Source organism: Curtobacterium guangdongense (genome assembly GCF_049341845.1).
GTDB lineage: Bacteria > Actinomycetota > Actinomycetes > Actinomycetales > Microbacteriaceae > Curtobacterium > Curtobacterium guangdongense.
The window spans coordinates 55,041-162,680 of the sequence record NZ_JBMPIT010000009.1; the positions used below are offsets into that span (position 1 = coordinate 55,041).

A 107,640-nucleotide genomic window follows, 5' to 3' on the forward strand; every position below is an offset into this window, starting at 1 on the left:
CCACTCATCAGCCGAACCGGTCAAACAGGTCAACGTCAACCGCGTCGACGTTGGGCAAGAGATCAAGGCCAGCATCGTCAAGAACAAGCTCTTCTCCGGCAGCGAGTACGTCGTCGACGAACTCCGCGCCGAGGAACTGCTCCGCGCCGACGATTGTCCCGAGGTCGCCCCGCTGGATAGCAGTCAGCTGAGAGACGAGAATCTCTTCCGCGTTCCTCTTGCCGTGCAGGTTCGCCAGCAGGATCTTGTCCTCTGCCTGCCATTGCGTGATCATGTCAATTCGCAGCGCCTGCGCCTGCTTTTTGGAGTACGTGCCCCCTTCAAGCCGTGCGTTCGCCCAATCAAGATCAAAATCTCCGAAAGCGACGGTGTCCTCAGTGCGGTGCACCCACGGGACCACGTAGGCATTGCCCTCCGGGTCGAAGCAGTACACCTGTCGCAGGTCCGCCGGGTTCCAAAAGATGCGGACCTTGCCGCTCGGAGCCGCCCCGTCGACCTCGATGAGGAACCGGATGATGGGTGCGTTGTACACGAGTTTGCGGCGGGTAACGCCGTACTGGGTGAGGCGAAGGACCATGTTCGGCAGGAACCGAATCCACTCGTTGCGCCAGGCCGGCATCTCGGTGATGCCGTGCTCCTCAGCAAGTTCGATCCATCGCTCCGTTGGGCTGAGCTGGCGGTGCGTGTCGGCGTACAGACCCTCGTGCTCCTCCACGTTGTGTAGGTCGGTCCACTGCTGGTCGCGGTCAACGAGCTCACGCCAAGTGAGGACCAGCTCCTTCGTCGAGTCGCGGCCGCGCTCGCTGACTGCCGAGCCGATGTAGTTGCGCTGCTGCTGCTCGTAACCGGTCTTCTGGGAGCCGAAGTGGCGTTCCAAGCGCCCCTTCCCGCGTCCGTCCTTCACGCGTGCTGGTTCAACGTCGATGCCGAGCCGGTGCAAAGTGAACATGCCGTACTTGTTGAGGAACTCACGGCCGTTGTCCGTGAGGAGACGACGCGGCGGGATCGGCCACCGCGAGATCACACGGGGCAAGCCGACGAACGGGCGCGGAAAGGTCCGGCCTTCAAACACGACAGCGTCGTGTTCGTCAGTCATCCGGTGGAACGCGTCAGCGATCGCGAGGCCGGCGGCGTATCCGTTGACCTCCTCGGCGATAGACCTACCGACGATGTACCGTGAGCAGGCCTCCATTATCTTCGTGTGATCCACGCGGACTTCTCGTCGCTTACTGACGTCGGCGTAGGGGTCACGAATCATGACGTTCGCGGGCGTCGCGTCAATAAGCCACAACTCGCCGATCCGCTCGGGTTGACGACGCTGCAGGGACACCTTCGGCCCCTCGGCCGCCGACGCTCTACTCTTCGCGTTCCGACGCAGGTGAGGGTAGCGGGCGTAGACCATCGTGAGGGCTCGCTCGAAGGTCCGTTGCGTCGGAACGATCTCGTCGATCTCACGTCGGGCCCATCCGCAGTAGGCCTCGAACATCGCCTGATCGGTGACGGTGGACTGAAAGGCCGCATCCGTCAGAAACCGCCGGACTGACGGTTCGATGCGTTGCGGCAGCGTGCCGAGGTCATCGGTGAGCATTCGCGGGTCGTAGAGACCTGCGTCCCCGTTCGTGGCCTTCTCGAGGATCGTGCGGACAAGTTTCTTCGTGCTCTCAACATGCGTTCCACGCCGCTTGGCGAGCACCTCCGCGATTGCGTTGATGCGCGCGACGCGGCCCGTGACACGGGTGGGATCATGCCACGGGTCTGGTCGGTCGCCATTGGCCTGCTCGGGCCGGAGGCCGGTTTCGAACCAACGGACGATCGCTTTCCGTTCTGCCACCTTCGCCGCCTGCTTAGGCGATGCTCGCTGTTCGAGGGATTTGAGCTTGTCGCTCAGTGGCGGTGGTGCATCGTCCCGAGCGATCAGACGCGCCAGGCGACGGATCGGCATCGAGGTCACGCATCCGACCGTGTCGCGCAGAGTGACCCATGCCTCGCTCACTGTGTCAATGACGTACGACACTCCATCGAGGATGACGGGTACGTTCGGCGCGATCTCCTGGCGCCACGCGTTCTTAGGCATCGTTCCGCCAGACGGTCGAGCTCCGGCTGTACGGCGAGAACATGTCTGTGAGGAGAACCCGCCGCCAGAGCATTCTCCGAATGAGCGTCAGCGACCAGAGCCGCTGGTAACCACTGGCGTCGAGGCGGTCTGCGAGCTCCGTCGCAGGCATGGGTTCGTCGCAGAGATCGAGCGCCACCCGTGACCAACGGTCGTAGCTGATGGCGGGCACGGACGCCTCAGTTAGGTTCTCAAGGTTCCGCCGGAATGGGCGAGACATGCCGGTCCAGATGGCATACCCCAGCCCGAGGAGGCGCAGGGCGTCGGCGATGGCGGGGACCTTCCGCACCCACGTCTGGTCCGCCGCCTCCTCAGGCGTGCGAACGTCGACGATCATCGGCGCGTTCGACGGCCCCATCACCATGACGTCGGGAGTGTGCGTCTTCAACGGTGCGCCGACCGGCCAGAGCATCGTGAACGGCTGGCCCGCGATGAAATGCACCGCTGGATGGAAGTCCGCGATCATCATGAGCGACCGCTCGTGATGCGACTCAGCGCCCACGTGGTGACCGATCGTATGCAGCCAGGTCGCAACGGGCTTGTTGTCTTGCTTAAGGCGCCGGGCGAACTCCCGCATCGAGAGCAGCTGAGGCAGGAGTGCAAGGTCGAAGTGCTCAAGCTTGCTCAACGACGTCGTCTCGCCGTCAACGGTGTAGGCGATTCGGATGTGATCGGCGAATCTGCGCCTGTCGATCGCTAATCGCCGCGCACCCGACGAGGGTCGGAAAACTCGCACGCGTCTCGGATGAAAGCCTGCGGAGGACGGCACATGGACGGGCTTCGAGCGCCGGTCGCCAGGTCCGAACCAGTCGGTGAAGAGACCGAGCGGGTCCACGTTGCGCGTGGCGGGGTCGTCGATCCCCACGCGATCCTGCTGCGCGGTCAACTCGACCAACTCCGAGCCGCGGTCGCCGGCCCAAAAGGGTGGTGACAGGATCGGGAGGACAGGGGGCGGCGCGGACGCCTCGACGGCATCGAATGAAGTAGTAGAACCGTGCACAGCGGCACGATACTCTTAACTTCGAGTTATATACAATGGTTTCATCGATCGGAGGTCTCGTGGTCCCTCGCAGCGCGCACCCACCGCGAGACCGCCATGGCGCTCGCACCCACGGCATCACCGATCTTCGTTGTGGTGAGTCCGATGTCCGAGGCCTCGACCATCAGCTGCAGCCGCCGCTCGGTGGTCTCACGGATCAACAGTTCCGCATCGCGCAGCTCCTGAAGCAGCTCCGCAGCTCGGGCTTCGTCCGACACAACCTTCCGCGGCGAGGTCTTGCGACGGGAGGGGAGGGGCGTGGTCATCGTGCAGTTCCGGTTCTCTCGACGAGCATCGGACCGGCGCTTGCGCACCCCGCGGGCACGTGGAAGGATCCGACGCGAATCTCGCTCGGATCAGACAGGCAGTCTCGAGTTGTGGCGGGCACTACACGCGGTTTGCCGATCGCGTGCCAAGGGGTCAAAGACGACCCCTGCGAGTCGTGCCTGCAGGCCATCGTAGCTCCCCGGTCTATCCAACATGTCCCCGACTCTGAGCCGGACCAACTTCACCATTCTCCCTCGTTTACGAGGCGAAACACCGAATTGAAGACTCTGAGTGAGGGTAAGCGGCTCGATCCGTCGCACACCGCACCAGCAACGTGCCGGGACGCCTATCAACCCGTCAGAGCTCGTCGATCGGAGACACTGTGACCGACTCGGGACCGGACTCCGGTGAGTTCGCTGCAGCGGCGCGGATAGAGATGACCCGCGCAGCTGCCCTGCGGTTGACGGACCCGGTCCTACGTCGGTTGCTCGAGCAGGTTGCGGACGGCGCGGGGTCTGCGTCCGACGCCGTCGAGAGCGCCTTGAACCACGTTGATCACAATCGTCAGAGTGACGCTCTTGGCGGTGACGCCGGCCGGGCGTTGTCACTTGCTGATGCGGCGCTCGGCGCGGAGGGCTTGCAGGTCACCGACACTGCCGTACGAGAGCTGGGCCGCCGAGTTGCCGAGGGGCGGATGACCGGCGACGAAGCAGTCGCGTTCATCGACGCGCTCCTCCCGTCCGGCGTTGTGGGGACACAAGCTGAGTCTCAGGTCGGCGCACTCGACGAACGAACTGGTCCCTTCTTCGATGCAGCCTCACTGCTCGGCCTACTTCAAGTGAGCGCCGCCGCCCTGACTGTATTGGTCCAAAACGGCGATGTGTTAGCTGTCGTGTCGGCCGAGGGTCTCCCTCTCTATCCGGCATTCCAGTTCGACGAGACCGGGCAGCCCTTGCCCCGACTACGGGAGGTGCTCGCTCAACTCGACCCCTCACGAACTGATCCCTGGGGAGACGCCGTCTGGTTGAACGCCCCAGGTGATGAGCTTGACGGGATGAGCCCAGCCGCCGCCCTTCGGGACGGGCGAGCGGGCGACGTTATTCGTCTCGCAGGCCAAGCGGGATCCTTCCACTTCGGATAAGGGCTGACCAGCAAGTCTCCTCACGTGCCTGACCGTCTCGCTTAGGGGGCCTCCTCCGGAACCCATTACGGACTACCTATCCGGACGGGTGTGAGCAGCTTCGCTCTGTGTCGCGGTTTTCGCTGCGTTCCGTGTCGGGTTAGGTGGTGCCGATGACGAGGGTGCTGCGGGCGGCTTCGACGACGTCGTTGGTGATGACGTCGAGCTCGTTGATCTTCAGGACACGTTGAATCTGTGGGAGGAGACGTTCGAGGAGACGGAAGTTGCCGCGGGTGATGCGTTCGACGGCGGCGATGGCTTGCGCGTCAGTGAAGTCGTCGGGGTCGAGGGTCTTGCCGAGCTTGCGCCATTGACGTTCGAGGACGAACAGCAGCTCGTCGTGGCCGAGGGGGCGGTGCTGGTGGGCGAACCCGAGTCGGCTGTAGAGCTGTGGGTAGTGAGTGAACTGCTTCTCGATGCCGGGCATGCCGATCAGGATCATCGCGATGCCTGTTCGGTCGTACTGGTCGCGGAGCCACTCGATGGCGTTGCCGGTGAGGCGTTCGGACTCATCGATGATGATCAGCTCGAGCAGTGACGGGTTGGGGCCGTGCGCGTGGTCGACGTGGCCGCCGTGGAGGACGAGGTGTTCCTCGATGCAGCGTTCGGTGCGGATCATGTCGTGCCGGAGGTCCTCTTGCAGGGCGCGCATCGTCGCGGAGACCTCGGGCGTGTAGAAGACGGTCCGGGCGCGGTGGGCCGCGGCATAGATCTTGGTGTCGTCTTCACTGCGTGCGGCCCACCTGGCGATGAACGGGCCGATGCTGTCCCAGTGCGCGTAGCGGCGCGCTGAGAGGGTCTTGCCGACGCCGGCGGGCCCGAAGCAGACGCCGATGGTGTTCTGCTTCCGGACCGCGTCGGCAAACTCTGCGAACCGGCGGTGCTCCTTGGTGACGATGAACTGGCTCGTCATGACCGGTCCTCCTCGTAGGTCTTCAGTCGCGGCCGATCCGTCTCGACGGCTGCCGGTGTGGTGGTGTCGTCGAGTTTGGGATTGACGATCGCGATGCGTTCGTGGATCTGCCCGCGTAAAGCCCGGCGGTGAGCGTTCCTGGCGGCTTGGATCTGCTTGAGGCTGATCGTCTCGGTCTGGTGCTCGGTGCTGATCGCGGTGCAGAGGAACACGTCGCGGTGGAAGACGCGGATCTCGGTGACGTCGCGTGGGTCGTACCGGACACTCACGGTGCTACCGACGAACGGCGCGAGAGTGGCCGCGGTGTAGCGGAGGCCCTCGAAGTGGATGCCATCGCGCTGCACGACCCGCGTCGTGGGGACGGTGAGCAGGAACCCGTCGAGCTGTTCAAGGGACTCCGGGAGCCGTGGCAGCCACCCGTCTGCAATCCACGCGTGCAGTGGGCTCGTCCGGAGCTCGCGGTGGGTGCGGGCGTTGTAGCTGCGGATGAACGTGCTGATGGCACTGTCGACGCCGCCGAGATCCAGCGCCGGCGTCGGCGCCGAGGATCCGGCTGCGAAATGGCCGGGGAGCGTTGGGAGCAGTTCGGTGTTGATCGTGCCGAAGAACCGCTCGATCTTCCCGCGCCCCTGGGGCCGGGCGACCTGCGAGTGGATGATGCGGAGGTGCAGCACAGCGGCGGTGTCGCCGAGACGATGGCTGGTGAAGTCGGACCCGTGGTCCGTGTAGAGCACGTCCGGGATCCCGCAGACGGGCCAGTCCGGTTCCGGCTTGTGCCAGATCGCTTGGCGCAGCGCGAGCGCGGTGTTCGCCGCTGACGGGGCACCGAGGAACACCATGTACCCGCAGATCGCGCGGGAGTAGTCGTCGAGGATCACCGTCAACCACGGCCGTGCGGGCTTGCCGTTGGGCCCGACGATGAGCAGGTCAAGCATCGTGTGGTCCGCCTGCCAGATCGCGTTCGGGCGGTCCGCGCGACGTCGGAGCAGCAGCTCGTGTTTGTCACGGTATGACGCTGGCCCCTCGAGTGCGAGCGTCACCATTCCGGGATCGAGCCCGTTCACGATCGACCGCACGGCGGAGTACGACGGCGACGGCAGTCCCCGTTCAGCGCAGTGGACGCCAACCTGACGGTGAATGGTGGCGATCGACGGCCGCGGCTTGGTGAGCGCAAGCCCTTCGACCAGGCGGACGAGTTCCGGTGCTGTGCGTCGGACGCCATGGTCGGCGCGAGCGTCGTCGGCGAGGGCGGCGTATCCGCCTGTCCGGTAGCGGGCGAGCCAGCGTTGCAGGGTGCGCTCGGTGACGCCCGTGCTGCGGGCCAGAGTGGCAAGCGGGATTGCGTCCTCGACGTGCAGTCGAAGGATTCGCCACCGCTCGCTCGCGTCCATGACCGGCTACATCGTCGGTGAGGGCTTTGCGCGTCGGCGGGCGACGGGTTCGGCGTGCTTCGCGAGCGTCCGGTAGATGGTGGTGCGGCTGACGCCGAGGACATCGCCGATCTGCGCGACGGTCATGTCCTGCTGTTCGTAGAGCCGGCGTGCGGTGCGCACCTGGTCCGCGGAGAGCCGAGATGGTCGGCCGCCGGTTCTGCCGCGGGCTCGGGCGGCGGCGAGGCCGGCGTTGGTGCGTTCCTTGATGAGGTCCCGTTCGAACTCCGCCAGCGCAGCGAAGACGTGGAACACAAGCCGGCCACCGGGTGAGGTGGTGTCAATGGTCTCCTGCAGCGACCGGAACCCGATGCCGCGTTCGGCGAGTGCGTGCAGCTGGTCGATGAGGTGCCGGATGGATCGACCGAGCCGGTCGAGTCGCCAGACGACGAGAGTGTCGCCGGGGCGGAGCTGGTCGAGGAGCTTGTCGAGCTCGGGCCGGTGTTGCAGCGACCCGGACATGGTGTCGACGAACACGCGGTAGCAGCCGGCGGCGCCCAGCGCGTCGATCTGTAGCGACGCGTCCTGGTCGGTGGTGGACACGCGCGCGTACCCGAGGAGGTGACCCATGGAGAGAACGTAGCGAAACTCGACCAGGAGGGGTAGTGGCGGCACGTAGATTCCGGGATTGGGTTCCGTTACAAGACACGCCGCCTCACACGCTGCCGAACCGTCGGCACGGGCAGTTGTAGCGGAGTCGTTCGTATTTGCTACAGCCGGTGAGTCAGCGCCGCGAGCCGGAGCGCTCGGACGGAACGTCGTTGTTGTTCCGCGCGATGGCGGCCGTTGGCCGGAGAGGGGTGTGGTGCCGCGATGACGGGTACGAGTCGGGGGTGCTCGTCCAGGGTGAGGTGCCGCATGACTCCGTCGAGGGCGGCGGTACCGTACGTGACGATGGCATCGAGCACGGGGAGCACCTTGAGCAGAGTTTCGAGGGCGTGTCGCCCCTCGTCGATGTCCACAGGTCGGACGCGGCCGAGAATCTCCCACGGGATGAGGTTCCAGCGGAGGTAGTCGTTGCGTGCGAGTCCGGACTCGATGCGGGCTGCGCGGAACGCGGCCGCGGTCGGGCCCGGGTTGTCCTCGCTGCAGATCGCCGTGTGCGCTGCGGCGATCGTCTGGGGGCCGGGCGACTGCATGAGGACCAGGACGCGGCTGGATGTGCCGCCGGATCTCGGGTCGAAGTTCGGGACGAACCGCCGTGAACCGTCGGGTGCGGTGCGCCATGCCTCGGCGAGGGCGTTCAGGGATCGAACGTCCGCGACCTCGTCCGCGAGTTCGTCGGGGGTGCTCATGCCGGCTGTGGTGGTGCGAGGAGTGTGCCGCGGATGACGGAGCCGTGGAAGGTGCGGACGGCAACGGTGATCCACGCGGCGACGAGGCCCACGTAGTAGACGACTGCGAGGACGGCGACGACGGTGAGTCCGGAGTGCAGGGCCAGGCCGTTCAGGCCGGTGACGCAGGTGCCGACGGGGAACGTGAATGACCACCAGGTCAGGCTGAACGGCAGGTGTTCGCGGGCGGTGCGGATGGTGATGGCGAGGGCGATGACGGTCCACAGCAGCGCGAAGCCGAGCATCGCGAACCCGTACACCAGCGCCACGACCAGCAGTGCGTGGGCGGTCGACGCGTCGACGACGGCGGGGGCGTTCGATGCGAGGAGGTTTACCGCGGTGATGGACTGTCCGACCGGTCCGAGGACGATCCACAGGGTCGGCACCATACCGGCGGCACCGACCTTGTGTTGCGCGAGACGGTTCCAGATCAGCGTAATGACGACCAGGGACGTGATGAGGCTGAGGCCGAAGAAGCCGTAGCAGGACCACAGCAGGGTCTCCCGTGCCTGCCCGGCGGGGGCATACGGCAGGAGGAGCGCACCGGTCGAGGCGGACACCATCGGCGGGACGATCGGCATCAGCCAGCCGCCGAACGCGGATTCGGGCGTGTTCTCGTGGCGGGTGAACGCCAGGTACGGCACCAGGACCGCGGTGAGCAGGCCGCCGATGGTGCCGATGGTCCAGAGGACCCAGTCGACGGTGACGGCGGCGGGGAGGCCGATCCAGTCCTTGCCGAGGAGGATCGTGCCGGCGCCGACGGTGAGGAACGCCATGGGCGGTGCGCCGTAGAAGTGGGAAATCACCGGGTTGAGGTGGTGCTTCGCTGCGGTGCTCCGGTAGCGGACCCAGTGCAGGACCGTCGCGATGGTGAGGGCGACGAGCAGGACCGCCGCGATCGCCCAGACGACCGTCGCCGCCGTGCGCAGACCGGGGAACTGCAGCGGTAACGACGCGGCCGCGACGGCGACGATCCCGGTCCCCATGATCGACGCGAACCAGTTCGGGGTCAGGTTCGACACGATCAGGCCGGGCCGCTCCAGCTCCCGGAACAGCCGCCGGTCGCGCACACCGTGCTCAGAGGCTGCGGGTGCGTGGGCGAGGTGAGCGGACATGCACCCATCGTGCGCGTGTGCCCCGTGGTTCGGGAACGGCGGACTCGTTGGCAGGGCACAATGGTTGCTTGTGGCACTGCGGCGGTTGACGGACCGGATCCTGGACCTCGACACCCTCGAGGTCCTCGTCCGCGTCGCGGAGACCGGGTCGTTGACCCGCGCGGCCGAGGTGTTGGGGGTGACACAGCAGGCGGTGTCTGCGCGCTTGCGTGCCGCGGAGCAGGCGACCGGTCAGCCGCTGGCGCACCGGACGGCATCCGGGACCGCGCTGACCGACGCCGGCCGGGTGGTGCTCGGTCTCGCCGTCCCGGTGTTGGAGGCCTCCCGGCGGCTTGAAGCAGGCGTCGCCGCGCTGCGGGAACCGGCGGGATCCCTCGTGATCGCAGCGTCGCAGACGATCGCCGAACTCCTGCTGCCCGGATGGCTGCTCACCCACCGTGCTGCCACGCCGGATGCGTCGGTGCGTTTGATCGCGGGGAACTCCGCCGACGTGACCGACCTCGTCCGTTCCGGCGCTGCCGACGTCGGGTTCACGGAGACTCCTGCTGCGCCGATTGGCCTCTCATCGTTGGTGGTCGATGAGGACGAACTCGTGGTCGTCGTCGCCCCGCACCATCCTTGGGCAAGCGCTTCGGCCATCACCTCGGATGACCTCGCGGAGACGCCCCTGCTGCTCCGTGAGGAAGGGTCCGGCACCCGCTCCACGGTCGAAGCGTGGCTCGACGACGCGGGTCTGACCCTGGTCCCGCCGGCTGCAGTGCTGGAAACGACTGGCATCATCCGCGCCAACGCTCGAGCGGGCATCGCGCCCGCGGTGATGAGTCTCCGCACCGTCGACACTGACCTCGAAGACGGTGCCCTCGTCCGGGCGCTACTGCTCGGCCCGCCACTGATCCGGCCGCTGCGAGCGATCTGGTCAGGCCGCCCGGGGCCCGCTGTGACGGCGTTCCTGGACACTGCTCGCAGCTCGAGTACCGGTGGTCAGATCAGTCCGTAGGGCAGCTCCGGGTGCTGCTCGGCGATCTCGGTGAGCCGGTTGTACTTCGCGACGCGTTCCCCGCGGCCGGGTGCGCCGGACTTGATCTGCCCGGTGCCGGTCCCGACAACGAGGTCCGCGATGAACGTGTCCGTGGTCTCCCCAGAACGGTGGGAGACCATGCTGGCCATCCCGATGCTCTTGGCGGTGGCGATCGCGCCGAGGGTCTGGGAGACGGTCCCGATCTGGTTCGGCTTGATCAGTGCCGCGTTCGTCAGCTGCTGCTCGCCGCCGTCGCGGATCCGCTGTGGGTCGGTGACGTAGAGGTCGTCGCCGACGATCTGGATCCGGTCGCCGAGCGCCGCTTGCATGCGGCGGAACCCCTCATGGTCGTCTTCCGCGAACCCGTCTTCGATGCTCCGGATCGGATACGTGTCGATGAGGTGCCGGTAGTAGTCGACCAGCCCGTCCCGGTCGAGGCTGTCGTTGAGCACCCGGTAGGAGCCGTCGCCCTGGGAGAACTCGTTCGCGGCCGGATCGAGCGCGATCGCCACCTGATCGACGCCCGGCTCGTAGCCGGCGGTACGGATCGCGTCGACGAGCAGGTCGAGCGCTTCCTCGGGCGCAGCGATCGACGGTGCGAAACCGCCCTCGTCGCCGAGGCCGAGGCTGCCGAACCGGTCCCGAACCAGCGCCGCGAGAGCGTGGTACACGTCTGCGCCGATTCGGACGGCGTCTGCCATCGAGCCTGCGTTGACGGGAGCGATCATGAACTCCTGGAAGTCCAGCTCGTTCGCTGCGTGCGCGCCGCCGTTGAGGACGTTGAAGTGCGGGACCGGCATCCGCGGCGTCGAGCCGGTGATCTCAGCGATCCACTGCCAGAGCGGGAGGTCCGCGGCATGGGCGAGGGCCCTGGATGCGGCGATCGAGGTGGCGACAACGCTGTTCGCGCCGAGCCGGCGGTACCCGGTGGTGCCGTCAAGTTCGGCAAGGGCGGCGTCGATCTGCCCGATCGCCGACCACGACCGGCCGGTGAGGAGCCCTGAGATGTCGGTGTCGATCAGGTGGAGCGCCTGGGTGACGTCGCGGCCGCCGAACGCGGAACCGCCGTCGCGGAGCTCGACGGCTTCGTGGGCGCCGGTGGATGCGCCCGCGGGGGCGTCCCCGGTGACGGTGCGGCCGTCGTCGAGCTCGAGGGACACGCGGACGGTCGGGTAGCCGCGGGAGTCGAGGATGCGGGCGCCGTGGACGGCGTCGATGGTGACGGGGTGGTCGTGGTGGGTGACGTACTCACCCTGATGGGCTCCGTGGTGGTGGATGCCGCTGATGTAGTCGTTCATGGTGACGCTCCTTCGGTTCGGTTCGGGTCATGCGTCGAGCTGGTCTGTGGTTGGAAGGGGAAGCCGCGGGGAGGCGGAGGGACGACCTGCTGGCGATCACTCAGCGCCAGTGCCTCCCCGCGGCAGTCTGTGGACCCGTGGGTCACGGGTGTCGGGTGTGGGCGTTCTGTGCGGTGCGGATGACGGCTTCGGCAGCAGCACGGTCGGCCCACCCGTTGGTGGTGACGTGCTTGCCGTGCTCGATCTCCTTGTAGTGGGCGAAGAAGTGCTCGATCTCCGCCAGCGTGTGTTCCGGCACATCGGTGATGTCCCGCAGCTGCGCGAAGCGGTCGTCGCCAGCGGGAACGGTGAGGATCTTGTCGTCGCCGCCGTTGTCGTCGACCATGCGCAGCATCCCGACCGGCCGGACCGTGATGACGACGCCGGGGAACGTGGGACGGGGCAGGAGCACCAGGGCGTCGAGGGGGTCGCCGTCATCGCCGAGGGTGTTGTCGATGGAGCCGTAGTCCTGGGGGAACACCATGCTGGTGAACACCGCCCGGTCGAGCCGGATCCGGCCGGTGGTGTGGTCGACCTCGTACTTGTTGCCGCTGCCGCGGGGAATCTCGATCGTGACGTCGAACAGCATGGGTACCTCCGGTGCTGGAGCGGGTGTGTGGTCAGTGAGTGGGGTGGTCACAGGGTGCCGCCGAGGAGGATGCCGGCGGTCGCGGCGGCGACGGAGACGACGAGCATTCCGAGACCGTTGATCGCGGCGGCGGTGATCCGTCCGCTGCGGGCGAGGCGGACGGTTTCGAAGCTGGCGGTGCTGAACGTGGTGTAGCCGCCCATCACCCCGGTGCCGAGGACCGCGACCGGCACCGCGCCGAGGTGCGTGGCGGCGCCGACGATGATCCCCAGCAGCAGCGACCCGGTGATGTTGATCGTCAGCGTGCCGACGGGGAGCCGGAACTCCCGGCCGGTGTTGATCAGCCCGTCGAGGAGGAACCGACCGGCAGCGCCGGCACCGCCACCGAGGGCGACGACGACGATGAGGGCGGCGTTCATGCTTCCTCCGTTCGGGGACGGAACCAGCCGGCGACGACGAGACCGCAGGCGGTCGCGATCGCGCCGGATAGGACAGTGAGGAGCGCGTAGCCGGTGCCAGCGAGGCCGTGGCCGTCGAGGAACAGGGCGGCGGTGGACTCGGCGAGGGTGCTGTAGGTGGTGAACCCGCCGAGGACCCCTGTCCCGAGGAGCAGCCGCAGCACCCTCCGGCGACCGGCATCGGGCCCACGGTGCGCGAGCGCTTCCAACAGCACACCGAGGGCCAGCGCCCCGGTGATGTTGATCCAGAAGATCGACCAACTCACCCCGCCATCGGCAGGGAGCACGCTACTGATGACGTCGCGGAGGGCAGTACCGCCGGCCCCACCGACGGCGACGAGGCCGACGTACCGCCACCGCAGATGCACCGGCCGCATGGTCGTTGCCGGGTCGGAGACGTCGACGTCCGGGTCGGGAGGGAGCTGGTCGTCGGGCATCGGGGTGTCCGTTCGGGTGGTCATGTTCCGCCTTCTGCCGCGACCAGCGCCGCGGCGTGCTGTGCTGCTACCGGATCCAGGAACGCCCCACCCCGCGGGACGAGAGCACCCGTCGGGGCGAGGTGGTACTGCACGGGTTGCCCGGTCGGCAGGTTGAGCTGCTCGAGCTCCGGGTCGGTGAGGTCGTCGATGCATGCGCAGAGTGCGCGGAGCGAGTTCCCGTGCGCGACGACGAGGACGCTCCGCCCTGACCGCACCATCGGCAGGAGCCGGTCGTGCAAGACGGGGCGGACCCGCTTGATGACGTCCGAGAGTGCCTCGGTGCGTCGGAGGGCGCCGTCGGGCAGGCCGCGCAGCGCGGAGCTCGACCGCAGTTCCTCCCACAGGTGCAGCGACATCGGTGGCGGTGTGCCGGTACGGGACCTGCGGAGCCGCACGTACTCGTCGTCACCGAGCATCCGACGGGCGTCGGTCTTCGTCATCCCGGTCAGGGCACCGTAGTTGCGTTCGTTGAGCTGCCACACCGCTTCCGTGGGCAGCTGTGTCCCGAGGGCGTCGCAGACCAGTTCGGCGGTGCGGACGGCACGGCGCAATGTGGAGGTGACCACGACGTCCGGCGTGATGTGGTTCGACCGGAGGAGCTGTCCGGCTGCGGATGCTTGCCGTTCGCCGCGGTGCGTGAGCGGGACGTCGAGGAGCCCGGTGAAGGTGCCGGCTTCGTTCGCGGTGCTCTCCCCATGCCGCAGGAGCGTCAGCATGCCCGTCACGGGGCTTCCGACGGGAGGAGGACGGTGGCGCCGACCGGGTCGTGCGGGACGACCAGTATCGGCCGGTGCTGCTGATGCGTCAGGTGCGCGGCGACGGACCCGGTGAGCAGTTCCGCTATCCGGCGTCGGCCAGCCTGGGATCCGACGACGATCATCACCGCGTCACGTTCCTCAGCCACCGCAGCGAGTGCGTGACTCGGGTCCCCGACGCGGGAGACGAAGTCCACGTCGACCGATCGCGCCGCAGCAAGATCTCTGATGACCCGCATGTCTTCGTCGGGGAGCTGCTGCGGGTCGCTGTCCGCCGTGTCCGGGTCGATCGGTTCGATGATCTCCGACCCGTCCGCACGCACCCCCGCTGACAGCAGCGCCGGATCGACGACCACACACACCAGGCGGGCGCTGAAGCGTTCAGCGACGGCAGCCGCGACACCGACGACGTCGTGCCCCTGCCCGGACTGCACACCGACCACGACAACACCGGCAGTGCTCGACTCGACCATGACATCTCCCTACCTCAGGCGCACAGAAGCGCAACCAGCTGAGATAGGGACTGTTGTCGACGAGTGTCGAGGTTGGGTCCGGCAAGCCCCACTGCCGGGTCCGAAGACACCACCAGTATGCACCCACCACCCCATGCCCGCACCGACGATCTTCCGCACCTCGAGAACCGGTCCGCTTCGTGACGCGGGACGACAGGGAGAGAAGCTTGAAGGGCGACACTGAGCGGAGCTGCTCACACCGGACGGGTTACCAGCGTGGCCGTTCGCGCGCGAGGTTGGGAACGCCGAGCGTCCGGTTGACGACCGGCTATCGAGACGAGTCGTTGCGCTGCGTGCCTCGTGCCTGCAAGACCCCTTCCACGACCCAGCAGCCAACGCCGACCGCGATCAAGACGATGACGATCCACGCCAGTATCGGTTGGTCAGTCGCCGCGGTGCCAGCGAACAGGCCGGTGCCGAGCAGCACGAGGAACAGACCCACTCCGCGCACGAGTGCAGCTCGCACCTCCAAGCGGCCTGCGCCTTCTGGTCGGGGGAGGCCGAGGGAGTTGAATTCACGGCGCATGCCGCGCAGCATACGGCTCGCCCGTTACCGAAACACCCGTGGCCGCCGGGACCGATCCCCGGCCGAGACCGGTCCTGCCCCTGCTGTCCGGTTCGGCGGCCCACGCGTCATCGTTATGGGTTCGACGCTAGCGGCCGCACCGGCCCGCATCATCCGTCGAGGTGGCGGCGTGCTGACCGTTCGACGAGGACGGGCACGAAGTTGCGGATCTTCGCGTCAGCGAGCTCGGCGATGCCCTGGTCGACTGCGGCGTCAACGTTGCTGGCTGCCCGGTCCGGGTACTCGCGCCGCAACCGTGCTCGCAGTTCCTCGAGCTGCCGTGTCTCGTCGGGGGAGGGATCAACCACGCCGCAAGCGTACGCAGCGCCGCCGGCCGGTCAGAGCACAGCGTCGTCAAGCGTGGTCAACTCCCGCCACTCTGCGCGTCCGCCCGCGTTGATCGTTCGGGGCGCCGGCGCCCGGTCCGCGGCCATCAACGGACCCAGTGCCAGGCCGGTCAGGGCGGCGATGTGTTCCACCGGGATCTGAAAGGTGCGGAACGGTCCAAGCGGGGGGACGTCGGTCGCGGTCAGGGTTCCCAGGTCGATCCGGTCGAGGGAGGGAGTCTGGTCGAGGACGAACCCGGCGGATGCGAGTTGGTGGTCGTCACCGGTGACCCACGCGGCGATCTTCCAGAACAGCCGCGGGATCCGCACGCCCCGATACAGCGGATCGTCGTCGGCGAACACCGGTCCGGTGAACACCGAGAGCCGGAGCGCGTTGACGCGGGCGTAGTCGAGGACGTGGTCCTCGACGCCGGCCCAGAGGTTCTCGCCCTGGTTGAACGCAGCTGCCTGCGGGGCGGCGTTGGTGTAGACGAACGTGTCCTCGTTCGCCCGGGCGGCGTCGGGACCCCACACCGGGTCGCGGCGGCGGACGAGGTGGCCGCGGTCGAGGTCGTTGCGGGCGTACAGGTCGGGTCCGGCCTGGTCGGCTGCCGGCACCCGGGCGTCAAGATGCCATTCGTCGGAGCGGCCCAGGTCGACCAGTGCGGCGCCGTCGATGTTCACGGCGGTGGCGGCGGCGAGTTTCCGGGCGGGTTCAAACAGCACGGTGAAGTGCGTGTACGGCAGCACCATCGTCGGCCGTGTGGTGGGCAGGGTCGGGAGCGGGAGGGTGGTGCTCAGGAAGTCGACGCTGTAGCCGTTCATCCGCTCGTTCTACCAACCCCAATTGACGTGCCGATGATCTCCCGGGCCGCAGGTGCCTGTTCACGGGTGGTCGCTACGGTGAGGCGTGGTCGATCGCACCTACCAGCCGCTGTTCTGGACACTCGCGCAGCTCGGATCCCGCATCAAGGCCAAAGCACCGGCCGGCCTGACCCCCGGAAGCGAGCGTCTTCCGGCACCCACGACGGAACACGTTCCCACCCGGCACGGATCCGTGCGGGTCCTCGTGCAGCGCCCGGCGTCAGGGCCGACGGGCGCTCCGGTCGTGATGCACATGCACGGGGGCGGGTTCGTGAACCGGCACCCGGCGCAGGATCTGCACATCGCCCGACACCTCGCCGTCGAGTCCGGTGTGACCGTAGTCCTGCCCGACTACGACACGGCACCCCGGGTGCAGTACCCGGTCGCCGAGGAGCAGATGCTCGACGTCGCCCGATGGGTACAGACCGTCGGTGATCATGGCTGGGACGGTGCTGCCCTCGCCTTGTCCGGGGTCAGCGCGGGAGCGAAGCTCGCCATCAACGTCTGCCAGCAACTCCACGCCGCCGGCCTGCCCGGACCGCGGGCGATTGCGCTCGTCGTGCCGGTCGTCGACGTCACCCGCACAGACCGCACCTCGAGCATCCGACGCCCGGCGATCAGCCCGCTCGTGCAGCGGTTCGTCGGGTGGGCGTACTTCCCCAACGTCGCAAGGCGTCGCGAATCGCTCGCATCGCCGGTGTTCGACGACAACCTGGCGGGGGTGCTGCCGCCGACGCTGATCCTCACCGGCTCGAACGACACCCTCGCACCAGAAGGCGCAGCACTCGCTGCCACGCTTCGTACCGCGGGCACCCATGTTGAACGCCACGAGTATCCCGGCGCTGATCACGACTTCATCGCCGGACGCGACCGAGCCGTCATCAGTGACGCGCTCGACCGGATGGCGACGTTCCTGGCGTTGCGGGGGTTGCCTCGGTAAACGATCGGCTATCGAGACACCGAATGGCCGTCGCATTGCGCGACGCGAACGCCTGTGGTCCTGCTAAGCGGTCTCGCCGGGTCCGGACGGGTCGTCAGTATCGACCGGGATCTCAACCTGCACGAAGGCCGCGTGGAGCTGTTCGATTTCGCCTGCCTCGACGACGACGAAGTCAGCGCCTTCGATTGGGACGGCTTTGTCGCTGCCGTCGGGTCGGTACCGTGGCTGGGTGAGAACGATGGCCCGATGCGGGTGGGGGTCGGGGTCGTTGTCGAACTCGTAGAGCGTGCCGCTCACCCATCCACCTGACTTCAGCACCAGGGCTACGTCTACCACTGCGTCTTCCGGCGCATCGTTAAAGAGTCGGGCCCAGGCTGAGGTATTTCGGGGGATCGCGGAGTTCCAGATGAAGCTGAGTCCGTGTTGGTCCGCCCACTGTGAACCGAGGAAGTAGCCGAGCAGCGTCGCGATCGCCGCTGCACCGACCGCGATGAAGATCGAGGGCGCCACGTTGCTCTGCGCCCAGCTGAGGTCCCCGGTGACGACCTCGTGAAGTCGGTCGCGAAGCTGCACCCACCAGATGGACACAGCCGCGATGGCGATCGCGACGATCGCGTCACAGATGGCGCTGATGAAGACCAACGTCGCAGTCTCACGAAGCGCGGACCGCTTCACCGCGGGCTGGTGCCCTTCGCGGGCGAAGATGAACGCGACCCCCGGGAAGAGGGCGAAGACGTAGAAGACAACCCCCAGCGCACTTGTAGGCATCGGACCCCTCTCGCGGTCATAATGCTACGAGGAGGCGCAGCATGGCGAAGAGCAGCAAGAGCAGCGGCGGTTCGTCGCGCAGTGCAGTCACGGGCAAGTTCGTGACGGCGAAGTACGCGAAGTCGCACGTCGCCACGTCTCGAGTGACCGAGCGCGGCATGCAGGCCGCGCACGTGCAGTTCCGTCCCTCGGTTCGCCCGTCCAGCTCGCGGATCCAGCCGCCGACGAACTCGCAGCCTGACTCGTGACCGACAACAAGTCGCGGGAGCCCGGCGGCCAGTTTGGCATCCAGCCCGCGAACGTGCAGCGACCGCCGGCCGTGCGGCCTCCGAACTCGCAGATTCAGCCACCGAAGCCGAAGCCGTCGCAGCAGTAGACACAGGCCTCAGAGTCGCCCGTACAGAGCACTGGCGGGAACCCGGTTCCCCGGAATCCCGCCAGTGAGTCACCGCATTGCGGCGCTTGCTACTTGCTCTTCTTGTGCGAGGTCTGCGTGGTGCTGGGATGCGACTTCGCGTACTTCGAGGTCACGAACTTGCCAGTGATCGAGCTACGCGACGAACCGCTGCTGCTCTTGCCGGACTTGGCCATGACTCCGCGCTCCTTCCTGCCGCGAGCGAGCGGACGGTCCACCCTCTTCGACAGCTCCATCATCCTGCCAAAGACCTGCATGTAGTGGTTCTACACGCCGCCCGGCACTACATGTAGTAGTTGAATCTATAGTTGAGGGCTCCGTCGTTCGACGAGGACGTTGTCGCGCCACTGTCCGGCCCATGGCCCGAAGGTCATGAGGCCGATGCGTTCTCGTGTGCCAAGTTCTCGGAACCCGTGGTGGGTGTGGAGGGCTCGGGAGGCGGTGTTCTCGGGGAAGATCCCGGACTGGATCGTCCAGATGCCGGCTGCCTCCGTCGACGCGATCATGGCGTCAAGGAGCAGATGTCCGATGCCACGGCCACGGGCTGCGGCGGCGACATACACGGAGTGCTCGACGACGCCCCGGTACACCGGCCGGGCGGACGTCGGGGAGACCGCCACCCAGCCGAGGACCACGTCGCCGCCTAGGGCGACGAACCGGTGATCGGGCAGCTTCCCGCCGTTGAACGCCTCCCAGGTCGGCGGTTCCGCCTCGAACGTCGCGTTCCCGGTTGCGATGCCTTCCCGGTAGATCGCCTCGACGGCTGGCCAGTCGCCGGCGGTCATCGGCCGGACCGCGACCGAGGGGTCCGTCATGGGTGCAGCAGCTCCTCTTGGATGCGGGTGGCGACGGCGTTGCGCATGGGGCGGACGTCGTCGGGGGACCAGGAGTCCGGGTCCGGGAACGACCACTGCAACACCTTCCCGCGAGGCATCGCGGGAAGGTCCAGCCCGGGCTTCATCAGCACGACGACGTCGGCTGCATCGAGCAGCCCTGGCGTGACCTTCCGCGGGATGCGGCTGCTGATGTCGAGGCCGAGTTCGGCGACGGTCGCGGCGATCGACGGGTTCACCTCGCCGGCGGGCGCGATGCCGGCGGAGGTGGCGGTGTAGCGGTCGTCGGCGGCGAGTTCGAGGAGGGCGGCGCCGAGTTGAGAGCGGCCCGCGTTGTGCTTGCAGATGAACAGCACGGTGGGCTTGTCGGTCATGCGGGGTCCGGTTCAGTTCGTGCAGCAGGAGCTGCTGGCGGGCGGAGCGGCCGGTGCGGGCGCGGCGCAGCAGGACGAGTCACTGGTGGCCTGGTCCGTGGCTGCCGGGACGTCGCAGGAGGATGAGCCGCCGACGCCGGTGGTGCACACGCCGGTCTCGGGCAGGACGAGCTGCACGTCGCGGGCGGCCTGGTGGTCCCCGGCGAGTTCCGCGGCGATGGATCGGACCTGCTCGTAGCCGGTGAGGAGCAGGAATGTGGGGGCGCGGCCGTATGACTTCATGCCGGCGATGAAGAAGTTCGGCTCCGGGTGCGCCAGCTCCGCGACACCGTGCGGGGGCACGGAGCCGCAGGAGTGCAGGTTCGGGTCGATCAGCGGTGCGAGCGCCCGGGGTGCTTCGACGATGTCGTCCAGGGCCAGGCGGATCTCGCGGAGCATGTCGAGGTCGGGGCGGAACCCGGTCGCGTTCACGACGACGTCGACCGTCACCGCGAACATTTCACCGGCACGGCGGCCGACGACGGTGACCTGGTCCCCGTCGGAGCGGACGTCGTCGATTTCGAACGATGCGAGCTGCTCGACCTGGCCGGACTCGACGAGGCCGTGGACGTTCGAGCCGAGTTGCCCGCGGGCGGCGAGCCCGTCCGCGGCGTCCGCGCTGAGGCGGGCGGTGCCGACGTTCCGGATTGCCCAGAGCAGGGCTGTGCCGGGTTCGTCTTTCGCGAGGGCGGCGAGCTTGATGAGCGTGTTCGCGGCCGAGTGGCCGGCACCGACGACGAGGACCCGCTTCCCGGCGAACCTCGCCCGGTTCGCGCCGAGCACGTCCGGGAGGGCGTGCACGACGCGGTCGCCGAGGTCTACGGCGGGTGCGAGGCCGGCAGCGGTGAGGGGGTTCGGGGACGTGTACGTGCCGGAGGTGTCGATGACGGCGCGGGCGGTGACGTCCTCGACGCCGTCCGTGGTGTGGAGGCGAAGGAGGAACGGGGTGTCGGCGCGGCCGGTGGAGCGGGTGCGGTCCATGCCCTGCCGGGACACGGCGTCGACGCGGACGCCGTACCGGATCACGGGTGCCAGCTCGGGTGTCTGCGCGAGCGGGTCGAGGTACTGGGCGACGAGGTCGTGGCCGGTCGGCAGCGACGACCGGCGGGGTTCGTTCCAGCCGGTGGGTTCGAGGAGCCGGCGGGCGGCGTCGTCGATGACGTACCGCCACGGGGAGAACAGCCGCGTGTGCCCCCACGCTCGGACAGATGTACCGACGTGGTCGCCGGCTTCGTAGACGACGACGGGGAGGCCCTGCTCGAGGAGGTGCGCGGCCGCGGCGAGTCCGACGGGGCCGGCGCCAATGACGGCGACGGGTAGCCCGGCCAGGCGGTCCGCGTCGGCCCGGGGCAGGACGGTGAGGGTGAGGGTCATGGTCGTGGTCCTTCCGGTGGTTAGGCGGATGCTTCGGTGGGCAGCAGCTCGGCCAGGAGCGCCTGCACGCGGGTCTTGATCTCGTCGCGGATCGGGCGGACGTCCTCGATGCCCTTCCCGGCGGGGTCGGTGAGGTCCCAGTCCTCGTACCGCTTGCCGGGGAAGATCGGGCACGCATCGCCGCAGCCCATCGTGATCACCGCGTCGGATTCGCGGACGGCGTCGGTGGTGAGGACCTTCGGCTGGTTCCCGGCGATGTCGATGCCGTCTTCCGCCATCGCTTCGATTGCGACTGGGTTGATCTGGTCCTTCGGGGCGCTGCCGGCGGAGAGAACCTGCACGCGGTCGCCGCCGAGGGCCTGGGCGTAGCCGGCGGCCATCTGCGAGCGGCCAGCGTTGTGGACGCAGACGAACAGGATCGTGGGGGTCGTGGTCATGGCGGTGCTTTCGGTTCGGGTGGTCATCGGATGAGGGTGAGCCAGCCGGCGAGGGCTGTCAGGGTGACGGCGAGGACGGGGACGGTCAGGACGATGCCTGTGCGGAAGTACTGCCCCCACCCGATGTGGATGCCCTTCCGGTCGAGCACGTGCAACCACAGCAGCGTCGCCAGCGACCCGATCGGGGTGATCTTCGGGCCGAGGTCGGAGCCGATGACGTTGGCGTAGACCATCACCTCGTGCGTCAACCCGGTCGCGCCGGCACCGCCGATCGCGAGGGCGGCAATCAGCACCGTCGGCATGTTGTTCATCAGCGACGCCAGGATCGCGATGACGAACCCGACCCCGAGCGCGGTGACGAGGACCCCGTGGTCCCCGAATACGTCGAACAGCTTCGCGAGGTAGTCGGTGAGGCCCTGGTTCTGCAGCCCGTAGACGACGAGGTACATGCCGATCGAGAACAGCACGATCTGCCACGGCGCATCCCGGATCGTCTTCCACACCGGAATCACCCGCCCCGACCCGCCAACGGTGCCATCACTGCCGCCGGTGACGGTGGTGGTGCCGCCGGTCGTGACGAGGACCGGGGACGCAGCCTGACGGGCGAAGAGGAACGCGGGTTGGCGGGCGGCGACGAGGACGATCACGACCGCACCGACACCAGCGACCGCGGCGAGGGGGACGCCGAGCGGGTCGGCGGCGAAGTAGCCGACCAGCAGCACCCCGAGGACCACCCATCCGGCGCGGAACGTCGCCCGGTCCTTCACCGCGGCAGCGGGACGGGTGAGGGCGAGAACGTCGTACCGCTTCGGTATCGACCGGCCGAAGTACGCCAGCAGCATCCCGAGGGACGCCAGCACGGACACGATGCCGACGGGCACCATGACGGCGGCGTACTCGGCGAACCCGAGGCCGAAGTAGTCGGCGGAGACGATGTTGACCAGGTTCGACACCACCAGCGGCAGGCTGCCGGTGTCGGCGATGAACCCGGTGGCGAGGATGAACCCCAGCGCCGCCTTCGCCGGCATGTTCAACGCGCGGAGCATCCCGACCACGATCGGGGTGAGGATCAGCGCGGCCCCGTCGTTGGCGAACACGGCCGCGATGACCGCGCCGAGGCCGACGATCAGCACGAACAGCAGCCGACCGTTCCCGCGACCCCACCGGGCCACGTGGAGGGCTGCCCACTCGAAGAACCCGGCCTCGTCGAGGATCAACGAGATCAGCACCACGGCGACGAACGTCAGCGTCGCGTTCCACACGATCCCGATCACCGTCGGCACGTCCCCGAGCCCAACCACCGTGGTCGCGAGGGCGATGACCGCGCCGATGAGTGCGGTGTAGCCGATCGGGAAGCCCTTGGGCTGCCAGATCACCACCACGAGCGTCGCGACGAAGATCGCCGCAGCGACCACAGCCAGCACCATCAGGCGCTCACCTCGGCCTGGTTCGCCGCCGCGGCGGCGCGCTCCCAGCCCTGCGCAGCGACCTGCACGGCATCCCACGGGGACCCGAGCGGCGGCGTGTAGCTGAGGTCCAAGTCGATGACGTCGTCGACCGAGAGGCCGACGTGGAGGGCGGTGGCGTACGTGTCGATGCGCTTACTGATCTCCGCCGTGCGCTGCCCCACAATCTGCGCGCCGAGGAGCTTGCCGGACGGCTGGTCGGCGGTGACACTGATCGTCAGCGGCACCGCGCCCGGGTAGTACCGCTTGTGGTCATCCGCCACCGTCACCCGGGTCAGCGGCGACACGTCGAGCGCAGCGGTCTCGTGGTGGCGGAGGCCCGTGCGGGCGGCGACGAGGTCGAACACCTTCACCACCTGCGTCCCCACCGAACCGGCGAAGGTCCGGGACCCGCCGAGCATGTTCTCCCCGGCGACGCGGCCCTGCTTGTGCGCGGTCGTGCCGAGCGGCAGCCACGTCGTCCCGAGGAGCCGGTGATGCGTCACGACGCAGTCGCCCGCAGCCCAGACATGCGGCACCCCGGTGCGCATCTGCTCGTCGACGACGATCGCGCCCGCTTGCCCGAGCTGCGCCCCGGCCGCGACGGCGAGATCCGTCACCGGCCGCACGCCGACGCAGACCACCACGAGCGCGAACGTCCCCTCCGCATCCCCGGCAGCCGTCGTCGTCGCCACCCGCCACTGGCCAGCTCCGGCCGCGATGATGCCGGTGACGGTCGCCCCGGTCAGCACGGTTGCGCCGTGTCGGCGGACTTCCGCGGTGACGAGGGACCCGAGTTCCGGGTCGAGGGTGGAGAGCACTTCCGGGCCGCGCTGGATCAGCGTCGTGTCGAACCCGCGAGCGACAAGCCCCTCGGTCATCTCGAGACCGATGTAGCCGGCGCCAACGACCGCGACGCGGCTCCCGGCAGGCAGGAGCTCCAGGGCAGCGACGACCTGCTCGGCGTCGGTCATCGAGTGCAGCAGGTGGATGCCGGGCGCACCAAACGGGATCCCGGCCGGGCGGACCGGCGCAGCGCCGGTCCCGATCAGCAGCTCGTCGTACCCGATCTGCTCCTCACCTGCCGGGCCGGTGACAGTCAGCAGTCGGCGGTCGACGTCGACGGCGGAAGCCCATGTGGAGGAGCGGACGGTCATGCCGGCGGCTTCGAGGTCCGCGCGGGTGCGGTGCGCGAGGGAGGATTCGGTGGCGACGTCGCCGGAGACCCAGTAGGGGATGCCGCAGATGGAGAAGTTCGGGAACTCGTCGGCGAGGACCACCGTCACATCGGTCGACGGGTCCAGCTCACGGGCGCGCAGCGCCGCGGCGATACCGGCGTCACTACCGCCAACGGCAACAAGGTGAGTCATCGGGTCGGTCCTTCACAGATCGATCGGAGGTCAAGCAGGAACATCGAAACACGTCGATATCGATGAGCGCAAATATAGACCTGCGTCGAAGGGCGTGGGATGATGGTGCGATGACGACGATCGAGCTGCTCCCCATCCAGGACGTCACCGCATGCTGCTCGCCCGTCACGACCGAAGCGATGACGCAGGAGTCCGCCGAGGTCCTGGCGAAGTCACTGAAGGCAATCGCGGACCCGGCGCGCTTGCGGCTGATCTCGATGGTCGCTGCGCACGAGGGCGCGGAAGCGTGCGTCTGCGACCTGCAGGAACCGCTCGGGCTCTCCCAGCCGACCGTGTCGCACCACCTCAAGGTGCTCGTCGACGCCGGCATCCTGCACCGCGAGAAGCGCGGCACCTGGGCATACTTCTCCCTCGTCCCCGGCGCGCTCGATTCGGTCGCGGCGCTGCTCACCTCACCCACCCGCTGATCACCGAACTCGCCTCGCGACGAAGCCTCCGCACGGTGAGGATGAGGACATGACCGACGAGCAAGAATCAAACCCAATGGCGGAGGCCCGTGCACAGATACGTTGGATGATGGAGGAGCAACGCAAGCAGCCGAAGGTGTTCACCGAGGTGAAGGACAGGGACCTCGTCACCTTGATGGACCGATTCGCTGGATCGCTCGAGTTCAATTCGATGCTCGTTGCTTCGCAGCTGATCGCGGAAGTCAGCCGACGACAACTCTGGGATGCCGTCATCGAGCGGCGCACCGCCATGCTTGCTCTGGGACATCCTGACGAGGACCGAGCGACGCTTCGAGATAGTGCGCAGCTGGAGTTGGACCACTTCCGGAACGAGCACTTCCCAGTTGACCCTGACATCTTCGGTGATGACAAAGCAAAAGCCGAGGCAGCTTGGAATGGCTACATCCAGTTCTGATCGAACGATCGAGCCCTGCGTCTATGGGAGCGGTTCGGCAGGCTGAGTCAGCAACCAGTGCGACGTCGTAGGAGGTTCGCGTGGCGATGGTAGTGCTCGAGGTTCGGTACCAATGGCCATCGCATCAGGTTGACCACTCTGCGGTCCGCCGTCACTTCAACGCTCCCCGCCTTACCGCCGCCGGCGAGGAGAACGGGCCAGTCACGTTGCGGTTCCAACCCGATGCGACCCGACCAGCCACTCTGGCGTGGGTCCTCGGGGACCGAACCACGTGGACGATCGAGCCACCCGGCGAGACGCTGCCGGGGCCCGAGGAAGCATGGAACGACTGGCAGAAGCAGGCGGACATGGCACTGTGGATGTTCCGCAGCGACCTCGCGAGCGGAGCTAAATGTCACTCGGTTGTCGACGCCCTACTCATCGGTGAGGTCCAGTTCTACGCAGCGGACGGAAACACCGTCATGCGGTACCCCCATGAACCAATGCCGAAGGAGACCCCGCAACCTGACGGCTACGTCGCAAGTGAGATGGGAAAGGCGTGGGCTGACAACTGGGAGTTCGCTTTCGAGCTCTTAGACGGCGATGATGATGATTGCGTTGGACTGATTTGGCAAGCAGATGAGCGCCGATGGCTGAAGGCTGGCACCTACGAACCGGTCGACAAAGACGAATACCCTGAGCTGATCCGCTTTGCCGAGCAGGATCTCCTGCGCATCCGCCGCGCTGAACAGATCGCGGATGAGTGGTACGCGGCGTACCTACTGGTCCTCATCAACCTGTTCCCTGACGGAGTCAGCATCGAGCATCGACGACGGGCAGTTCGGCACGACGACCTGAGCGCCGGCTGGCATAGCACCGAGTAGGGATCCACCACTCCGCGCGGACACCGACGGCGCGGAGTGGTTACGACGATGCCCTGTTGTCACTGGGAACTGAGGTGGACCGACGGGACTGCCAATCAACGTGTCCAAGTCCGTATTTCAGACACGTTGCGTGGCAGTTGGACAATTTAGCTGGCGGACGACCCCATCCGCGTGGGGAGAAACCTCCCCCGTTCACGAGAACATAACCCAAGATGCCACCGCGATGGTCTCTACCAGTTCGGTGAAGACCGCCTATCGCGAATTAGTTGCACTACCGAGAACGCCCTCGCGGCGGCCTGAAGTCGGAATCGCGGCCGTTAAAACCGAAATGGTCCGGAAGGCCCGCGACGACCTGTTGCCCTAGGACCTGGGGCTGACCGATGGACACGAAAGTCTGGAATCGGACACTTTCGCTTGGAACCCACAACGGCTCACGGCTCACGGCTCACGGCTCACGGCTCACGGCTCACGGCTCACGGCTCACGGCTCACGAGAACATCCCGCAAATTGTCACCGTGATGGTGGTGTGGTCTGGTGTGCCATCGGACTGGTCCCAGAAGGTCACAAAGACGAGACGATGTCAGCCATCAGGAGCTCATCGCGAAGACCGTCCAACTCACCCCGGCTCTGACCGGCCCGGTGCCGCACCTCGTCGAGGATCGACGCAACATCCTGAACCGTGAGAGCTTCCACGTGTCTCGTCCCTAATCGACGGAACAAGGGGGACTTCTCTAGCCCGGCCGGCGACGAGATGGCGGCAACTAAGCAAACATGACCGTACTGCCCAGCATTGACCATCAGCTCTTCCCGCGGCATGATGTGGGCGCACCACCTGACGAAGGCACATGCGGGGCACAATTGGGCCTGCCGGATCACAGGAATCCAAATGATGTCAGCGGAAGAAGTCGACACCCGAAGGCCGTCCCCAGGGTCTGCAAGCACATCACCGACACGCAGGGCCGTCAGGCTCGCGTATGTCAATCCTCCGACCGCTCCGATGAGAAGCAACGCTCGGGCGCGGTCCCTATCTGCTTCCTCGAGAGAGACTTCGATAGCTTCCAGCAAACTCTCAAGCGCGTTCACCGCCGGGAAGGACTGGCACTTCGCGCGATCTTGATATTTGATGAAGTTCGTTAGAACGGTGGGCACCGGTGAAGCGGATCTAATCCGAGGAAGGTGTGCTTCCACGTGAATTGCGTCGATGAGATCAATCCAACTCTTGAGCCGGCCAGCCGAATGAGCAAGTGCGCCTGAGTCATCGATCTCGCGGGACCGATCGAGTAAATAACTTGCCACTACCAGGCCCGAAGCAGGCAAAGAGCTGATCGCGCGCCGTGCACACCACGCCTCAAAATCCGCCCAGGGGTCTGGCGTACGTCGACGTCGAGGCTCGGGGTCGAGAGCGAAGCTCCTGGGTGCTCCATTGAACGGCACAGACGCCGGCGCGGGTAGGTAGGGCGGAACCCTCATGATGACGATCCGATCCTTGGCTCATCGTCCGCCATGTAGGCGGTCCGCTTCACTCGAACGGACCATCTCCTGGGCGGGGGGACCATCTAGTTGGGACATCGACAGCGACAGCGGACTACTGCGGCATGTCCACGAACCGCGAGAACATCCCGTGGAACGCCACCGTGATCGTGTCCGTCGGCCCGTTACGGTGCTTCGCCACGATGAGGTCCGCTTCCCCTTGCCGCGGGTTGTCCTTCTCGTACGCGGACTCACGGTGGAGCAGGATCACCATGTCGGCGTCCTGCTCGATGGAGCCCGACTCACGCAGGTCGGAGATCATCGGCTTCTTGTCCGCTCGCTGCTCGGGTCCACGGTTCAGCTGCGACAGCGCGATGACGGGGACCTGGAGCTCCTTCGCCATGAGCTTCAGCGCACGCGAGAACTCGGAGACCTCTTGCTGGCGCGATTCGACCTTCTTGCCGGAGGTCATCAGCTGCAGGTAGTCGATGACCACGAGCTTGAGGTTGTGCTGCTGCTTGAGCCGGCGGCACTTCGCGCGGATCTCGACGAGGGTCATGTTGGGGGAGTCGTCGATGTAGAACGGCGCGTCGTTGATGCGCCCACGGGTCTGCGCGATGGTGGTCCAGTCGCGGGAGTCGACGGTGCCCTTGCGCATGTGCTGCAGCGGCACGCTGGTCTCGGCGGACAGCAGACGCATCGCGATCTCGGCGCGGCCCATCTCGAGCGAGAAGAACGCAGCCGTCTGGTCGTGCTTGACGGCTGCGGCGCGGCAGAGGTCGAGCGCGAGCGTGGACTTCCCGAGCGCGGGGCGGGCGGCGATGATGATGAGCTGCCCCGGGTGGAAGCCGTTCGTCAGGCCGTCGAGTTGGGCGAACCCGGTCGGGACGCCCGTCATCTGCCCGTCGCGACCCTTGGCGGCTTCGATCTCGTCGATGGCGGCACCGATGGCGTCGGTGAGGGGCACGTAGTCCTCGGTCTGGACGCCGCCGGCGACGTTGTAGACCTCCGCCTGGGCACTGTTGACGAGGTCGGTGACCTCACCTTCGGACGCGTAGCCCATCTGGACGATCCGGGTGCCGGCGTCGACGAGGCGACGGAGCACCGCCTTCTCGGCGACGATGCCGGCGTAGTACCCGGCGTTCGCGGCGGTGGGCACCATGCTCGTCACACTGTGCAGGTACTCGGCGCCACCGGCACGGGACAGCAGACCGGTCTTGGTCAGCTCGTCGGTGACGGCGATGACGTCGGTCGGCTCACCGTGGGAGTACAGCGACAGGATCGCGTCGAAGATGACCTCGTGCTTGGGGATGTAGAAGTCCACGCCACGTGCGGTCTCGATGACGTCGGCGACGGCGTCCTTCGAGAGGAGCATGCCGCCGATGGTCGACTGCTCGGCGAGGAGGTCGTGCGGCGGCGTGCGCTCCATGCCACCGCGCTCCGCGTAGTCCTGCGGTGCGGGCTCAAGATGCGCGATCGACACACGGTCTCCTCTTGTTCTGCGACCTGCCCCGGACGAAACCGGTCCAGGCAGTTCTACCCCGAGCGACCGACATCCCCGAGTCGCTGGGCCAAGCTACGGGTACGGAGTTATCCCCACAAAACATGCCTGTGGATAACTCTGTGGACGAATCGCGGAACACGCCGGAAGTTCGTGTGGACAACTGTGGACAGTGCTGTGCACAACCACCCCTCCGAACACACTTTCGACCACTTGATCTGGGCTTTTCAATTCCACACTGTGTGTGGAAAAGTGGGGTTCAACGTGCAGTTGAAGGTTCTCGATTTGACGTTTCCACTGTGTAAAACGACTTGACAAACGCGAGCCTGTGGGCAGCTTTCCCGGCTGGCTCCCAGGCACTCCCGACACCGCGCCGGACGTAACCGGTCAGGCCAGCGCACCCGAGCCTCCAGGCCGCCGCGCAGCGGATCGGTAACCGCCCAGCGCAACGCGGCAGACAACCAGGACCAGTGAGGCGCCGAGCACCCACCCGACCCGTCTCAGCGCTCGGCCAACTCCCCGGCCTCGCTGCCCGTCCGCGTCGCCGCCGTCACCAGCGGCACCTGCAACGTCGACGCCAGCCCCGTCCCCAGGTGCACGAACGCCGTCCCCGGCTCGATCCGCGTGGAGATCGACGAGCGGGAGATCCGGACGCCGATCAGGTCCCCGGCGAGCGTGTCCTGCGGCGAGAGCAGCGCACCACGACGGTTCTTCTTGGCGTCGACCTGCCACCCTCCGAACCCGGCGGCGAGCCCGGTCGTGTTGCCACCGAGCAGCAGCCCCTGCCCGTTGTCCGCCGCGGCACGACCCCAGTCGCGGAGCCACTTGGCTGCCGAGCAGTCGATGAGGAGCTCGCCGTCGTCGACCACCAGCACCGTGGAACCACCAGTCAGGACGGGGGACAGCTCCTCCACAGTGACGTCGTCCCCGGTGAACACCGCGCGGACGCCGGGCAGCCCTGCCAGGTCTCGGACGGCACCCTGTCGCGGCGCGAGCACGACGAGTTGCGTCCCACTCGCGAGCAGCGACCGCGCCATCGACGCCAGCATCGTCGAGCGCCCGGACCGCGACGGCCCGGCGACGATGAACGTGCCGCCTCCGGTGGACAGGTCGACGGTCTGCAGCTCCATGTCGTCGCCGCCGATCCCGGTCACGGCGACCATCGGCGTCAGGACGGGCGCCGAGGACAGCGCGAGCGCCCCGTCGAGGTCCAGGTCCTTCGGCAGCGCGTCGACGCGGAACGGCCGCGGGCCCGGCGCGGCGCCGACCCCAGCACCGAGCGACGCCGCCAACGCCCGGATCGCAGCCGCCTGCCCCTGTCCGGACACGTCCGGCCCGAGCGAGGCGAACTGCAGCTCGATGCCCGACTCGGCGCGGAAACCCCGTCCGGCCGGGATCGACGCCGGGAGCTTCCGGTGGTTGATGCCGCCGAGCGAGTAGTCGAGCCGGTCGGTCAGGCGCAGGACGATCTTGTCGTCGGTGAGCGTCGACATCCGCGACGACAGCAGGGTGCGGTCGCCGGAGATCACGATGTGGATGCCCGCGGCCGCTCCGTCGCGGAGGAGGGACTGCACCGAGTCGGTCAGGGCACCGCCGTCGACCTCGCCCAGCGACGTGGTGAAGTTCTCCCACCGGTCGATGAGCACGAGCACGTGCGGCAGCTGCTCTCCCGGCGCGGCGAGGAGCCGCTGTTCGGTGATGTCGGATGCGCTCGCGGCGGCGATGACGTCGTGCCGACGGGCGGTCTCGCGGCTGAGCCGGTCGATGAGCCGCGTCGCACGCTCGACCTGCGTGCGCTGCACGACCGCGCCGCAGTGCGGCAGCGCCTGCAGCGACGCGAGCGCGCCGTTGCCGCAGTCGATCGCGTAGAGGTGCAGGTCGGTGGAGGGGATGGCGGACGCCGCGGACGCGGCGATCGTCCGGAGCGCCAGGGACCGCCCGGAACCGGGGGCTCCGACGATGAACAGGTGGTTGAAGCGGTCGAGGTCGATCTCCGCTGCGCGCTGCTCCTGGGTGTCCGGCAGGTCCTCGGTGCCGAAGGGGAAGCGGAGCGCGTCCTCGTCGGCGGTCAGGGCCCGCCCGGCTCCGACGGCCGCCGTGCCGACGGCGTCGAGCGGCAGCAGCTCGGGCAGCGGCGGCAACCACGGACTGTGCAGGGGGCCGATCCCGAGTCGCTCACGCGCCTCGCCCATCGCACCGACGAGCACCGACAGGTCGGTCGCGGCCGACGCGCGGTCGCTCCGCACGGGACGGGCGGGCGGTGCGGTCGCGAAGTCGCGCCAGTCGAGCACACGGACGAACGGGAGGCTCGTGGCCGGGTCCTCGTCACCGGCCCACTTCCCGCCGACGCGAGCCGATTGGAACGGGACGACCGACGAGTGTCCGAGGCGCGCGAACGCGCGCCCCGGCACGCTCTTCGGGATGCGTGCCGCGTCCGCGACGTCGATGACGTCGGTGCTCTCGCCCGAGTCCGTCATGCGGAGCGCGACGCGGAGGTTCGTGTTCGCGCGGATGTCCGGGCCGACGACGCCGCCCGGGCGCTGCGTGGCGAGGATGAGGTGCACGCCGAGGGACCGACCGCGCTGGGCGATCCCGATCAGGCCGGACACGAAGTCGGGGAGTTCGGTGACCATCGCGGCGAACTCGTCGATGACGAGCACGAGCCGGGGCATCGCCTCGCCCGTGCCACCGCGTTCCAGGTGCGCCTCGTGGTCCTCGATGTCCTTGGCACCGGACGCGGCGAGGATGTGCTCGCGTCGGGTGAGCTCGGCACGGAGGGACCGGAGCGCACGCTCGACGAGGTGCTGGTCGAGGTCGGTGACGAGCCCGACGGTGTGGGGCAGGTCGGACGCCACGCTGAAGGCAGCGCCACCCTTGTAGTCGACGAGCACGAAGGTCATCTGGTCCGGACGGTTGGCGAGTGCGAGCGACGCGACGAGGGTCTGCAGGAACTCGGACTTGCCCGAACCGGTCGTGCCCGCGACGAGACCGTGCGGGCCGTCCTTCACGAGGTCCAGCGCGAACGCCCCGTCGATCCCCACACCCACGACCGCCGACGTCGTCGCTGCGCCGCGCTGCCACCGCTCCGCGACGACCGCACCGGACGGCTGCGGCAGATCGACCACGTCGAGCAGCCGCGCGGCATCGGGCACCAGGCCGTCGCCGTCCGAGCCACTCGTGTCCCGCAGCGGGGACACGGCACGGGCCACGTCGTCGTACCAGTCGTCCTCGACGCGGTCGGCGAGCACGAGCTCCACGGGCGCGGAGAGCTGCCGCCGCAGGACCAGCTCGGTCTCAGTCCGGTGGGTCACCGTGGCGACGCACTCCTCGGGGAGCTGCCACTCCTCCTCGTCGAGGCACACCAGTCGGATGCCGCATGCGGGACCGTCGCGGAGGAGTCCCACGACGCCGGGCATCGCACGCAGCCGACGGGCGCCGTCGAGCACGACGACGATCTCCGGCGAGAACCGCGCGCGCATCGAGCCGTTCTTGGTCCGCTCGGCCCGGCGCTCGGCGAGCACCTGGGTGAGCTCGGCCAGCCGGCGACCGATCGTCTCGCCGTCGGCACCGATCAGGGCGAGCGCGTCCTGGCCACCGGTCGGTCGCAGGTGGGGGAGCCACATCGTCCATGCCCACTCCGGCATGTGCTGCTGCGCGGTGAGCACGACGAACTGCACCTCGCGCGGGCTCTGCGTGACGGCGAGCTGTCCGAGCACCCACCGGCCGAGCTCGCGCGGCGTCGATCCGGCCCCGGCGATGCCGAGCACGCCGACCTCGGCCAGCGGCACGGTCACCGGGACGCCCCGGGTGACCCGGTCCTCGTGCGTGAGGCCGTCGAGGTCGCGGTCGTCCTGCACGGTGACCGTCGAGGGCAGGTCGCCGATGCCGATCCGGACGTGCAGGTGGTCGGCGTCCGAGGGGCGTCGCTCCCAGAGACGGCGCCCGGGCGTCGTTGCAACGACCCGCAGCGACCCGGCGTCGGACGACGACGACCTGCGCTCGTCCCGCTCGGCGAGCACCGCGGCGTCGATCGCCCGCTCGAGCGCCGCGACCCGCTCGCGGTGCTCGGCGGTCTGCTTGCGGTGGCTCTTCTTGCCCGTCCGCCGGGCGGTGACGGTCTGCCCGACGACCATGATCGGCGTCATCGCGGCGAACAGCAGGTAGAACGGCGAGTGGAACACCGTCGCCATGACGATGCCGAACATCGCCGGGACGAACACCATGATCCACGGGATCGCGGACCGCTGCGGCGGCACGGGCGGCTTCGGGATCCGGAACTGCGTCGTCAGGAACGGGGGCAGTAACCGGGGAGGCCGGTTGAAGTCCAGCTGTCCGGAGTCCGGCGGGCGGAGCAGCATGCGGTCCACGACCTCGACCGGGCGCACCGTGAGCACGGTCGATCCGAGGCGCACGAGCGCGTCGGGGACCCAGTCCACCCACTCGTCGCCGATCTCGTCCTGCTCGATCGTCACCGAACCTGCTGGACCGGTTACCGGCTCCTCCATCGGTGCCTGCCGGACCGTCACGGTCCCGTCGAAGGCGATCCGAGCCTCCAGTCCGGGGTGGTCCGCAGCGTCCGCGCCGACCGTCGGCGACCCGTCCTCGGCGACCGCGATGCGGAACGTCCCCGGCGAGAGGCGGCGTGTCCGGCCGGCATCGACACCACCGACGACCAGCAGGTGGACGATGCCACGCTCGGCTTCGGGGCGGTCCGCGCCGCCGACGTGCAGGACCGCGCCGTCGACCAACCCGCTCCTGGCGAAGGGGACGTCGCCGTCCGGTGCGTCCTGCGGCATCGCCGCCCCGCCGGTGCGGCGAGCGAGCGCGTCGACCACACTGCGCATCGGCGTCTGGCCCGGTGCGTCGACGAGCACGTCGGAGGACTCACCGGTGACGTCGTCGACGACGGTGACGACGACGCGCATCAGGCGTCCGCCTCCACCGCGTCGGCGACCTCTGCCGGTTCCGGTTGCGTGGATGCCGCCAGCGGCATGGACAGCCCGACGTCCATCCATCGGACCGTCCCGAGGACGTCGGAGACGTGTGTGCCGTCGCGGCGAGCCTCGATCGTCCAGCGGGCGAGCGGGTGCGGCGCGGCCGCGACACAGGCCCACCGGCCGCCGGGCCGCTCGAGGAGCCGGGCGAGTTCGCGACCGTCCTCCCCGGACGGCACCTTCGCCACGACCAGGAGGCCCGGGGTCGCGTCCGCCGCGACGGCTGCGATCGCGTCGCGCACCGACACGGCCACACCGAGGGTCGACCCGGTGCCCACGCTGAGCACCGCCGTTCCCGTGGCCCACGGATCGGTGCGGACCTGATCGACCACGCGGCGGAGCACCGCGTCGCGTGCGGCCTGCTCACCACGGAGCGCGACGATCCCGCGCACCCGACGTAGGTCGACGAGCACGTTCTCGTCACCATCGGTGCCGAGGGAGACCACCGTGGCGAACTCGCTCGGTGCCGGTGCGGTGAGCGGGACGGTTTGCAGCGCCCACATCGGGGCCGTCCACGAGCGGCCGTCCGCGGTCGCGGTCCACGGCTGCGGTGGTGCGATCGTGGGGGAGGCGAGGTCGAGCCGCACGGTCGCGCCGACCAGGATGCGGACCGCGCCGGGGAAGACGACCCCGGCAGCTGCGCACGAGGCGTCCACCGCACGGAGCACCCGGTCGATGCCCCACGGCGCCGCCGGATCACGTCGGACCTGGTCGGCCCACGCGAGCGCGTCGGTCGCGGTGCGGCGACGGACGGCGACGATCGTCGGGATGACGAAGGCCAGGGTCCCGAGGAACAGCACGACCGACATCGTCAGGAGCAGGTGCGACTCGGGGTGGGCGAAGGACCAGGTCACGCGGCTCCTCCGAGCTCGGCCAGGCGGCGTTCGAGGGTGGTCGGTTCGGCTCCGAGGACGTCGGTCCAGCGGAACGTGGTCATGATCGCGTCGAAGAGCGAGACGAGCGCGTCGGTGAGCTGACCGTCGGCGTCGGGCAGGCTGATCGCGGAGAAGGACATCACGACCCACCGGCCGGGTCGGTGCGGGACCGGGATCGTGTACACGACCTGGCGGTCGTCCACGACGGGCAGGTCCTGGCCGAGCCCGGGGAGTTCCGCAGCGGGGTCCGCGCGCCGGACGGTGGTGTCGGTCCGGGCGGCGATGCCGCCGTCCACCTCACGGATGCCGGGGTCGTCCTGGTCCCGACGATCGGGCAGGGCATCGGCGAGGATCTGCGCGATCACCTGCTCCGGGGCCTCGTCGGACTCGTCGTCCACCTCGGTCTCGATGACGGACACCGGGGGAGTGAAGCCGTCGACGGGCTGCACGGGCAGGTACACCGCCGTCGCGCCGTTGTCGCCGGCCTCGACCACGGTCGCGGTCAGGCGCTTCCGCATCTCCTGTCGCAGCGGTTCGGCACGGTCGCGGGGCAGGTCGTCCGGGAGCGCGGTGGCGATCACCTGCCGGACGATCGCTCCGAGTTCCTCCCGGTGGGCCACGTCCGCTGGGAGTCGCGCCCAGCCCGGCGGGACGACCATGAAGAAGGAGGCGGTCGGTTCGGTCATGCGGCCACCTCGTTCCGGATCGCTGCGAGCAGGTCGACGACCTCCGGCCCGAACACCGGGACGACGTCCAGGTCCCTGGTGCGCCAGAGGACGCGGGTGTCGACGGCGGGGCCGTCCTCGGTCGTCTCACGCCGGACCGCGCACACCGTCGCCCAGATCGCGCCGTCGTCGTCGAGGTCGAATCGGGTGACGACCGGCCCCTCACCCCCGACGTGCTCGGGGAGCTCGTCGACCGCGGGCTGTTCCACGGGCAGGCCGCCCTCGGCACCGGCGAGCTCGAGGAGCGCGCGGGTGCCGCTCGGATCGTGTGCGCCGTCTCCGTCGGCGACCCCGACCGACACCACCACGGGGAGCGGCCACCGGTTCGGGACACCGAGACCCGCGACGAGCCGGTCCCCGCCGTCGAGCGCGGCGCGGAACTCGAGCAGGGTGTCGAGCGACGTCTGCGGGTCGACCTCCCGCCCGTCGTCGAAGATCCGCTGCTCGCCCTCGGCCTCGCGGTCCACGTGCACGATCGCCTCGAACAGTCGGAGCACCGCGGCGCGCCACTCGGGGGTCACATCGGCGACGTCCGGGATGACGAGCCATTGCGGGGACTCGACGTCGATGGAGGACGTGAAGGTCGGTGCTGCTGTCGTCACTGCGCTGCTCTCAGACGGCGATCGGGTGCTTGATCGCGTTCCAGTCGTCGGTCCACGGTCGCTTCTTGTCCGCGCCGTCGCCGATCGGGTTGATGACGAGTCCGGCTATGGAGTAGTTCTTGCCCCACACGGCCATCCCGCCGTTGACGTAGGTGTGCCACTTCGGGGCGTTCCCGACCAGCGTGCCGAGCCCGTTGGCGCCCCCGAACTTGCCGAGGTCGTTCCGCAGCAGCTGGAAGTCGACGCCGCCGATCCGTTCCGCCCAGCTAGTGAAGCCCTGCTTGGTGAACAGATCGGAACCGAACTGTTTCGAGATGGTGGCCCAGTCGTTCTTGATCGTCGTGCCGACCTTGGGGATGTTCCACCAGTTCGGGTTGTCCTTGAACTTGCCCATCAGGTCGTCCATGCGCTTGATCGCGATCTGCGTCACGTCGCCGTCGAGCTTGTCGGCGACCTTCAGGGTGCCGTAGGCGTCGTCCAGGCTCTTCGTCTTCGTCAACCACCCACCGATGGCGTCGTTCCGGAGCTTCGAGATCTTGCCGAGGTCGACCTTCAGGCCGTTCTGCACGGCTGTCTTGCCGGCGGTGATGCCCTTGCCGACCGCGACGGAGGTGGCCTTCGTGATCCCGGCACCGACCCCGAGCGTGACGACCCCGACGACCGCCATGACCAGGTCGAAGACGTTCCCCTCGCCGAGCGCGGTCAACCCGATCTGCGCGACGAGGCTGACCCCGGCCGCGACGGCGCCCATGATCGCGAGGACACCGACGCCGGGGATCAGGATCGCCAGAGCGGCGAGGGCGATGCCGATGTACGTGAAGATCTTGACGATCAGCTTGAGCAGCTTCGAGAAGAACGCCTTGATCTTGTCGCCCAGGGTGTCGTGCAGGCCGTCGTCCCATGCCGCGCGGATCGTCGATGCGGCCGCCTTGCCCGCACCGTCGAGTGCCGACAACGCGTTCCGCAACTTGGTCTTCGCCGCGTCCATCGCGTCGTTCGCCCTGGTCGTCGCCGCGTGCTTCGCGTCGATCTGCCCCTGCTCGTCGTCGGTGAGCGGGGGAGCATCGTCGGCGCGGTTCTCGGACGGGTCCGGCATCGCCGACGCGCTCGCCCCCGACTGCTGTGCGGTCTCCGCTGCCTGCAGTGCGGCTGCCGACTCGCTGAGCCCCTGCTCGAGCGACGGCAGGTACCCCGTCAGGGCGTCCCGGATCGCGTCGTACCGGCCGGACATCTTCTGCAGGGACTCGGCGACCTCCTTGCTCTTCTTCCGGACGGCATCAGCGGTCTCGCCCTTGAACTTGCTGTCGTCGCCGTCGCCGATGCTCTTCAGGACAGCCGCCTCGGAGGTGATCTCCGACGCCATGTCCTTGTAGTAGGTGATGAGCTCCTGCATCACGCCGGTGTCCGCGATCACCGGGTCGGTGGACTCGCCGAGCAACCCCCAATTGCCCTCGCGCACCGGCATCAGGCGTTCCCCGCGTCCGTCGTCTCGGTGGTGAGCTTCTCGCTGAGGTCGTGCTCGAGGTCGGTCCAGTTCTGGGTGACCTTCTGCATCTTGTCCCGCAGGTCGGCGATGGCGCCCTTCATCTTGTTCCGGTGGATCTTCCAGTCACCGGAGAAGTCGTTCATGGCCTTGTACACGTCGTGCTGGCCGTAGACCTGGTCGAGCGCGCGGTCGTCGGACTTCTGGTGCTCCAGCTCGTCCGAGATGTGCTGCAGCTTGGTGGTCGAGTCCTCGAGGACTTCCTTCGTGATGATGAGGTCTGCCATGACTGCTCCTGGTCGTCGGTGAACGGGATCGGAACCGGATCGGCCCCGGTGCTCGTCGTCATGACGAGGACCGGGACCGATTCGCGGTCGCTACTTGATCGCGTTCGCGAGCTCCTGGTCGGTCTGCTGCAGCGCCTCGGCCGCCTTGTTCAGGTACATCGACATGCCCTCGAGGCCCTCGATCGTCTTCGTCGCACCGTCGTTGAACTCCTGGTACGAGCTGCCGAAGGCAACCGACGACTGGTCCGTGACGTACCCACCCGAGATGAGGGAGTCGACCAGCGACTTCAGCTCACGCAGCTTCGAGGTGATGTCCTGCTCACCGTTCACGAGTCGGGTCGCGGCGTCCTGCATCTCGCCGTAGGTCACGTTCAAGTTGGGCATTGCCTGCTCCTGTCGTTCGTCTGCACCCCCGATCGAGGGACAGATCAGAGGTTATTTCACGATGGAACCGGTTGCCGGGGTACGTTTCCGGACGTGTTGCGGAATGCACTTCTTCACACGATTGTGCAGATTCCAGTACATCGGCGGCGGCACACGGTCGATGCCGAGCGGTATTCGTATGTCACCCGTTATGAAATTCCAGGCTGTCCGGCGTGTCGGAGCGCGCCGAGCGGACGTCGAGTCCCCCGAAAGGAGGACTCAGAAGCCGTGCACCAGCGCGCCCGACGCCTCCTTGTACCCGGGGACCCGCTCCTGGTCCGAGCCCCACCCGGTCGGTTTGATGCCCTGGCCGTAGATGAAGGTGTTCGTCCAGCTGGCGACGACGCGGCCGCCGGCGACGTACTTGTGCCACGCGGGGAGCGCGGCGATGTCCACGCCGTAGTCGCGCTTCATGGCGACCTTCATCGCGTCCATCTCGATCTGCCGGTCGACGCTGAAGAGCCGGTCCGCGCGCCAGTTGCCCTTCGACAGGACGTCCGAGATCTTGCCCTTGTCCTCGGCCCACAGGGTCTTGTTCGGGTGCCACCAGTTCGGCTTCTCCTTGAAGCCGCCGAGGACGTTCTTCATCGTCGTGTCGAAGCGCAGGTCGGTCAGACGGTTGATCTGCCGGTCGATCGTGCCCACGGTGCGCGCGGCGTTCGGGTCGTTCAACGCGTTCTTGACGTTGTACGAACGGACGTCCTGGAGCTTCTTGATCTTGTCGAGGTTCATCTTCTCGAACCCCTTCATGCCCTTCGCGAGCCCGGCGGTCTTCGCCACCGAGGCCGCCTTCGTGACGATGCCACCGACCCCGACGAGCACGAGTCCCACGGCCGAGGTGATCACGTCGAGCCAGGAGCCCTCACCCATGCCGGCGAGGGCGATGTTCGCCACCAGGGTCACCGACGCTGCGACGGCGGCCATGAACGTGAGCATGCCGACGCCGGGGATGAGGATCGCGAGCGCTGCCAGGGCGATGCCGATGTACGTGAAGATCTTGACGATGATCTTCAGCAGCGCCGAGAAGAACGCCTTGATCTTGTCGCCGAGCGTGTCGTGCAGGCCGTCGTCCCACGCCGCCCGGATCGTCGACGCTGCCGCCTTGCCCGCGGCGTCGATCCCGTCCACGGCCCGACGCAGCCGGGCGACAGCGGCATCAGCGCCCTCTTGTGCACGGCTCGATGCGGCGTGCTTCGCGTCGATCGCCCCTTGCTCGTCCGACGTCAACGGGGGAGCGTCGTCCGCACGCCCCTGCGAGGGGTCCGGCATCGCTCCAGCGCGGGTCCCGGCAGCGGCGGCGTCCTCGGCATCGCGCAGCGCAGCCGACGATTCCGTGAGCGCGTCCTCCAGCGACGGCACGTACCCGGTCAGGGCATCGCGGATCGCCTCGTAGCGTCCGGCCATCTTCTGCAGGGACGCGGCGACCTCCTTGCTCTTCGAGCGCACCGCGTCAGCGGACTCGCCCTTGAACTCGCTCGTGTCGCCGTCGCCGATGCGCTGCAGCACCGCGGCCTCCGAGGTGATCTCCTGGGCCATGGTCGTGTAGTAGGTGACGAGCTCGTGGACCACGGGGACGTCGGCCACGACCGGGTCCGACGACTCGTGCAGCAGTTCCCAGTTGCCGGCGCGGGCGGGCATCAGGCGTTGCTCGCGTCGGTCGACTCGGTGGTGAGCTTGTCGTGCAGGTCCTGCTCGAGGGCGGACCAGTGCTCGACGGACTGCTGCATCTTGTCGTGCAGGTCCTTCACGGCACCCTTCATCTTGTTCCGGTGGATCTTCCAGTCCCCGGAGAAGTCGTGCATCGCCTTCTGCACGTCGCGCTGGCCGTACACCTCGGTGAGGGCTCGGTCGTCGGACTTCTGGTGCTCGAGCTCGTCCGAGATGTGCTGCAGCTTGGTCGCGGAGTCCTCGAGGACGGCGCGGGTGATGATGAGGTCAGCCATGGGTGCTCCCGATCGGTGTGGTGGACGCGAACGGCGCCCGGGGCCCGACCGGTTCGGCAGGGCCCCGGGCGATCCGACTACTTGATCGCGTTCGCGAGCTCCTGGTCGGTCTGCTGCAGCGCCTCGGCTGCCTTGTTGAGGTACATCGACATGCCCTCGAGGCCCTCGATCGTCTTCGTCGCACCGTCGTTGAACTCCTGGTACGAGCTGCCGAAGGCAACCGACGACTGGTCCGTGACGTACCCACCCGAGATGAGGGAGTCGACCAGCGACTTCAGCTCACGCAGCTTCGAGGTGATGTCCTGCTCACCGTTCACGAGTCGGGTCGCGGCGTCCTGCATCTCGCCGTAGGTGACGTTCAAGTTGGGCATTGCGTGCTCCTTGTTCGCGGTTTCCGGTCACCCCCGGATCGGAGGCCGGGATGACGCTACCGGCGCACGCACCCCCGAACGGGGGTGTTGGCGAGTTGTTCACCGCAATTTCGACCAGGTGACCAGCGCACCCCGCACCGGCCCTGACCAGCGCACCCCGCACCAGCGGGAACGACGAAAGGCGGGCCTCCCGGAGGAGACCCGCCTTTCGACGGAACAGACGCTGCCTTACTTGGCGGCGACGACCTTCAGCGAGATCGTCGCGACGATGTCCTCGCGCAGACGCACGGTGGCCTCGTGGTCACCGGTGGTCTTGATGGTCGCGGGGACCTCGACCTTGCGCTTGTCGAGCGAGCCGACGCCCTGGGCCTCGACGGCCGCGGCGACGTCCGCCGGACGCACGGAGCCGAAGAGACGGCCGTCCTGGCCGGCCTTGACGGTCAGCTGGATGGTGGCGTTCTCGAGCTTCATCTTGAGGTCCTGGGCCTCTTCGATGGTGGCGAGCTCGCGAGCGGCACGGCCGGCGCGGATCGACTCGACCTGCTTCTCGCCGCCCTTGGACCACGCGACAGCGAAGCCCTGGGGGATGAGGTAGTTGCGGGCGTAGCCGTTCTTGACGTCGACGACGTCACCGGCGGAACCGAGGCCGGAGACCTCGTGGGTGAGGATGAGCTTCGACATGTGTCGACCTCCGATCAGCGGCCGGAGCCGGCGTAGGGGAGGAGCGCCATCTCACGGGCGTTCTTCACGGCACGGGCAATGAGGCGCTGCTCCTGGACGGAGACGCCGGTGATGCGACGGGCGCGGATCTTTCCACGCTCCGAGATGAACTTGCGCAGGGTCGCAACGTCCTTGTAGTCGATGACACCGACCTTGATGGACTTCGCGGGAGCGGCGTTCTTGCCGCCCTTGCCGCGAGGCTTGCGGCGGTCGCCGCTGCTCTTTCCAGCCATTGTGTTCTTTCCTTAGGGAGAAGTTTGTCTACCGTGTGATCGCGAGGATCAGAACGGGGTCTCGTCGTCGTAGGTGCCACCGGGGGTCGACCAGACGTCGTTCCCCTGCTGACCACCCTGCTGGCCGCCCTGCGGGGACCACGGTGCGTCGGACTGGCCGCCGCCGGCATTGTTGCCGCCGCCGTTGTTCCAGTTCCCACCGTTGCCACCGGCCGGGGCACCGCCGCCGACCTGTCCACGGCCGCCGCCGCCACCCGTTGCACGGGTGACCTGCGCGGTCGCGTAGCGGAGCGACGGGCCGATCTCGTCGACCTCGAGTTCGATGCTCGTACGCTGCTGGCCCTCTCGGTCCTGGTACGAGCGCTGACGGAGACGACCCTGCGCGATGACGCGCGAGCCCTTCGTCAGCGACCCCGCGACGTGCTCGGCGAATTCGCGCCACACGCTCGCACGGAGGAACAGCGCTTCGCCGTCCTTCCACTCGTTCGCCTGACGGTCGAACGTGCGAGGGGTGGATGCGATGGTGAAGTTCGCCACAGCGAGCCCGTTCTGCGTGTAGCGCAGCTCGGGGTCAGCAGTGAGGTTCCCCACCACCGTGATGACGGTTTCGCCGGCCATCGGTTACTCGGCGCTCGCGGTCGCGGCGGCCGGGGCGGCGGCAGCGTTCGCTGCCTTGCGGGCGGCACGGGCCTCGTCGCGCTGCTTCTGCGCGGCGACCTGTGCGATGCCCTCTTCGGCGCGGAGGACCTTGGTGCGGAGCACGGCCTCGGAGAGACCGAGCTGACGGTCCAGCTCCTTGGCGGCCTCGGGCGAGGACGTGAAGTTGACGACGGCGTAGATGCCCTCGGTCTTCTTGGCGATCTCGTAGGCCAGGCGACGACGGCCCCAGACGTCCACGTTGTCGACGGTTCCACCGTCGTTGCGGATCACGGCGAGGAACTTGTCCAGGCTGGGAGCGACGGTGCGCTCATCGATCTCGGGGTCGAGGATCGCCATCAGTTCGTACTGGTGCATGCGGAACCCACCTCCTTTGGTCTCGAACGGCTCCGGGCGGTTCCCGGAACAGGAGGGTTGATGCATGTGCGCCGGGTCCGCAGGTGCGGTCGGCACAACCCGGCAAGCTTAGCGGACGGCCTGGAGGCGCGCCACCGTTCCGTCGGATCGGTGCGGGCCGATCAGGCGGTTGCGTCCCGGGCGGCCCACCAGTCGCGCAGGCGCGCTTCGGCCGCTTCGGCGCCGAGGGGACCCTCGTCCATCCGCGCCTCGAGCAGGAAGCGGTACGCCTCACCGACGGCACGCCCCGGCGGGATGTCGAGGATGCGCATGATGTCGTCGCCGGTCAGGTCGGGACGGATCGAGTCGAGTTCCTCCTGCTTGGAGAGGACGTCGATACGGTCCTCGAGGTCGTCGTACGCGAACGCCAGGCGATCGGCCTTCCGCCGGTTCCTCGTGGTGACGTCGGAGCGGGTGAGTTCGTGCAGCCGCTCGAGCTGGGGTCCGGCGTCGCGGACGTAGCGGCGCACGGCGGAGTCCGTCCACGCACCGTCGGTGTACCCGAAGAAGCGCAGGTGCAGCTCGATCAGGCGGGCGACCGCCGCGATGGTGTCGTTGTCGAACCGGAGCGCACGGAGTCGCTTCTTCGCGAGCTTCGACCCGACCAGGTCGTGGTGGTGGAAGCTGACGGCGCCACCGGGCTCGAGCTTCCGGGTCGCGGGCTTGCCGATGTCGTGCAGGAGCGCCGCCAGCCGCAGCACCGTGTCGGGGGCTTCCCCGGCGTGCCGCTCGGCCTCGTACCCGATCGCCTGGGTCAGCACGGTGAGCGAGTGCTCGTAGACGTCCTTGTGGTGGTGGTGCTCGTCGATCTCCAGGCGCATCGCCGGCAGCTCCGGCAGGAACCGCTCGGCGAGCCCGGTGTCGACGAGGAGCCGGATGCCGGGGACGGGGTCGTCCGTGTTCAGCAGCTTGACGAGCTCGTCACGGACGCGTTCGGCGGAGACGATCTCGATGGAGTCGGCCAGGGACTCCATCGCGTCCCGGACGTCGTCCGACACCGTGAACCCGAGCTGCGAGGTGAAGCGTGCGGCGCGCATCATCCGCAGGGGGTCGTCCCGGAACGAGGTCTCGGCCGTCTGGGGCGTGCGGAGCCGCTCGGCGAGCAGGTCCTCGACGCCGCCGTGCACGTCGACGAGCTCGCGCGCCGGCAGCCGGAGCGCCATCGCGTTCACCGTGAAGTCGCGACGGAGCAGGTCGTCCTCGATGGTGTCGCCGAACGCCACCTCGGGCTTCCGGGTCTCGCCGTCGTACACGTCGCTGCGGTAGGTCGTGATCTCGACCTGCTCGCCCTCGACCCTGGCCGCGATCGTGCCGAACTGGCGCCCGACGTCCCACGTCGCGCTCGCGATGGGTTCGACGATCGCCAGGACCCGGTCGGGGAGGGCGTCCGTCGTGAAGTCCAGGTCGGTCACCGGGCGACCGAGGAAGGCGTCGCGGACCGGCCCGCCGACCAGCGCGAGTTCGTGTCCGGCGTCCGCGAAGGCGCGGGCGAGGACGGCGACGGGCGCGGTGGCGGCGAGTGCGTCGAGTCGTTCGACGGCCTGGGCTACGGACTGCATGACGTCCTCGATCATCCCAGATCGTCGCTGCCGGTTGTCCACCACCCGGGCGCGCACGCGAGGCTCTCATGGTCGCGCCTCATACACTCGTCCGAGGTCCGAACCGAAAACGGACCACCTCGCATGCACATTCTCCGCACCTCGCTCGCCGCCGCCGCGTCCGCCCTGGTCGCCCTCGGCCTCGTCGTCACGCCCGCTGCCGTGACCGCGGCGCACGCGACGACCGCCCCGACGGCGACGACCCGCCTGGCGCACCCCGCCGCCACCGAGGAAGGCAAGGCGACGATCGACATCGTCCCCGCCGACCGTGGTGTGCTGCAGCCCGACCAGGACCTCACGCTCTCGCTGACGGTCACGAACGACACCGACTCCGATCTGCCGGCCGGCAGCGCGGAACTCGACATCTTCCGGCAGTACGCCGGCACGCGGGACGTCCTCAGCGACTGGCTCGCCGACACCAGCACGACCGGTTACCTCGGCGCCCCGATGGACTCCGTCGACGTTCCGGAGGTCCCTGCGCACCGTTCCGTGACGCTGGACGACGTCACGATCGTCTCCGGCAACGTCGCACTCGGCGGGTACTCCTCGTTCGGTGCCAGGCGCATCGCGGCGGACTACACGGCGGGGTCCACGAGCGCCGTCGCCCGCTCGGCGATCACCTGGTACCCGAACTACGAACAGACCCCCGTCGGCGTCTCGGTCGCGATGCCGATCACGATGCCCGCGAACCCCGACGGCCTGATCTCCGGCAAGGACCTCGCGAGCGCCACCAGCGTCGACGGCACGCTCACCCAGCAGCTGAACGCCGCGCAGGACCACAACGTCGCGCTCGGCATCGACCCGAGGATCATCGCGTCGATCCGGATCCTCGGCGAGAACGCCCCTTCGTCCGCGACGGCGTGGCTGCAGCGACTCGAGCGGATGCGCAACGAGACCTTCGCACTCTCCTACGCGGACGCGGACGTCACGGGCCTCCGCCAGGCGGGCTCCTCCGGCATCCTCGCCCCGATCTCGCTCGACCAGTCGATCGATCCCGACGACTTCCCCGGCGCCAGCACCCCGACCCCGACGCCCACCGGGACGCCGGGCAGCACCGAGACCCCGACCCCCAGCGCCACCCCCGAGTCGAACCCCACGAACGACCCCGCCGCCGGCGAAGCGGACGCCGGGACGACCCTGCCGACGACCGCGTCCCTCCTCGACTTCCCGTACTCGATGTCGGCGATCTCGTGGCCGGCCGAGGGAACCGTCGCCACCGACGACATCGACGCGCTCGCGGACGCCGGCACCAAGTCGACGATCGTCTCGAGCGGCAACACCTCCGCGGGTACGAACACGTCCATCAGCGCGTCCGAGAAGATCGGCGACGACCAGGTCCTCGTGTCCGACTCCGGCATGTCGAAGCTGCTCCGCGACGCCGCCACCGCGACCACGCAACGGGACTGGTCGAGCGCCATGAGCAAGCTCACCGCGACCCTCGCCACGGTGTCCCGCCAGGGCGCCATGAACGGCCCGGTCCTGCTCACCCTCGGCCGTGACTGGCCGACCGACTCCGGCCGGCTCAGCCAGGCGCTCGACGCCCTCGAGCGCACCGCGTGGGTCTCGCCGGCCGACCTCTCCACCGCGGCCGCGACGACCCCGGGGTCCCTCACGCTCACGAGTTCCCCGAACAGCGATGGCCGACTCGACCAGCTCCGCCGGCTCGTGCAGTCCGAACGGAACCTCACCGACTTCGCCTCCGCGATCGAGAACCCCGCCGACCTGACCGCCCCCGCGCGGCTGCAGACCCTCGCAGCCGCCTCGAACGCGTTCCGCGCGGACGACGACGCCTTCACCAAGGCCGTCGACACCCGTGTGATGCAGTCCGCCAAGACGGTCTCCAGCGTCGGGATCCTCGACGGCAGCAGCATCACCCTGCTCGGCGACCGGTCGTCCCTGCCGATCTCCATCCGGAACCGGTCCGACTTCCCGGTCACGGTGTTCCTCACCGTCGAGCCCTCGAACTCGTTCCTCCGCATCGAGAAGAACGCGGTCAAGGTCACCGTGCAGCCGGACTCGTCCAGCCGCGTGACGTTCCCCGTCCAGTCCGTCGCCAACGGCAAGGTCGAGCTGACGATGTCGCTCACCAGTGCCACCGGCGTCCGCATCGCCGATCCCGCCACGGTCGAGATCAACGTGCAGGCGCAGTGGGAGACGTTCATCACGGCGGCAGCGGCGATCGCCGTCATCGCGATCTTCGGCCTCGGGATCTACCGCAACGTCCGTCGCCGGCTGCGCCGTCGCCGGAACGGGGAGCCGGACGAGGTCGAGGAGGACCCGAACCGCCTCCTCGAAGAGCAGCCACCGGCACCGGGGGAGACCCGGCCAGGAGGCTCGTCCGCCGCTGCCACGTCCGCTGCGGCCGTGCCGATGGCCGGTTCCACCACCACGCTCACCGCGCCTGCTGACCGTGACGGGTCCGCAGATGGCGACCACGGGACTGGTGGTGACCGTCTCGACGACGCGATCGCGCGTGCCGGGGCCGCACCGAGCCTCCCGTCCGACGTCCGCGATCCCGAGGAGCCGACCATCAGCGCCACCCAGCCCCAGCCCGCCGTCGACGTCGAGCCCGTCGCGGAGCGGAGCCTCGGGCGGGCGAGCGCGATGCTCGCAGCGGGGACGATGGCGTCGCGGATCCTGGGGTTCGCGAAGACGTTCGTGCTCGCCTACGCGATCGGCAACTCGGGGTCCCGAGCCGCGAACGCCTTCACGGTCTCGAACCAGCTCCCCAACAACATCTACGCGCTCATCGCCGGCGGCCTGTTGTCAGCCGTCCTCATCCCGCAGATCGTGCGGGCGATGAAGCAGCACAACGACGGCGGCACCGCGTACGTCAACAAGATCGTGACGCTCGCCGGATCTGTCTTCGTGGTGATCACGATCGTGGCGACCCTGCTGGCGCCGTTCCTCGTGAACGCGTACAGCCAGGGCGCGGGTGACAGCGGCAAGGGGTTCACGCCTGCCCAGACCGACCTCGCCGTGGCGTTCGCGTTCTGGTGCCTGCCGCAGATCCTCTTCTACGCGATGTACTCGCTGCTCGGCGAGGTCCTCAACGCGAAGCAGTTCTTCGGTCCGTTCACCTGGGCGCCGCTCATCAACAACGTCATCGCGATAGCCGGACTCATCGTCTTCATCGCGATGTTCCACGGGCGTGACGTCAACTCGAACGTCGACGCCTGGACGCCGCTCAAGATCGCGGTCCTCGCGGGCAGTGCGTCGTTCGGCGTCTTCGCGCAGGCGGCCTTCCTCCCGCTGTTCTGGCGTCGTGCCGGTCTGTCGTTCCGCCTCGACTTCCGCTGGCGCGGTGTCGGCCTGAAGTCCACCGGGACCGCTGCCGGCTGGCTCTTCGGCATGATCCTCATCACCCAGCTCGCCGGCCTCGTCCAGTCGCGCGTCGCGTCCCTTGCCGACGGCGCCGGCAACGCGACCCTCGCGACGAGCTGGCTCCTCTTCATGCTTCCGCACTCGATCATCACCGTGTCGATCGCGACGGCCTACTTCACGCGGATGAGCCACGATGCAGAGCGCGGCGACCTGGACTCGGTGCGGCGGAACCTGTCGCTGTCCCTGCGAATCGTCGGGCTGTTCACGGTGTTCTCATCGGTCGCCCTGATCGTCACCGCGACGTCGTTCGCGCGGATCTGGGAGAACACGTTCGCGCTGACGCAGGCGATGGCGTGGGTGCTCGTGGCGTTCATGCCGGGGCTCGTCCTGTTCAGCATGCTCTTCATCATCCAGCGCGTGTTCTGGGCGATGCACGACCACCGGACGCCGTTCCTCATGCAGATCGTCCAGTCCGGGCTCTTCGTGATCGGCGCCCTCGCCGTCGCGCTGCTGCCGGCCGATCACATCGGTGTGGGGATCGCCGTCTGCACCACGCTCGCCGGCACGGCGCAGACGATCGTCGCCCTGGTGCTCGTCCGACGCCGGCTCAACGGGATCGACGGACCGAACGTCACCCGCTCGCACGTCCAGTTCATCATCGCGGCGCTCATCGCGGGCGTCGCCGGCCTCGTCGTGGCGAACTTCTTCGGCGCCTTCGACGCAGACGGGTTCGCGATGTCGGACGTCACCGGTGCGCTCATCACCGTGGTCCTCACCGGTGTCGTCATGGCGGTCGTGTACTTCGGTGCACTCGTCGTCGCGAAGAACGGCGAGATCCGCGGCGCCGTCGACATGCTCAAGGCGCGCCTGGGTCGCTGACCGTTCCCGGGTGCTGCGGAATGCCGCGCCGGTACCATGTGTTGACCCGGTCAGACGCAACGGAAGGGCATTCAGGCATGCGCCAGCTCATCATCATCGGTTCCGGCCCGGCCGGGTTCACCGCCGGCATCTACGCCGCGCGCGCCCAGCTCAAGCCACTCATCGTCGCCTCGAGCGTCGAGACGGGCGGCGAGCTCACGAAGACGACCGAGGTCGAGAACTTCCCGGGCTTCCCCGAGGGCATCCAGGGCCCCGACCTCATGATCAAGATGCAGGAACAGGCCGAGAAGTTCGGCGCAGAGGTCCTGTACGACGACGCCGTCTCCGTGGAGCTCACGGGCGACGTCAAGAAGGTCGCGGTCGGCTCGGGCGAGACGTACGAGGCCCTCGCGGTCATCTACGCGACCGGCTCGGCGTACCGCCAGCTCGGCCTCGCCGACGAGGAACGCCTGTCCGGCCACGGTGTCTCGTGGTGCGCGACCTGCGACGGCTTCTTCTTCCGCCAGAAGAACATCGCCGTCGTCGGCGGTGGCGACTCCGCGATGGAAGAAGCCACGTTCCTGACGCGCTTCGCCGACAAGGTGACGGTCATCCACCGCAAGGACACCCTGCGTGCGTCGAAGATCATGCAGGACCGCGCGATGAACGATCCGAAGATCGAGTTCGCCTGGAACAAGGAGGTCATCGGGATCACCGGTGCGTCCTCGGTCGAGGGCGTCACGCTGAAGGACACCGTCGACGGCACCGAGAGTGAGCTCGCGCTCGACGGCCTGTTCATCGCGATCGGCAACGACCCGCGCGTGCACCTCGTCCACAAGCAGCTCGAGCTCGCGCCGGAGGGCACCATCGCCGTCGAGGGTCGCACCTCGAAGGCAGTCGGCGTCCCCGGGGTGTTCGTGGCCGGCGACGTGCTCGACCACACCTACCGGCAGGCCATCACCGCCGCCGGCTCCGGTGCCGTCGCAGCGCTCGACGCCGAGAAGTACCTCGCCGACCTCGAAGACACCCTGACCGACCAGGCCGAGGGTGAGACCCCGGCCGAACCCGTCACCGTCTCCGCCTAGGGAATTGCACGGCGGTCGCCGCCGTTCACCTCACTGACCGACCACTCCGAAGGAGTACACATGTCCAACGCCAAGGCAGTCACCGACGCCACCTTCTCGGACGAGGTCCTCAAGTCCGACAAGACGATCCTCGTCGACTTCTGGGCCGAGTGGTGTGGCCCGTGCCGCGCCGTCTCCCCGATCCTCGACCAGATCGCCGAAGAGCACGCCGGCAAGATCGAGATCGTCAAGCTCAACGTCGACGACAACCCGCAGTCGGCCATGAACTACCAGATCACGTCGATCCCGGCGATGAAGGTGTTCAAGGGCGGCGAGGTCGTGAAGACCGTCATCGGCGCCAAGCCGAAGCCGGCTCTCGAGGCCGACCTCGCAGAGTTCCTCGCGTAGGTACCCGCACACAGACCCGAACGCCCCGTCCTCCATTCCATCGGAGGGCGGGGCGTTCGTTCATCGATGGTCTTGACTGAAATTCTGCCGTTCAGTAGGTTGGCTGCACGCACCATAAGGGTGCGGAAGGAGTCAATGATGAGTCGTTTCGGAAAGTGCATCACAGGGTTCATCGCCGCGGGCCTGCTGGTCGGCGGCGGTCTCGCCACGCCGCTGGCAGCCAGCGCCGCTACAGAGGGAGAACGTTCGCTCCGTGCCCCGGCAGGCCCCTGCAACATCGCACCACAGATGGTCTTTAAGAAGGGGAGGAGCGGCAACCTCTACTGGTACACACTTCAGAATTGCTACAGCAACTCGGTTCGTGTTCAGGTCCATGCCATGGTGTTCGGCAGCGGCTGGAGTCCGTGTCAATCCATCGCCGCAGGTCGCACGGCCTCGTACTCGGGAAGCGTCAATCCTTTTGACTCTTGGCGTTACTGCTGATTGAGCAGTTCCCGAACACCCCGTCCTCCATTCCATCGGAGGGCGGGGCGTTCGCTTTGTCCGCGCAGGCCACCGGACTCGGATCGGCCTGCGTCCCGCACCCCGGGTTTCCGGGTTGCATGTCGTACTGTGGCTGGAATGCCGAGTGAACGGAGAACTCGATGACCAACGGCAACAGTCTCGATCCCTGGTACGACTCCTACGCCCAGCGCACCGCCGGGCTGAGCGCATCCGAGGTACGAGCTCTGTTCGCCGTCGCGTCGAGGCCCGAGGTGGTCTCGCTCGCCGGCGGCATGCCGTTCGTCTCCGCGCTCCCGCGTGAGCTCGTCACGGGCTCCCTGGACCGCGTGATGGCCGAAGACGCCGCCATGGCCCTGCAGTACGGCGGGGGACAGGGTCTGCGCTCCCTGCGCGAGCACATCGTGGACATCATGTCGCTCGAGGGCATCCGTGCGAGCGCCGAGGACGTCGTGGTGACGACCGGCTCGCAGCACGCGCTCGACCTCGTCACGCGGCTGTTCATCGACCCGGGCGACGTCGTCCTCGCCGAGTCCCCGTCCTACGTCGGCGCGATCGGCGTGTTCCGCTCGTACCAGGCCGAGACGGTCCACGTGGCGACTGACGAGCACGGGCTCGTGCCGGAAGCCCTCCGCGAGACGATCGCCAATCTCCGCGCAGCAGGCAAGCGGATGAAGTTTCTGTACACGATCCCGAACTTCCACAACCCCGCGGGCGTCACCATGAGCCGCGAGCGCCGCATCGAGGTGCTCGACATCTGCCGCTCGAACAACATCCTGGTGCTCGAGGACAACCCGTACGGGCTCCTCTGGTTCGACGAGCCCGCGCCGCAGGCGATCCGCTCGATCGACGACGAGGGCGTGGTGTACCTCGGGTCCTTCTCGAAGACCCTCGCACCCGGCTTCCGCGTCGGCTGGGCCCTCGCGCCGCACGCGATCCGCGAGAAGCTCGTCCTCGCCAACGAATCCGCGGTCCTCGCGCCGAACTCCTTCGGCCAGTACGTCGTGAACGCCTACCTCGACGCAGCCGACTGGAAGGGTCAGGTCGACACCTTCCGCGGCATCTACACGGAGCGCCGCAACGCGATGTTCTCTGCGCTGGGGGAGTTCCTCCCGGACCTGACGTGGACGAAGCCGAACGGTGGCTTCTTCGTCTGGCTGACGCTGCCGGAGTCGCTCGACTCCAAGGCGATGCTGCCGCGTGCCGTCAAGGAGCTCGTGGCCTACACGCCCGGTACCGCGTTCTACGCGGACGGTCGGGGTCAGCAGCACATCCGTCTGTCGTTCTGCTACCCGACGGCCGAGCAGATCCGCGTCGGCGTGAAGCGGCTCGCGAACGTCGTCAACGACGAGCTCGAACTCATCGAGACGTTCGGTCCCGCGACGCGTCCGAACACCGTCGTGCGTCAGGGCTCCTCGGTGAGCGCTCCGCCGCCGAACATCTCCTGATCAGCACTTTCCACGCGCTTCACGCAGTACCCGGAGGTCTCCTCGCATGGCCGAGCTCACCCGTCGCCACGTCGTCGTCGTCGCTGGGGGCATCTCGCACGAGCGTGATGTCTCCCTGCGGTCGGGCCGGCGGGTCGCTGACTCGCTGACGGGGTACGGCTGGCAGGTCGACCTCCGGGACGCCGACGCGTCCCTGCTGCCGGCACTCGCCGAGTCCCGCCCCGACGTCGTGTGGCCGGCCCTGCACGGAGCATCAGGTGAGGACGGCGCGCTCCGCGGCATCCTGGAGGCCCTGGACATCCCGTTCGTCGGCTCACGTTCCACGTCGGCCCGGCTGGCATGGGACAAACCCACGGCGTCCGCGTTGGTCGCCAGGACCGGCGTGCACACCCCGCGCTCCGTGACACTGTCCCACGACGTCTTCCGTGAGCTCGGTGCCGTCGGGGTGCTCGAGAGCATCGCGGCCGAGCACCCGGTTCCCCTCGCGGTGAAGCCGGCCCGGGGCGGGAGTGCACAGGGTGTGACGCTCGTCGAGGACACGAACGACCTCCCGCGCGCGATGGTCACGGCGTACACGTACTGCGACGACGTCGTCGTGGAGCAGCTCATCCGGGGCGTCGAGGTGGCCGTGGGGATCATCGACACGGGCGATGGGCCCGTTGCCCTGGCGCCGGTCGAGATCGTGCCCAGGAACGGCTTCTACGGCTTCGAGGCACGCTACAACGCGGGGGAGACGACGTTCTACACCCCCGCCCGCCTCTCGGCCGAGCACGCGGCAGCAGCAGCAGCGGCCGCCGTTGATGCCCACACCGCGCTCGGTCTCCGGCACATCTCCCGGGTCGACCTGATCATCGACGGTGCCGGCACGCCGTGGTTTCTCGAAGCCAACGTGCTCCCGGGGCTCACCGAGACCTCGCTCGTCCCGCAAGCGCTCTCCGCGTCCGGCTTCGACCTCGGGTGGACGTACGCTGAGCTCGCCGAACAGGCGATCCGCGACCACGACGCATAGCCGGTCGCCCGTGCGTCGGTCGTGTGTTCCACGTGGAACCGTCGCGGTCGCGGCGGTACTCGGCGCCGCCAGCGCGACCGTGCTCTGGGCGGAGGCGGTCCACGCGCGTGCGGCGACCCGTCGTCTCGGGAGCATGCCCGTGACGCCCCACGGCCGCGGCGTCGTCGTCGTGCTGGGCTTCGCGAACCGGGGCGTCACGGCGAACAGCATCAATCGGTGGCGTGCTCGGATGGCCGTTCGAGCGGCAATCCCCGGGCGAACCACCATCGTCACCAGTGGGGGTTCGGTCCGCGGTTCGGTTTCCGAGGCGTCCATGCTCGCCCGCGTCATCCGCGCGCATGGGTGGGACGGCCCATTGGTCGAGGAGACGACCAGTACGAACACGTGGGAGAACGTCCGCAACGCGATCCCCGAACTCGAATCCGCTGCGTGGATCGTGTTCGCGTCGAACGCCTTGCACGCCGAGAAGGCACGCGAGTACCTCCGGCGGCAGCGCCCCGACCTCGCAGCACGACTCGTGCGGGGGCAGGAACACCGCTTTGGCGAGATGTTCCACGTGAAACCCGCGTTCGCCGTGGTGGGGCTCGTGAAGCTGCGCGCACTGCGCTGACCGACCGCTGCTGTTCCACGTGGAACACTGACGCTGCCGTGAGCAGCGCTGCTGTCAGCAGCATGCCGTGCGGGCGGTTCCGCACTGGGAGACGCTGAGCACATGGCTGAAGCACCCACGATCCCGATGCTCGACATGCATGCGCGCCGAGAACTGCTCGAGCGGCGTGTGCTCGTCCTCGTCGGGGCTCTCGACGACGACAACGGCACGCTCCTCATGACGCAGCTGCTCACCCTCAGCGCTGACGACCCCACCACTGACATCCAGCTCTGGATCCACTCACCCGGTGGCTCCGTTCCCGCGATGCTCGCGATCCGCGACCTCATGCGGGCGATCCCGAACGACGTCGGGACGCTCGTCCTCGGCATGGCGTGCAGTGCAGGACAGTTCCTGCTCTCCGCCGGGACACCGGGGAAGCGCCGTGCCTTCGCGCACTCCCGAGTGCTGATGCACCAGGGGTCAGCGGGCATCGGCGGCTCGGCCGTGGACATCGAACTCCAGGCGGACGCGCTGCGATCCACCCGCGACACCGTCCTCGGACTCATCGCGAGCGACACCGGGCAGCCACGGGACCGAGTGTTCGAGGACTCCCTGCACGATCACTGGTACTCCGCCCGGGAAGCACTCGACTACGGGTTCGTCGACGTCATCCTCACCAGCACCGAGGACATCGTTCCCACGTCGAGAGCCGGACGGCCGCGGACCGGCTTCGTCGGTACCGGAGCGGAGGTTGCGCGATGAGCGGTTACACGATCCCTAACGTCGTCGCCCGTGATGCGCGCGGCGAACGCATCATGGACGTCTACTCCCATCTGCTCACCGAGCGGATCGTCTACCTCGGTACCGCGATCGACGCCGGGGTGGCGAACACCCTCATCGCGCAGCTGCTGTACCTGGAGTCCGACAACCCGGACTCGGACGTCCAGCTCTACGTCAACTGCGACGGGGGAGACCCGAGCGCGATGCTCGGCATCTACGACACGATGCGGTTCATCAAACCGAAGGTCGCGACGACCTGCGTCGGGCAAGCCGTGGGCGTCGGGGCCGCGCTCCTCGCTGCCGGCGCGGCCGGCAAGCGTGCGGCGCTTCCGCATGCCCGAGTAGTCCTGCATCAACCGGCATCACAGGGGCAGGGGACGATCCCGGACCTCATCCTCCAGGCAGACGAGCTCGTGCGCATCCGGAGCGACATGGAAGCAATCGTTGCGGAACACTCCGGGCAGACGTCCGCACGACTCCGCGCCGACACCGATCACGACCGAGTCTTCTCGGCCGCGCAGGCCTGCGAGTACGGGCTGATCGATCACGTCCTCGCGGCTCGCTGAGGTCAGGCCGCCAGCGCGAATTGCGTTCGGACCTGCGCCTGGGCTTCGGCGCCGTTCCGAGCGCGCGCTCGGAGGCCTTCAGCGACAGCACTCGTGAGGTCGAGCAGGGAGGTGTCGAGCGCCCCGGCCACGGCGGCGAGCATCTCGCTCGACGGCTCCTTGCGACCGCGCTCCATCTCCGACAGGTACTGCGGCGATACTCCCGCACGCCGAGCAATGTCGTTGATGGTCGCGGCTCGCTCACGCCGGAGGTCGCGGAGTCGTGCACCGACCACGTGACGCCACAACGGTTCGGTCGAATGAGTCTCGGACATCAGCGTCTCCTCCAGTCAGGCGTGTCCGTCCAGCCTGGCCGCTCGACGGCGATCGCGATGTTCCACGTGGAACGCCCACAGCGAACAACCGCAGCGCCGGAACTCAGCGCTCGCTCTGATCGCGACAACGGGCCAGATGGACGCGGGCCCGCGGCACCGCCCGCTCGGCCGGGAGACGGGCACACAGCGCCGCTCAGCACCGGTACTGCGCGAGTACGAGACCACCGCGTGCCGGTGTGACCGTCTCCAACACAAGATCGAACCGGCGCTCTCCGCCGAACAGACGCTCCCCGCTGCCGAGGACAATCGGATGCACGATGAGCAGGAGTGTGCCCACCAGCCGCGCGGGGAGCAGGAGCGATCACAGCAGCTCTCCACCCCCACCCCCATCACCACCAGGTTCCCCTCGTGTCGTTCCCGCCGATCTGCAAAGCGAGCCGTGACGTTGGCGGTGACGAAGCCGCAGTTCAGCCAGGGAAGGTCGGCCGTTGTTCCACGTAAAACGATGTACTTGTCGACCGCGTTCCAGTGATTGACCATGTCGTCGTACGTCCGACGACCGAACAGCCTCGAGAACGACAGGCTCATGACGGAACGCATCGCCTCGCCGACCACGGGACCTTGGCCTTCAAGGTCATTGCCGAGCGCAGCCCATCCATCGAGCGTGAACCCATCGCGACGATCCTCGTCGGGACGGCCCAGCCCCTGCATCGCACCGTCGAGCGTGACGTGGTTGATGACCACGATCCCCAGGGCTGCTCTGTTCCACGTGGAACACACGCCCATGGAGGGGGAGGTCAGCCGTTGACGTCCTCAGCCCCCAGCTCGCCGAGGATGCGATTCAGGTCCGCCGCGTTGGCGAAGTCGATCGTGACACGACCCTTGCGGGCACCGACAGCGATCCGGACGCGGGTGTTCAAACGGTCCCCGAGGCGTTCCGCGACGTCCGCAAAGTGCGCGTCACGCTTGCTCGGCTGGGCCGTGGCCTTCTTGGGCGTGCCCTGGGCCAGCTGCTGCGCTGCGGCTTCTGCCTGCCGAACGGAGAGGTCCTCGTTCACGATCTTCTCGGCGAGGTACTCCATCGCTTCGGCATCGGGCGCCGCTAGGATCGCACGAGCGTGTCCCGCGGACAGGACACCGGCCGCGACGCGGCGCTGCACGGGGGAGGGCAGTCGCAGCAGACGGATCGTGTTCGTGATCTGGGGGCGTGAGCGGCCGATGCGCTGCGCGAGCTGCTCCTGGGTGATGCCGAAGTCCGCGAGGAGCTGCTGGTAGGCCGACGCCTCCTCGAGCGGGTTGAGGTTCGCGCGGTGCAGGTTCTCGAGCAGCGCGTCCCGGAGCATCGCGTCGTCCGGAGTGTCCTTGACGATCGCCGGGATGGTCGCGAGACCGAGCTCCTTCGTCGCGCGCAGCCGGCGCTCACCCATGATGAGCTCGTACTGCGGCTCCGTTCCGGTGGCGCCCGCGAGCGGTCGGACGACGATGGGCTGCAGCACGCCGATCTCGCGGATGGAGTGCACGAGTTCCTGGAGCTCCTCCTCGCGGAACTCCAGACGAGGCTGCTGCGCGTTCGGGACGATGTCGAGCGGGTTGAGGTTCGCGAGACGAGCGCCGGGAACCGCGACGAGGTCCTCCGCTGTGCCACCGTCGACGGCCGGCGCCGACGAGGGCGACCCGCCGGTCGGGAAGAACACGTCGACCGGGCGCTCCTGCTGGTCAGCCGCCGTGGGGATGAGTGCGCCGATTCCCCGGCCGAGTCCGGTCCGCTTGGGTGCCATCAGTGCTTCGCTCCTCGTGCTGCGATCTCGGCGGCTGCCTCCAGGTAGGAGAGCGAACCAGTGGAGTTGACGTCGTACGCCACGACGCTCTGCCCGTAGCTCGGCGCTTCGCTCACCCGCACTGACCGGGGGATCATCGCCTTGAGCACCTGGTCACCGAAGTGCTCGCGCACGTCCGCGGCCACCTGGTTGGCGAGGTTCGTCCGGCTGTCGTACATCGTGAGCAGGATCGTCGACACCCGGAGGTTCGGGTTCAGGTGCCGCTCGATGAGCTCGATGTTGCGGAGGAGCTGGCTGAGCCCTTCGAGCGCGTAGTACTCGCACTGGATCGGGATCAGGACCTCTTGTGCGGCGACGAACGCGTTGATGGTCAGCAGGCCGAGGGACGGCGGGCAGTCGATGAAGACGTAGTGGTACGGCTCGTCGAGCGATGAAAGGTACTGATCGAGGGCCGTCCGGAGGCGCTGCTCGCGCGCGACGAGCGACACGAGCTCGATCTCCGCGCCGGCCAGGTGGATGGTCGCGGGGACACACCAGAGCGTCTCGGACTCGGGGGAGCGCTGGACCGTGTCCGCGATCGGTGCCTCGTCGACGATCACGTCGTAGATGCTCGCGACCTCCGCCTGGTGGTTCACACCGAGCGCCGTCGACGCGTTGCCCTGCGGATCGAGGTCGATCACGAGCACTCGCGCACCACCGTGAGCCAGGGCGGCCGCCAGGTTCACGGTCGTCGTGGTCTTCCCGACGCCGCCCTTCTGGTTCGAGACCGTCATGATGCGGGTCTTGTCCGGCAGCGGGAACTGCTTGGTGGCGATGGCTCGCCGTCGCCGGTTCAGATCGGCGATCTCACGCGCGAGCGGCGTCGACGCGTCGTAGTCGGTCGATGAACTCAACGAGTGCCTCTTCCCCGGTTCGATGTTTCACGTGGAACGCGGGGCACTGCGCCCGATCCACGACCGATCTCAGCGCCGCACGGCGTCAGTCAACTGTAGCCCGGAACACCCGCGTGGTCTCCTCGACCACACCGACTCCGAGCTCGAGCACCTCGACATCCGAGAGCCGCTTGCGCAGGATCACCTTGCGTGCCGCAGTCATCTCGTCATCGACCCGCGCACCCTTCATCAGGACGAGCTGCCCACCGGACCGAACAAGAGGCACCGTGATCGGGATCAGCTTCGAGAGCGCACTGACGGCGCGCGCTGTGACCTGGTCGAGCACGAGGTCATCCGACACGTCCTCGGCCCGCGCGCGGAGCACCGTCACGTTGCCGAGGCCCAGCCGGTCCGCCTCGGACTGCAACCAGTCCACCCGACGCTCCATCGGCTCGATGAGCGTCATGGACACATCGGGACGGGCGATTGCGAGCACGAGACCCGGCAACCCAGCACCGGAACCGACGTCGCCGACGCGACCACCAGCCTCCAGGAGAGGTGCCACCAGCGCGGAGTTGAGGATATGTCGCGTCCACAACCGCGGCAGCTCGAGCGGGCCGATGAGGCCGAGCTCCTCACCGCGCCGAGCGAGCTCGTTCGTGAACGATCGAGCCACCTCGAGCCGGTCACCGAACAGCGTCGCGGCGACCGCCGGTTCAGCTTCGAGGACCGGGGCGTCCGTCATCGGGTGATGACCGTGTGACGGTCGCGACCCTCGCCCTCGGACTCCGAACGGAAGCCCTTCTCGGCGACGAGGTCGTGGACGAGCTTCCGCTCGTAGGACGACATCGGGGGGAGTGCTGCGGACGCCGAGCCCGCTTCGATGCGCTCGACTGCGGTGTCCACGAGCCGCTGGAGCTCGGACGCGCGGGCGTCACGCGAGCCGCCGACGTCCAGGATGAGACGGCTGAACTCGCCGGTCTCCGCCTGCACGGCGATGCGCGTGAGCTCCTGGAGCGCCGACACCGTGTCCGGCTTCGCGAGGACGCGCAGCGCGTTGCCCTCGTCGGTCACCGAGAGGTAGACGCGACCAGCACGCTCCTCGATCTCAATGTCACCGTCGAGGTCGCAGATGTCGAGGAGTTCCTCGATGTAGTCGGCGGCGATGTCCGCCTCGTCGCGGGTGTCGTCGTCGACCTCGGTGGGCTCGACGGTGGCGGCGATGTCCTGCTCGGTCACTTACTTCTTCCCGTTCTTCTTCGAGCGCTGCTTGCCGACCGGCTGCTGACGCTGGGTCGTGACGCGCACGGCTTCGATCTCCGCCGCACCCGCGCCGGTACCGGCCTCGGCCAGGACGCCGGCGGGAGTACCGCGACGCTGGGCCTTCTTCGCCAGGCGGGCTTCACGGGCAAGGGCTGCCTCGGACCCAGGGGTCGGCATGCTGCGGATGACGAAGTACTGCTGCGCCATCGTCCAGATGTTGGAGGCGAGCCAGTAGAACATGACGCCGAGGGGGAACGAGAGACCCGAGATCACGAAGATCAGGGGGAGCACGTACAGCATCATCTTCTGCTGGCGGTACATCGGAGACTCCTTGGTCTCCGGGGACATGTTCTTCGCGACGAGCTGCAGCTGCGTGATGAACTGCGACGCCGTCATCACGACGATCATGAAGCCCGCGATGACCCTGACTTCCCAGCCGGACGCGTTCGTGAAGGTCTCGTGCAGCGGGGCACCGAAGAGCGAGGCGTTCCCGAACGACGCGGCGAGGTCGTTCGTCAGCAGGCCGATACCCGTCTTGTTGATCTGCGCTTCGTGCAGCACCGAGTACAGCGAGAAGAAGATCGGCATCTGCAGCAGCAGGGGCAGGCAGGAGCTCAGCGGGTTCGTCCCGGTCTCTTTGTAGAGCGCCATGGTCTCGCGGCTCATGGCCTCACGCGAGAACTGGTCCTTCTTGCCCTTGTACTTGTCCTGGATCTTCTTGAGCTGCGGCGCGACCTCGAGCATGCGGCGCTGCGACTTGATCTGCCGCACGAAGATCGGGATGAGCGCGGCGCGGACCACGAAGGTCAGGAAGATGATCGACAGCACCCAGGTGATGCCGGCGCCCGGGTCCATGCCGAGGGACTCGAAGACCCAGTGGAAGCCGACCAGGATGGCGGAGACCACCCACTTGAGCGGCCAGAGGATCGTACCGATGAGGTCCATGAGGACGGTCACGCCTTTCGAGTGCGCTGGGGGAGCAGCACCGGGCGGACCATGCCGACCGAGGACTGCGATTGCTGCTGGGCCGGCGCGAGCACGAAGCCGAACCGGTTCACGATGAAGGGCTTGCGCCGCTCGGGGACGTCGTCGATGCCGCCGGCGGCCCAGGGGTTGCACCGGCCGATCCGCCACGCGCCCATCGCGGTGCCGCGGACGACGCCGTACTGCTGGATCGCCTCCAGCGCGTAGCGAGAGCACGAGGGGTGGTACCGGCAGACGTTGCCGTACAGCGGGGAGATGACGGCACGGTAGGCGCGGAGCACGACGACGCAGGCGTTGCGAGGGAGCAACGCTGCCACCCACAGGGCCCGCATCAGGAGCGTCCGGTTCATGCTGCCTTCTCCACACCGCGCGCGAACGATCGCGAGACGTCTTCGAGCAGGGTAGGCCATCCGGCCTGCGCAGCGGCTGGCAGTGCGCGGACCACCACGTCGTGCCCGACGGGCACAGAGACGAGCAGCTCGTAGGCGATCGCCTTGAGCCGACGCCGGACGAGGTTGCGGGTCACCGCGTTCCCGACCGTCTTCGCGACGATGAAGCCGAACCGGGTGGGCGCCGACGCGTCCGATGTGCGACGGACCACCGAGACGACGACGTTCGCCGTGGCGCTCCTGCGACCACGACGCACGGTGTTCCGGTAGTCGTCCCCACGGACGATGCGGTTCCCACGGGCGAGCACGGCGTCACCGACCGATCGCAGGGCACACCGAAGCGCCGCCCGGTCGGACACGGGGTCCGACCGACGCGGCGCGGGGTGCAGCTGCGACCAGGTCCGTCTTACGCGGAGAGTTCGGTGCGGCCCTTGGCACGGCGTGCGGCCAAGATGGCGCGGCCGGCGCGGGTGCGCATACGGAGACGGAAGCCGTGCTTCTTGGCGCGGCGACGGTTGTTCGGCTGGAAGGTGCGCTTGCTCATGATCTTCTCCACACGGCTGCTCGAGGCGAGCCGTCACGAATACGTTGGTTGACGCAGGTGGGCGCGACCAAGGGGGCCGCAGTCAACTGGTTAACGGTACGTGACAGCAGCGAGGAGGTCAAACGCCGATCACCCCGTTCTTCAGGACTGCCAGGACGGAGGCCGTTGTCCACATTGGGGACAACTTCCGTTCGGTGCGACCCGCCTCGGTCCTTTACAGTGGTCGGAACGATCCGCCCGCAGGCCCGGTACGACGGGGGAGCACTCCGACCTCGCGGCCCAGGGTGATCGTGGACAACACTGTGGACAACCCTGTGGGAAGCCCGCGGCACGACGGCGTCGACGAAGCCACCCGAAGCCACGGACGACTCGCCGGGAACCGACCGCCGCCGCGCCCGCCCGTGCGCCCTGGCACGTCCGCAGGCACCGACCACACGAGACCCCTGGAGACGAGCGCGACATGACGATGCCGGCCGACCCCGTCGAGGACCTCTGGTCGTCGGTCCTCGGACTCCTCGCGGAGGACGACCGGATCACCCCGCAGCTGCACGGGTTCCTCAACCTCGTCGAGCCGAAGGGCGTCCTCGCCGGCACCCTCTACCTCGAGGTCCCGAACGACCTCACCCGCGGCATGCTCGAGCAGCGCATCCGAGTGCCCATCACCGAGGCGGTCTCCCGCATCGGCGACGACACCGTGGCGAACTTCGCGATCACCGTGAACCCGGACATGGCCTCGGAACCCCGTGTCGAACCGACCGTGCCGACCTACGCCGAACCCGTCGCCGCCGACCAGGTCGTCGAGCAGAGCGCTGCACCCCGGCAGTACATCGAGGCACCGTTCGTCCCGAGCCAGATCGACGCTCCGGGGACGAGCGGTCGCCCGGAGTCGCGGCTGAACCCGAAGTACAACTTCGACAACTTCGTCATCGGCGCATCGAACCGGTTCGCCCACGCAGCCGCGGTCGCCGTGGCGGAAGCGCCGGCGAAGGCATACAACCCGCTCTTCATCTACGGCGACTCCGGCCTCGGCAAGACGCACCTGCTGCACGCGATCGGCCACTACGCCGAGAGCCTCTACCCGGGGATCCGGGTGCGGTACGTGTCGAGCGAGGAGTTCACCAACGACTTCATCAACTCGATCGCGAACAACCGCTCGAACCAGTTCCAGCAGCGGTACCGCGACATCGACATCCTCCTGATCGACGACATCCAGTTCCTCCAGGGCAAGGACTCGACGCAGGAAGCCTTCTTCCACACGTTCAACACGCTGCACGACCACAACAAGCAGGTCGTCATCACGTCCGACGTCGCACCGAAGCACCTCACCGGCTTCGAGGACCGGATGCGCAGCCGGTTCGAGTGGGGCCTGATCACCGACGTCCAGGCGCCGGACCTCGAGACCCGCATCGCGATCCTCCGCAAGAAGGCGCAGTCCGACCACCTGCAGGTGCCGGACGACATCCTCGAGTTCATGGCGTCGAAGGTGTCGAGCAACATCCGCGAGCTGGAAGGGACACTCATCCGCGTCACCGCCTTCGCGAGCCTGAACCGGACGGCCGTCGACATGGCGCTCGTGCAGACGGTCCTGAAGGACCTGATCACGCTCGACGAGGACAACGTCATCGCGCCGACGGACATCATCAACCACACCGCGGAGTACTTCAAGCTCTCGGTCGACGACCTCTACGGGTCGTCCCGCTCGCAGGCGATCGCCACCGCACGCCAGATCGCGATGTACCTCTGCCGGGAGCTGACGAGCCTGTCGCTGCCGAAGATCGGGCAGCTGTTCGGCAACCGGGACCACACCACGGTGATGTACGCGAACAAGAAGATCGCGGAGCTCATGAAAGAGCGTCGGTCCATCTACAACCAAGTGACCGAGCTGACGAGCCGGATCAAGCAGGACCGCCGGTACCGCTGAGCGCATCGCTCGCGTCCGTCTGAACATCTGTTCTCACGCTCTGGAGGCTCGACTCGCGACCGCGGATCGGCCTCCTTCGGCGCGCGTCCACCATCTGAGACGGTTCCATGCGGCGGAGTTCTCACAGTGTGGAAAGCCTGTGGATAACTGTGGATGACACGCCGGATGGTTGTTCACAGTGGATGGGCCATCTGTGGAGACTGGGGATGGAAGTGGATAGATGAGATTCATTCATCCCGTTAACGCTCACACCCCGCCCACAAGTCACACGGTTGTAGTTCCCTGTCGCTGACAGGCATGCACAGAGTTATCCACAGTGTGCACAGGCGTTAACACTCTTATTCCTGCTTAACGATCGGGATCCCTGGGCCAACCTTGTGGACGGCGGGATGACAAGAAATCCGGGTCCCGCTGGGCTGTGCCACAATGGGGCGGCCGGACAGTCCAACGATCGACAGGGGTCCCAGCTGTGAAGTTCGAGGTCAACCGGGACGTCTTCTCCGAAGCCGTCTCATTCGCGGTGAAGCTCCTCCCACAGCGCACGACCCTCCCGATCCTGTCGGGTGTCCTCATCCACGCAGAGGGCGATCGACTGACGCTCTCGTCGTTCGACTACGAGGTCTCGGCGCAGACGTCCATCGCGGCGCAGATCGACGACGCGGGCACGGTCCTCGTCTCCGGTCGCCTGCTGAACGACATCGCGAGCCGCCTGCCGAACGCACCCGTCACGTTCTCCACGGACGAGTCACGGATCACCGTCACCTGCGGATCCGCGCACTTCACGCTGCTGAGCATGCCGGTCGAGGAGTACCCGACCCTCCCCGAAGTCGGCGCCCAGACCGGTGTGATCCCGGGCGACGCCTTCTCGGAAGCCGTCTCCCAGGTCGCGGTCGCCGCGAGCCGCGACGACGTCACCCCCGTCATCACCGGCGTCCAGCTCGAGGTCGGCGACAACGACCTCTCCCTCATCGCCACGGACCGCTACCGCGTCGCGGTCCGCACCATCGCGTGGGACTCCGGCCGCGTCGGTTCCGAGCCGATGCACGCGCTCGTCCCTGCCCGCACCCTGCAGGAAGTCGGCCGCACGTTCGGCTCCGCGTCGACGGTGTCGGTCTCGATCAGCGGCACCTCGGACCGCGAGCTCATCGCGTTCCACGCCGACGACAAGACCGTGACGTCCCTGCTCATCAAGGGCAACTACCCGCCGGTCCGCCGGCTCTTCCCCGAGACCGTCCAGGACCACGCCGTGATCAACACGGCAGAGCTGGTCGAAGCGGTCCGACGGGTCTCCCTCGTCCTGGAGCGCGAAGCAGCGCTCCGGTTCTCCTTCACGGTCGACGGGCTCACGCTCGAGGCGATCGGTTCCGAACAAGCGCAGGCGTCAGAGTCGATCGATGCGTTGCTGACCGGTGAGGAAACGGTGGTCTCGCTGAAGCCCGCCTTCCTCCTGGACGGGTTGAACGCGGTGCACTCCGAGTTCGTCCGCATCTCCTTCACCAAGACGGAGAACCCCAACAAGCCGGGCCCGGTGCTCATCACCGGCCAGTCCTCCCGCGAGGAACCGGCGACGGACGGATACCGGTACCTGCTGCAGCCCAATCTCCTGCTGCGGTAAGCGCAACAGCCGAACACTGCGCTGACGCGCCACCCCTGCATCAGCGCGACGACGAACAGAAGAGGAAATCATGCACATCGGTCTTGTCGGCCTCGGTCGCATGGGCAACAACATGCGTGCCCGTCTCCGCAACGCAGGCATCGAGGTCACCGGGTACGACGCGAACCCCGCCGTCTCCGATGTCGCCAGCCTCGCCGAACTCGCAACAGCGCTCCCCGAGGGCAAGAAGCTCGTCTGGGTCATGGTCCCGCACGGCAAGATCACGGACGACGTGATCACCGAGCTCGCCGGGGTCCTCGGCGAGGGCGACCTCGTCATCGACGGCGGCAACTCGAAGTGGCTCGACGACACCAAGCACGCCGAGCAGCTCGCGGCGAACGGCATCCGCTACATGGACGCCGGCGTCTCCGGTGGCGTCTGGGGCAAGGACAACGGCTACGGCCTGATGGTCGGCGGCGACGCGGCTGACGTCGAGTTCGCGATGCCGGTCTTCGACGCGCTCCGCCCCGAGGGCCCGCGCGAAGAGGGCTTCTCGCACGCCGGTGCCGTCGGCGCCGGGCACTACGCCAAGATGGTGCACAACGGCATCGAGTACGCGATCATGCAGGCCTACGGCGAGGGCTACGAGCTCCTCGAGGCGAAGGACATCATCACCGACGTCCCCGCCGTCTTCGCCGGATGGCAGCGCGGCACGGTCGTGCGCTCCTGGCTGCTCGACCTGCTCGTGCTCGCGATCAACGAGGACCCGAAGCTCGCCGAGCTCGAGGGCTACGTCGACGACTCCGGCGAGGGCCGTTGGACCCTCGAAGAGGCGATCGAGCTCGCGGTCCCGATGCCCGCGCTCTCCGCGGCCATGTTCGCGCGCTTCGTCTCGCGTCAGGGCAGCGAGTCCCCGACGATGAAGGCCGTCGCGGCGCTCCGCAACCAGTTCGGCGGCCACGCCGTCAAGAAGTCCTAGGACTTCCCGGGGGAACCCGGCACCGGCCCGCGTGCACGTCGACCATCTCCAACTGACCGACTTCCGGAACTACCGGGAGGCGGACGTCGACCTCGCACGCGGGCCGAACCTCTTCGTCGGGAGGAACGGCCAGGGCAAGACGAACCTCGTTGAGTCCATCGCCTACCTCTCCACCCTCGGCTCGCACCGCGTCCCCACCGACGCGGCACTCGTCCGGCAGGGCTGCGACGCGGCGATCGTCCGCGCACGGCTCGCCCACGAGGAACGCAGCATCCTCGCCGAGGTGCAGATCAACCGCTCCGGCTCGAACCGGGCGCAGATCAACCGGGCGCCGATCAAGCCCCGCGAGCTCCCGCGGTACTGCACGAGCGTCCTCTTCGCACCGGAGGACCTGGCACTCGTCCGCGGCGAACCGTCCGGCCGACGCCGCATGCTCGACGAGCTCCTCGTGCAGATCGCCCCGCGGATGCAGGGCGTCCTCGCCGACTACGACCGGACGCTCCGGCAGCGGAACACCCTGCTGAAGTCCGCGCGGGCGACCGGCGCGAAGTCGGGATCGCTCGCGACGCTCGACGTCTGGGACGAGCGCCTCGTGGCCTTCGGCTCCGAGATCATCGCAGCGCGTGACCACCTCACCCGCCGCCTCGCGCCGTTCGTCGCGGAGGCGTACGCGACCGTCGCCGGCGAGCGGCACGAGGCGTCGATCACCGGGGTGCTGTCGGTCCGCGGCGGCGATCCGGAAGACGCGGACGCGACCGATCCGGTGCTCGGGACACCCGATGAGCCGGTTACCGTCCCGGCAGCGGCGGAGGCGTTCCGGGGTGCGCTCGAACGCCGTCGCCGCGACGAGCTCGAGCGTGGTCTGACGCTCGCCGGCCCACATCGGGACGACGTGCTCTTCCAGCTGAACGGGTTACCGGCGCGTGGGTACGCCAGTCACGGCGAATCGTGGTCGTTCGCCCTCGCGATCCAGCTCGCGAGCGCATCGATCCTCCGCGCCGAGTCGACCCTCGGCGACCCGATCATCATCCTCGACGACGTGTTCGCGGAACTCGACGAATCACGGCGCGAGCGCCTCGGCAACGCGGTGGCGGACTACGAACAGGTCCTCATCACCGCTGCGGTGTTCGGTGACGTGCCCCAGCAGCTGGCCGCGCACACGGTCCGGATCGAGCACGGCACCATCGTGACCGACGAGGCGGACCCGACCCGAGCCTCCAGTCCGGCCGAACCGGACGCGGCGGAAGCCGACCACTGATGCCGCGCCCCTGGAAGCCGACCGAACCCAGTCGGGTCTACCTGCACTTCAAGCAGGTGTTCGGCGACCCGTCGAAGCGCGGCATCGACGCACGCCGCCGGCGGGCGAAGGAGTTCGAGTCCGATACGGTGCCCTATGGCCGCGGACGGGAACCGAAGGGCCTCGGCGACATCGTCGGATCCCTCGCCGCCGAACTCGGCTGGACCGAGCCGCTCGCCCGCTCCGAGCTCTTCACGGACTGGCCGAGCGTCGTGGGCGACGAACTCGCGAAGCACTCCCGGCCGGTCACGATCGAGGACGGCGCCCTCGTCATCCGATGCGACTCGACGGCGTGGGCGACGCAGCTCCGACTGATGCGCGCGAGCGTCACGACGACCATCGCGGAACGGCACCCGCAGGCAGGGGTGGAATCGATCCGGGTTTCTGGCCCGGACGCCCCCACCTGGAAACGCGGCCCCAGGACGGTCCAGGGGCGCGGTCCTCGCGACACCTACGGTTGAGCAGACGAAATCATCCTCTCGTCGCGAAATCGGCCGTCAAACGGCCGATTTCGCCTTCGAAAGAGGGGCTGCTGGGATAGACTGGGCGGTGCAGTGCGTGGGTGTTCCGCGCGCAGGCAAGGAGCACTCTCGACATGACATCAGAATCTGAAGACGACCGCCAGACCTCTCCCGAACCGTCGTACGGCGCAGACCAGATTCAGGTGCTCGAGGGGCTCGAGGCCGTCCGCAAGCGCCCCGGCATGTACATCGGCTCGACGGGCCCGCGCGGTCTGCACCACCTGGTGCAGGAGATCGTCGACAACTCCGTCGACGAGGCCCTCGCCGGCTACTGCGACACCATCGACGTCACCATCCGCGAAGACGGTGGCGTCCGCGTGGTCGACAACGGCCGCGGCATCCCGGTCGACGTCCACGCGGCGGAGGGCGTCTCGACACTCCAGGTCGTGCTCACAGTCCTGCACGCCGGCGGCAAGTTCGGTGGCGGCGGGTACGCGGTGTCCGGTGGTCTGCACGGCGTCGGTTCCTCCGTCGTGAACGCGCTCAGCTCGGAACTCGACGTCGAGGTCCGCCGCCAGGGGCACGTCTACCGCCAGAGCTACACCGACGGCGTCCCGGTGGCCCCCGTGTCCGAAGACGAAGCCACCGACGAGACCGGCACCACGATCACGTTCTGGCCGAACGCCGAGATCTTCGAGACCGTCGTCTTCGACTACGAGACCCTCCGCGCACGCTTCCAGCAGATGGCGTTCCTCAACAAGGGGCTCCGGATCAACCTCAAGGACGAGCGCACCCCGGACGAGGGCGAGGAGTCCCGTCACGACACGTTCCGGTACGAGCGCGGTCTGGCCGACTACGTCGAGTACCTCGGCAAGCAGAAGAAGGCCGATCTGGTCCACCCCGACGTCATCGGCTTTGAGGCAGAGGACCCGGAGCGCAAGATCGCGCTCGAGGTCGCGATGCAGTGGAACACCTCCTACCAGGAGAGCGTCCACACCTTCGCGAACACGATCAACACGCACGAGGGCGGGACCCACGAAGAAGGGTTCCGCGCCGCGCTCACCACGCTGGTGAACCGGTACGCGCGCGAAGCCAAGATCATCAAGGAGAAGGACGACAACCTCACGGGTGACGACATCCGTGAAGGGCTGACCGCCGTCATCTCCGTCAAGCTCGGCGAGCCGCAGTTCGAGGGCCAGACGAAGACCAAGCTCGGCAACACCGAGGCGAAGTCCTTCGTGCAGCGCGTCGTCGGCACCGAGCTCACGCACTGGTTCGAGAGCAACCCGACGCAGGCCCGCGACGTCGTCCGCAAGGCGATCCAGGCGTCACAGGCCCGGCTCGCGGCGCGCAAGGCCCGTGAGACCACGCGCCGCAAGGGGCTGCTCGAGTCCGGTGGCATGCCCGGCAAGCTCAAGGACTGCCAGTCGAAGGACCCGACCCTGTCGGAGATCTTCATGGTCGAGGGTGACTCCGCCGGCGGTTCCGCCGTGCAGGGCCGCAACCCGATGACCCAGGCGATCCTGCCCCTTCGTGGCAAGATCCTGAACGTCGAGAAGGCCCGCCTCGACCGCGCCCTGGCGAACCAGGAGATCCAGTCGATGATCACGGCGTTCGGCGCCGGCATCGGTGAGGACTTCGACCCGGACAAAGCCAGGTACCACAAGATCGTGCTCATGGCCGATGCCGACGTCGACGGCCAGCACATCACGACGCTGCTGCTCACGCTGCTGTTCCGCTACATGCGGCCGCTCATCGAGCGCGGCTACGTGTACCTCGCACAGCCCCCGCTGTACCGCCTGAAGTGGTCGAACTCGGCGCACGAGTACGTGTTCAGCGACCGTGAGCGCGACGCGCTGCTGCAGTCCGGCATCGCCGCAGGCAAGCGCATCCCGAAGGACAACGGGATCCAGCGCTACAAGGGTCTCGGCGAGATGGACTACAAGGAGCTCTGGGACACCACGATGAACCCGGACACCCGCACGCTCCTGCAGGTCACGCTCGAGGACGCCGCCGCCGTGGACAGCGTGTTCGCGACCCTGATGGGTGAGGACGTCGACGCCCGACGCTCCTTCATCCAGCAGAACGCCAAGGACGTCCGCTTCCTGGACATCTAAGGCCTGGAGGCGCGGTGTGAGCCGCGTCGACCAGTCCGGACCACCTGTGGTCGCGCCCGGCGCGACTGACGGAACCACGGCCTCCAGGCTGTGCAGAAAGGGAACGAAGCCACATGGCTGACGACAACGACACCGGCGCCGACGAGCAGCCCGAGATCGTGCACGGCGACAGCGGGGACATCGTCGTCTCCGGTGACCGCATCTCGCAGGTCGACCTGCAGCTCGAGATGCAGCGCTCGTACCTCGACTACGCGATGTCCGTCATCGTCGGTCGTGCGCTGCCCGAGGTGCGCGACGGCCTGAAGCCGGTGCACCGTCGCGTGATCTACGCGATGTACGACGGCGGCTACCGACCGGACCGCGCGTTCTCGAAGTGCTCCCGCGTCGTCGGCGACGTCATGGGACAGTTCCACCCGCACGGCGACAGCGCGATCTACGACGCGCTCGTCCGCCTCGTGCAGCCGTGGTCGCTCCGGTACCCGCTCGCGCTCGGCCAGGGCAACTTCGGTTCCCCCGGCAACGACGGTGCTGCTGCTCCGCGGTACACCGAGACCAAGATGGCGCCGCTCGCCATGGAGATGGTCCGGGACATCGACGAGGAGACCGTCGACTTCCAGGACAACTACGACGGTCGCACGCAGGAGCCCGCCATCCTGCCGGCTCGGTTCCCGAACCTGCTCGTGAACGGCTCGGTCGGCATCGCGGTCGGCATGGCGACGAACATCCCGCCGCACAACCTGCGCGAAGTCGCTGCCGGCGCGAAGTGGGCGCTCGAGAACCCCGACGCCACGCGTGAAGAACTCCTCGGTGCGCTCATGCAGCGCATCAAGGGACCGGACTTCCCGACCGGGGCGCAGATCCTCGGCGTCAAGGGCATCCAGGACGCGTACCGCACCGGCCGTGGCTCGATCACGATGCGTGCCGTCGTCAGCGTCGAGGAGATCCAGGGTCGCACCTGCCTCGTCGTCACCGAGCTGCCGTACCAGGTCAACCCCGACAACCTCGCGATCAAGATCGCCGAGCTCGTCAAGGACGGCCGGCTCGCGGGCGTCGCGGACATCCGCGACGAGACCTCGGGTCGAACCGGCCAGCGCCTCGTCATCGTGCTGAAGCGCGACGCGGTCGCCAAGGTCGTGCTGAACAACCTGTACAAGCACACGCAGCTGCAGGAGAACTTCGGCGCGAACATGCTCGCGATCGTCGACGGTGTGCCCCGCACGCTGGCGCTCGACGGCTTCATCTCGGCGTGGGTCGACCACCAGATCGACGTCATCGTCCGCCGGACCCAGTACCGGCTGCGCGAAGCCGAGAAGCGCGCGCACATCCTCCGCGGATACCTGGCGGCGCTCGACGCCCTCGACGAGGTCATCGCGCTCATCCGTCGGTCGCCCGACGTCGAAGAGGCCCGCACCGGCCTGATGGACCTGCTGTCCGTCGACGAGATCCAGGCCCGGGCGATCCTCGAGCTCCAGCTCCGTCGTCTGGCCGCCCTCGAGCGTCAGAAGATCCACGAAGAGGCCGAGGCCCTCGAGCTCAAGATCGCGGACTTCAACGACATCCTGGCGTCGGAGACCCGGCAGCGCTCGATCATCGGCGAGGAGCTCGACGAGATCGTCGAGCGCTTCGGTGACGACCGTCGCAGCGAGATCATGCTCGGCTACGACGGCGACATGTCGATCGAGGACCTCATCCCCGAGGAAGAGGTCGTCGTCACGATCACCCGCGGTGGCTACGTCAAGCGCACCCGCAGCGACCAGTACCGCTCGCAGCACCGCGGCGGACGTGGTGTGCGTGGCGCCCAGCTCCGCGCCGACGACGTGGTGGAGCACTTCTTCGTCACGACGACGCACCACTGGCTGCTGTTCCTCACCGACCAGGGTCGTGTCTACCGGGCGAAGGCGTACGAGCTGCAGGAGGCCGGGCGTGACGCCAAGGGCCAGCACTCCGCGAACCTCCTCGCGATGCAGCCGGACGAGCAGATCCAGCAGGTGCTCGACATCCGCGACTACGAGGCGGCGCAGTACCTCGTGCTCGCCACCGAGCAGGGTCTCGTGAAGAAGACCGCGCTCACCGAGTACGACACGAACCGCACCGGCGGCATCATCGCGATCAACCTGCGCGACGGCGACAAGCTCCGCTCGGCACTGCTCGTCGACGAGTCCGACGACCTGCTCCTCGTGTCCCGGCACGGCATGTCGCTCCGCTTCACCGCGACGAACGACACCCTCCGCCCGATGGGTCGCTCGACCTCCGGCGTGAAGGGCATGTCCTTCCGCGACGGCGATTCGCTGCTCGCGGCACGGGTCGTGTCCGACGACGGGTTCGTGTGGGTCATGACCGAGGGCGGCTACGCCAAGCGCACCTCCGTCGACCAGTACCGCACCCAGGGCCGTGGCGGACTCGGCATCAAGGTGGCCAAGCTGGCGGCCGACCGAGGTGACCTTGTGGGTGCTCTCATCGTCGGCGAGGACGACGAGGTGCTCGTCGTGCTCCAATCGGGCAAGGTGGTAAGGTCTGCCGTGGCCGAGGTCCCTGCCAAGGGTCGAGACACGATGGGCGTCGTCTTCGCGAGGTTCGCGGAGAACGACCGGATCATCGCGGTGGCCCGGAACAGTGAGCGGAACCTGGACGACCAGGACGACGCCGAGATCGAGCCTGCGGGCCCGGTGGAGTCGGTCAGCCCGGACGAAGCGGCCGCCGACCCCGTCGAACCCGAGGCCGGAGAGGACCAGTCAAGCAATGAGTAGTGTCGCCGAGAAGCTCCAGAAGAAGGCGAAGCGGCCCGTCGGCACCCGTCAGGTGCGGCTGCGGCTCGTGTACGTCGACTTCTGGTCGATGGTGAAGCTCAGCTTCCTGATCGCCCTGGCCGGCAGCATCGTGATCGTCGTCGCGACGGCGCTGGTGTGGGTCATCCTCAACCAGACCGGGGTGTTCACCCAGATCGACGCCCTCCTCAAGGACGTCACCGGGCAGAACAACTACTCGATCATGGACCAGTTCTCGCTGGGCCAGGTGCTCGGGTTCTCCATCGTGGTGGGCATCCTCAACGTGGTCGTCGGCACCGTGCTCGGCGCGATCGTGAGCGTGCTGTACAACCTCAGCGTGCGCATCACGGGCGGTCTGCTCGTGGGCTTCACGAACAACTGACACACCCGGTCCGGATGGGCCGCCCGCTCGATTTCGTTCCGACGGATTCGTACGGTAGGCTTTCATCCGGTCTGAGGGGCTATAGCTCAGGCGGTTAGAGCGCTTCGCTGATAACGAAGAGGTCCAAGGTTCAAGTCCTTGTAGCCCCACCATCCCCTTCCGGGGGCCTTAGCTCAGTTGGTAGAGCGCCTGCTTTGCAAGCAGGATGTCGGGAGTTCGATTCTCCCAGGCTCCACAATCTCATCCGCGCCGCCGCCCCTGCGGCGCGACGTCGCTGACTGTTCGGTCGCCGGTGCTCGTCTGCGCTCCGGCGCGCCGCTCCGCGATGGTCGGCGGCGCGTGCCGCGACCGGCCCGTGGGTGGTTCCGCCCGTCGTCCTCTCGTCCTTCGTCGTTTTGCGCCGCCTCCTGCGGTGAGATCGCGGGTTGTGTCGGGTCGCGATGCGGTGAGGCGACGCGGAGTGCGATCTCGGGGCCGCGTCGGGCCTGGCGCGCGCCGGACGGGAGGCTCGGTGCGCGGCCGCCGCGAGCCTCCCGTCCGGCGGCCCTCGCGCGCGCGACGACCGTTGCGGTGAGATCGCGGTTCGTGTCGGGTCGCGACGGGGTGCGGCGACACGAAGCGCGATCTGGGGCGACTCGCTCGGTGTTCCTCGGGTCGGACGGTTTTGGCGTGGAGCGACGAGGTTCCGCGACTCGCCGCTCACTGCCGTCGGGGTTCCACGACTCGCGGTGGCGGCGCGTCGAGATGCCGTCATTGTGGAACCTCGTGGCGCCCCAGCGGCGGGGACGACGAAGGGCCCCGGCGTGTGCCGGGGCCCTTCGTACGAACCGGGAGGTCAGGCGGCGGACTTGTCCGCCGAGTCGGCGTCGTCGGCGACCCAGAGGTCGTCGTCGGCGCGCAGCGTCTGGTACGCGGCGTAGGCGGCACCGGCGACGGCGACCACACCCACCACGATCAGGGCGACTCCGCCGAAGCCGATGCCCTTCTTCTGCTGCGACGGCACGTACTTCGCTGCCGCCTTCTTCGCCTTCTTGCCCTTCTTCTGGGCGTCCTTCACGATCTTCTTGACCCGGGGGTCCTTCGCGAGGTCGACCACGCTGAGCACCGAGCCCGCAGTGGACACGAGGCCGGGAACGACCTCGGACTGGAAGCGGTGCGAGGCGTTCTGCGCGGCAGACGTCGCTGCGTGCACGCCCGTCGCGACAGCCGGGCGGATGCCGCTGTCGATCGCGTGCTGGACGCGGGGGGCGATGTCCTTGCGAGCAGCATCGGCTGCGTTCGAGCGCGCCTCGGCGAGGATCGCGTTCGCGTGCTCGAGCACCTTGCGCTGCTCACCGAGGAGCGAGGCGGTCTGGCCCTTGAGCTTCTTGATCTGCTTCCGGCGCTTGCGCGGCAGTTCGATCGTCGTCATCTGGTACCTCCATCGGAACGGCGTGACACCCATCCTGCCACCGGAGCACCTGACAGGTCACGGAGCCTCACCTGTGGGTACCGTCTGTACGCAGCGGACGCATGCGAGAATCGGAACATGTCTCTGCACACCGCTGTCGCAACGATCCACACGAACAAGGGCGACATCCGCGTCAACCTGTTCGGCAACCACGCCCCGAAGACCGTCAAGAACTTCGTCGACCTCGCGACGGGCCAGCAGGAGTGGACCCACCCGGGCACCGGCAAGGTCTCCACCGACAAGCTCTACGACGGCGTGGTCTTCCACCGCATCATCAAGGACTTCATGATCCAGGGCGGCGACCCGCTCGGCCAGGGCATCGGCGGCCCCGGTTACCGCTTCGACGACGAGATCTCCCCCGAGCTCACCTTCCAGAACCCGTACATCTTCGCGATGGCGAACGCCGGCATCCAGGGCGGCCGCGGCACCAACGGCTCGCAGTTCTTCATCACGACCGTCGCGACGCCGTGGCTCCAGGGCAAGCACACCATCTTCGGTGAGGTCGCCGACGACGAGTCCCGCGCGGTCGTCGACACGATCGAGGGCGTTCCGACCGACGGCCGCGACAAGCCGCTCGAGGACGTCGTCATCAACAGCATCGACGTCGAGTCCGTCTGACCTTGACCGACCAGGCGTACAACCCGGCCAACTACTGCTACCGGCACCCGGACCGGCAGAGCTTCGTCCTGTGCCAACGGTGCGGGCGGACCATCTGCCCTGAGTGCCAGACGCCGGCGGCGGTCGGGGTGCACTGCCCTGAGTGCGTGCGTGAACAGCGCGCGCAGTTCACGGCGAACCGCCGCGCGTCCGGAGCCCCGAGCAGGGTCACGGTCGCGCGGCGGCGCTTCGCCATGCTCGACCAGAAGGCGACCGTCGTCATCGTCGCCGTCTCCGTGGTCGTCTGGCTGCTGGACCAGGTGTCCAACCGGGCGCTGACGCAGCTGCTCGGCTACAACGCCTACTACCTGCCGACGCAGCCGTGGCGGATGGTCACGTCGCTGTTCGTCCACTCGGGCTTCCTCCACATCGCGTTCAACATGTGGGCGGTGTGGATCTTCGGCCGGATGCTGGAGAACATGCTCGGGACCTGGCGGTTCCTGGCGTTGTACTTCATCTCCGGCCTGGCTGGGTCGATGGCGGTCACGCTGCTCGCTCCCCAGACGTCGGTCGTCGGCGCCTCCGGAGCGATCTTCGGCCTGTTCGCCGCGTTCTTCATGATCCAGCGCAGCCTCGGTGGCAACGCCGTCTCGCTGCTCGTGATCATCGGCCTGAACCTCGTGATCGGCTTCCTGCCCGGGACGAACATCTCGTGGCAGGCGCACATCGGCGGGATCGCCGCGGGCTTCCTGACCGGGTACATCTTCGCGAAGACCCGGAACGTCCGGCGACGTGGCCTGCAGATCACCCTGCTCGTCGCCGAGGCGGTGTTGATCGTCGTTCTGGCGTACGTCGGGTACGCGATCGCATTCACCTGATCAGGCGACCACGCGAGCGCTCGACGCCCCGCCACTCTCCGGAGTGGCGGGGCGTTTTCGTGCCTGTGGACAACTCCCTGAGTTACACCGGTGTGATTATCCCCACTGTGGATTCACATGTGGATAACTCCGGGACGGGGGTGTGGAACGGCGTGTGGAGAACTCCTTGGACTGTGGAAAACGGGTGGAAACCGCTTCGATCCCACAGGAGCCTGTGGAAAACGAGAACGCCCGCCGCACCGATCGGTGCAGCGGGCGTTCGACGACGCGTGAGCCGGGCTGTCAGCGCCAGCGAGTGGTCATGAGGAAGCCGATGAACATGATGCCGAAGCCGACGAGGATGTTCCACGAGTTCAGCGAGGGAACCGGGAGGGTGCCCTGCGAGACGTAGAACACGATCACCCAGGCGAGTCCGACGAGCATGAAGCCGAACATGACCGGCTTGAACCACACGGGGTTGGGCTGGTCGCCCGCCGTGTCGACCGAGTCGGCTCGGGTCCTCCGGGCGGGCTTGGTGCGGTCCTTGTCCTTGGCCATGGCCGGTATCCTACCGTGAACATGTGTGTGCACAGCCCCCACGGAGCCTGCACACGACCCCCACGAGTACGGTGAACCGACCATGACCAGGATCCTCGTCGTCGACAACTACGACAGCTTCGTCTACACGCTCAACGGCTACGTCCAGCAGCTCGGCGCGGAGACCGACGTCGTGCGCAACGACGCGTTCCCCGAGTCCGAGATCGCGGACCGGATCGCCGAGTACGACGGCGTCCTGCTCTCCCCCGGCCCGGGCACACCCGCAGCCGCCGGCATCTCGATCGAGACCGTCCACGCGGCCATCGCGGACGACAAGCCGCTGCTCGGTGTCTGCCTCGGCCACCAGGCGATCGCCGAGGCCCTCGGCGCCACGGTGACCCACGCCGAAGAGCTCATGCACGGGAAGACCTCGCAGGTCGACCACGACGGCAGCACCCTCTTCGCCGGCGTGCCGCACCCGTTCACGGCCACGCGCTACCACTCGCTCGCGATCGTCGACGGCACCGTCCCCGACGAGCTCACCGTGACGGCACGCACCGGCGGCGGCGTCATCATGGGTGTCCAGCACCAGGACGCCCCGGTCTACGGCGTGCAGTTCCACCCGGAGTCGGTCCTCACCGAGGGCGGCTACCGGATGGTCGGCAACTGGCTCGAGACGACCGGACTCGCCGGCGCAGCGGAGCGCGCAGCGGGCTTGGGCCCGCTCATCGCGGCCCACCGCGCCTGAAAGTCCCGCGGTCGGTCACCGGACCTGATCCGGTCCACCCGGGCCCTGGACGCCACCGGAGGTCGGCCTGGAGGCTCGTGGCGGGCCGGCACCGTGCCTCCCGTCCGGCGATCGGCCGGGACGAGCGGTCAGTTGCCGCCGTCGCCCCCGTCACCACTGTTGTCCTTGCCGTTCCCACCGTCGCCGCCGCTCGGGGTCGCCGGGGCGCTCGGCTGGTTCGACGCGGCGCAGTAGGTGAGCACGACGGTGCTGCCCTGGGCGATGTCGCCGGCCGGCTGGTCCTGCTGCGTCACCGTGCCACCGGTGCAGGAGTAGGACGCCTGCTGCTTCACCGTGAGCCCGAGGTTCGCGAGCGTCGAGTTGGCGGTCGAGAACGGCTGCTGCGTGACGTCCGGGAGCTGCACCAGGCCGTTGGACACCGTGAGGTTCACGACCGTGCCCTTGGTGTGCGTGGAGTTCGCCGCGGGGTCGGTGGACATGACGGTGCCTTGCGGCACGGTCGGCGAGTAGGTCGAGTTGACCGCTCCGACCGCGAAGCCGGCTGCCTCGAGCGCCTGCTGTGCGGCGTCCTGTGCCTGGTTGGCGACGTCGGGGACCGCGATCTGCTCCGGCCCCAGCGAGACGACCACACGGACGTTCTGCTTCCTGGCGACGTTCGTGCCGGATCCGGGCTCGGTGCGGATGACCGATCCCTTGTCGACCTTGTCGGAGTTCTGCTCCACCTTGACGGGCACGAGGTCGCGCTTGTCGAGCGCCTTGGCGGCGGAGTCGTAGGTGGCGCCGACGACGTTCGGCACGCTGACCGACGACGACACCGGGGCCTGACCGGGCTGCAGGTTCGCGACCCAGAAGACCACGCCGGCGATCACGGCGATCGTCAGGACGATGCCGACCCAGATCCACGCCACCGGTGGACGGTTCTGCGTGCGCTGCGGTCGGTGCTCCTGCGTGTCGTCGAGCTCGCGGAACGCCACCTCCGGGTTGGAGGTCGTCCGCGGGTTCACGCCGAAGAGCACGGTCGAGGCGTCGTTCGCGCTCTGCTGCAGCTTCTTCGTCGACGCGGGGACCTGTCCGGCGGCGGCCTGCTCGAGGTCGCGGCGGAACTCGGCGGCGTTCTGGAACCGACGCGTGCGGTCCTTGACAAGGGCGTGCAGCGTGACCGCGTCGAGCGCCGGCGACACCGCGGGGGTGATCGTCGACGGGGCGACGGGCTGCTCGCTGACGTGCTGGTAGGCGACGGCGACGGGCGAGTCCCCGAGGAACGGCGGACGGCCGGTCAGGAGCTCGAAGAGGACGATGCCGGTCGAGTAGAGGTCGGTGCGCGCGTCGACGGTCTCGCCGCGGGCCTGCTCCGGCGAGAAGTACGACGCGGTGCCGAGGATCGACGTGGTCTGCGCGACCGTGGCGGACGTGTCGGTGATGGCTCGGGCGATGCCGAAGTCCATCACCTTGACCTGCCCGGTGGCCGTCACCATGACGTTGGCGGGCTTGATGTCACGGTGCACGACGCCGGCGCGGTGGGAGTACTCGAGTGCGGTGAGGATGCCGCTCGTCAGGCGGACGGCTTCGTCCGGCTCGACGGGTCCGTCGCCGACGACCTCGCTGAGCGGGCGGCCCTCGACGTACTCCATGACGATGAACGGCACCTGCACCTCGGCGCCGGACTGCTCGGTGACGGTCTCCTCGCCGGCGTCGTAGACGCGGACGATCGTCGGGTGCGCCATGCGCGCGGCAGCCTGTGCTTCCTGCCGGAAGCGTGTGCGGAAGGCCGGGTCGTTGGCGAGGCTCGGCTTCAGGAGCTTGACGGCGACACGGCGGCCGAGCCGCGTGTCCTGGCCCACGTGCACGGTGGCCATGCCGCCACGACCGATGACATCACCGATCTCGTAGCGATTTGCGAGGAGCGTGATCCCCGCGGTCACACCTTCTGGCACGTACTCCTCCGAATGTCCGTCGGGGCAAGTGTACGACAGCCCATCCTGGTGAGACGCTGGCTGCGGGGCCGCCGCGCGAACCGTTACCGGAACGGTGTCGGCGGCCCCGCCGCACGACTCAGCGCTTCGCGCCCGGGGTGGGGTTCGTGCCGTTGCTCGGGCTTCCGGTCGGCTCGTCGGACGCCTGCCACGTAGCCGTCGCGGCATCAGAGGCCGCCGACGCGGCGAGGTTGCCACAGGTGACGGTGTACGTGAAGGAGACCGGGTTGTTGATCGAGTCCGCCTGGATGTCCACCGCCGTCGACGACGTGTCACCGGAGGTCGCTCCGGAGGAGTCCTTGCCACCGGTCACGGTCCACGAGTACTTGCTCACCGTGTAGCCGGTCGGGCACGTTGCTGCCGACCAGCTGAAGGTGACCGCGCCGGTTGCCGACACCGTGCCGGCGCTCGGCGTGTTCGGCTTGTTGACCGTCGGCGGTGCGGTGTACTCGCGGAGGGTGATGAGCGTGCCGGCGACGACGCTCCCCGTCGGGGTGATGGACTGCACGGTGTTCGCCTGGTCCGCGGTCGGGGCCGGGTCGCCGTCCTCGATCGTGACCTCGAACCCCTGGTTCCGGAGGTCCGCCGCGGCCTGATCGGTCGGCTGGCCGACGTAGTCGCTCTGGTTCACCGTGATGCGCGCCTGGGTCGGCGGCGCACTCGGCGTCCGGGACTGGGTCGGGCGCGGCTTGGCGCTCGACGACGACGGGGACGGGGTGGGTTCGGCCGCACCGTTCGCGAACGCGAACGCCGCGATGACGCCGCCGGCGATCAGCACGACCGCTGCCGCGACGACCCACCAGATCCAGGCGCGCTTCTTCTTCGGTTCCTCGTCCTCGGTGCCCGTGGGCGAGCCGGGCGTCCGAGGACTGCCACCGACGGCACCCGCCGACTGCGTCCCGATCAGCGCGGTCGCCGCGTCGTTCCCCTGCGGGGGGTTGAAGGCGACGGTGCCGGCGCCACCGAGGGCGGGCACCGCGACGGTGGCCGCTGCGACGTCACCGCGACGGAGCGCCTGTGCCGCACGGGCCAGGTTCGCCGCGGTGGCGGGACGGTCCGCCGGCTTCTTCGCGATGCAGGACATCACGAGGGCGGCGACCGGCTCCGGGATGTCGCCGGGGAGCGCCGGTGGCTGCTCGTTGATGTGCGCCATCGCGATCGCGACCTGCGACTCGCCCGTGAAGGGACGGCGTCCGGCCAGGCACTCGTACGCGACGATGCCGAGCGAGTAGATGTCGGTCGACGGGGACGCCGGGTGACCGCTCGCCTGCTCGGGCGACAGGTACTGGACGGTTCCCATCACCTGGCCGGTCGCGGTGAGCGGCACCTGGTCGGCGATGCGTGCGATCCCGAAGTCGGTGATCTTGACGCGGCCGTCCGGGGTGATGAGCAGGTTGCCCGGCTTGATGTCGCGGTGCACGAGGCCGACGGCGTGCGCTGCCTGGAGCGCGTTGGCCGTCTGCGCGACGATGTCGAGGACCTTGTCCACGGGCAGGGTGTGCTCGCGCTCGATCATCGTCGAGAGCGCCTCGCCGGGGACGAGCTCCATGACGAGGTAGGCGCTACCGTCCTCCTCGCCGTAGTCGAACACGTTGGCGATGCCCTCGTGGTTGACGAGTGCCGCGTGCCGGGCCTCCGCGCGGAAGCGCTCGAGGAACCCGGGGTCGCCGAGGTACTCGTCCTTGAGGATCTTCAGGGCGACGGTCCGGCCGATGACGAGGTCGGTCGCCTGCCACACCTCTCCCATGCCGCCGATGGCGACCCGGGACGAGAGCTGGTACCGCCCACCGAAGGTGAGTCCGCTGGTGGGTCTCATTTGTTCAGCACCGCCTCCATGACTTTCTTCGCGACCGGGGCCGCGACCGTGTTGCCGACGCCGGACTGTCCGAGTCCGCCACCGTTCCCGACGACGACGGCCACCGCGACCTCGGGGTCCTTCGCGGGCGCGAACCCGGTGAACCACAGGGTGTACGGGTCGCCTGTCCCGCCTTCGGCCGTCCCGGTCTTCCCGGCGACGTCGACCCCGTCGATCTTCGCATTCGTGCCGGTCCCCGCGTTGACGACGCTCTGCATCGCCTCGGTGAGGTCCGACGCCTCCGACGAGGACAGCGGGTCGCTGTACTGCTTCGCCGAGAAGGACTCGACCTGCTTGAGGTCGCTCGTCGTGATCGAGTCGACCAGCGACGGCTGCATGACCTTACCGCCGTTCGCGATGCCCGCGGAGACCATCGCCATCTGCAGCGGCGACACGCGGACGCTCGCCTGCCCGAAGGAGCTCAGCATGAGCTGCGCCGTCGAGTCGACGTCGGGGTACTGGCTCGCCGTCGCCTTCATCGGGACCTCGATCGCGTCGCCGAAGCCGTACTTGTCGGCCATCGCCTTGATCGTGTCGTACCCGAGCTTCTGCCCGAGCTCCGCGAACGGGATGTTGCACGAGTACTGGATCGCCGTGCGGAGCTTGACGGTGTCGCCGCCGCCGCACGAGCCACCCTCGGCGTTGTTGATGTACGTGCTCGTCCCCGGCAGCTGCAGTCGAGACGGGTTCGGGAACTCGGAGTCGAGGTCGTACTTGCCGCCCTCGAGCGCGGCGGACGCGACGACGAGCTTGAACACCGATCCCGGCGTGTACAGGTCACCGCCGATCGCGCGGTTCTGCAGCGGCGTCGGGGACTGGTCCAGCAGCGCGTTGTACTGCGCCTTGACGTTCGCGGTGTCGTGCGAGGTCAACGAGTTCGGGTCGTAGTCCGGCTTGGACACCATCGCGAGGATCTTGCCGGTCTTCGGCTGGATCGCGACGACGGCGCCCGTGTTGGACCCGAGCGCGTCGTACGCCGCCTGCTGGACGTCGGGGTCGATCGTCAGGTTGACGTTGTCGCCCTGGACGTCCTGGCCGGTGAGGATCGAGTTGAGGTTCTGGAAGAACGAGTCGTCCGAGTTGCCGGACAGCACGGTGTTCTCCGCGCTCTCGATGCCGGTGTTGCCCTGACCGATCGTGAAGTAGCCGGTCACCGCCGAGTAGAGCGCGCCGTTGGAGTACTTCCGCTGGTACTGGTACTGGTCGTCGACCGCGGTGGACTCCGCGATGGGCGTGCCGTTGACCAGGATCGCGCCGCGCTTCGTCGAGTAGCTGTCGAGGATGGTGCGGGAGTTCCGGGGGTCGGCGCGGAGGGAATCCGCCGAGAAGAACTGGATCGAGGTCGTCGACACGAAGAGTGCGACGAACATGAGCACGACGACCGTGGAGACGCCGCGGAGCTGCCGTTTCATCGACGCCCCTTCCTGGTCCGGCCGATGGCGTCGCCGCGCTCGGACAGGACCCGTTGTTCCGCGGGGATGGAGTCGGTCAGGCGCAGCAGCATCGCCGCGATGATCCAGTTCGCCACCAGGGAGGAACCACCTGCGGCCATGAACGGTGTCGTCAGGCCGGTCACGGGGATGATCCGGGTGATGCCGCCGACGACGACGAACACCTGCAGGGCGATCGTGAAGCCGAACCCGATGCCGAGGAGCTTGCCGAAGTCGTCCTGCGCCATGAAGCCGACGCGGATGCCGCGGGAGGCGAGGACGATGAAGAGCGCGAGGATCGCGAAGACCCCGATCAGCCCGAGTTCCTCGCCGAGCGACGCGATGATGTAGTCCGCGTTGGCGACCGGGGTGATGTACGGGCGGCCCTGCCCCAGTCCGGTACCGGTGATCCCGCCGTTCGCGAACCCGAACAAGCCCTGCACGAGCTGGTAGCTCGCCTGGGTGCTCGCGTTGTAGATCGTCGGGTCGAACGGGTTCAGCCACTGCTCGAACCGTCCGTGCACGTACACGAGCGCGCTCGCCGCGATGAGCGCACCACCGACGAACAGCACCAGACCGATGATCACCCAGCTGAGCCGTGCCGTGGCGACGTAGATCATCACGAGGAACAGGCCGAAGTACAGCAGCGCGGTGCCGAGGTCGCGCTGGAACACGAGGACGCTCATCGCCGCACCCCAGACGATGAGGATCGGGCCGAGGTCACGGGCACGCGGGAACGTCATGCCGAGGAACTTCTTGCCGACGATCGACAGGCTGTCGCGCGCGGTGACGAGGTACCCGGCGAAGAACAGCGCCATCGTGATCTTCGCGAGCTCACCGGGCTGGAACGAGAACGGCCCGAAGCGGATCCAGACGCGCGCGCCGCCGGGTGCGTAGCCGATGCCGGGCAGCATCGGCAGCAGCAGCAGCACGATCGTCAGGAACATGAAGATGTACCGGTACCGCTGCAGGAACCGGTGGTTCCGCACCACGATGAGCGTCACGATGGCGAGCACCATCGCGAGCAGCGTCCACACGATCTGCTTGACGCCGATCGCGTTCCACCCGGACAGGCCGTTGTGGATGTCGATGCGGTAGATCTCCGCGATCCCGATGCCGTTCAGCACGAGGGCGACCGGCAGGATGAACGGGTCGGCGTTCTTCGCGACGATCCGCAGCACGATGTGCATGATCAGCGCGAGGCCGAGGATCGTCGAACCGACCCAGAGCACCGACGTGTCGAACAGCTTCCCCTTCGTGCCGAGCTGCACGAGGACCATCGCGCCGGCGCAGATGCCGCACGCGATGACGAGCAGCACGAGCTCGAGGTTCCGGGCGCGCGCGGGCTCCCGGAGCTTGATCGTGATCGCCTGGGTGAAGGACTGCGGGGTGGTCGCGGTCATCGGGCATCACCCGAGGGGGACGGCGACGGAGTCCCGCTGCGACCGGGTGTCGGGGTCGGGGAGGACGACGCGCCGCCGGAGCCGCCGGTTCCGCTCTGGTCCTGGCCCGTCCTGGCCGCGGTCCGCAGGCGGTCGACGATGTCGCGCGCGTCGGACAGGGACTGCGCGTTGATCGTGGACCGGACGTTCTCCCGTGTGTACTCCGGCAGGTCCGACACGCTGATGTCGGAGTCCTCGTACACGTCGGAGAGCTTGATCGGACCGATCTGCTGCTGCACGCCCTTGTAGATCGCGACCGTGCCGCGATCGGTGCCGACGTAGTAGTGGTCCTGCACGATGCGCCAGCCGAGGAACACCGCGCCGACGAGCGCTGCGACGGCGAGGACGAGCGCGATCGTCCACGAGATCCGGCGGCGCACCCGGCGTCGACGGTCCTCGGCGATGAGTTCGGCGAAGTACTGGTCACTCTCCGGCTCGAAGTGCGAGTCCTCCGGTGCCGACGTGACCTTGAGGGGGTGCAGCAGGATCGTGGGGAGGCGGATCGGCTTGCGGCCGGTCGACGCCTCGAAGGTGAGGGGCGCTGCGGCTGATCCGACCGTCGTGGCCGCGTCGTCGTCGTCCTCGGTCGGCACGGCGTCGGTGACGTCCATCACGACGACCGTCACGTTGTCGGGGGCGCCGTGGTCGAGCGTCTCCTTGACGAGGCGCTGCGTGACCTGGTTCGCGTCCATGTTCGACGCGAGCGCGTGCCGGATGCGCTCTTCGGCCAGGTACGACGACAGGCCGTCGGAGCAGAGCAGCCAGCGGTCGCCCGGTCGGATGTCCATGATCGCCGTGTCGACCTCTGGAGCGGCGTCGACGTCGCCGAGGACGCGCATCAGCACGGAGCGGCGGGGGTGGACCGCGGCTTCTTCCGGCGTGATGCGGCCGCTGTCGACGAGGCGTTGCACGAACGTGTGGTCGGACGTGATCTGCTGCAGCTCGCCGTCGCGGTGGCGGTAGATGCGGGAGTCGCCGATGTGCGCGATCGCGACCTGGTCGCCCACGCGGATCATCGCACTCACCGTGGTGCCCATGCCGGTGAGTTCCTGGTGCTCGAACACGGTCTCGGTGATGAGCTGGTTCGCGGCGATCAGCGCGGACTGCAGCGCGAACTCGGCATCGTGCGCCGAGGGGAACTCACGGTCGACCTCGCGGATGCGACGGATCGCGATCGCCGATGCGACGTCGCCGCCGGCGTGGCCGCCCATGCCGTCCGCGACGGCGAACAGGTGCGCCCCGGCGTAGCCGGAGTCCTGGTTGTTCGCGCGGATGCGTCCGACGTGGGACACAGCGGCGCTCAGCGTACGAGCCGTCATCTGGGGGTTACCGCCGCAGCTCGAACGTCGTCGTCCCGATCGTGATCGGCGTGCGCTCCGCCACGGTCACGGGAGCGCTCACCTTCTGACCGTTGACGAAGGTGCCGTTCGTGGACTCGAGGTCGATGACGACCCATCCCGACGGCTGCAGTTCGAGCCGGGCGTGGTTGGTGGACGTGTAGTCGTCGCGGATCACGACGTTGCTCTCGCTGGAGCGTCCGATGGTGATGGGGCCGCGACCGAGCGGCATCTCCATGCCCTCTCGTGCGCCCTCGGTGATGACGAGTCGGGTAGCGACGTCCGCCGCCGGCTGCGCCGAGCCGCCGGACTGCGCCTGGTTGATGATGTCCGTGAAGGCCCCGCCACCTGCCGCCGCTGCTGCGTTCGCAGCGGGGATCGTGGGTGTCGTCGGGCCGGACGGAGCGCCCTTCGGGTCGGTCGGGATCGTGCGGACGCGCTGACCGAAGAGATCGCTCCGTAGCGCGAATACGATCACGAAGACGAACAGCCACAGCACCGCGAGGAACGCGAAACGCAGGACGAGCAGTGTCAGTCCTGTGGTCATCGCGCACCTCCGTTCTCCGGGATCACCCGGAACACCATACGGGTACGACCGATCTCGATGGTGGAGTCCGGCTCCATGATCGCCTGCTGGAAGCGCTCACCGTTCAGCTTCGAGCCGTTCGTCGAGCCCAGGTCGTTCGCCTGCGCGTGCTTGCCGTCCCACACGATCTCGACGTGCTTGCGGCTCGTGCCGGTGTCCGCGACGGTGATGTCGGCGTCCGTCCCGCGGCCGATCACGGTGCGTCCGCGCTGGAGCTTGTGGCGCTGCGAGCCGATGTCGAGCACCGCGACCCAAGCGACGTCTCGCTGCACGGTCGTCGAGTCGATCTGCAGGATCCCGGTCGACAGGGTGCCGTCCTGCTGCAGGCGGATCGTCACCGGACCGGAGAAGGAGTAGTTCTGCGCGACGGCGTGCTGCTGCACCATCTGCGTGAGTTCGTCGATGAGGGGACGACCGACGTCGTTCATGCGCGTGCAGTCCGGCGGCGCCAGACGAACGGTGAACTCGTTCGGCACGAGGATGCGGTCCCGCGAGACCACCGCGGCCTTGGTGTCGAGCTCTCGCCGGAGCGCGCTGGAGATCTCGACCGGCTGCACACCGGAGCGGAAGGTCTTCGCGAACGCACCGTTGACGGCGCGCTCCAGCCCTCGCTCGAAGTTGTCCAGCAGTCCCATGGGTCTCCACGTTCTCGGTCGTCGACCCCTGCATGGTAGTAGGTGGCACCTGGGGGGCTCTGTGCATGGTAGTGTCATCGGGCTGGCGCGAGTGGCGGAATTGGTAGACGCGCACGGTTCAGGTCCGTGTGCTGGAAACGGCGTGGGGGTTCAAGTCCCCCCTCGCGCACCAGGCAACGATGAGAAGGCCCCCGATCGAGAGATCGGGGGCCTTCGTCGTCTCCGGCGTGCTCCGCGGACTGGACGCTCGGCGTGCGTCCGCCTCGCCGATCCGGTCCGGCGGCGGTCAGCTCGCTCATCAACGAGGTTCCAGCCCTCGACTCCTGGTGGTACTACCGGTTATACTCAGCCCATGAAGAAGGCGATCTCGGTGCCCGACGCTGACTTCCTGCGGTTCGAGCGGGTCGCCAGACAGCACGGCATGAACCGATCGCAGTTCTACCGGACGGCTGCCGCGCGGTTTGCCGACGAACTCGAGGGGACGTCCGAGCTCACCGCCCTCGCGAACGCCGCTCTTGCCGTGACCGGGCGCGACGACGACCTCTTCCTCCGTGAGAGCGAGCGCAACCGCGTCGAAGGCGACGAGTGGTGATCGAACGCGGCGACGTGGTCTGGGCCGACTTCGGTTCTCCGAGGGGCTCCGAGCCGGCGAAGGTGCGACCATGCGTCGTGCTCCAGGCCGACTGGCTCATGGCATCGAAGATCCAGACCGTGCTGACCGTTCCGCTCACCTCGAACACCGCGATGGAGCGGTTTCCCGGCAACGTCCTCGTGCCGTCGGGAGCGTCCGGCCTCGACAAGGACTCGGTCGCGAACGTCACCCAGGTCGGTCCGGTCAGCCGAGAGTTCCTGGACCCGCATCCGGTCGGCATGCTGCCCGCCTACCTGCTCGGACAGGTCGAGGCCGGAGTCAGACTCGCACTCAGTCTCTGACGCGATCGGCTCACCGGTCACGGTCCGCAGCCGCACCGGCCTACCGTGACCGGCATGAGCAGCAACCAACGCGTCGTGGTCATCGGCGGCAGCGGACACATCGGTACGTTCCTGGTCCCGCGGCTCGTCCGTGCCGGACACCGGGTCGTGAACATCAGCCGCGGGCAGCGCCGTGCGTACGCCGACGCGCCTGAGTGGCAACTCGTCCAGCAGGTCACGGCGGATCGTGAGCAGGAGGACCGTGACGGCACCTTCCCGGATCGCGTCGCCGACCTGCGGCCCGACGTGGTGATCGACCTCGTGTGCTTCACGCTGGAATCGGCGACGGCACTCGTCGAGCGGCTCCGCGGCACCGGGACGCACCTCATCCACTGCGGCTCCGTGTGGCGCGCTGGACCGAGCGAGGTGCTGCCGATCACCGAGGACGCCATGACCCCGCCCTTCGGGACCTACGGCATCGAGAAGGACCGCATCGCCCGGATGCTCGAGCAGGAGACCGCCGACGGTGGTCTCGTCACGACGAGCCTGCACCCCGGGCACATCAGTGGACCGGGCTGGGCGCCGATCGGCCCGCTCGGGAACCTCGATCCGTCGGTGTGGCGCACGCTGGCGGCAGGCGAGGTCCTGGAGATCCCCGGGATCGGCGCCGAGACGATGCACCACGTGCACGCCGACGACGTCGCGCAGGCGTTCGCGCTGGCAGTCGAGCACCGGGACGCCGCCGCCGGCGAGGACTTCTCCGTCGTGGCGCCGGACGCCCTGAACGTCCGTGGCTACGCTGCGCTCGCGGCGTCCTGGTTCGGCCAGGAGGCCCGGCTCGAGTCCGTCACGTGGGAACGGTTCCGCGAGACCACCGACGAGGACGCGGCCGGCGCGAGCTGGGAGCACCTGTCGCGCAGCCAGGTCTTCAGCATCGAGAAGGCACGTCGGCTGCTCGGGTACGACCCGCAGCACACGGCGGGTGAGACGGTCGAGGAGGCCGTCCGGTGGCTCGTCGACCACGGCGAGCTCGAGGTCACTGCGCCGTTCTCGGCCGCCTGAGCGGATCAGTACCGCGGGTGCTCGCGGCGCCCGCTCCGTTCGGCGAACGCGTCGAGCGCATCGATCACGTCGTCGTTGATCCAGACCCGGTTGCGCCGCTTCGAGTTCGCCAACCGCAGGATCCCGAGGTCGACCAGTTGCTCGAGTCCGTTGAGCACGGCCGGACGGGTCGCGCCGATCCGCTCGACCGCGAGCCGGGAGTTGAGCACCGGGTGCTCGATCGAGAACCGGGCGATCCGCCGTGCCGCGGCGTCGGAACGGAGCTCGCGCATGGCGAAGTCCCAGCGGGACTCGAGCTGCCGCAGGTCGTCCGCGAGCACGGACGCGTTCCGGACGCCGGCGAGCGAGGCGTCGGCGAAGACCTCGACGATCGGCGTCGCATCACCGGCGCGGTAGGCCCCGAGCGCACCGAAGTACGCGTCCAGATCCGTGAGGAGTCCACTGCTCACGGGGATCGTCAGGTGCTGCAGCACCCCGCCGCGGCGCAGGATCGACTGGACGAGTGCGCGTCCGGTGCGTCCGTTGCCGTCCGGGAACGGGTGGATCGTCTCGAACTGGGCGTGCGCGACCGCAGCTTGGACGAGCACGGGGACGTCGTCTCGGCGGACGAACGCCACGAGGTCGTCCATGGCTGCTCGGACACCGCTCTGGTGGGGCGGGACGAACTCCGCGGTGTGGGGGAGTCGCCCGCCGATCCACACCTGCTCGTTGCGGTAGTGCCCGACCATCGACGGTGCCGACTCGGCGAGGAGGGCGCGGTGCATCGCGATGATCGTCTCCTCGCCGATGTCGTCCGCGAGGGCGATCGCCGCTTCCATGGCGCGGACGTTCCGCACGATCTGCGGTGCGTTCCCGGTGACGCGCTCGTCGATCTCCGCCTCGGAGATCGCCCGGGCTCCAGCGGTCAGCTGTTCGATCTCGGAGCTCGATGCCGACTCGCTCCGGAGCAGGACACCGGAGAACGGCGCCGGGAAGTGTGCGAACTCCGCGTCGAACCGGGTGATCGCACCGGACGCGTCGTCCGCGTCGGCCCTGGCGTGCGCGCCGACCTGGACGTCGAGGTCCGCGATCCGCGGCACGACGGCTGCTCGGTACGGGCTGTCCCGCAGCTCGCGCTGACGACGCGGGAGCAGATCCGGGTTCTCGAACCGGGGGAGGACGCGCTGCTCCCAACCGACCGCCGTGGTGCCCATCGAACCTTTCCCTCCCACTCTTCTTGGTAAAGGATACCGCACAAACTTTACCAAGGACGGTCTGGAGGTTCGGTTTCGGACCGGCACCGAGCCTCCATTCCGGCCGGTGGGTGCCTTCAGGGCGTGAGCTGCTCCGGTGACAGGCCGACGGCTCCGGCGATGGTGGCGACCACCAGGTCCTCGCGCTCCGCGCGGGACCGGTAGTCGACGAGTGCGTAGCCGTTCGTCGCGTCGACGAGCGCGAAGAGGAGGAGCGCGACGCGCTCCGGGTCGTCGGTGTGCATCGATCCGTCCGCCACACCGTGGGCGACGACAGACCGGGCGAGCGCCTGCCAGTCGTCCATCACGGAACGGGTGGCCTCGGCGAGGGAGGGGTTGGTCCGGCCGATGCTCCACGCGTCCGCCCACAGTGCGGCGACGTCGTCACGTGCGGGGTCGTTGATCGACGCGAGCAGGACCGCGAGCCGTGCGACCGGCTCCGGCCGTGCCTCGACGATCGCACGCACATCGGTGACCTCGGCCGATGCGATCGCGCGGAACGTGTCGGCGACGAGGGACTCCATCGACGGGCGGTAGTGCGCGACGAGCGAGGGCGCGACACCGATCGACGCGGCGACCGACCGCAGCGTGACCCCGGCGAGGCCGTCCGCGCGTGCGACGGCCACCGCGGCGTCGTCGATCTGGGACAGGCGCTCCGCGGCACTCAGTCGGCGGCGGGGCTGAGAGGGCACGGGACCAGCCTAGGCAGCGCGGAGTGTTTCACGCCGCCGACAGTGCGACGAACGCTGCCCAGACGTCGGCGCGGGTCGCGAAGAGCCCGAGGTCCCGGTCGAGGAGCCTCGCGGCGTGCTCGATGCGTGCGCGTGCGGTGTGCCGGTGGACACCGAGGACGTGCGCGGCGCGGTCGTACTCGCAGTTCTGCTCGAGCCAGGTGCGGAGCGTCCGGGTGAGGTCGGTGCCGGCGGTGGCGTCGTGCTCGGTCACCGGAGCGAGGAACGCCCTCGCGATGTCCGCGGCGTCCGTGTGTGCGAGGTGCGCGAGGACGCCGTCGCGGGCGAGGTCGCCGAACTCGACGATGCCGGTGCGCCCCTCGCGGCTGCGGTCGAGTGCCTGGACGGCCTCGGCCCGGGCGCGGCCGAAGTACGCGTAACCGGCGCCGTCGGACAGCCCGGCGTGCAGCCCGTACTGCGTGGTGAGGCGTTCGACGGGGCCGGGGTCCTCGGCGCTCACGCAGAGGAACAGGGCGTCGTCGACGGCGAAGAACAGCTGTCCGGGAGACTCCTGCACCCAGAGCTCGAGGAGGTCCACCACGGAGTCCGTCTGGTGGTCGGGCACGTCGATCGCGGCGACGCGGACGGGCTCGACCGGCAGCGGACCCCAGAGCTCGCGCGACGTGGTCTCGACGACCTCGGGGTCGCCGAACGACAGCATCGTCAGGAGGCCGGTGCGGAGCAGCCCGCGGGCACGGGCGAGCTCGCGGTTCTGCTGCAGTGCGAGTCCGGCGAGGGCGATGACGGCGGTGACGACCTCGCGGCCGGCTTGGTCGAGCGATCCGGTCGCGATGGCCAGCACGCCGTCGAGATGCCCTCCCGACCCGAGTGTCTGGAGTGTGAAACCCCCTGTGGCGGTGCTCACCGGCAGACTCGCGCGCTGCCCGCCCCGGAGGAGTCGAGCCCCCTCGGCTTCGAGCTGTTCGCGCTCGTCGGACGGGATGCCGTTCTCCGGGTACGCGCGGTCGATCCGCCCGGACACGTCGAGCAGCCCCACCCAGCAGTCGAGCTGCCGGGAGAGCTCGGCGAGGGTGGCGCCGAGGCCGTCCGGGCGCAGGGCGGCGAGGGAGATGGCGCGTTGTGCCGCGAGGGCCCATGCGCCCCTGGCGTTCGCGTCGCGGGCGATCGTCTCCGCGTTGGCCTGCACCACGGCGATGAACGAGGTCTCGTAGGGGACCTCGAAGAGCGGCAGCCCATGGGTGCGGCAGGCCTCGACGAGTGCGTCCGGCGTGCCGGCCCGGACGACCTCCGTCCCGAAGCCGAGCGCGACGACCCCGCGGTCGGTCAGTCGTCGGACGTACGCGTCCGCCGCCTCGGCCGACACCTCGGCGTCGGAGTCGAACTGGGTTCCGGTCGTGAGCAGTGCCTGCCCGGCGCCGAGGAACGGGGTCGGGTCGGGGAGGTCGGAGCTGTGCAGCCACGTGATCGGGACGTCGGGATCGGCGTCGGTCAGCATGCGGAGCCGCAGGTCGCGACGGTCGAGCAGGGATCGCAGGGTCGCCGGCATGTGATCAGTATCCACCGCGGCGATCTCACTCGCCGCGTCTGTACGTCGTGGACAGTGAGTCGGCTGCCATGGGCTCCTACCATCGCCGCATGACCTCCACCGCTGTCCCCGCGACCACCACCGGCGGACCCGGGCTCCCGCAGGAGCGCCGCCTGGTCACCGCGATCCCCGGTCCGCGCTCCCAGGAGCTCCTCGCACGCAAGGCCGCCGCCGTGCCGTCCGGTGTCGGCGTCGCGGTGCCGATCGCGGTCGTCGCGGCCGGCGGTGGCGTCGTCGTCGACGCCGACGGCAACTCCCTGATCGACCTCGGGTCCGGGATCGCCGTGACGAGTGTCGGCAACGCGCACCCCGGCGTCGCCGCAGCGGTGGCGGCGCAGGCGGTCGCCTTCACGCACACGTGCTTCACCATCGCGGCCTACGACGGGTACGTGGAGGTCGCCGAGGCGCTGAACCGCCTGACCCCCGGTGACCACGAGAAGCGGACGGCACTGTTTAACTCCGGCGCCGAGGCCGTCGAGAACGCCGTGAAGATCGCGCGCAAGCACACCGGCAAGCAGGCGATCGTGGTGTTCGACCACGCGTACCACGGGCGCACGAACCTCACGATGGCGCTCACCGCGAAGAACCAGCCGTACAAGAGCGGCTTCGGTCCCTTCGCGCCGGAGGTCTACCGCGTGCCGATGTCCTACCCGTTCCACGACGGGCTCTCCGGCTCCGAGGCCGCGGCACGCGCGATCAGCCAGATCGAGAAGCAGGTCGGCGTCGAGAACACCGCGGCCGTGCTCATCGAGCCGATCCAGGGCGAGGGCGGGTTCGTCGTCCCCGCCTCGGGCTTCCTGCCGGCGATCGCCGAGTGGGCGCGCACGAACGACGTCGTGTTCATCGCCGACGAGGTGCAGACCGGCTTCGCCCGCACCGGCGCGATGTTCGCCAGTGAGCACGAGGGCGTCGTCCCCGACATCGTGACCACGGCGAAGGGCATCGCCGGCGGCCTCCCGCTGTCCGCCGTGACCGGCCGGGCGGAGATCATGGACTCACCGCACGCCGGCGGCATCGGCGGCACCTACGGCGGCAACCCGATCGCCTGTGCGGCAGCGCTCGCCGCCATCGACGCCTTCGAGCACGACGGACTGATCGAACGCGCCCAGCAGATCGAGACGGTGCTCTTCGACGCACTCCGCACGGCGCAGGAGCAGGACCCCCGCATCGGCGACGTCCGCGGGCGGGGCGCGATGATCGCGATGGAGCTCGTCGATCCGGAAACGGGTGCCCCGGACCCCGGGTTGACCGGGCGTATCGTCCGGTACGCCTACGAACACGGCGTGATCGCCCTGACCGCAGGCACGTACGGCAACGTCGTGCGCTTCCTCCCGCCGCTCGCCATCGACGACGCACTGCTCGTCGAAGGTGTCGGCATCGTCCTCGAAGGGCTGGCAACGGCATGACCCACGACCTCCTCTCCCGCATCCCCACCGGCCTGTTCATCGACGGCACGTGGCAGGACGCCTCCGACGGCAGCACCTTCGCGGTGCACGACCCGGCGACCGGGGACGTCCTGGTCGAGGTGTCGAGTGCCACCGCCGCCGACGGTCTCCGCGCGCTCGACGCCGCCGACCGGGCCCGTGCCGACTGGGCAGCGACACCGCCCCGGCAGCGTGCAGAACTCCTCCGTGCCGCGTTCGACCTGCTCCAGGAGCGCCGCGACGACTTCGCGCTGCTGATGACCCTGGAGATGGGCAAGCCCCTCGCCGAGGCGAACGGCGAGGTCACCTACGGCGGCGAGTTCCTCCGCTGGTTCGCCGAGGAAGCCGTCCGCATCGGCGGCTCGTACGGCACGAACCCCGAGGGCTCCGGCCGGACGATCGTGTCCCACAAGCCCGTCGGTCCCGCGTACCTGATCACCCCGTGGAACTTCCCCCTCGCCATGGCGACCAGGAAGATCGCCCCGGCGCTCGCCGCCGGCTGCACCGTCGTCGTGAAGCCGGCGGAGCTCACGCCGCTGACGACCCTGCTGTTCGTGGACCTGCTCCGCGAGGTCGGCGTGCCGGACGGCGTCGTGAACGTCGTCCCGACCAGCGACGCGAAGGCCGTGTCCGCCCCGATCCTCGAGGACCCCCGGCTCCGGAAGCTGTCCTTCACGGGGTCGACCCCCGTCGGCCGGTCCCTGCTCGCGCAGGCGTCCGAGAACGTCCTCCGCACCTCGATGGAGCTCGGCGGCAACGCCCCGTTCCTGGTGTTCGCGGATGCCGACCTCGACGAGGCCGTGGCCGGAGCGCTCGCCGCGAAGTTCCGGAACACCGGCCAGGCGTGCACCGCGGCGAACCGGTTCCTGGTGCACGAGGACGTCGCAGCGGAGTTCGCCGAGCGGCTCACCGCCCACGTCGAGGCGATGCGGGTCGGCCCCGGCACCGAGGACGGCGTCGCGATCGGGCCGCTCATCGACGACCGCGCCGTCGCGAAGGCCGACCGGCTCGTGTCCGACGCGGTCGAGCGCGGTGCGGTCGTCCGCACCGGCGGTCACCCGATCGACGGGCCTGGGACGTTCTACGCGCCCACCGTCCTCACCGACGTGCAGCCGGGCAGCGCCATCCTGACCGACGAGATCTTCGGCCCGGTCCTGGCGATCGCGACGTTCGCCACCGACGACGAGGCGATCACCCGTGCGAACGACACCGAGTACGGTCTCGTGGCGTACGCCTTCACCGAGGACCCGGCACGCGGGCAGCGCCTGATGGAACGGCTCGAGACCGGGATGCTCGGCCTGAACACCGGCGTCGTGTCGAACGCCTCGGCACCGTTCGGCGGCGTGAAGCAGTCCGGCATGGGCCGCGAGGGCGGGGCAGAGGGCATCTCCGAGTACCTCGAGACGATGTACACGCTGACGCCCGACCCGTTCCGGCAGCGCAGCACGACCACGACAGGAGACGCACGATGATCGAGCGAGACGTCGTCATCATCGGCGCCGGCGTGACCGGCCTGACCGCGGCGACCCGGCTGCGCGCCGAGGGCAGGACCGTCGCCGTCCTCGAAGCACGTGACCGCGTCGGTGGCCGCACCTGGACCAACGACATCGAGGGCGTCACCCTCGAGATCGGCGGACAGTGGGTGTCGCCGGACCAGACCGCGCTGCTCGAGACCCTCGACGAGCTCGGCCTCGAGACGTACGACCGGTACCGGGAGGGGCAGAGCGTCTACATCGACGCGGACGGCACCCGCACCGAGTACACGGGCGACATCTTCCCGCTGCCGGAGGCCACGGCGAACGAGATCGAACGCCTGGTGTCCGTCGTCGACGAGTACGTCGCGCACGTCGATCCGGCCAGACCGTGGGAGTCGCCCGACGCCAAGCTGCTCGACGAGACGTCCTTCCGCGACTGGCTGCACGGCCTCAGCGACGACCGGGTCGCGACCGACAACGTCGAGCTGTTCATCGCCGGTGCGATGCTCACCAAGCCCGCGCACGCCTTCTCCGCGCTGCAGGCGCTCCTGATGGCCGCGTCCGCCGGGAGCTTCACGAACCTGGTCGACGCCGACTTCATCCTCGACAAGCGGGTCGTCGGCGGGATGCAGCAGGTCTCCCTCCTGCTGGCCGAGCAGCTCGGCGACGACGTGCACCTGGACGCCCCGGTCCGCACGCTGCGCTGGACCGACGACGGCGTCGTCGCGATCGCCGACGATGGCATCGAGGTGCACGCCCGCCAGGCACTCGTCGCCGTCCCGCCGCCCCTCTACACGCGGATCTCGTACGACCCGCCGCTGCCCCGGCGGCAGCACCAGCTCCACCAGCACCTGTCGATGGGCTTCGTGATCAAGGTGCACGCCGTCTACGACCGGCCGTTCTGGCGGGAGGCCGGGCTCTCCGGCACGGCGTTCAGCCCCTACGAGCTCGTGCACGAGGCGTACGACAACACCTCGTACGGCAAGGAGCAGGGAACGCTCGTGGGCTTCGTGTCCGACGAGCACGCCGACGCGGTCTTCGCGCTCGAGCCCGCGGAGCGCAAGGCACGGGTGCTGGAGTCCCTGGTCCACTACTACGGACCGCAGGCAGCCGACCCGGTCGTCTACTACGAGAGCGACTGGGGCACCGAGGAGTGGACCCGCGGTGCGTACGCGGCGAGCTTCGACCTCGGTGGTCTGGCACGCTACGGCGCCGACCAGCGCGCGGCGGTCGGGCCGATCCGCTTCGCCTCCAGCGACCTGGCCGGTGCCGGCTACCAGCACGTCGACGGCGCGGTCCGGATCGGCCGCGAGGTCGCTGCGGAGATCGCAGCCGCCCTGCCCCAGCCGGCCACGGCCCGGTAGGCACCACGGTGCGGACGGGAGGCTCGGTGCCAGCTGGCACCGAGCCTCCCGTCCGTCAGGTGGTCACGACCGCCGCATCTCCACGGTCGGACCGAGCGCGCCCGTGAACTCGGTGCCGACCTCCCGGAAGCCGGCCTTCTCGTACCCGCGCCGCGCGCGGGCGTTGCCGGTGTGCACGTACAGCCGCGGGGGGCCGTCCGCCCAGCCGGCGATGGCGTCGAAGAGCGCGGCGAGCACCGCCCCGCCACGAGCTTCGGGGGCCACGAACACGCCGACGACCGAGCAGCCGTCGCGCGGGACCGGGCGGCCCTCGTAGTCCGGATCGCCGAGACGCTCGAGGAGCCCGGTCGCCGTCCCGATCCACGTTCCGGACTCGTCCTCGGCGACGAACTGCCGCACCGTGGCTGCGTCGCCGGCGTCGTCCGACCCACCAGCTGCGCGATCCTGCCAGAACGTGTCGGGCAGCGATGCCGTGTGTTCGGCGGAGTCGACGAACGCCATCGCGGCGACGGGGTCGTGCACGGCGCGGAGGCGGAGCTCGCGGACGCGTTCCCACTCGTCGGCGTGGATCGGACGGACGGTGAACCGCTGCATCACCGCAGTCTTGCAGAGCGGCTCAGATCACGCTGGCGGCGGCCGACGATCTTCCAGTCCTCCCCGGACAGCGTCGACCGAACACGACATGATCGACATGAGGGCTGCTCGGGCCCACCAGGAGGACCCATGCCGCAGTCGGCACGCACACCGTTCATCGCCGTCGGGCTCGTCCTGGGTGTCCTCGGCGCGACGATCGCCGCGCAACCCGCGGCCGCAGCGGACGACCACCCACCGATCATCGGGATGATCGCGAACACGACCGCGCCGGACCGGTTCGAGCAGCCGCAGCTGTACGGCGACGGTGACATCGACATCGTCGCTGCCAACCGGAAGCACATCGAGTTGCGGTTCCGCGACCCGGCGAACGCGGCCTGGTCGAAGGACATCGACTTCACCCGATCGGACGGCGCGGACTTGACGGTCGGCACGGTCACCCTCGCCCACGACAGCCGGTGGGAAGTCCGGGACATCGCCTTCGACGCGTCCGGAGTCCCCACGCGCTTCGACATCACGTTCCTGTACGCCGGCTACAGCCCCGCGAACGCGTCGTTCGGGCAGGTCAGGATGGGGGAGCCGGAACAGGACGTCCGCTTCTCGAGCACGGACCTCACCTGGCCACAGACCGCGGTCGGGAGCACGCGCATCTGGGCGACCCAGGCGCTCCACAACGCGTCCGGGACGCCGCAGCGGCTCGGCCGTGCCGTCCTCGGCGGAGCGCACGCCGGGGACTTCGCGCTCACGGACGACGCCTGCAGCGGCACCACCCTCGCCGCCGGAGCGACGTGCACGGTCCGTGTCGGGTTCTCGCCGAAGAACGGCGGCCCCCGTGTCGCCGACCTCGGGATCCCCGTCGCGGGGAAGAGCGTGCGGACATCGCTCGCAGGCAGTTCGCCGGTCGGGACGAGCAGCCTCACGGTGAGCGGGAACAACTGGATCGCGCTGAACCGCACGCGTGTCGACGCCGACGGCCCGCTGGCGATGTTCCAGGGGTCGAACGGATCGCCGGGTACCGCGGTGTTCTCGTCGCAGCAGGTCTACTCGAGCACCACGGCGTTCAGCCGACTGTCGCTCACCCCCGTCGGGTCGTCGACGCTCGGGAACGGGACCTTCCGCGCCGGCGAGGTCGGGGACGGGTCTCCGCTCCTGCTCGACATCAGCCGAGCCAGTCGCGATTGCAACGGTACCGACGGGAGCGCCACGATCTCGGATCTGGCGCTCGCGCCGGACGGCTCGGTCGACCGTGCGCGGGTGCGGTTCTCGGTCGCCTGCGGGAACGACCCCCGCCCCGGGCCGGTCACCGGCGAGCTGCTCTGGCGGTACCGGAGCGACGTCACCACGCCGCGTGGCGCGAGTCCGGTCACCGTCTCGACCGCGGGGACGCCGACGGTGACGTGGGGAACGTCGTCGTCGAGCGACGCCGCCACGACGATCGTGCGGCTCGTACCCGGCGACGGAAGCGGGGCGACGCCGACCTCGGGCGTGGCGGTGGCGACGAGCAGCACCGCTGGCTCCGCGACGATCGCCGGACTGCCGACCGGTCGGCAGTACTCGGTGATGGTGTGGGTCGTGGACCGCACCGGCAACGTGAGCGGCGTCCTGCGACGGTCGCTGACCACCTGATCCGCGATCCCTTCCCTGCCGATCAGATGAGGCGGGCTGCCGCTGCTCGCGCCGCCGTCGCCCACGGCCGGGCCGGGTCGGCCTGCGCGCTCGCCATCGCACCGTCGTAGAGCACGCACAACTGCAGTGCCGTGCCGATCGGGTCGTCGGCGCCGGCCTCGGCCAGGAGCGACTCGAACAGCTCGCGGACCCAGTCGCGGTGCTCGAGCGTGACCTGGTGCGTTGGGTGGCCAGCGCCGAACTCGGCCTCGACGTTGATGAACGGACAGCCTCGGTAGCCGGGCTCCTCGAACCACTCGCCGAGCAGGTCGAACACCGCGAGCACGCGGTCACGCGGAGTGTCGCCACGGCCGGGGAGGGTGGCCGCGACGTGCGCCTGCCACGCGCTGCTCCGACCACGGAGGTAACCGACGACGAGGTCGTCCTTCGTCCGGAAGTGCGTGTACAGGCTCGCCTTGGAGATGTCGGCCGCTGCCGCGACCTGGTCGACGCCGACCGCGTGGATGCCCTGCTCGTAGAACAGGCGATCGGCGGTGGCCACGGCACGTTCGTACGCGGGGCGGCGGCGGGTTCGCGGAGCGGTCTCGGGCATGGTCTGACTTTACCGCACAGATCGGTACAGTTACCAGCACCAAACCGAACCGATCTGTTCAGACAGGACATCGACCATGACCAAGACCGCTCTCATCACCGGCGCCACCAGCGGCATCGGCCGCGCGACCGCCGAACTCCTCGCCGCCCGTGGACTGCACGTCGTCGTCTCCGGCCGCAATGCCGAACGCGGCGACGAGGTCGTCCGGACCATCCGCGCGGCAGGGGGGTCTGCCGACTTCGTGGCCGCCGACCTCCGCGACGAGGCGAGCGCGAAGGAGCTCGCCGCTCGTGCCCTCGAACTCGGTGGCGGTGCCGTGGACGTCCTGGTGAACAGTGCGGGGATCTTCCCGTTCGGCCCCACCGCGTCGACGACCACCGAGGGCTTCGACGACGTCTTCGACGTGAACGTCAAGGCGCCGTACTTCCTGGTCGCAGCGCTCGCGCCGGGGATGGCGGAGCGGGGATCCGGCGCGATCGTCAACGTCACGACGATGGTCGCCGAGTTCGGCGCCGCCGGGATGGGGCTCTACGGCTCGAGCAAGGCGGCGCTCGTCCTGCTGACGAAGTCGTGGGCGGCCGAGTTCGGCCCCGCCGGGGTCCGCGTCAACGCGGTGAGCCCCGGCCCGACCCGCACCGAGGGGACCGCCGCGATGGGGGAGAGCCTCGATGCACTCGCCGCTGCCGGACCCGCCGGCCGTCCCGGTACCGCCACGGAGATCGCCGAGGCCATCGTGTTCCTCGCGACCGACGGTGCGTCGTTCGTGCACGGCGCGGTGCTGCCGGTCGACGGCGGTCAGATCGCGGTCTGAGCGCACGCCTGTGCGGCTGCGGTCCCGGCTGCGCGTACGGTCCGGTCCATGAGTGACACGACTCCCGACGGATCCGGCCAGCCCTCCGACGAAGCCCGGCAGTACACCGAGGGTCTCCCCGACGGCTCGCGCACCGGCGACGCCACGGAGGACCCGGAGCAGGACAGCGACGTCGACTCGGGTGGTGAGCCGGCGGACCCGCAGTAGGACCGACGGGAGGCACGGTGCCAGCTGGCACCGTGCCTCCCGTCCGTCAGTCCTGTCGGAGGATGCGTTCGCCGGTCTCCGGATCCCAGCCGACGGTCTCCGGCTCGGGTGCGCGCTGGGCGCGCGCAGGACGCGGAGAGCGCGGGAACCAGGGGCGCGCTGCGGGGAGGAACAGGAGCACCGTGGCGACGATGGTCAGCGCGATCGTCGCGAGGGGGAGCGGCGCGAGCGCGAACCCGAGCACGGCTCGGGCGGCCGCCACGACGACCAAGACGACGCGTGCGCGACGCGACCCCGCCGCGGTCCGGAACACTGCCCAGGTGATCGCGGCGTACAGGAGCACCGCAACGGTCTCGGCCGGGAGCCGCTCGACCCCGCCGTCCGACCCCGGCCCGGCGGCCGTGGTGATCGCCCGCACGACGATGAACACGACATCGACGGCAACGATGAGGAGCCAGAGCGCGACGGCGACGGTGACGATCGTCGGTCAATGCTGCGGAGCAGCTCGCCCTGAACTATTGCATTGATGTGTAGAGTATCAGTACAGTCGCTTCAATGATCGCAACGGTGCGTTCGTGATCATCGGAGGGGACTCGAAGATGAAGAAGTGGATGACGACCGCAGCGGCGATGACGGTCGCGATGAGCATTGCGTTGACCGCAACGCCCGCGAGTGCGGGCACGCTGAACGCAATCGACACGGGATCAGCTCAGCAGCGTGCAGATCAGTTGCTGATGGGGGTCGATGACACGACCAAGACCTTCGACGGTGCTGTCGCGCTGAGAGCGGGTGCGAGTTCGAAGGACACCGCGGAGTTCGCAACTGGGTACGTCGCGGCCGGCGGGCACGCAGAGAACGTCGACATCTCACGGGCCGCCGTCGACGCGCTTCGTGGACCGGCCGACGAAGTGCTGGCGTGCTCGGGCCGGAACTCAGCAGACATCACGGGTCTGCAGGTGAACCTCTACCTGAGCTCCTGCAACGCGAACAAGATCGTGGCGGCGCTCGGCGGCGGTGCGGGAGTCGCGGCCCTCGTCGGTATCATCACGGCAGCGACGGGCATCGGCGGTGCGGCCGGTGCGATCGCTGCAGCTCTGTTGACGATCGGGGCGGCTGCCGTCGCGTACTGCGCGGCAAACGGACGGGGGATCGGATTCCACGTCCTCCCTGTCGGACCACCGTGGTGCAGGTCGCAGTGAGCGTGGTCACGAAACGGGACGTCATGAGGATGATCGACGGCATGGTCATCGCGGTCGCCGCGATGCTGCTGGGGGCGGGCATCGCACTCATGGTGTGGTCCACGTCGGTCGCGGAGGGATCCGCGCTCTGGAACCGAACCATGTCCGTGGGCAGCGCTCTGTCCATCGCCTCGGCGATGGTCGGCGCTGTCGGGACGATCTTCATCAGGTGGAACCGCACCCGGCAGTGAACGCCGAGGACAACGGACGGGAGGCATGGTGCCAGCTGGCACCGTGCCTCCCGTCCGGTGTGGAGCCGGATCCGCGGACGACGTCAGCCGATGCGGATCAGCTTCTTGTTCACGAACTCGTCGGCCCCCAGGGGGCCGAGCTCGCGGCCGAAGCCGCTGGCCTTGACGCCGCCGAACGGCAGCTCCGGGCTGTCCGCGCCGACGATGTTCACGTAGACCATCCCGGCCTCGATCCGGTCGGCGACCCTGAGCGCCTGCTCGGCGTCGGTCGTGAACAGGTAGGAGCCGAGACCGTACGGGGTGTCGTTCGCGAGCCGGACCGCGTCGTCCTCGTCGGTGACCCGGTAGACGGCCGCGACGGGGCCGAAGAACTCCTCGCGGTACGCGTCGTTGTCCGGTGTGACGCCGGTGAGGACGGTCGGGGTGAACGCGTTGCCGGAGCGCTCGCCGCCGGTGACGACGGTCGCACCCTGCTCCTTCGCCGCATCGAGCTGCTGCTCGAGCCGGTCGGCGGCCGCCGGGGACGACAGCGGCCCGAGTTCCGCGCCGGGGGTCGTCGGGTCGGTCGGAGCCACGGCGGACATCGCGTCGGTGAACTTCGCGAGGAAGTCGTCGTACAGGTGGTCGGCGACCAGGAACCGCTTCGCGGCGTTGCAGACCTGCCCGTTGCCCTCGAGCCGGGTGGCGACCGCGGACTCGACCACGGCGTCGAGATCGTCGGTGGACAGCAGGATGAAGGGGTCCGAACCGCCCAGCTCGAGGACGACCTTCGTCAGGTTCCGGCCGGCGATCTCGGCGACGGCGGCTCCGGCACGGGCCGAGCCGGTGAGGGAGACACCCTGCACGCGGGGGTCGGCGATGACGTCCGCTGCCTGGTCGTTCGTCGCGAAGACGTTCGTGTACGCGCCCTCGGGGAACCCGGCGTCGTGGAAGATCCGCTCGACCGCAAGGGCCGACTCGGGGCACTGCGGGGCGTGCTTCAGCAGGACGGTGTTGCCGATGAGCAGGTTCGGGCCGGCGAACCGGGCGATCTGGTACGCCGGGAAGTTCCACGGCATGATGCCGAGGAGCACCCCGACCGAGTCCTTGCGGATGAAGGCGCTGCCATCGGAACCCGGAGCCAGGGTGATCGGCTCGTCCGCCAGGAAGTCCTCCGCGTTGTCGGCGTAGTAGTCGTAGATGTCGGCGCAGAAGTCGACCTCACCGATCGCCTGGTCGATGGGCTTCGCCATCTCGCGGACGATCGTGGCGGCCAGCTCGTCGCGGCGCTCGCGGTAGAGGTCGGCGACCCGGTGCATGATCGCGGCGCGGTCGGCGACGGTGCTGGTGCGCTCACGGTGGGCGCGGTCCGCGGTGTCGATCGCGGCGCGGAGCTCCTCGTCGGTGATCGTCGGGTAGGTGGCGAGCACCTCGCCGGTCGTCGGGTCGGTGACGGCGTAGTCGGTCATCGTTTCCTCTCAGGCTTGTTCGTCGGTCAGCTGCTTGTTGACGCCGGTCACCGGCTGGTTCTCGTCGAAGCCCTTCGGCTGGACGCGGAACCCCTTCGTGATGACCAGGAGGTACACGAAGCCGATGGCGGCCCACACGCAGCCGGCGATGAGCGCGTCGGCGTGCAGCTGTGACCAGAGAACACCGGTGAGGAGCATCGCGACCCCGGGGAGCACGATGTACGCGAACCGGTCGCGCGCGGTGTGGCGGCGGCCCTGGCGGACGGCGAAGTGCACGATGACGGTCGCGTTGACGAACGTGAACGCGATGAGGGCGCCGAAGTTGATGTACGACGAGATCGTGTCGAGCGAGAAGGTCATGGCGAGCAGGGTCACCGCGCCCACGATGACCACGTTCGGGATCGGCGTCCGCGTGCGGGGGCTGACGTAGCCGAACACGCGCTTCGGGAGCACGTTGTTCCGGCCCATCACGAGCAGCATGCGGGCGACGCTGGCGTGCGATGCCAGTCCCGAGGCGAGTGCCGCGACGAACCCCGCTGCGACGAGGACCGCCTGGAACACGGGGCCCCCGACGATCAGCCCGATCTGGGGGAGCGGGTCGTCCGTGAACTCGCCGAAGGGTGCGTTCGTCGGGAAGCGCAGCTGCGCGAAGTACGCCGACACCAGGAAGATCAGGCCGCCGATGAGCACCGTCATCAGGATGGCCTTCGGCATGATCCTGATCGACTTCGCCTCTTCGGTGTACATCGTCACCGCGTCGAACCCGATGAACGAGAAGCAGACGACGGTGGCGCCGGTGAGGAGCGCCGACATCGTCACGCCGTCGTGCACGAACGGCTCGGTGCTCGCGATGGTCCCGGCTCCCGCGCCGTGCACGAGCTCGATCACCGTGAAGACCACGAACGCGATCATCGCCAGGATCGCGCCGATGAGCAGGACCATGTTGAGGTTCGACGTGCCGCGCATCGACAGGCAGATGACCGTGGTGACGAACACCGTGTACACGACGACCGTCACCCATGCGGGCAGCGCCGGGAAGACCTGCTCGAGGTAGAGCCGGATGATCAGCGCGTTCACCATCGGGAGCAGGAGGTAGTCCAGCAGTGACGCCCAGCCGACCATGAAGCCGGCGTTGGGGTGGATCGACTCCCGCACGTACGTGTAGGCGGATCCGGCTGCCGGGTAGACGCGGACCATCTTCCCGTAGCTCACGGCGGTCAGGAGCATGATCACGAGGGCGATCAGGTAGGCGCTGGGCACGGCGCCGTTGGTCTCACCGGACACGATCCCGAAGGTGTCGAAGACGACGGTCGGGGTCATGTAGCCGAGACCGAGGCCGACGATCGCCCAGAGCCCGAGGCTCCGCTTGAGGGACCCGCCGCGCGCTGGTGCTGCCGGGGCGGTGACCGCGATGGGTGATGCCATGGGCGTTCCTCCTGAGCGTTCGGTTCGGAGCACAGTACCGACGCCACGGGCTCCGCCGGACCCGCCGTGACGTACACCGGCGCCCCGCTTGCTGTACTCCGGGGCGATTGCAGACCAGCACCCCCGTGGATGCCGGGAACCAGCCGCCGGGGAGCGTCGAGAACCCTCAGGAGCGGCGATCTCCCGGACGGCGGACTTCCCGGCGGTGCTCCCTACGATCGGCTTTCCCATGCAACGGACATCTCGCTCCCAGACCGTCACCGTGGTGGTCGTCGTCCTGGCGGTGTTGACCGCGGTGAACCTCGGCGTGTCTGCGACGTGGTGGACCAGGGCTGCCGCGGGTTCCCCGACGACATCCGGTGTCGCTGCTCCGCCGGCCTCGGCCACGACCGCGACCCCGACCGCGAGCCCGAGTGCGATCTCGACCGCGGTCGCGACCGCCGAGCCTCCCGCCGACGGGATCCCGGCCGCCGAGGCGCCGGGGCAGACGGTCGCTCCGGTCACCGCAGACCTCGCGACCACGTGGACGCCTCCCGACGGCATCCCGACGGTCGGGCGACTGCTCCGCGTCGCGATCCCGGCCACCCGGTCGCACTTCCACGCGCGTGACGCCCTGCTGTGGTTGCCGCCCGCCGCGCTCACCCCCGATCCGCCGCACCTGCCCGTCGTGGTCCTGATGTCCGGCCAGTCGAAGGGCGCCGGACCGGAGGACCTGCAGACCGGCGGGCACATCGAGGCGACGATGGACGCGCTCGCCACCCTGCATCGAGGGCTCGCACCCATCGTGGTGGTGCCGGACCAGCTCGGCCCGGAGTCGGCCAACCCGATGTGCGTGGACGGTCCGCTCGGCAACAGCGCCACCTACCTCGAGGACGACGTACCCGCGTGGATCACCTCACACCTCAAGGTGCAGTCGGGGGCCGCGGCGTGGACCATCGGCGGGTTCTCGCAAGGCGGGACGTGCGCCATCCAGATCGGCGCAGGGGACCCGGAGCGGTTCGGGAACCTCATCGACGTGTCGGGAGAGGACGGACCGAGCATCGGACCCGTCCAGAAGACGATCGCGGAGGGGTTCTCCGGCAACGCCGCGGCCTACCGACGAGCGCAGCCCGCGGCGATCCTCGCGGCGCACGGGCCGTACCGCGACACGGACGCGTTCTTCGCCGCCGGCGGTGACGACCACGTCTACGGGCAGGTGACGCCCGTGCAGGCGCAGCGGGCGCGGGCCGCCGGGATGCACGTCACCACGTGGATCCTCCCGGGCGGCAGGCACAGCTGGAGCACCGCGGGCCCGGCGATCGCCGCCGGGCTCGCGTGGCTGGCACCACGGCTCGGCGTCGCACCGAGCTGAGCCCGGCGACTCAGGCGGGCTGCTGCTGCGTGATGCAGTGCAGGCCGCCGCCGCGGGCGAAGACCGCTCGTGCGTCGACCGTGCGGATCTCACGGCCCGGGTAGACGTCGGCGAGGACGCCCCGTGCGCGGGCGTCTGCTGCTTCCTCGCCGAACCCGCACGCGATCACGGCGCCGTTCACCACGACGTGGTTCACGTAGTTCCAGTCCACCGGGCCGCCGTCGTCCGTCAGGGTCGCCGGTGCCGGGATCTCGACGATCGTGGCGTCGATGGCCTGTTCGATCGCCCGACGGATCATCGGCATGACGAGGTGGTCCGGGTGCCCGGGGTCCGGTTGCGCGTGGAGCAGGACGACGTCGGTCGCTGCTCCCGCGAACGTGGCGACCATGTCGACGTGTCCACGGGTTCCGAGCCCGTCGTAGTCGCGCGTCAGGCCCCTCGGCAGCCAGATCACCTCCGTCGCACCGATCGTCCTGGCGAGTTCCTCCTCGACGCGGGCGTGGTCGGCGTACGGGTTCCGCCGCGGGTCGAGCTGCACCGTCTCGGTCACGAGCACCCGGCCTCGGCCGTCGACGTGGATCGCGCCGCCCTCGTTGACCAGCAGCGACGGGATCCGTCGGACACCGGCTGCCCGTGCGACCGTCGCGGCGATCTCGGCGTCGCGGGTCCACGTCGACCACGAGTTCGCGCCCCAGCCGTTGAACACCCAGTCGACGGCACCCCGTTCGCCGGTCTCGTCGTCGACGACGAAGGTCGGCCCGATGTCGCGCATCCAGAAGTCGTCGAGCGGCGCCTCGAGCACGTCCACCGAGCGGGACAGCAGGCGGTCGGCGTCGGGTCGTGCGACCGGGTCGACCACCACGGTGACGGGCTGGTACTCGCTGATGGTGTTCGCGGTCGTCGCCCACGCGGTGCGCGCGGCCTCGGCGCTCGCCGGATCGTCACCGAGGGTGTTGCCCGGTCGCGGGAACGCCATCCACGTCCGCTCCTGCGGAGCCGTCTCCGCCGGCATCCGCCAGGTCACGAGACCGCTCCGGTCGCCGTCGGCTGGTCCGGGATCGTTCGATCCGGGATCGTTCGATCCGGGATCGTTCGATCCGGGATCGTTCGATCCGGGATGGAGGCTCGGATCGCCTCGGTCGCGCCGTGGTCGTCGCGGACGGGGTCGACCGGGGCCACCAGGGAGTCGTACAGGTCGGGTCGCCTGGTCAGCGCGAAGGGGAACAGTCGGAGCCACTCGGTCCGGGCCTCGAGGTCGAGGTCGGCCACGAGCACGACACTCGCGTCACGAGGTGCCTCGACGAGCACGCGACCGAACGGGTCGGAGATGAAGGACGATCCGTAGAACGTGATGTCGCCCTCGTCGCCCCACCGGTTCGGGACGACCATGAACTGCCCGGCGGTGATGCCGTTCGCCACGATGACGTGCCGCCAGATCGGTGCGGTGTCGAACGCGGGGAAGGTCGGCTCGGAGCCGATGGCCGTCGGGTAGACGAGGACCTCGGAGCCCGCGAGGTCGTAGGAACGGGCGACCTCGGGGAACCACTCGTCCCAGCACGTCGGGAGTCCGACGCGGGCCCCCATCCCGGGCGGCTCGTAGACGGGGAAGGCGTCGTCGTCCCGACCCGGGCGGAAGTAGGTGTCCTCGTAGTACCCGGCGCTGATCGGGATGTGCGTCTTCCTGGTGCGTCCGACGAGTGAACCGTCCGGCGAGACGAGGACCGCCGTGTTGTAGCCGCGCGGGTCCTCGGGGTCGTCGTCCTCGGCCGGCCGCTCGTACAGCGATGCGTGCACGAGGATCCCGTGCTCCCGGGCCTGTTCCCGCGCGAAGGTGATCGTCGGGCCGTCGTCGATCGACTCGGCGAGGTCCTTCGGGACGCCGCTCGCCGGGGTGTCGCCGGGGTACCGCAGCAGCGTCAGCTCGGGCAGGAACACGGCCTGCGCTCCGTTCGCTGCGGCTGCGGCGATCCCATCGGCGAGCTGCGCTCGGTGCGCTGCCGGGTCCTCGAGCCATCGCATCTGCACGAGGGCGACACGGGTGGCCCGACGGGGGCCCGAGCTCGGGTCGCGGAGCGGCGATGCGAGGTCCTCTGCGGTGACGACGTCCATGGCGCCATTGTTGACCACATGATCAACGAGCGCAATGGTCACGGAACGGTCACGAGGAGAATCCGGTCCAAACCATTTCCGCTGGGGTGCCGAATCCCATGCACAGACCGGGAAACACCCGGAGCGCTCACCAGCCGCAGATAGCTGGTTCTCCACTCCTTGTCGGAGTGTGTTCGGCGCGCTTTCAGTACGCCGCGCCGAGCGCGACACAGCAAAGGAATGACCATCATGCGCAAGTCCCTCAAGACCACCATCACCCTCGCCACGACGGGTGCCCTCGTCCTCGGCGGTGCCGCGTTC

The 107,640-nt window shown here is 68.6% G+C and carries 111 protein-coding genes, 3 tRNA genes and 1 pseudogene (1 of these 115 cut by a window edge); 42 read left to right on the forward strand and 73 right to left on the reverse strand.

Annotation, left to right across the window (positions count from 1 at the left end; all coding sequences use genetic code 11):
* The 4 genes from ACO0E1_RS15000 to ACO0E1_RS15015 all read right to left on the reverse strand — a co-directional run.
* Positions 1-8, reverse strand: the start of a protein-coding gene (locus ACO0E1_RS15000; protein WP_422874930.1) for an AAA family ATPase. 1,150 nt of this gene lie to the left of the window's left edge; the window shows 8 of its 1,158 coding nt (coding positions 1-8); it begins with the start codon at positions 6-8; its stop codon lies beyond the left edge, outside the window.
* A complete protein-coding gene (locus ACO0E1_RS15005; RefSeq protein ID WP_422874931.1) occupies positions 8-1,951 on the reverse strand; it encodes a hypothetical protein in 1,944 nt (647 codons plus the stop codon). The genes ACO0E1_RS15000 and ACO0E1_RS15005 overlap by 1 nt, the downstream gene beginning before the upstream one ends.
* Positions 1,952-2,066: 115 nt before the next feature.
* Positions 2,067-3,113, reverse strand: a complete 1,047-nt coding sequence (locus ACO0E1_RS15010) for a hypothetical protein (protein ID WP_058749361.1) — start codon at positions 3,111-3,113, stop codon at positions 2,067-2,069.
* Positions 3,114-3,154: 41 nt separating this feature from the next.
* A complete protein-coding gene (locus ACO0E1_RS15015; protein WP_058749362.1) occupies positions 3,155-3,418 on the reverse strand; it encodes a helix-turn-helix domain-containing protein in 264 nt (87 codons plus the stop codon).
* Between the two features lie 383 nt (positions 3,419-3,801).
* Between ACO0E1_RS15015 and ACO0E1_RS15020 the strand changes: the two genes are divergently transcribed.
* Positions 3,802-4,560 carry an antitoxin VbhA family protein gene (locus ACO0E1_RS15020; protein ID WP_058749363.1) on the forward strand — a complete coding sequence of 253 codons (759 nt, stop codon included), beginning with the start codon at positions 3,802-3,804 and terminating at the stop codon, positions 4,558-4,560.
* Positions 4,561-4,699: 139 nt separating this feature from the next.
* Here ACO0E1_RS15020 and ACO0E1_RS15025 read toward each other — a convergent pair whose 3' ends face one another.
* The 6 genes and pseudogenes from ACO0E1_RS15025 to ACO0E1_RS15050 all read right to left on the reverse strand — a co-directional run bounded on the left by ACO0E1_RS15025 (position 4,700) and on the right by ACO0E1_RS15050 (position 9,391).
* Positions 4,700-5,512 carry an AAA family ATPase gene (locus ACO0E1_RS15025; protein ID WP_422874932.1) on the reverse strand — a complete coding sequence of 271 codons (813 nt, stop codon included), beginning with the start codon at positions 5,510-5,512 and terminating at the stop codon, positions 4,700-4,702.
* Complete coding sequence (locus ACO0E1_RS15030; RefSeq protein ID WP_422872231.1) at positions 5,509-6,555, reverse strand: Mu transposase C-terminal domain-containing protein; 1,047 nt, start codon at positions 6,553-6,555, stop codon at positions 5,509-5,511. Before ACO0E1_RS15030 ends, ACO0E1_RS15025 begins: the two co-directional genes overlap by 4 nt.
* Before the next feature lie 237 nt (positions 6,556-6,792).
* Positions 6,793-6,903 (reverse strand): annotated as a pseudogene (locus tag ACO0E1_RS15035) (hypothetical protein); the annotation flags it as partial.
* A gap of 6 nt (positions 6,904-6,909) precedes the next feature.
* Positions 6,910-7,512 (reverse strand): recombinase family protein, encoded by a 603-nt coding sequence (locus tag ACO0E1_RS15040; protein WP_002857200.1) that lies wholly within the window; start codon positions 7,510-7,512, stop codon positions 6,910-6,912.
* Positions 7,513-7,652: 140 nt separating this feature from the next.
* On the reverse strand, positions 7,653-8,237 hold the full coding sequence (locus tag ACO0E1_RS15045; protein WP_058749365.1) for a uracil-DNA glycosylase family protein: 585 nt from the start codon (positions 8,235-8,237) through the stop codon (positions 7,653-7,655).
* Positions 8,234-9,391, reverse strand: a complete 1,158-nt coding sequence (locus tag ACO0E1_RS15050; protein ID WP_058749366.1) for a TDT family transporter — start codon at positions 9,389-9,391, stop codon at positions 8,234-8,236. The genes ACO0E1_RS15045 and ACO0E1_RS15050 overlap by 4 nt, the downstream gene beginning before the upstream one ends.
* A 70-nt stretch (positions 9,392-9,461) precedes the next feature.
* Between ACO0E1_RS15050 and ACO0E1_RS15055 the strand changes: the two genes are divergently transcribed.
* On the forward strand, positions 9,462-10,388 hold the full coding sequence (locus tag ACO0E1_RS15055) for a LysR family transcriptional regulator (RefSeq protein WP_002854169.1): 927 nt from the start codon (positions 9,462-9,464) through the stop codon (positions 10,386-10,388).
* Here ACO0E1_RS15055 and eno read toward each other — a convergent pair.
* From eno to ACO0E1_RS15100, 9 genes are all read right to left on the reverse strand, one after another.
* Positions 10,373-11,707: a phosphopyruvate hydratase gene (eno, locus tag ACO0E1_RS15060; RefSeq protein WP_082687493.1), complete on the reverse strand. Its 1,335-nt coding sequence runs from the start codon at positions 11,705-11,707 to the stop codon at positions 10,373-10,375. The two genes, ACO0E1_RS15055 and eno, sit on opposite strands and share 16 nt — an antisense overlap.
* 142 nt (positions 11,708-11,849) lie before the next feature.
* Positions 11,850-12,335, reverse strand: a complete 486-nt coding sequence (locus ACO0E1_RS15065; RefSeq protein ID WP_422874933.1) for an inorganic diphosphatase — start codon at positions 12,333-12,335, stop codon at positions 11,850-11,852.
* Between the two features lie 47 nt (positions 12,336-12,382).
* Entirely contained in the window at positions 12,383-12,754 is a 372-nt protein-coding gene (locus tag ACO0E1_RS15070) for a fluoride efflux transporter FluC (RefSeq protein WP_002854166.1), read from the reverse strand.
* Positions 12,751-13,254, reverse strand: a complete 504-nt coding sequence (locus ACO0E1_RS15075; protein WP_002854165.1) for a fluoride efflux transporter FluC — start codon at positions 13,252-13,254, stop codon at positions 12,751-12,753. The genes ACO0E1_RS15070 and ACO0E1_RS15075 overlap by 4 nt, the downstream gene beginning before the upstream one ends.
* Complete coding sequence (locus ACO0E1_RS15080; protein ID WP_063718739.1) at positions 13,251-13,988, reverse strand: 2,3-bisphosphoglycerate-dependent phosphoglycerate mutase; 738 nt, start codon at positions 13,986-13,988, stop codon at positions 13,251-13,253. Before ACO0E1_RS15080 ends, ACO0E1_RS15075 begins: the two co-directional genes overlap by 4 nt.
* A 5-nt stretch (positions 13,989-13,993) precedes the next feature.
* On the reverse strand, positions 13,994-14,500 hold the full coding sequence (locus tag ACO0E1_RS15085; protein WP_076693227.1) for a universal stress protein: 507 nt from the start codon (positions 14,498-14,500) through the stop codon (positions 13,994-13,996).
* 307 nt (positions 14,501-14,807) lie between these two features.
* Positions 14,808-15,065, reverse strand: coding sequence for a hypothetical protein (locus ACO0E1_RS15090; protein ID WP_422874934.1), 258 nt, complete (start codon positions 15,063-15,065; stop codon positions 14,808-14,810).
* Positions 15,066-15,214: 149 nt separating this feature from the next.
* Positions 15,215-15,412, reverse strand: coding sequence for a three-helix bundle dimerization domain-containing protein (locus ACO0E1_RS15095; RefSeq protein ID WP_153001728.1), 198 nt, complete (start codon positions 15,410-15,412; stop codon positions 15,215-15,217).
* A gap of 30 nt (positions 15,413-15,442) precedes the next feature.
* Positions 15,443-16,255: a DNA/RNA non-specific endonuclease gene (locus tag ACO0E1_RS15100; RefSeq protein ID WP_058749369.1), complete on the reverse strand. Its 813-nt coding sequence runs from the start codon at positions 16,253-16,255 to the stop codon at positions 15,443-15,445.
* Positions 16,256-16,340: 85 nt separating this feature from the next.
* On the opposite strand from ACO0E1_RS15100, the gene ACO0E1_RS15105 reads away from it, so the two are divergent.
* Entirely contained in the window at positions 16,341-17,234 is an 894-nt protein-coding gene (locus ACO0E1_RS15105; protein ID WP_153001729.1) for an alpha/beta hydrolase, read from the forward strand.
* A gap of 63 nt (positions 17,235-17,297) precedes the next feature.
* Here ACO0E1_RS15105 and ACO0E1_RS15110 read toward each other — a convergent pair whose 3' ends face one another.
* Entirely contained in the window at positions 17,298-18,002 is a 705-nt protein-coding gene (locus ACO0E1_RS15110; RefSeq protein WP_058749371.1) for a DUF6338 family protein, read from the reverse strand.
* 41 nt (positions 18,003-18,043) lie between these two features.
* Here ACO0E1_RS15110 and ACO0E1_RS15115 point away from each other — a divergent pair, with 41 nt between their 5' ends.
* A complete protein-coding gene (locus ACO0E1_RS15115) occupies positions 18,044-18,250 on the forward strand; it encodes a hypothetical protein (protein ID WP_058749372.1) in 207 nt (68 codons plus the stop codon).
* A gap of 217 nt (positions 18,251-18,467) precedes the next feature.
* On the opposite strand, the gene ACO0E1_RS15120 is transcribed toward ACO0E1_RS15115, so the two are convergent.
* From ACO0E1_RS15120 to ACO0E1_RS15150, 7 genes are read right to left on the reverse strand one after another with little or no spacing between them, the layout of a single operon-like run.
* Positions 18,468-18,674: a hypothetical protein gene (locus ACO0E1_RS15120; RefSeq protein WP_422874935.1), complete on the reverse strand. Its 207-nt coding sequence runs from the start codon at positions 18,672-18,674 to the stop codon at positions 18,468-18,470.
* Between the two features lie 45 nt (positions 18,675-18,719).
* Positions 18,720-19,232, reverse strand: a complete 513-nt coding sequence (locus tag ACO0E1_RS15125; protein WP_422874936.1) for a GNAT family N-acetyltransferase — start codon at positions 19,230-19,232, stop codon at positions 18,720-18,722.
* The gene (locus ACO0E1_RS15130) at positions 19,229-19,624 is read right to left on the reverse strand and encodes an arsenate-mycothiol transferase ArsC (protein ID WP_368003040.1); all 396 of its coding nucleotides are present in this window, start codon (positions 19,622-19,624) and stop codon (positions 19,229-19,231) included. Before ACO0E1_RS15130 ends, ACO0E1_RS15125 begins: the two co-directional genes overlap by 4 nt.
* 12 nt (positions 19,625-19,636) lie before the next feature.
* Complete coding sequence (locus ACO0E1_RS15135) at positions 19,637-21,037, reverse strand: FAD-dependent oxidoreductase (RefSeq protein ID WP_422874937.1); 1,401 nt, start codon at positions 21,035-21,037, stop codon at positions 19,637-19,639.
* Positions 21,038-21,057: 20 nt separating this feature from the next.
* Entirely contained in the window at positions 21,058-21,474 is a 417-nt protein-coding gene (locus ACO0E1_RS15140) for an arsenate reductase ArsC (RefSeq protein ID WP_058750793.1), read from the reverse strand.
* Positions 21,475-21,497: 23 nt separating this feature from the next.
* Positions 21,498-22,901 (reverse strand): arsenic transporter, encoded by a 1,404-nt coding sequence (locus ACO0E1_RS15145; RefSeq protein WP_422874938.1) that lies wholly within the window; start codon positions 22,899-22,901, stop codon positions 21,498-21,500.
* Positions 22,901-24,289: an FAD-dependent oxidoreductase gene (locus ACO0E1_RS15150; protein ID WP_422874939.1), complete on the reverse strand. Its 1,389-nt coding sequence runs from the start codon at positions 24,287-24,289 to the stop codon at positions 22,901-22,903. The genes ACO0E1_RS15145 and ACO0E1_RS15150 overlap by 1 nt, the downstream gene beginning before the upstream one ends.
* A gap of 110 nt (positions 24,290-24,399) precedes the next feature.
* Here ACO0E1_RS15150 and ACO0E1_RS15155 point away from each other — a divergent pair, with 110 nt between their 5' ends.
* The 3 genes from ACO0E1_RS15155 (at position 24,400) to ACO0E1_RS15165 (ending at position 26,073) form a co-directional block, all read left to right on the forward strand.
* Positions 24,400-24,756, forward strand: coding sequence for an ArsR/SmtB family transcription factor (locus ACO0E1_RS15155; protein WP_058742219.1), 357 nt, complete (start codon positions 24,400-24,402; stop codon positions 24,754-24,756).
* A 49-nt stretch (positions 24,757-24,805) separates the two neighbouring features.
* A complete protein-coding gene (locus tag ACO0E1_RS15160) occupies positions 24,806-25,210 on the forward strand; it encodes a hypothetical protein (protein WP_153001660.1) in 405 nt (134 codons plus the stop codon).
* Positions 25,211-25,290: 80 nt separating this feature from the next.
* Complete coding sequence (locus tag ACO0E1_RS15165; RefSeq protein WP_368003034.1) at positions 25,291-26,073, forward strand: hypothetical protein; 783 nt, start codon at positions 25,291-25,293, stop codon at positions 26,071-26,073.
* Positions 26,074-26,634: 561 nt separating this feature from the next.
* Here ACO0E1_RS15165 and ACO0E1_RS15170 read toward each other — a convergent pair.
* The 17 genes from ACO0E1_RS15170 to ACO0E1_RS15250 form a co-directional block, all read right to left on the reverse strand.
* Entirely contained in the window at positions 26,635-27,222 is a 588-nt protein-coding gene (locus ACO0E1_RS15170) for a site-specific integrase (RefSeq protein WP_058748764.1), read from the reverse strand.
* 436 nt (positions 27,223-27,658) lie between these two features.
* Positions 27,659-29,026, reverse strand: a complete 1,368-nt coding sequence (gene dnaB, locus ACO0E1_RS15175; RefSeq protein WP_422874940.1) for a replicative DNA helicase — start codon at positions 29,024-29,026, stop codon at positions 27,659-27,661.
* A 518-nt stretch (positions 29,027-29,544) separates the two neighbouring features.
* Positions 29,545-33,969 carry an FtsK/SpoIIIE domain-containing protein gene (locus tag ACO0E1_RS15180; protein ID WP_422874941.1) on the reverse strand — a complete coding sequence of 1,475 codons (4,425 nt, stop codon included), beginning with the start codon at positions 33,967-33,969 and terminating at the stop codon, positions 29,545-29,547.
* Positions 33,969-34,892, reverse strand: coding sequence for a hypothetical protein (locus ACO0E1_RS15185; RefSeq protein WP_422874942.1), 924 nt, complete (start codon positions 34,890-34,892; stop codon positions 33,969-33,971). The genes ACO0E1_RS15180 and ACO0E1_RS15185 overlap by 1 nt, the downstream gene beginning before the upstream one ends.
* Complete coding sequence (locus ACO0E1_RS15190; protein WP_422874943.1) at positions 34,889-35,599, reverse strand: hypothetical protein; 711 nt, start codon at positions 35,597-35,599, stop codon at positions 34,889-34,891. Before ACO0E1_RS15190 ends, ACO0E1_RS15185 begins: the two co-directional genes overlap by 4 nt.
* Positions 35,596-36,240, reverse strand: a complete 645-nt coding sequence (locus tag ACO0E1_RS15195; RefSeq protein WP_422874944.1) for a hypothetical protein — start codon at positions 36,238-36,240, stop codon at positions 35,596-35,598. The genes ACO0E1_RS15190 and ACO0E1_RS15195 overlap by 4 nt, the downstream gene beginning before the upstream one ends.
* 10 nt (positions 36,241-36,250) lie before the next feature.
* Positions 36,251-37,705 carry a hypothetical protein gene (locus tag ACO0E1_RS15200; RefSeq protein WP_422874945.1) on the reverse strand — a complete coding sequence of 485 codons (1,455 nt, stop codon included), beginning with the start codon at positions 37,703-37,705 and terminating at the stop codon, positions 36,251-36,253.
* Complete coding sequence (locus ACO0E1_RS15205) at positions 37,705-38,010, reverse strand: hypothetical protein (RefSeq protein WP_402727534.1); 306 nt, start codon at positions 38,008-38,010, stop codon at positions 37,705-37,707. Before ACO0E1_RS15205 ends, ACO0E1_RS15200 begins: the two co-directional genes overlap by 1 nt.
* Before the next feature lie 90 nt (positions 38,011-38,100).
* On the reverse strand, positions 38,101-38,394 hold the full coding sequence (locus ACO0E1_RS15210) for a WXG100 family type VII secretion target (protein WP_126889958.1): 294 nt from the start codon (positions 38,392-38,394) through the stop codon (positions 38,101-38,103).
* Between the two features lie 258 nt (positions 38,395-38,652).
* The gene (locus ACO0E1_RS15215) at positions 38,653-40,071 is read right to left on the reverse strand and encodes a hypothetical protein (protein WP_422874946.1); all 1,419 of its coding nucleotides are present in this window, start codon (positions 40,069-40,071) and stop codon (positions 38,653-38,655) included.
* Complete coding sequence (locus ACO0E1_RS15220; RefSeq protein ID WP_422874947.1) at positions 40,071-40,376, reverse strand: hypothetical protein; 306 nt, start codon at positions 40,374-40,376, stop codon at positions 40,071-40,073. Before ACO0E1_RS15220 ends, ACO0E1_RS15215 begins: the two co-directional genes overlap by 1 nt.
* A gap of 77 nt (positions 40,377-40,453) precedes the next feature.
* Positions 40,454-40,747 carry a WXG100 family type VII secretion target gene (locus ACO0E1_RS15225; RefSeq protein ID WP_126889958.1) on the reverse strand — a complete coding sequence of 98 codons (294 nt, stop codon included), beginning with the start codon at positions 40,745-40,747 and terminating at the stop codon, positions 40,454-40,456.
* A 228-nt stretch (positions 40,748-40,975) separates the two neighbouring features.
* Positions 40,976-41,428, reverse strand: coding sequence for a 50S ribosomal protein L9 (gene rplI, locus ACO0E1_RS15230; RefSeq protein WP_281266284.1), 453 nt, complete (start codon positions 41,426-41,428; stop codon positions 40,976-40,978).
* Positions 41,429-41,442: 14 nt separating this feature from the next.
* Positions 41,443-41,700, reverse strand: coding sequence for a 30S ribosomal protein S18 (gene rpsR, locus ACO0E1_RS15235; RefSeq protein ID WP_071278496.1), 258 nt, complete (start codon positions 41,698-41,700; stop codon positions 41,443-41,445).
* A gap of 48 nt (positions 41,701-41,748) precedes the next feature.
* On the reverse strand, positions 41,749-42,318 hold the full coding sequence (locus ACO0E1_RS15240) for a single-stranded DNA-binding protein (protein WP_422874948.1): 570 nt from the start codon (positions 42,316-42,318) through the stop codon (positions 41,749-41,751).
* 3 nt (positions 42,319-42,321) lie between these two features.
* On the reverse strand, positions 42,322-42,714 hold the full coding sequence (gene rpsF, locus ACO0E1_RS15245) for a 30S ribosomal protein S6 (protein ID WP_281266286.1): 393 nt from the start codon (positions 42,712-42,714) through the stop codon (positions 42,322-42,324).
* Between the two features lie 161 nt (positions 42,715-42,875).
* Complete coding sequence (locus ACO0E1_RS15250; RefSeq protein ID WP_422874949.1) at positions 42,876-44,312, reverse strand: CCA tRNA nucleotidyltransferase; 1,437 nt, start codon at positions 44,310-44,312, stop codon at positions 42,876-42,878.
* Positions 44,313-44,435: 123 nt separating this feature from the next.
* Between ACO0E1_RS15250 and ACO0E1_RS15255 the strand changes: the two genes are divergently transcribed.
* The 9 genes from ACO0E1_RS15255 to ACO0E1_RS15295 all read left to right on the forward strand — a co-directional run bounded on the left by ACO0E1_RS15255 (position 44,436) and on the right by ACO0E1_RS15295 (position 54,898).
* Positions 44,436-48,554 carry a DUF6049 family protein gene (locus ACO0E1_RS15255; protein ID WP_422874950.1) on the forward strand — a complete coding sequence of 1,373 codons (4,119 nt, stop codon included), beginning with the start codon at positions 44,436-44,438 and terminating at the stop codon, positions 48,552-48,554.
* A gap of 77 nt (positions 48,555-48,631) precedes the next feature.
* Positions 48,632-49,618 carry a thioredoxin-disulfide reductase gene (gene trxB / locus ACO0E1_RS15260; RefSeq protein ID WP_422874951.1) on the forward strand — a complete coding sequence of 329 codons (987 nt, stop codon included), beginning with the start codon at positions 48,632-48,634 and terminating at the stop codon, positions 49,616-49,618.
* A gap of 60 nt (positions 49,619-49,678) precedes the next feature.
* Entirely contained in the window at positions 49,679-50,005 is a 327-nt protein-coding gene (gene trxA / locus ACO0E1_RS15265; RefSeq protein ID WP_017887828.1) for a thioredoxin, read from the forward strand.
* Between the two features lie 138 nt (positions 50,006-50,143).
* Positions 50,144-50,488 carry a hypothetical protein gene (locus tag ACO0E1_RS15270; protein ID WP_422874952.1) on the forward strand — a complete coding sequence of 115 codons (345 nt, stop codon included), beginning with the start codon at positions 50,144-50,146 and terminating at the stop codon, positions 50,486-50,488.
* Positions 50,489-50,649: 161 nt separating this feature from the next.
* Positions 50,650-51,954 carry an aminotransferase-like domain-containing protein gene (locus ACO0E1_RS15275; protein WP_422874953.1) on the forward strand — a complete coding sequence of 435 codons (1,305 nt, stop codon included), beginning with the start codon at positions 50,650-50,652 and terminating at the stop codon, positions 51,952-51,954.
* Positions 51,955-52,000: 46 nt separating this feature from the next.
* A complete protein-coding gene (locus ACO0E1_RS15280; protein WP_422874954.1) occupies positions 52,001-52,963 on the forward strand; it encodes a D-alanine--D-alanine ligase family protein in 963 nt (320 codons plus the stop codon).
* Positions 52,964-53,096: 133 nt separating this feature from the next.
* Positions 53,097-53,573: a YdcF family protein gene (locus tag ACO0E1_RS15285; RefSeq protein WP_422874955.1), complete on the forward strand. Its 477-nt coding sequence runs from the start codon at positions 53,097-53,099 to the stop codon at positions 53,571-53,573.
* Positions 53,574-53,675: 102 nt separating this feature from the next.
* Positions 53,676-54,314, forward strand: a complete 639-nt coding sequence (locus ACO0E1_RS15290) for a ClpP family protease (RefSeq protein ID WP_422874956.1) — start codon at positions 53,676-53,678, stop codon at positions 54,312-54,314.
* The gene (locus tag ACO0E1_RS15295; protein ID WP_422874957.1) at positions 54,311-54,898 is read left to right on the forward strand and encodes a ClpP family protease; all 588 of its coding nucleotides are present in this window, start codon (positions 54,311-54,313) and stop codon (positions 54,896-54,898) included. The genes ACO0E1_RS15290 and ACO0E1_RS15295 overlap by 4 nt, the downstream gene beginning before the upstream one ends.
* Positions 54,899-54,900: 2 nt before the next feature.
* Here ACO0E1_RS15295 and ACO0E1_RS15300 read toward each other — a convergent pair whose 3' ends face one another.
* The 10 genes from ACO0E1_RS15300 to rpmH all read right to left on the reverse strand — a co-directional run bounded on the left by ACO0E1_RS15300 (position 54,901) and on the right by rpmH (position 61,042).
* Entirely contained in the window at positions 54,901-55,212 is a 312-nt protein-coding gene (locus tag ACO0E1_RS15300; protein ID WP_422874958.1) for a helix-turn-helix domain-containing protein, read from the reverse strand.
* A 15-nt stretch (positions 55,213-55,227) separates the two neighbouring features.
* Positions 55,228-55,956, reverse strand: a complete 729-nt coding sequence (locus ACO0E1_RS15305; RefSeq protein WP_422874959.1) for a dihydrofolate reductase family protein — start codon at positions 55,954-55,956, stop codon at positions 55,228-55,230.
* 53 nt (positions 55,957-56,009) lie between these two features.
* The gene (locus ACO0E1_RS15310) at positions 56,010-56,990 is read right to left on the reverse strand and encodes a ParB/RepB/Spo0J family partition protein (protein ID WP_422874960.1); all 981 of its coding nucleotides are present in this window, start codon (positions 56,988-56,990) and stop codon (positions 56,010-56,012) included.
* Positions 56,990-57,883 carry a ParA family protein gene (locus ACO0E1_RS15315; protein ID WP_422874961.1) on the reverse strand — a complete coding sequence of 298 codons (894 nt, stop codon included), beginning with the start codon at positions 57,881-57,883 and terminating at the stop codon, positions 56,990-56,992. The genes ACO0E1_RS15310 and ACO0E1_RS15315 overlap by 1 nt, the downstream gene beginning before the upstream one ends.
* Before the next feature lie 85 nt (positions 57,884-57,968).
* Positions 57,969-58,607 carry a 16S rRNA (guanine(527)-N(7))-methyltransferase RsmG gene (rsmG, locus tag ACO0E1_RS15320; protein ID WP_422874962.1) on the reverse strand — a complete coding sequence of 213 codons (639 nt, stop codon included), beginning with the start codon at positions 58,605-58,607 and terminating at the stop codon, positions 57,969-57,971.
* Positions 58,604-59,101: a Jag family protein gene (locus ACO0E1_RS15325; protein WP_402727547.1), complete on the reverse strand. Its 498-nt coding sequence runs from the start codon at positions 59,099-59,101 to the stop codon at positions 58,604-58,606. Before ACO0E1_RS15325 ends, rsmG begins: the two co-directional genes overlap by 4 nt.
* Positions 59,102-60,070 carry a membrane protein insertase YidC gene (gene yidC, locus ACO0E1_RS15330; RefSeq protein WP_422875004.1) on the reverse strand — a complete coding sequence of 323 codons (969 nt, stop codon included), beginning with the start codon at positions 60,068-60,070 and terminating at the stop codon, positions 59,102-59,104. It abuts the gene before it with no gap.
* Between the two features lie 8 nt (positions 60,071-60,078).
* Complete coding sequence (gene yidD, locus ACO0E1_RS15335; protein ID WP_422874963.1) at positions 60,079-60,459, reverse strand: membrane protein insertion efficiency factor YidD; 381 nt, start codon at positions 60,457-60,459, stop codon at positions 60,079-60,081.
* Complete coding sequence (rnpA, locus tag ACO0E1_RS15340; RefSeq protein WP_422874964.1) at positions 60,456-60,806, reverse strand: ribonuclease P protein component; 351 nt, start codon at positions 60,804-60,806, stop codon at positions 60,456-60,458. The genes yidD and rnpA overlap by 4 nt, the downstream gene beginning before the upstream one ends.
* A gap of 98 nt (positions 60,807-60,904) precedes the next feature.
* The gene (rpmH, locus tag ACO0E1_RS15345) at positions 60,905-61,042 is read right to left on the reverse strand and encodes a 50S ribosomal protein L34 (RefSeq protein WP_071299798.1); all 138 of its coding nucleotides are present in this window, start codon (positions 61,040-61,042) and stop codon (positions 60,905-60,907) included.
* Between the two features lie 460 nt (positions 61,043-61,502).
* Here rpmH and dnaA point away from each other — a divergent pair, with 460 nt between their 5' ends.
* The 10 genes from dnaA to ACO0E1_RS15395 all read left to right on the forward strand — a co-directional run bounded on the left by dnaA (position 61,503) and on the right by ACO0E1_RS15395 (position 72,793).
* Entirely contained in the window at positions 61,503-62,963 is a 1,461-nt protein-coding gene (dnaA, locus tag ACO0E1_RS15350; RefSeq protein WP_402727549.1) for a chromosomal replication initiator protein DnaA, read from the forward strand.
* Between the two features lie 469 nt (positions 62,964-63,432).
* On the forward strand, positions 63,433-64,578 hold the full coding sequence (gene dnaN, locus ACO0E1_RS15355) for a DNA polymerase III subunit beta (RefSeq protein WP_422874965.1): 1,146 nt from the start codon (positions 63,433-63,435) through the stop codon (positions 64,576-64,578).
* A gap of 70 nt (positions 64,579-64,648) precedes the next feature.
* Positions 64,649-65,536, forward strand: coding sequence for a phosphogluconate dehydrogenase (NAD(+)-dependent, decarboxylating) (gene gnd, locus ACO0E1_RS15360; protein ID WP_402727551.1), 888 nt, complete (start codon positions 64,649-64,651; stop codon positions 65,534-65,536).
* A gap of 31 nt (positions 65,537-65,567) precedes the next feature.
* A complete protein-coding gene (gene recF, locus ACO0E1_RS15365; RefSeq protein ID WP_422874966.1) occupies positions 65,568-66,794 on the forward strand; it encodes a DNA replication/repair protein RecF in 1,227 nt (408 codons plus the stop codon).
* Positions 66,794-67,294 (forward strand): DciA family protein, encoded by a 501-nt coding sequence (locus tag ACO0E1_RS15370; protein WP_422874967.1) that lies wholly within the window; start codon positions 66,794-66,796, stop codon positions 67,292-67,294. Before recF ends, ACO0E1_RS15370 begins: the two co-directional genes overlap by 1 nt.
* A gap of 134 nt (positions 67,295-67,428) precedes the next feature.
* On the forward strand, positions 67,429-69,411 hold the full coding sequence (gyrB, locus tag ACO0E1_RS15375; protein WP_281266305.1) for a DNA topoisomerase (ATP-hydrolyzing) subunit B: 1,983 nt from the start codon (positions 67,429-67,431) through the stop codon (positions 69,409-69,411).
* Between the two features lie 113 nt (positions 69,412-69,524).
* Entirely contained in the window at positions 69,525-72,158 is a 2,634-nt protein-coding gene (gene gyrA / locus ACO0E1_RS15380; RefSeq protein ID WP_422874968.1) for a DNA gyrase subunit A, read from the forward strand.
* Positions 72,151-72,558, forward strand: coding sequence for a DUF3566 domain-containing protein (locus ACO0E1_RS15385; protein WP_070417462.1), 408 nt, complete (start codon positions 72,151-72,153; stop codon positions 72,556-72,558). The genes gyrA and ACO0E1_RS15385 overlap by 8 nt, the downstream gene beginning before the upstream one ends.
* Before the next feature lie 75 nt (positions 72,559-72,633).
* Positions 72,634-72,710: transfer RNA gene (locus ACO0E1_RS15390), tRNA-Ile, on the forward strand.
* Positions 72,711-72,720: 10 nt separating this feature from the next.
* Positions 72,721-72,793, forward strand: a tRNA-Ala gene (locus tag ACO0E1_RS15395).
* 600 nt (positions 72,794-73,393) lie between these two features.
* On the opposite strand, the gene ACO0E1_RS15400 is transcribed toward ACO0E1_RS15395, so the two are convergent.
* Positions 73,394-73,969 carry a hypothetical protein gene (locus ACO0E1_RS15400; RefSeq protein WP_281266307.1) on the reverse strand — a complete coding sequence of 192 codons (576 nt, stop codon included), beginning with the start codon at positions 73,967-73,969 and terminating at the stop codon, positions 73,394-73,396.
* Positions 73,970-74,086: 117 nt separating this feature from the next.
* On the opposite strand from ACO0E1_RS15400, the gene ACO0E1_RS15405 reads away from it, so the two are divergent.
* Both ACO0E1_RS15405 and ACO0E1_RS15410 read left to right on the forward strand, forming a co-directional pair.
* Entirely contained in the window at positions 74,087-74,626 is a 540-nt protein-coding gene (locus ACO0E1_RS15405; RefSeq protein WP_422874969.1) for a peptidylprolyl isomerase, read from the forward strand.
* A 146-nt stretch (positions 74,627-74,772) separates the two neighbouring features.
* On the forward strand, positions 74,773-75,483 hold the full coding sequence (locus ACO0E1_RS15410) for a rhomboid family intramembrane serine protease (protein WP_422874970.1): 711 nt from the start codon (positions 74,773-74,775) through the stop codon (positions 75,481-75,483).
* Between the two features lie 282 nt (positions 75,484-75,765).
* On the opposite strand, the gene ACO0E1_RS15415 is transcribed toward ACO0E1_RS15410, so the two are convergent.
* Positions 75,766-76,020, reverse strand: coding sequence for a cell division protein CrgA (locus tag ACO0E1_RS15415; protein ID WP_422874971.1), 255 nt, complete (start codon positions 76,018-76,020; stop codon positions 75,766-75,768).
* A gap of 82 nt (positions 76,021-76,102) precedes the next feature.
* On the opposite strand from ACO0E1_RS15415, the gene ACO0E1_RS15420 reads away from it, so the two are divergent.
* On the forward strand, positions 76,103-76,747 hold the full coding sequence (locus ACO0E1_RS15420) for an anthranilate synthase component II (protein ID WP_422874972.1): 645 nt from the start codon (positions 76,103-76,105) through the stop codon (positions 76,745-76,747).
* 128 nt (positions 76,748-76,875) lie between these two features.
* Here ACO0E1_RS15420 and pknB read toward each other — a convergent pair whose 3' ends face one another.
* From pknB to ACO0E1_RS15455, 7 genes are all read right to left on the reverse strand, one after another.
* Positions 76,876-78,681, reverse strand: a complete 1,806-nt coding sequence (pknB, locus tag ACO0E1_RS15425) for a Stk1 family PASTA domain-containing Ser/Thr kinase (RefSeq protein WP_422874973.1) — start codon at positions 78,679-78,681, stop codon at positions 76,876-76,878.
* A 118-nt stretch (positions 78,682-78,799) separates the two neighbouring features.
* A complete protein-coding gene (locus tag ACO0E1_RS15430) occupies positions 78,800-80,536 on the reverse strand; it encodes a serine/threonine-protein kinase (RefSeq protein ID WP_422874974.1) in 1,737 nt (578 codons plus the stop codon).
* A complete protein-coding gene (locus tag ACO0E1_RS15435; RefSeq protein WP_422874975.1) occupies positions 80,533-81,987 on the reverse strand; it encodes a peptidoglycan D,D-transpeptidase FtsI family protein in 1,455 nt (484 codons plus the stop codon). Before ACO0E1_RS15435 ends, ACO0E1_RS15430 begins: the two co-directional genes overlap by 4 nt.
* A complete protein-coding gene (locus ACO0E1_RS15440; RefSeq protein WP_422874976.1) occupies positions 81,984-83,408 on the reverse strand; it encodes an FtsW/RodA/SpoVE family cell cycle protein in 1,425 nt (474 codons plus the stop codon). The genes ACO0E1_RS15435 and ACO0E1_RS15440 overlap by 4 nt, the downstream gene beginning before the upstream one ends.
* Positions 83,405-84,766, reverse strand: coding sequence for a Stp1/IreP family PP2C-type Ser/Thr phosphatase (locus ACO0E1_RS15445; RefSeq protein ID WP_422874977.1), 1,362 nt, complete (start codon positions 84,764-84,766; stop codon positions 83,405-83,407). Before ACO0E1_RS15445 ends, ACO0E1_RS15440 begins: the two co-directional genes overlap by 4 nt.
* 7 nt (positions 84,767-84,773) lie before the next feature.
* Positions 84,774-85,331: an FHA domain-containing protein FhaB/FipA gene (locus ACO0E1_RS15450; protein WP_422874978.1), complete on the reverse strand. Its 558-nt coding sequence runs from the start codon at positions 85,329-85,331 to the stop codon at positions 84,774-84,776.
* Positions 85,328-86,005 carry an FhaA domain-containing protein gene (locus ACO0E1_RS15455; protein ID WP_422874979.1) on the reverse strand — a complete coding sequence of 226 codons (678 nt, stop codon included), beginning with the start codon at positions 86,003-86,005 and terminating at the stop codon, positions 85,328-85,330. Before ACO0E1_RS15455 ends, ACO0E1_RS15450 begins: the two co-directional genes overlap by 4 nt.
* An 85-nt stretch (positions 86,006-86,090) precedes the next feature.
* Here ACO0E1_RS15455 and ACO0E1_RS15460 point away from each other — a divergent pair.
* The 4 genes from ACO0E1_RS15460 to ACO0E1_RS15475 all read left to right on the forward strand — a co-directional run bounded on the left by ACO0E1_RS15460 (position 86,091) and on the right by ACO0E1_RS15475 (position 87,979).
* Positions 86,091-86,177 (forward strand) — tRNA-Leu (locus tag ACO0E1_RS15460).
* A 180-nt stretch (positions 86,178-86,357) separates the two neighbouring features.
* Positions 86,358-86,597, forward strand: a complete 240-nt coding sequence (locus ACO0E1_RS15465) for a CopG family transcriptional regulator (RefSeq protein WP_422874980.1) — start codon at positions 86,358-86,360, stop codon at positions 86,595-86,597.
* A complete protein-coding gene (locus ACO0E1_RS15470) occupies positions 86,591-86,938 on the forward strand; it encodes a type II toxin-antitoxin system PemK/MazF family toxin (RefSeq protein ID WP_422874981.1) in 348 nt (115 codons plus the stop codon). Before ACO0E1_RS15465 ends, ACO0E1_RS15470 begins: the two co-directional genes overlap by 7 nt.
* Before the next feature lie 54 nt (positions 86,939-86,992).
* Positions 86,993-87,979 carry an NAD-dependent epimerase/dehydratase family protein gene (locus ACO0E1_RS15475; protein WP_422874982.1) on the forward strand — a complete coding sequence of 329 codons (987 nt, stop codon included), beginning with the start codon at positions 86,993-86,995 and terminating at the stop codon, positions 87,977-87,979.
* 5 nt (positions 87,980-87,984) lie between these two features.
* On the opposite strand, the gene ACO0E1_RS15480 is transcribed toward ACO0E1_RS15475, so the two are convergent.
* From ACO0E1_RS15480 to ACO0E1_RS15490, 3 genes are all read right to left on the reverse strand, one after another.
* On the reverse strand, positions 87,985-89,172 hold the full coding sequence (locus ACO0E1_RS15480) for a Fic family protein (RefSeq protein ID WP_422874983.1): 1,188 nt from the start codon (positions 89,170-89,172) through the stop codon (positions 87,985-87,987).
* A 116-nt stretch (positions 89,173-89,288) separates the two neighbouring features.
* Positions 89,289-89,903, reverse strand: coding sequence for a TetR family transcriptional regulator C-terminal domain-containing protein (locus ACO0E1_RS15485; RefSeq protein WP_422874984.1), 615 nt, complete (start codon positions 89,901-89,903; stop codon positions 89,289-89,291).
* Positions 89,904-89,931: 28 nt separating this feature from the next.
* A complete protein-coding gene (locus ACO0E1_RS15490) occupies positions 89,932-91,449 on the reverse strand; it encodes a PucR family transcriptional regulator (RefSeq protein ID WP_422874985.1) in 1,518 nt (505 codons plus the stop codon).
* A gap of 89 nt (positions 91,450-91,538) precedes the next feature.
* Here ACO0E1_RS15490 and gabT point away from each other — a divergent pair, with 89 nt between their 5' ends.
* From gabT to ACO0E1_RS15505, 3 genes are read left to right on the forward strand one after another with little or no spacing between them, the layout of a single operon-like run.
* Positions 91,539-92,894: a 4-aminobutyrate--2-oxoglutarate transaminase gene (gabT, locus tag ACO0E1_RS15495; protein WP_422874986.1), complete on the forward strand. Its 1,356-nt coding sequence runs from the start codon at positions 91,539-91,541 to the stop codon at positions 92,892-92,894.
* Positions 92,891-94,384 (forward strand): NAD-dependent succinate-semialdehyde dehydrogenase, encoded by a 1,494-nt coding sequence (locus tag ACO0E1_RS15500; RefSeq protein WP_422874987.1) that lies wholly within the window; start codon positions 92,891-92,893, stop codon positions 94,382-94,384. Before gabT ends, ACO0E1_RS15500 begins: the two co-directional genes overlap by 4 nt.
* On the forward strand, positions 94,381-95,751 hold the full coding sequence (locus ACO0E1_RS15505; protein ID WP_422874988.1) for a flavin monoamine oxidase family protein: 1,371 nt from the start codon (positions 94,381-94,383) through the stop codon (positions 95,749-95,751). Before ACO0E1_RS15500 ends, ACO0E1_RS15505 begins: the two co-directional genes overlap by 4 nt.
* Positions 95,752-95,814: 63 nt before the next feature.
* Here the strand turns inward: ACO0E1_RS15505 and ACO0E1_RS15510 are convergent, their stop codons facing one another.
* Positions 95,815-96,345: a GNAT family N-acetyltransferase gene (locus ACO0E1_RS15510; protein ID WP_422874989.1), complete on the reverse strand. Its 531-nt coding sequence runs from the start codon at positions 96,343-96,345 to the stop codon at positions 95,815-95,817.
* A gap of 129 nt (positions 96,346-96,474) precedes the next feature.
* On the opposite strand from ACO0E1_RS15510, the gene ACO0E1_RS15515 reads away from it, so the two are divergent.
* Positions 96,475-97,968: a hypothetical protein gene (locus ACO0E1_RS15515; protein WP_422874990.1), complete on the forward strand. Its 1,494-nt coding sequence runs from the start codon at positions 96,475-96,477 to the stop codon at positions 97,966-97,968.
* A 22-nt stretch (positions 97,969-97,990) separates the two neighbouring features.
* Here the strand turns inward: ACO0E1_RS15515 and ACO0E1_RS15520 are convergent, their stop codons facing one another.
* The gene (locus ACO0E1_RS15520) at positions 97,991-98,560 is read right to left on the reverse strand and encodes a TetR/AcrR family transcriptional regulator (protein WP_422874991.1); all 570 of its coding nucleotides are present in this window, start codon (positions 98,558-98,560) and stop codon (positions 97,991-97,993) included.
* Positions 98,561-98,636: 76 nt separating this feature from the next.
* On the opposite strand from ACO0E1_RS15520, the gene ACO0E1_RS15525 reads away from it, so the two are divergent.
* Positions 98,637-99,371: an SDR family NAD(P)-dependent oxidoreductase gene (locus tag ACO0E1_RS15525; RefSeq protein ID WP_422874992.1), complete on the forward strand. Its 735-nt coding sequence runs from the start codon at positions 98,637-98,639 to the stop codon at positions 99,369-99,371.
* Positions 99,372-99,419: 48 nt separating this feature from the next.
* Entirely contained in the window at positions 99,420-99,578 is a 159-nt protein-coding gene (locus ACO0E1_RS15530) for a hypothetical protein (RefSeq protein WP_422874993.1), read from the forward strand.
* Positions 99,579-99,624: 46 nt separating this feature from the next.
* On the opposite strand, the gene ACO0E1_RS15535 is transcribed toward ACO0E1_RS15530, so the two are convergent.
* Positions 99,625-100,008 carry a hypothetical protein gene (locus ACO0E1_RS15535; protein WP_422874994.1) on the reverse strand — a complete coding sequence of 128 codons (384 nt, stop codon included), beginning with the start codon at positions 100,006-100,008 and terminating at the stop codon, positions 99,625-99,627.
* A 181-nt stretch (positions 100,009-100,189) separates the two neighbouring features.
* Between ACO0E1_RS15535 and ACO0E1_RS15540 the strand changes: the two genes are divergently transcribed.
* Both ACO0E1_RS15540 and ACO0E1_RS15545 read left to right on the forward strand, forming a co-directional pair.
* The gene (locus ACO0E1_RS15540; RefSeq protein ID WP_422874995.1) at positions 100,190-100,777 is read left to right on the forward strand and encodes a hypothetical protein; all 588 of its coding nucleotides are present in this window, start codon (positions 100,190-100,192) and stop codon (positions 100,775-100,777) included.
* A 23-nt stretch (positions 100,778-100,800) separates the two neighbouring features.
* Positions 100,801-101,007, forward strand: coding sequence for a hypothetical protein (locus tag ACO0E1_RS15545; RefSeq protein WP_422874996.1), 207 nt, complete (start codon positions 100,801-100,803; stop codon positions 101,005-101,007).
* Positions 101,008-101,090: 83 nt separating this feature from the next.
* On the opposite strand, the gene ACO0E1_RS15550 is transcribed toward ACO0E1_RS15545, so the two are convergent.
* Positions 101,091-102,455, reverse strand: coding sequence for an NAD-dependent succinate-semialdehyde dehydrogenase (locus ACO0E1_RS15550; RefSeq protein WP_422874997.1), 1,365 nt, complete (start codon positions 102,453-102,455; stop codon positions 101,091-101,093).
* 9 nt (positions 102,456-102,464) lie between these two features.
* Positions 102,465-103,880, reverse strand: coding sequence for an APC family permease (locus ACO0E1_RS15555; RefSeq protein WP_422874998.1), 1,416 nt, complete (start codon positions 103,878-103,880; stop codon positions 102,465-102,467).
* 229 nt (positions 103,881-104,109) lie between these two features.
* On the opposite strand from ACO0E1_RS15555, the gene ACO0E1_RS15560 reads away from it, so the two are divergent.
* On the forward strand, positions 104,110-105,231 hold the full coding sequence (locus ACO0E1_RS15560) for an alpha/beta hydrolase (RefSeq protein ID WP_422874999.1): 1,122 nt from the start codon (positions 104,110-104,112) through the stop codon (positions 105,229-105,231).
* 10 nt (positions 105,232-105,241) lie between these two features.
* On the opposite strand, the gene ACO0E1_RS15565 is transcribed toward ACO0E1_RS15560, so the two are convergent.
* Together ACO0E1_RS15565 and ACO0E1_RS15570 are read right to left on the reverse strand one after the other, a co-directional pair.
* Positions 105,242-106,255 carry an agmatine deiminase family protein gene (locus tag ACO0E1_RS15565; RefSeq protein WP_422875000.1) on the reverse strand — a complete coding sequence of 338 codons (1,014 nt, stop codon included), beginning with the start codon at positions 106,253-106,255 and terminating at the stop codon, positions 105,242-105,244.
* Positions 106,252-107,340 (reverse strand): nitrilase-related carbon-nitrogen hydrolase, encoded by a 1,089-nt coding sequence (locus ACO0E1_RS15570; RefSeq protein ID WP_422875001.1) that lies wholly within the window; start codon positions 107,338-107,340, stop codon positions 106,252-106,254. Before ACO0E1_RS15570 ends, ACO0E1_RS15565 begins: the two co-directional genes overlap by 4 nt.
* Positions 107,341-107,640: the final 300 nt, after the last annotated feature.

Excerpts from the sequence above, each read along its gene's own strand:
- ACO0E1_RS15015 (WP_058749362.1), bottom strand. The coding sequence starts at position 3,418 with ATGACCACGCCCCTCCCCTCCCGTCGCAAGACCTCGCCGCGGAAGGTT.
- ACO0E1_RS15025 (WP_422874932.1), bottom strand. The coding sequence starts at position 5,512 with ATGACGAGCCAGTTCATCGTCACCAAGGAGCACCGCCGGTTCGCAGAG.
- ACO0E1_RS15030 (WP_422872231.1), bottom strand. The coding sequence starts at position 6,555 with ATGGTGACGCTCGCACTCGAGGGGCCAGCGTCATACCGTGACAAACAC.
- ACO0E1_RS15040 (WP_002857200.1), bottom strand. The coding sequence starts at position 7,512 with ATGGGTCACCTCCTCGGGTACGCGCGCGTGTCCACCACCGACCAGGAC.
- ACO0E1_RS15045 (WP_058749365.1), bottom strand. The coding sequence starts at position 8,237 with ATGAGCACCCCCGACGAACTCGCGGACGAGGTCGCGGACGTTCGATCC.
- ACO0E1_RS15050 (WP_058749366.1), bottom strand. The coding sequence starts at position 9,391 with ATGTCCGCTCACCTCGCCCACGCACCCGCAGCCTCTGAGCACGGTGTG.
- eno (WP_082687493.1), bottom strand. The coding sequence starts at position 11,707 with ATGAACGACTACATCAGCGGCATCCACCACCACGGAGCCCATCAGGGT.
- ACO0E1_RS15065 (WP_422874933.1), bottom strand. The coding sequence starts at position 12,335 with ATGCTGTTCGACGTCACGATCGAGATTCCCCGCGGCAGCGGCAACAAG.
- ACO0E1_RS15070 (WP_002854166.1), bottom strand. The coding sequence starts at position 12,754 with ATGAACGCCGCCCTCATCGTCGTCGTCGCCCTCGGTGGCGGTGCCGGC.
- ACO0E1_RS15075 (WP_002854165.1), bottom strand. The coding sequence starts at position 13,254 with ATGACCACCCGAACGGACACCCCGATGCCCGACGACCAGCTCCCTCCC.
- ACO0E1_RS15080 (WP_063718739.1), bottom strand. The coding sequence starts at position 13,988 with ATGCTGACGCTCCTGCGGCATGGGGAGAGCACCGCGAACGAAGCCGGC.
- ACO0E1_RS15085 (WP_076693227.1), bottom strand. The coding sequence starts at position 14,500 with ATGGTCGAGTCGAGCACTGCCGGTGTTGTCGTGGTCGGTGTGCAGTCC.
- ACO0E1_RS15090 (WP_422874934.1), bottom strand. The coding sequence starts at position 15,065 with ATGCGCCGTGAATTCAACTCCCTCGGCCTCCCCCGACCAGAAGGCGCA.
- ACO0E1_RS15100 (WP_058749369.1), bottom strand. The coding sequence starts at position 16,255 with ATGAACGGCTACAGCGTCGACTTCCTGAGCACCACCCTCCCGCTCCCG.
- ACO0E1_RS15110 (WP_058749371.1), bottom strand. The coding sequence starts at position 18,002 with ATGCCTACAAGTGCGCTGGGGGTTGTCTTCTACGTCTTCGCCCTCTTC.
- ACO0E1_RS15115 (WP_058749372.1), top strand. The coding sequence starts at position 18,044 with ATGGCGAAGAGCAGCAAGAGCAGCGGCGGTTCGTCGCGCAGTGCAGTC.
- ACO0E1_RS15120 (WP_422874935.1), bottom strand. The coding sequence starts at position 18,674 with ATGCAGGTCTTTGGCAGGATGATGGAGCTGTCGAAGAGGGTGGACCGT.
- ACO0E1_RS15125 (WP_422874936.1), bottom strand. The coding sequence starts at position 19,232 with ATGACGGACCCCTCGGTCGCGGTCCGGCCGATGACCGCCGGCGACTGG.
- ACO0E1_RS15130 (WP_368003040.1), bottom strand. The coding sequence starts at position 19,624 with ATGACCGACAAGCCCACCGTGCTGTTCATCTGCAAGCACAACGCGGGC.
- ACO0E1_RS15135 (WP_422874937.1), bottom strand. The coding sequence starts at position 21,037 with ATGACCCTCACCCTCACCGTCCTGCCCCGGGCCGACGCGGACCGCCTG.
- ACO0E1_RS15140 (WP_058750793.1), bottom strand. The coding sequence starts at position 21,474 with ATGACCACGACCCCCACGATCCTGTTCGTCTGCGTCCACAACGCTGGC.
- ACO0E1_RS15145 (WP_422874938.1), bottom strand. The coding sequence starts at position 22,901 with ATGGTGCTGGCTGTGGTCGCTGCGGCGATCTTCGTCGCGACGCTCGTG.
- ACO0E1_RS15150 (WP_422874939.1), bottom strand. The coding sequence starts at position 24,289 with ATGACTCACCTTGTTGCCGTTGGCGGTAGTGACGCCGGTATCGCCGCG.
- ACO0E1_RS15155 (WP_058742219.1), top strand. The coding sequence starts at position 24,400 with ATGACGACGATCGAGCTGCTCCCCATCCAGGACGTCACCGCATGCTGC.
- ACO0E1_RS15160 (WP_153001660.1), top strand. The coding sequence starts at position 24,806 with ATGACCGACGAGCAAGAATCAAACCCAATGGCGGAGGCCCGTGCACAG.
- ACO0E1_RS15180 (WP_422874941.1), bottom strand. The coding sequence starts at position 33,969 with ATGCGCGTCGTCGTCACCGTCGTCGACGACGTCACCGGTGAGTCCTCC.
- ACO0E1_RS15190 (WP_422874943.1), bottom strand. The coding sequence starts at position 35,599 with ATGACCGAACCGACCGCCTCCTTCTTCATGGTCGTCCCGCCGGGCTGG.
- ACO0E1_RS15200 (WP_422874945.1), bottom strand. The coding sequence starts at position 37,705 with ATGCCGGTGCGCGAGGGCAATTGGGGGTTGCTCGGCGAGTCCACCGAC.
- ACO0E1_RS15205 (WP_402727534.1), bottom strand. The coding sequence starts at position 38,010 with ATGGCAGACCTCATCATCACGAAGGAAGTCCTCGAGGACTCGACCACC.
- ACO0E1_RS15210 (WP_126889958.1), bottom strand. The coding sequence starts at position 38,394 with ATGCCCAACTTGAACGTGACCTACGGCGAGATGCAGGACGCCGCGACC.
- ACO0E1_RS15215 (WP_422874946.1), bottom strand. The coding sequence starts at position 40,071 with ATGCCCGCCCGCGCCGGCAACTGGGAACTGCTGCACGAGTCGTCGGAC.
- ACO0E1_RS15220 (WP_422874947.1), bottom strand. The coding sequence starts at position 40,376 with ATGGCTGACCTCATCATCACCCGCGCCGTCCTCGAGGACTCCGCGACC.
- ACO0E1_RS15225 (WP_126889958.1), bottom strand. The coding sequence starts at position 40,747 with ATGCCCAACTTGAACGTCACCTACGGCGAGATGCAGGACGCCGCGACC.
- rplI (WP_281266284.1), bottom strand. The coding sequence starts at position 41,428 with ATGTCGAAGCTCATCCTCACCCACGAGGTCTCCGGCCTCGGTTCCGCC.
- rpsR (WP_071278496.1), bottom strand. The coding sequence starts at position 41,700 with ATGGCTGGAAAGAGCAGCGGCGACCGCCGCAAGCCTCGCGGCAAGGGC.
- ACO0E1_RS15240 (WP_422874948.1), bottom strand. The coding sequence starts at position 42,318 with ATGGCCGGCGAAACCGTCATCACGGTGGTGGGGAACCTCACTGCTGAC.
- rpsF (WP_281266286.1), bottom strand. The coding sequence starts at position 42,714 with ATGCACCAGTACGAACTGATGGCGATCCTCGACCCCGAGATCGATGAG.
- ACO0E1_RS15250 (WP_422874949.1), bottom strand. The coding sequence starts at position 44,312 with ATGCAGTCCGTAGCCCAGGCCGTCGAACGACTCGACGCACTCGCCGCC.
- ACO0E1_RS15255 (WP_422874950.1), top strand. The coding sequence starts at position 44,436 with ATGCACATTCTCCGCACCTCGCTCGCCGCCGCCGCGTCCGCCCTGGTC.
- trxB (WP_422874951.1), top strand. The coding sequence starts at position 48,632 with ATGCGCCAGCTCATCATCATCGGTTCCGGCCCGGCCGGGTTCACCGCC.
- trxA (WP_017887828.1), top strand. The coding sequence starts at position 49,679 with ATGTCCAACGCCAAGGCAGTCACCGACGCCACCTTCTCGGACGAGGTC.
- ACO0E1_RS15270 (WP_422874952.1), top strand. The coding sequence starts at position 50,144 with ATGAGTCGTTTCGGAAAGTGCATCACAGGGTTCATCGCCGCGGGCCTG.
- ACO0E1_RS15275 (WP_422874953.1), top strand. The coding sequence starts at position 50,650 with ATGACCAACGGCAACAGTCTCGATCCCTGGTACGACTCCTACGCCCAG.
- ACO0E1_RS15280 (WP_422874954.1), top strand. The coding sequence starts at position 52,001 with ATGGCCGAGCTCACCCGTCGCCACGTCGTCGTCGTCGCTGGGGGCATC.
- ACO0E1_RS15285 (WP_422874955.1), top strand. The coding sequence starts at position 53,097 with ATGCCCGTGACGCCCCACGGCCGCGGCGTCGTCGTCGTGCTGGGCTTC.
- ACO0E1_RS15290 (WP_422874956.1), top strand. The coding sequence starts at position 53,676 with ATGGCTGAAGCACCCACGATCCCGATGCTCGACATGCATGCGCGCCGA.
- ACO0E1_RS15295 (WP_422874957.1), top strand. The coding sequence starts at position 54,311 with ATGAGCGGTTACACGATCCCTAACGTCGTCGCCCGTGATGCGCGCGGC.
- ACO0E1_RS15300 (WP_422874958.1), bottom strand. The coding sequence starts at position 55,212 with ATGTCCGAGACTCATTCGACCGAACCGTTGTGGCGTCACGTGGTCGGT.
- ACO0E1_RS15310 (WP_422874960.1), bottom strand. The coding sequence starts at position 56,990 with ATGGCACCCAAGCGGACCGGACTCGGCCGGGGAATCGGCGCACTCATC.
- rsmG (WP_422874962.1), bottom strand. The coding sequence starts at position 58,607 with ATGACGGACGCCCCGGTCCTCGAAGCTGAACCGGCGGTCGCCGCGACG.
- yidC (WP_422875004.1), bottom strand. The coding sequence starts at position 60,070 with ATGGACCTCATCGGTACGATCCTCTGGCCGCTCAAGTGGGTGGTCTCC.
- yidD (WP_422874963.1), bottom strand. The coding sequence starts at position 60,459 with ATGAACCGGACGCTCCTGATGCGGGCCCTGTGGGTGGCAGCGTTGCTC.
- rpmH (WP_071299798.1), bottom strand. The coding sequence starts at position 61,042 with ATGAGCAAGCGCACCTTCCAGCCGAACAACCGTCGCCGCGCCAAGAAG.
- dnaA (WP_402727549.1), top strand. The coding sequence starts at position 61,503 with ATGACGATGCCGGCCGACCCCGTCGAGGACCTCTGGTCGTCGGTCCTC.
- gnd (WP_402727551.1), top strand. The coding sequence starts at position 64,649 with ATGCACATCGGTCTTGTCGGCCTCGGTCGCATGGGCAACAACATGCGT.
- ACO0E1_RS15370 (WP_422874967.1), top strand. The coding sequence starts at position 66,794 with ATGCCGCGCCCCTGGAAGCCGACCGAACCCAGTCGGGTCTACCTGCAC.
- gyrB (WP_281266305.1), top strand. The coding sequence starts at position 67,429 with ATGACATCAGAATCTGAAGACGACCGCCAGACCTCTCCCGAACCGTCG.
- gyrA (WP_422874968.1), top strand. The coding sequence starts at position 69,525 with ATGGCTGACGACAACGACACCGGCGCCGACGAGCAGCCCGAGATCGTG.
- ACO0E1_RS15385 (WP_070417462.1), top strand. The coding sequence starts at position 72,151 with ATGAGTAGTGTCGCCGAGAAGCTCCAGAAGAAGGCGAAGCGGCCCGTC.
- ACO0E1_RS15400 (WP_281266307.1), bottom strand. The coding sequence starts at position 73,969 with ATGACGACGATCGAACTGCCGCGCAAGCGCCGGAAGCAGATCAAGAAG.
- ACO0E1_RS15405 (WP_422874969.1), top strand. The coding sequence starts at position 74,087 with ATGTCTCTGCACACCGCTGTCGCAACGATCCACACGAACAAGGGCGAC.
- ACO0E1_RS15415 (WP_422874971.1), bottom strand. The coding sequence starts at position 76,020 with ATGGCCAAGGACAAGGACCGCACCAAGCCCGCCCGGAGGACCCGAGCC.
- ACO0E1_RS15420 (WP_422874972.1), top strand. The coding sequence starts at position 76,103 with ATGACCAGGATCCTCGTCGTCGACAACTACGACAGCTTCGTCTACACG.
- ACO0E1_RS15430 (WP_422874974.1), bottom strand. The coding sequence starts at position 80,536 with ATGAGACCCACCAGCGGACTCACCTTCGGTGGGCGGTACCAGCTCTCG.
- ACO0E1_RS15435 (WP_422874975.1), bottom strand. The coding sequence starts at position 81,987 with ATGAAACGGCAGCTCCGCGGCGTCTCCACGGTCGTCGTGCTCATGTTC.
- ACO0E1_RS15440 (WP_422874976.1), bottom strand. The coding sequence starts at position 83,408 with ATGACCGCGACCACCCCGCAGTCCTTCACCCAGGCGATCACGATCAAG.
- ACO0E1_RS15445 (WP_422874977.1), bottom strand. The coding sequence starts at position 84,766 with ATGACGGCTCGTACGCTGAGCGCCGCTGTGTCCCACGTCGGACGCATC.
- ACO0E1_RS15450 (WP_422874978.1), bottom strand. The coding sequence starts at position 85,331 with ATGACCACAGGACTGACACTGCTCGTCCTGCGTTTCGCGTTCCTCGCG.
- ACO0E1_RS15455 (WP_422874979.1), bottom strand. The coding sequence starts at position 86,005 with ATGGGACTGCTGGACAACTTCGAGCGAGGGCTGGAGCGCGCCGTCAAC.
- ACO0E1_RS15465 (WP_422874980.1), top strand. The coding sequence starts at position 86,358 with ATGAAGAAGGCGATCTCGGTGCCCGACGCTGACTTCCTGCGGTTCGAG.
- ACO0E1_RS15475 (WP_422874982.1), top strand. The coding sequence starts at position 86,993 with ATGAGCAGCAACCAACGCGTCGTGGTCATCGGCGGCAGCGGACACATC.
- ACO0E1_RS15480 (WP_422874983.1), bottom strand. The coding sequence starts at position 89,172 with ATGGGCACCACGGCGGTCGGTTGGGAGCAGCGCGTCCTCCCCCGGTTC.
- ACO0E1_RS15490 (WP_422874985.1), bottom strand. The coding sequence starts at position 91,449 with ATGCCGGCGACCCTGCGATCCCTGCTCGACCGTCGCGACCTGCGGCTC.
- gabT (WP_422874986.1), top strand. The coding sequence starts at position 91,539 with ATGACCTCCACCGCTGTCCCCGCGACCACCACCGGCGGACCCGGGCTC.
- ACO0E1_RS15500 (WP_422874987.1), top strand. The coding sequence starts at position 92,891 with ATGACCCACGACCTCCTCTCCCGCATCCCCACCGGCCTGTTCATCGAC.
- ACO0E1_RS15505 (WP_422874988.1), top strand. The coding sequence starts at position 94,381 with ATGATCGAGCGAGACGTCGTCATCATCGGCGCCGGCGTGACCGGCCTG.
- ACO0E1_RS15510 (WP_422874989.1), bottom strand. The coding sequence starts at position 96,345 with ATGCAGCGGTTCACCGTCCGTCCGATCCACGCCGACGAGTGGGAACGC.
- ACO0E1_RS15515 (WP_422874990.1), top strand. The coding sequence starts at position 96,475 with ATGCCGCAGTCGGCACGCACACCGTTCATCGCCGTCGGGCTCGTCCTG.
- ACO0E1_RS15520 (WP_422874991.1), bottom strand. The coding sequence starts at position 98,560 with ATGCCCGAGACCGCTCCGCGAACCCGCCGCCGCCCCGCGTACGAACGT.
- ACO0E1_RS15525 (WP_422874992.1), top strand. The coding sequence starts at position 98,637 with ATGACCAAGACCGCTCTCATCACCGGCGCCACCAGCGGCATCGGCCGC.
- ACO0E1_RS15530 (WP_422874993.1), top strand. The coding sequence starts at position 99,420 with ATGAGTGACACGACTCCCGACGGATCCGGCCAGCCCTCCGACGAAGCC.
- ACO0E1_RS15540 (WP_422874995.1), top strand. The coding sequence starts at position 100,190 with ATGACGACCGCAGCGGCGATGACGGTCGCGATGAGCATTGCGTTGACC.
- ACO0E1_RS15545 (WP_422874996.1), top strand. The coding sequence starts at position 100,801 with ATGAGGATGATCGACGGCATGGTCATCGCGGTCGCCGCGATGCTGCTG.
- ACO0E1_RS15550 (WP_422874997.1), bottom strand. The coding sequence starts at position 102,455 with ATGACCGACTACGCCGTCACCGACCCGACGACCGGCGAGGTGCTCGCC.
- ACO0E1_RS15555 (WP_422874998.1), bottom strand. The coding sequence starts at position 103,880 with ATGGCATCACCCATCGCGGTCACCGCCCCGGCAGCACCAGCGCGCGGC.
- ACO0E1_RS15560 (WP_422874999.1), top strand. The coding sequence starts at position 104,110 with ATGCAACGGACATCTCGCTCCCAGACCGTCACCGTGGTGGTCGTCGTC.
- ACO0E1_RS15570 (WP_422875001.1), bottom strand. The coding sequence starts at position 107,340 with ATGGACGTCGTCACCGCAGAGGACCTCGCATCGCCGCTCCGCGACCCG.